Origin of the sequence: Nocardia carnea (assembly GCF_029868855.1) — a bacterium.
In the GTDB taxonomy this organism is placed as follows: Bacteria; Actinomycetota; Actinomycetes; order Mycobacteriales; family Mycobacteriaceae; genus Nocardia; species Nocardia carnea_A.
This window is the reverse complement of sequence record NZ_JARWOV010000231.1, coordinates 1-92081: the sequence shown is the minus strand read 5'-3', so window position 1 is coordinate 92081 and position 92081 is coordinate 1. Positions and strand designations below refer to the sequence as shown.

Annotated in this window: 83 protein-coding genes, 2 tRNA genes and 1 other RNA gene; 43 read left to right on the top strand and 43 right to left on the bottom strand. The window is 67.5% G+C overall.

Features of this window, described 5'->3' with window-relative positions; all coding sequences use genetic code 11:
* Nucleotides 1-715, top strand: a 715-nt coding sequence (locus tag QH195_RS22705; RefSeq protein WP_280436924.1) for a helix-turn-helix transcriptional regulator, incomplete at its 5' end; no start/stop codon positions are given.
* On the opposite strand, the gene QH195_RS22700 is transcribed toward QH195_RS22705, so the two are convergent.
* The 5 genes from QH195_RS22700 to QH195_RS22680 all read right to left on the bottom strand — a co-directional run bounded on the left by QH195_RS22700 (nt 694) and on the right by QH195_RS22680 (nt 6408).
* Nucleotides 694-1674, bottom strand: a complete 981-nt coding sequence (locus QH195_RS22700; RefSeq protein WP_280436923.1) for an alpha/beta fold hydrolase — start codon at nt 1672-1674, stop codon at nt 694-696. The genes QH195_RS22705 and QH195_RS22700 overlap by 22 nt on opposite strands.
* A 34-nt stretch (nt 1675-1708) precedes the next feature.
* Nucleotides 1709-2806: a PDR/VanB family oxidoreductase gene (locus QH195_RS22695; RefSeq protein WP_432278349.1), complete on the bottom strand. Its 1098-nt coding sequence runs from the start codon at nt 2804-2806 to the stop codon at nt 1709-1711.
* On the bottom strand, nt 2803-3705 hold the full coding sequence (locus QH195_RS22690; protein ID WP_280436922.1) for a metal-dependent hydrolase: 903 nt from the start codon (nt 3703-3705) through the stop codon (nt 2803-2805). Before QH195_RS22690 ends, QH195_RS22695 begins: the two co-directional genes overlap by 4 nt.
* A gap of 128 nt (nt 3706-3833) precedes the next feature.
* Nucleotides 3834-3995, bottom strand: coding sequence for a hypothetical protein (locus QH195_RS22685; RefSeq protein ID WP_280436921.1), 162 nt, complete (start codon nt 3993-3995; stop codon nt 3834-3836).
* 76 nt (nt 3996-4071) lie between these two features.
* On the bottom strand, nt 4072-6408 hold the full coding sequence (locus QH195_RS22680; protein ID WP_280436920.1) for an arylsulfatase: 2337 nt from the start codon (nt 6406-6408) through the stop codon (nt 4072-4074).
* A gap of 348 nt (nt 6409-6756) precedes the next feature.
* Between QH195_RS22680 and QH195_RS22675 the strand changes: the two genes are divergently transcribed.
* From QH195_RS22675 to QH195_RS22660, 4 genes are read left to right on the top strand one after another with little or no spacing between them, the layout of a single operon-like run.
* Nucleotides 6757-8331: an ABC transporter substrate-binding protein gene (locus QH195_RS22675; protein WP_280436919.1), complete on the top strand. Its 1575-nt coding sequence runs from the start codon at nt 6757-6759 to the stop codon at nt 8329-8331.
* A gap of 15 nt (nt 8332-8346) precedes the next feature.
* Nucleotides 8347-9306 (top strand): ABC transporter permease, encoded by a 960-nt coding sequence (locus tag QH195_RS22670; RefSeq protein WP_280436918.1) that lies wholly within the window; start codon nt 8347-8349, stop codon nt 9304-9306.
* Entirely contained in the window at nt 9303-10226 is a 924-nt protein-coding gene (locus QH195_RS22665) for an ABC transporter permease (protein ID WP_280436917.1), read from the top strand. Before QH195_RS22670 ends, QH195_RS22665 begins: the two co-directional genes overlap by 4 nt.
* A gap of 52 nt (nt 10227-10278) precedes the next feature.
* Nucleotides 10279-12117: an ABC transporter ATP-binding protein gene (locus QH195_RS22660; RefSeq protein ID WP_280436916.1), complete on the top strand. Its 1839-nt coding sequence runs from the start codon at nt 10279-10281 to the stop codon at nt 12115-12117.
* A 77-nt stretch (nt 12118-12194) separates the two neighbouring features.
* Here QH195_RS22660 and QH195_RS22655 read toward each other — a convergent pair whose 3' ends face one another.
* The 6 genes from QH195_RS22655 to QH195_RS22630 all read right to left on the bottom strand — a co-directional run bounded on the left by QH195_RS22655 (nt 12195) and on the right by QH195_RS22630 (nt 14865).
* On the bottom strand, nt 12195-12830 hold the full coding sequence (locus tag QH195_RS22655; RefSeq protein ID WP_280436915.1) for a DUF2461 domain-containing protein: 636 nt from the start codon (nt 12828-12830) through the stop codon (nt 12195-12197).
* Nucleotides 12831-12880: 50 nt separating this feature from the next.
* Nucleotides 12881-13228, bottom strand: coding sequence for a hypothetical protein (locus tag QH195_RS22650; RefSeq protein WP_280424578.1), 348 nt, complete (start codon nt 13226-13228; stop codon nt 12881-12883).
* A gap of 172 nt (nt 13229-13400) precedes the next feature.
* Nucleotides 13401-13769: a transfer-messenger RNA gene (gene ssrA / locus QH195_RS22645) on the bottom strand.
* A gap of 87 nt (nt 13770-13856) precedes the next feature.
* Entirely contained in the window at nt 13857-14330 is a 474-nt protein-coding gene (gene smpB / locus QH195_RS22640) for an SsrA-binding protein SmpB (RefSeq protein WP_280422550.1), read from the bottom strand.
* 49 nt (nt 14331-14379) lie between these two features.
* Nucleotides 14380-14619, bottom strand: coding sequence for a hypothetical protein (locus tag QH195_RS22635; protein WP_280436914.1), 240 nt, complete (start codon nt 14617-14619; stop codon nt 14380-14382).
* Nucleotides 14620-14667: 48 nt separating this feature from the next.
* Complete coding sequence (locus QH195_RS22630; RefSeq protein ID WP_280422552.1) at nt 14668-14865, bottom strand: hypothetical protein; 198 nt, start codon at nt 14863-14865, stop codon at nt 14668-14670.
* 514 nt (nt 14866-15379) lie between these two features.
* On the opposite strand from QH195_RS22630, the gene QH195_RS22625 reads away from it, so the two are divergent.
* Nucleotides 15380-16123 carry an SIR2 family NAD-dependent protein deacylase gene (locus tag QH195_RS22625; RefSeq protein ID WP_280436913.1) on the top strand — a complete coding sequence of 248 codons (744 nt, stop codon included), beginning with the start codon at nt 15380-15382 and terminating at the stop codon, nt 16121-16123.
* Between the two features lie 40 nt (nt 16124-16163).
* Here QH195_RS22625 and QH195_RS22620 read toward each other — a convergent pair whose 3' ends face one another.
* Together QH195_RS22620 and QH195_RS22615 are read right to left on the bottom strand one after the other, a co-directional pair.
* Complete coding sequence (locus tag QH195_RS22620) at nt 16164-17459, bottom strand: D-arabinono-1,4-lactone oxidase (RefSeq protein WP_280436912.1); 1296 nt, start codon at nt 17457-17459, stop codon at nt 16164-16166.
* A gap of 72 nt (nt 17460-17531) precedes the next feature.
* A complete protein-coding gene (locus QH195_RS22615; RefSeq protein WP_280436911.1) occupies nt 17532-18209 on the bottom strand; it encodes a TetR/AcrR family transcriptional regulator in 678 nt (225 codons plus the stop codon).
* 142 nt (nt 18210-18351) lie between these two features.
* Here QH195_RS22615 and crcB point away from each other — a divergent pair, with 142 nt between their 5' ends.
* The 6 genes from crcB to QH195_RS22585 all read left to right on the top strand — a co-directional run bounded on the left by crcB (nt 18352) and on the right by QH195_RS22585 (nt 23675).
* Entirely contained in the window at nt 18352-18795 is a 444-nt protein-coding gene (gene crcB, locus QH195_RS22610; RefSeq protein ID WP_280436910.1) for a fluoride efflux transporter CrcB, read from the top strand.
* Nucleotides 18796-18887: 92 nt separating this feature from the next.
* Nucleotides 18888-19247 carry a fluoride efflux transporter FluC gene (locus tag QH195_RS22605; RefSeq protein ID WP_280436909.1) on the top strand — a complete coding sequence of 120 codons (360 nt, stop codon included), beginning with the start codon at nt 18888-18890 and terminating at the stop codon, nt 19245-19247.
* A gap of 47 nt (nt 19248-19294) precedes the next feature.
* Complete coding sequence (gene pgm, locus QH195_RS22600) at nt 19295-20935, top strand: phosphoglucomutase (alpha-D-glucose-1,6-bisphosphate-dependent) (RefSeq protein ID WP_280422558.1); 1641 nt, start codon at nt 19295-19297, stop codon at nt 20933-20935.
* A 399-nt stretch (nt 20936-21334) separates the two neighbouring features.
* Nucleotides 21335-22717: an MFS transporter gene (locus QH195_RS22595; protein WP_432278409.1), complete on the top strand. Its 1383-nt coding sequence runs from the start codon at nt 21335-21337 to the stop codon at nt 22715-22717.
* Between the two features lie 56 nt (nt 22718-22773).
* On the top strand, nt 22774-23508 hold the full coding sequence (locus QH195_RS22590) for a DsbA family protein (protein WP_280436908.1): 735 nt from the start codon (nt 22774-22776) through the stop codon (nt 23506-23508).
* A 94-nt stretch (nt 23509-23602) separates the two neighbouring features.
* A tRNA-Ala gene (locus QH195_RS22585) sits at nt 23603-23675 on the top strand.
* Between the two features lie 155 nt (nt 23676-23830).
* Here QH195_RS22585 and QH195_RS22580 read toward each other — a convergent pair.
* A complete protein-coding gene (locus QH195_RS22580) occupies nt 23831-25819 on the bottom strand; it encodes a hypothetical protein (protein WP_280436907.1) in 1989 nt (662 codons plus the stop codon).
* Nucleotides 25820-26470: 651 nt separating this feature from the next.
* Between QH195_RS22580 and QH195_RS22575 the strand changes: the two genes are divergently transcribed.
* The gene (locus tag QH195_RS22575) at nt 26471-27160 is read left to right on the top strand and encodes a hypothetical protein (protein WP_280436906.1); all 690 of its coding nucleotides are present in this window, start codon (nt 26471-26473) and stop codon (nt 27158-27160) included.
* 357 nt (nt 27161-27517) lie between these two features.
* On the opposite strand, the gene QH195_RS22570 is transcribed toward QH195_RS22575, so the two are convergent.
* From QH195_RS22570 to QH195_RS22555, 4 genes are all read right to left on the bottom strand, one after another.
* Nucleotides 27518-28015, bottom strand: a complete 498-nt coding sequence (locus tag QH195_RS22570) for a MarR family winged helix-turn-helix transcriptional regulator (protein ID WP_280419878.1) — start codon at nt 28013-28015, stop codon at nt 27518-27520.
* 570 nt (nt 28016-28585) lie between these two features.
* The gene (locus tag QH195_RS22565; protein ID WP_280436905.1) at nt 28586-29203 is read right to left on the bottom strand and encodes a hypothetical protein; all 618 of its coding nucleotides are present in this window, start codon (nt 29201-29203) and stop codon (nt 28586-28588) included.
* A 485-nt stretch (nt 29204-29688) separates the two neighbouring features.
* Nucleotides 29689-30354, bottom strand: coding sequence for a response regulator transcription factor (locus QH195_RS22560; protein ID WP_280436904.1), 666 nt, complete (start codon nt 30352-30354; stop codon nt 29689-29691).
* Nucleotides 30351-31457 carry a sensor histidine kinase gene (locus QH195_RS22555; RefSeq protein ID WP_280436903.1) on the bottom strand — a complete coding sequence of 369 codons (1107 nt, stop codon included), beginning with the start codon at nt 31455-31457 and terminating at the stop codon, nt 30351-30353. Before QH195_RS22555 ends, QH195_RS22560 begins: the two co-directional genes overlap by 4 nt.
* Nucleotides 31458-31673: 216 nt before the next feature.
* On the opposite strand from QH195_RS22555, the gene QH195_RS22550 reads away from it, so the two are divergent.
* The gene (locus QH195_RS22550; RefSeq protein WP_280436902.1) at nt 31674-32096 is read left to right on the top strand and encodes a DUF6223 family protein; all 423 of its coding nucleotides are present in this window, start codon (nt 31674-31676) and stop codon (nt 32094-32096) included.
* A 682-nt stretch (nt 32097-32778) separates the two neighbouring features.
* Here the strand turns inward: QH195_RS22550 and QH195_RS22545 are convergent.
* Nucleotides 32779-33087 (bottom strand): hypothetical protein, encoded by a 309-nt coding sequence (locus QH195_RS22545; protein ID WP_280436901.1) that lies wholly within the window; start codon nt 33085-33087, stop codon nt 32779-32781.
* A 137-nt stretch (nt 33088-33224) separates the two neighbouring features.
* Between QH195_RS22545 and QH195_RS22540 the strand changes: the two genes are divergently transcribed.
* Both QH195_RS22540 and QH195_RS22535 read left to right on the top strand, forming a co-directional pair.
* On the top strand, nt 33225-34283 hold the full coding sequence (locus QH195_RS22540) for an AraC family transcriptional regulator (protein ID WP_280436900.1): 1059 nt from the start codon (nt 33225-33227) through the stop codon (nt 34281-34283).
* Between the two features lie 120 nt (nt 34284-34403).
* On the top strand, nt 34404-36740 hold the full coding sequence (locus QH195_RS22535) for a serine/threonine-protein kinase (protein ID WP_280436899.1): 2337 nt from the start codon (nt 34404-34406) through the stop codon (nt 36738-36740).
* A gap of 11 nt (nt 36741-36751) precedes the next feature.
* Here the strand turns inward: QH195_RS22535 and QH195_RS22530 are convergent, their stop codons facing one another.
* Both QH195_RS22530 and QH195_RS22525 read right to left on the bottom strand, forming a co-directional pair.
* Complete coding sequence (locus QH195_RS22530; protein WP_280436898.1) at nt 36752-37687, bottom strand: DUF5996 family protein; 936 nt, start codon at nt 37685-37687, stop codon at nt 36752-36754.
* A gap of 101 nt (nt 37688-37788) precedes the next feature.
* On the bottom strand, nt 37789-38229 hold the full coding sequence (locus QH195_RS22525; RefSeq protein ID WP_280423439.1) for a DUF2267 domain-containing protein: 441 nt from the start codon (nt 38227-38229) through the stop codon (nt 37789-37791).
* Between the two features lie 319 nt (nt 38230-38548).
* Here QH195_RS22525 and QH195_RS22520 point away from each other — a divergent pair.
* A tRNA-Leu gene (locus QH195_RS22520) sits at nt 38549-38620 on the top strand.
* Between the two features lie 4 nt (nt 38621-38624).
* Here QH195_RS22520 and QH195_RS22515 read toward each other — a convergent pair.
* The gene (locus QH195_RS22515) at nt 38625-39380 is read right to left on the bottom strand and encodes a DUF1542 domain-containing protein (RefSeq protein WP_280423440.1); all 756 of its coding nucleotides are present in this window, start codon (nt 39378-39380) and stop codon (nt 38625-38627) included.
* A 134-nt stretch (nt 39381-39514) separates the two neighbouring features.
* Between QH195_RS22515 and QH195_RS22510 the strand changes: the two genes are divergently transcribed.
* On the top strand, nt 39515-40270 hold the full coding sequence (locus tag QH195_RS22510; protein ID WP_280436897.1) for a class I SAM-dependent methyltransferase: 756 nt from the start codon (nt 39515-39517) through the stop codon (nt 40268-40270).
* A 46-nt stretch (nt 40271-40316) separates the two neighbouring features.
* Here QH195_RS22510 and QH195_RS22505 read toward each other — a convergent pair whose 3' ends face one another.
* On the bottom strand, nt 40317-41519 hold the full coding sequence (locus QH195_RS22505) for a hypothetical protein (protein ID WP_280436896.1): 1203 nt from the start codon (nt 41517-41519) through the stop codon (nt 40317-40319).
* 142 nt (nt 41520-41661) lie between these two features.
* Here QH195_RS22505 and QH195_RS22500 point away from each other — a divergent pair, with 142 nt between their 5' ends.
* From QH195_RS22500 to QH195_RS22460, 9 genes are all read left to right on the top strand, one after another.
* A complete protein-coding gene (locus QH195_RS22500; RefSeq protein ID WP_280436895.1) occupies nt 41662-43101 on the top strand; it encodes a hypothetical protein in 1440 nt (479 codons plus the stop codon).
* Nucleotides 43102-43281: 180 nt separating this feature from the next.
* A complete protein-coding gene (locus QH195_RS22495; RefSeq protein WP_280423444.1) occupies nt 43282-43776 on the top strand; it encodes a hypothetical protein in 495 nt (164 codons plus the stop codon).
* Nucleotides 43776-45155: a hypothetical protein gene (locus QH195_RS22490; RefSeq protein ID WP_280436894.1), complete on the top strand. Its 1380-nt coding sequence runs from the start codon at nt 43776-43778 to the stop codon at nt 45153-45155. Before QH195_RS22495 ends, QH195_RS22490 begins: the two co-directional genes overlap by 1 nt.
* Nucleotides 45152-46627 carry a vWA domain-containing protein gene (locus QH195_RS22485; RefSeq protein WP_280436893.1) on the top strand — a complete coding sequence of 492 codons (1476 nt, stop codon included), beginning with the start codon at nt 45152-45154 and terminating at the stop codon, nt 46625-46627. Before QH195_RS22490 ends, QH195_RS22485 begins: the two co-directional genes overlap by 4 nt.
* Nucleotides 46628-46641: 14 nt before the next feature.
* The gene (locus tag QH195_RS22480) at nt 46642-47757 is read left to right on the top strand and encodes an ATP-binding protein (RefSeq protein WP_280423447.1); all 1116 of its coding nucleotides are present in this window, start codon (nt 46642-46644) and stop codon (nt 47755-47757) included.
* Nucleotides 47754-50579: a DUF5682 family protein gene (locus tag QH195_RS22475; RefSeq protein ID WP_280436892.1), complete on the top strand. Its 2826-nt coding sequence runs from the start codon at nt 47754-47756 to the stop codon at nt 50577-50579. The genes QH195_RS22480 and QH195_RS22475 overlap by 4 nt, the downstream gene beginning before the upstream one ends.
* 155 nt (nt 50580-50734) lie before the next feature.
* Nucleotides 50735-52681: an acyl-CoA dehydrogenase family protein gene (locus QH195_RS22470; RefSeq protein WP_280436926.1), complete on the top strand. Its 1947-nt coding sequence runs from the start codon at nt 50735-50737 to the stop codon at nt 52679-52681.
* Between the two features lie 107 nt (nt 52682-52788).
* Nucleotides 52789-53388, top strand: a complete 600-nt coding sequence (locus QH195_RS22465) for a dihydrofolate reductase family protein (protein ID WP_280423449.1) — start codon at nt 52789-52791, stop codon at nt 53386-53388.
* Between the two features lie 124 nt (nt 53389-53512).
* Complete coding sequence (locus QH195_RS22460) at nt 53513-54487, top strand: DUF2804 domain-containing protein (RefSeq protein WP_280436891.1); 975 nt, start codon at nt 53513-53515, stop codon at nt 54485-54487.
* A gap of 7 nt (nt 54488-54494) precedes the next feature.
* Here QH195_RS22460 and QH195_RS22455 read toward each other — a convergent pair whose 3' ends face one another.
* From QH195_RS22455 to QH195_RS22440, 4 genes are all read right to left on the bottom strand, one after another.
* On the bottom strand, nt 54495-55859 hold the full coding sequence (locus QH195_RS22455) for an MFS transporter (RefSeq protein WP_280436890.1): 1365 nt from the start codon (nt 55857-55859) through the stop codon (nt 54495-54497).
* A 117-nt stretch (nt 55860-55976) separates the two neighbouring features.
* Complete coding sequence (locus QH195_RS22450) at nt 55977-56183, bottom strand: heavy-metal-associated domain-containing protein (RefSeq protein WP_280436889.1); 207 nt, start codon at nt 56181-56183, stop codon at nt 55977-55979.
* Between the two features lie 38 nt (nt 56184-56221).
* Nucleotides 56222-57637: an MFS transporter gene (locus QH195_RS22445; RefSeq protein ID WP_280436888.1), complete on the bottom strand. Its 1416-nt coding sequence runs from the start codon at nt 57635-57637 to the stop codon at nt 56222-56224.
* Nucleotides 57638-57721: 84 nt separating this feature from the next.
* A complete protein-coding gene (locus QH195_RS22440; RefSeq protein ID WP_280436887.1) occupies nt 57722-58624 on the bottom strand; it encodes a hypothetical protein in 903 nt (300 codons plus the stop codon).
* 453 nt (nt 58625-59077) lie between these two features.
* Here QH195_RS22440 and QH195_RS22435 point away from each other — a divergent pair, with 453 nt between their 5' ends.
* From QH195_RS22435 to QH195_RS22420, 4 genes are all read left to right on the top strand, one after another.
* Nucleotides 59078-60469, top strand: a complete 1392-nt coding sequence (locus QH195_RS22435) for a hypothetical protein (protein WP_280436886.1) — start codon at nt 59078-59080, stop codon at nt 60467-60469.
* Between the two features lie 69 nt (nt 60470-60538).
* Complete coding sequence (locus QH195_RS22430) at nt 60539-61783, top strand: AAA family ATPase (protein ID WP_280436885.1); 1245 nt, start codon at nt 60539-60541, stop codon at nt 61781-61783.
* Entirely contained in the window at nt 61780-63015 is a 1236-nt protein-coding gene (locus QH195_RS22425) for a vWA domain-containing protein (RefSeq protein ID WP_280436884.1), read from the top strand. The genes QH195_RS22430 and QH195_RS22425 overlap by 4 nt, the downstream gene beginning before the upstream one ends.
* Nucleotides 63016-63251: 236 nt before the next feature.
* A complete protein-coding gene (locus QH195_RS22420) occupies nt 63252-64325 on the top strand; it encodes a fatty acid desaturase family protein (protein WP_280436883.1) in 1074 nt (357 codons plus the stop codon).
* Nucleotides 64326-64504: 179 nt separating this feature from the next.
* Here the strand turns inward: QH195_RS22420 and QH195_RS22415 are convergent, their stop codons facing one another.
* Nucleotides 64505-66049, bottom strand: coding sequence for an acyl-CoA carboxylase subunit beta (locus QH195_RS22415; protein WP_280423458.1), 1545 nt, complete (start codon nt 66047-66049; stop codon nt 64505-64507).
* Between the two features lie 270 nt (nt 66050-66319).
* On the opposite strand from QH195_RS22415, the gene QH195_RS22410 reads away from it, so the two are divergent.
* Nucleotides 66320-67822: an alpha/beta hydrolase gene (locus QH195_RS22410; protein WP_280436882.1), complete on the top strand. Its 1503-nt coding sequence runs from the start codon at nt 66320-66322 to the stop codon at nt 67820-67822.
* Nucleotides 67823-67885: 63 nt separating this feature from the next.
* Nucleotides 67886-68611 (top strand): MerR family transcriptional regulator, encoded by a 726-nt coding sequence (locus QH195_RS22405; RefSeq protein WP_280436881.1) that lies wholly within the window; start codon nt 67886-67888, stop codon nt 68609-68611.
* 35 nt (nt 68612-68646) lie between these two features.
* On the opposite strand, the gene QH195_RS22400 is transcribed toward QH195_RS22405, so the two are convergent.
* Genes QH195_RS22400 through QH195_RS22390 form a run of 3 tightly spaced genes read right to left on the bottom strand, consistent with a single transcriptional unit; the run spans nt 68647 to nt 71725 of the window.
* Nucleotides 68647-69678, bottom strand: coding sequence for a FecCD family ABC transporter permease (locus QH195_RS22400; RefSeq protein WP_280423461.1), 1032 nt, complete (start codon nt 69676-69678; stop codon nt 68647-68649).
* Nucleotides 69675-70721: an iron chelate uptake ABC transporter family permease subunit gene (locus QH195_RS22395; RefSeq protein WP_280436880.1), complete on the bottom strand. Its 1047-nt coding sequence runs from the start codon at nt 70719-70721 to the stop codon at nt 69675-69677. Before QH195_RS22395 ends, QH195_RS22400 begins: the two co-directional genes overlap by 4 nt.
* A 20-nt stretch (nt 70722-70741) precedes the next feature.
* Complete coding sequence (locus tag QH195_RS22390; protein WP_280436879.1) at nt 70742-71725, bottom strand: ABC transporter substrate-binding protein; 984 nt, start codon at nt 71723-71725, stop codon at nt 70742-70744.
* A 149-nt stretch (nt 71726-71874) separates the two neighbouring features.
* On the opposite strand from QH195_RS22390, the gene QH195_RS22385 reads away from it, so the two are divergent.
* Nucleotides 71875-72654 carry a helix-turn-helix domain-containing protein gene (locus tag QH195_RS22385; protein ID WP_280436878.1) on the top strand — a complete coding sequence of 260 codons (780 nt, stop codon included), beginning with the start codon at nt 71875-71877 and terminating at the stop codon, nt 72652-72654.
* A 136-nt stretch (nt 72655-72790) separates the two neighbouring features.
* Here the strand turns inward: QH195_RS22385 and QH195_RS22380 are convergent, their stop codons facing one another.
* The 7 genes from QH195_RS22380 to kdgD form a co-directional block, all read right to left on the bottom strand.
* Nucleotides 72791-73255, bottom strand: coding sequence for a RidA family protein (locus tag QH195_RS22380; RefSeq protein ID WP_280436877.1), 465 nt, complete (start codon nt 73253-73255; stop codon nt 72791-72793).
* Between the two features lie 81 nt (nt 73256-73336).
* Nucleotides 73337-74986, bottom strand: a complete 1650-nt coding sequence (locus QH195_RS22375) for a M24 family metallopeptidase (RefSeq protein ID WP_280436876.1) — start codon at nt 74984-74986, stop codon at nt 73337-73339.
* 56 nt (nt 74987-75042) lie between these two features.
* Nucleotides 75043-75822: an ABC transporter ATP-binding protein gene (locus QH195_RS22370; RefSeq protein WP_280423467.1), complete on the bottom strand. Its 780-nt coding sequence runs from the start codon at nt 75820-75822 to the stop codon at nt 75043-75045.
* A gap of 19 nt (nt 75823-75841) precedes the next feature.
* Nucleotides 75842-76867, bottom strand: a complete 1026-nt coding sequence (locus tag QH195_RS22365) for an ABC transporter substrate-binding protein (RefSeq protein WP_280423468.1) — start codon at nt 76865-76867, stop codon at nt 75842-75844.
* A gap of 20 nt (nt 76868-76887) precedes the next feature.
* Complete coding sequence (locus QH195_RS22360; RefSeq protein ID WP_280436875.1) at nt 76888-77745, bottom strand: ABC transporter permease; 858 nt, start codon at nt 77743-77745, stop codon at nt 76888-76890.
* Between the two features lie 227 nt (nt 77746-77972).
* Nucleotides 77973-79601, bottom strand: a complete 1629-nt coding sequence (locus tag QH195_RS22355; RefSeq protein ID WP_432278408.1) for an aldehyde dehydrogenase (NADP(+)) — start codon at nt 79599-79601, stop codon at nt 77973-77975.
* A 32-nt stretch (nt 79602-79633) separates the two neighbouring features.
* Nucleotides 79634-80560 carry a 5-dehydro-4-deoxyglucarate dehydratase gene (gene kdgD / locus QH195_RS22350; protein WP_280436874.1) on the bottom strand — a complete coding sequence of 309 codons (927 nt, stop codon included), beginning with the start codon at nt 80558-80560 and terminating at the stop codon, nt 79634-79636.
* Nucleotides 80561-80675: 115 nt separating this feature from the next.
* Here kdgD and QH195_RS22345 point away from each other — a divergent pair, with 115 nt between their 5' ends.
* Nucleotides 80676-81584, top strand: coding sequence for a LysR substrate-binding domain-containing protein (locus QH195_RS22345; protein ID WP_280423471.1), 909 nt, complete (start codon nt 80676-80678; stop codon nt 81582-81584).
* Nucleotides 81585-81593: 9 nt separating this feature from the next.
* Here the strand turns inward: QH195_RS22345 and QH195_RS22340 are convergent, their stop codons facing one another.
* Nucleotides 81594-82538, bottom strand: a complete 945-nt coding sequence (locus tag QH195_RS22340) for an SDR family oxidoreductase (protein WP_280423472.1) — start codon at nt 82536-82538, stop codon at nt 81594-81596.
* 267 nt (nt 82539-82805) lie between these two features.
* On the opposite strand from QH195_RS22340, the gene QH195_RS22335 reads away from it, so the two are divergent.
* From QH195_RS22335 to QH195_RS22315, 5 genes are all read left to right on the top strand, one after another.
* Nucleotides 82806-83645, top strand: coding sequence for a helix-turn-helix transcriptional regulator (locus QH195_RS22335; protein WP_280423473.1), 840 nt, complete (start codon nt 82806-82808; stop codon nt 83643-83645).
* A gap of 108 nt (nt 83646-83753) precedes the next feature.
* On the top strand, nt 83754-83876 hold the full coding sequence (locus QH195_RS22330) for a hypothetical protein (protein ID WP_280425100.1): 123 nt from the start codon (nt 83754-83756) through the stop codon (nt 83874-83876).
* 212 nt (nt 83877-84088) lie between these two features.
* Nucleotides 84089-84247: a hypothetical protein gene (locus QH195_RS22325; RefSeq protein ID WP_280436873.1), complete on the top strand. Its 159-nt coding sequence runs from the start codon at nt 84089-84091 to the stop codon at nt 84245-84247.
* A 49-nt stretch (nt 84248-84296) separates the two neighbouring features.
* A complete protein-coding gene (locus QH195_RS22320; protein ID WP_280436872.1) occupies nt 84297-84878 on the top strand; it encodes a hypothetical protein in 582 nt (193 codons plus the stop codon).
* 177 nt (nt 84879-85055) lie between these two features.
* Nucleotides 85056-85931, top strand: coding sequence for an alpha/beta hydrolase (locus QH195_RS22315; protein WP_280436871.1), 876 nt, complete (start codon nt 85056-85058; stop codon nt 85929-85931).
* Nucleotides 85932-85987: 56 nt separating this feature from the next.
* Here QH195_RS22315 and QH195_RS22310 read toward each other — a convergent pair whose 3' ends face one another.
* From QH195_RS22310 to QH195_RS22300, 3 genes are all read right to left on the bottom strand, one after another.
* Nucleotides 85988-86446 (bottom strand): DUF1707 and DUF4190 domain-containing protein, encoded by a 459-nt coding sequence (locus tag QH195_RS22310; RefSeq protein ID WP_280425096.1) that lies wholly within the window; start codon nt 86444-86446, stop codon nt 85988-85990.
* A gap of 142 nt (nt 86447-86588) precedes the next feature.
* Nucleotides 86589-87719, bottom strand: coding sequence for an NADH:flavin oxidoreductase (locus QH195_RS22305; RefSeq protein WP_280436870.1), 1131 nt, complete (start codon nt 87717-87719; stop codon nt 86589-86591).
* A gap of 30 nt (nt 87720-87749) precedes the next feature.
* The gene (locus QH195_RS22300) at nt 87750-89249 is read right to left on the bottom strand and encodes a DHA2 family efflux MFS transporter permease subunit (protein ID WP_280436869.1); all 1500 of its coding nucleotides are present in this window, start codon (nt 89247-89249) and stop codon (nt 87750-87752) included.
* Nucleotides 89250-89326: 77 nt separating this feature from the next.
* Here QH195_RS22300 and QH195_RS22295 point away from each other — a divergent pair, with 77 nt between their 5' ends.
* Nucleotides 89327-89908 (top strand): TetR/AcrR family transcriptional regulator, encoded by a 582-nt coding sequence (locus QH195_RS22295; protein ID WP_280436868.1) that lies wholly within the window; start codon nt 89327-89329, stop codon nt 89906-89908.
* A 25-nt stretch (nt 89909-89933) separates the two neighbouring features.
* On the opposite strand, the gene QH195_RS22290 is transcribed toward QH195_RS22295, so the two are convergent.
* The gene (locus QH195_RS22290) at nt 89934-90416 is read right to left on the bottom strand and encodes a GbsR/MarR family transcriptional regulator (RefSeq protein ID WP_280436867.1); all 483 of its coding nucleotides are present in this window, start codon (nt 90414-90416) and stop codon (nt 89934-89936) included.
* 88 nt (nt 90417-90504) lie between these two features.
* Between QH195_RS22290 and QH195_RS22285 the strand changes: the two genes are divergently transcribed.
* Complete coding sequence (locus QH195_RS22285) at nt 90505-91320, top strand: class I SAM-dependent methyltransferase (RefSeq protein ID WP_280436866.1); 816 nt, start codon at nt 90505-90507, stop codon at nt 91318-91320.
* Between the two features lie 202 nt (nt 91321-91522).
* Nucleotides 91523-91963: a DUF6069 family protein gene (locus QH195_RS22280; protein ID WP_280425090.1), complete on the top strand. Its 441-nt coding sequence runs from the start codon at nt 91523-91525 to the stop codon at nt 91961-91963.
* The last annotated feature ends 118 nt before the right edge of the window (nt 91964-92081 follow it).

Genomic DNA, 92081 nt, shown 5'->3' with positions numbered 1-92081 from the left:
CTGGGTCGACGGCGCCGCCGAATCCTCGGGGCGGGCCTTGGCCACGGGGGGGCCGGTCAGGCCGCGGGGGTGGCGCCGCGGGGTCGCGGCGATCCGGGCTATGCCCGTCCCGGCCGACGGGGGCGGCCGCTCCGACCCGGGGCCGGATCCGGCCGCCCTCACTGCCGTCGCCCTGGCCTGCCGGGACAGTGAACGTCTGCGCTTCACCTACACCGCGGCCGACAGCCGGCACAGTGAGCGCCACGTCGAGCCACACCGCCTGGTCGCCCTGGGGCGCCGCTGGTATCTGGTCGCCTTCGACCTGACCCGGCACGACTGGCGTAGTTTCCGGATCGACCGGCTCACCGGACCCACCGGCGACGGCTCCCGTTTCCGTCCGCGTGAGCTGCCCACCGCCGACGCCGCGGAGTTCGTCCGGGCCGGTGTCGACCGGGTCGCGCGACCGTACCGCGTCGAAGTTCTGGTCGAGGCCCCGGCCGACACCGTCCGGGAGCGGATCGGGCGCTGGGCTTCGGTCCAGGCCGTCGACGCCGGCCGCTGTCAGGTCTCGATGACCACCGATTCGCTGGATTGGCCGACCATGGCGCTGGGTTCACTCGAGGCCGAGTTCCGGGTACTCGAACCGCCGGAGCTGATTGCGCAGATCCGCGCCTGGGGCGAGCGCTTCGGCCGCGCCCAGGCCGGTCCGGTCGACTATCCGGAGGTAGCTTCCTGAGCCACGGCTGGGTTCCGGAGCCGGGCCGCGTCTTCCGCGGCGAACTCGCCTTTCTCCACCGCGTCCACCAGTTCGGTGGTCGCGGTCGCGAGGAGATCGGAATGCGAGAAGGGCATCCAGTGCCCGGCCGGGACATCGCGGCGCCACAGCCGCGAAACCCACTGTGCCGAATCGTCGTATCCGGCCGGCCGGACCGCGATATCGCGCCCGGCGACGATCAGCTGGACGGGTACGTCGGTGGTCCGCTGACGCGGCTTCAGCATATGCGCGACGATATTGGCCCGATAGATGAGCAGACCGTTCACCATGTCCTGTTTCAGGGTGGGCCCGAAGAAAATTGTCGACGCCGCGGTGTTGTTCATGAGCTGGATGAATCGCCGCCAGCGCTGTTCGGTGGCGAGCACGCCGAAGGCCAGCCGGGGTAGCCCCGGGGTCATGAAGAACCCGGTGTAGGCCGACGACAGGAGTTGTGTGAACGGCTGCCAGATATTGCGCGGGCCGGGCCGGCGCAGCCGGGCCCGCACCCAGGCGGCCAGATGGTCGAGATTCGGGCCGGATACCGAGGTGAACGAGGCGATCCGGGCATCCGCACCCGGTTCGCAGACCGCCTCCCAGACCTGTACCGAGCCCCAGTCGTGAGCGAGGACGTGCACCGGCCGGTCCGGGCTCACCGCCTCCGCGACCGCGAAGAAATCGGCGGCCAGTTCGGCGAGGCGGAAATCGGCGACCCGTGCGGTGCGGGTCGAGGCGCCATGGCCGCGCGTATCGTAGGCGACCACGTGGAAGCGCTGGGCCAGCAGCGGAATCACGCCGTTCCACAGGTGGTGGGTATCGGGCCAGCCGTGCACCAGGACGACGGTTTCGGCGTCCGGATCGCCGTATTCGTAGACGGCGAGGTCGAAGCCGCGGTGGTGCACCTTTCGTTCGGTCGCCGAATAGTCCGATATCGATACCGTCACGCTGGTCTCCTGGTGCTGTGGGCGGTTGGTGGGCTCAGAGGTCGAGGACGAGTCGTCCGCCTGCGCAGCGTGATACACACACCAGCAGGTCGCCGTGGTCGCGTTCGGCGGGGGTCAGGACCTGGTCGCGGTGGTCGGGTTCACCGGCCGTCACCCGGACCTTGCAGGTCCGGCAGAAGCCCTGGCGGCACGAATACGGCTGGTCGGGCCGGTGTTCTAGCAGAACGTCGAGTGCGGAACGGTCGGCGGGTACGTCGATCACCTCGCCGCCTGCGCCCAGCTGGATCTCGAACGGCATACCGTTCACGATCGGCGGTGGCGAGAACCGCTCCGAATGCAGTTCTACACCGGGTATTCCACGCACCGTCGCGGCGATGGAGATGACCATGGGTGCGGGTCCGCAGCAGTACACGGCGGTTCCGGTGCCGGTTCCACCGAGAAGTTCTCCCGCGGTCGGCAGGCCGTACCGGTCGTCGGTGCGGACTGTCACGCGATCGCCGAATCGGCGCACCTCGTCCAGGAACGGCAGAGTGTCCAGGGCTCGCCCGGTGTACACCATCGACCAGTCGGCGCCGAGGGTGTCGGCGAGCCGCATCATCGGCAGGATCGGGGTGATGCCGATTCCCCCGGCCACGAAACGCACCCGCCGGGCGGGCGACCCGTAACCCGGTGCGGCGAAGGGAAATGCATTACGCGGCCCCCGCACCGTCAGCGCCGTGCCGACGGACAGCGCGTCGTGTATTTCGTTCGAACCCGTGCCGCCGGGGATGCGGCGCACCGCAATCCGGTATTCGCGGGTGTCGGCGGGGTCGCCGCAGAGCGAATACTGCCGTAGGCGCCCGGACGGCAGTTCGATATCGAGATGCGCTCCGGGCCGCCACCGCGGCAGGTCACGCCGGTCGGGTGCGGCCAGGCGCAGACTCACCACGTCTTCGTCCGCGGCTTCCACCCGGCGTCCGGTAACCACCACGGGGATTCGCCGGTCGTCGACGCGGGGACTCAGGTCACGCCGATTGGTCAGTGCCGTCCAGTTCAGCCGGGCGTCGACGACGGCATCGAGTACCCGCAGGGTACGGTCCCGGCGGCGCCGCCCGTAGAGGTCGGCGGGCAGCGGTAGCGCGGGCCGGGTCACGAAGCCGCCCGGGCCGCCGGTGATTGCGCGAGGTAGGCGATGGCCTGCGCTGTCGACCCGACCGACTCCGGGCTGTATCCGGGCTTGAACGTCGACAGGGCACTGATCAGCAGGGCCGGGACACCGGGGAGCGCGCCGCGCCACATGGACCGCAGAATCCGTCCCAGCAGCCGCGGATATCCGAGGTCCGGCAAGGACGGGTCGCGGTGCACCAGGAATTTGGTCCCGCGTACCAGAAGTACCAGGAACGACGGAAAGACCAGTAACATCACCGCGCCCCGCCGCAGGTAACCGACGCCGAAGTATTCGGCCACATCATGGGCGACATTGCGGTGCTCGACCTCTTCGGCGCCGTGCCAGCGATACAGATCGAGCATCCGCGGATCCGCGTCGAACTTCTCCAGTTCGCTGTTGAGCACCCAATCGCCCAGGAAGGCGAAGAAATGTTCCAGGGCGGCGATCACCGCGAGCCGATCCACCAGCTGCTGCCGGCCCGCCCGGGTGGCGGTGGACCGGCGCGGACCGATGGTCTTGCGGAAAACGTACTCGGCCTGTTCCAGGTACGGCGCCGGATCGATCCCATTGGCGCCGAGCAGCAGTTCATGGGATCCCGCATGGGTTTCCGCGTGCATGGATTCCTGGCCGATGAAGCCGAGCATGTCCGCACGCAGCTTCTCGTCCCGTACGAAGGGCAGTGCCTCGCCGAAGGTCGCCAGGAAGCTGCGCTCGCCTTCGGGCAGCAGCAGGTTCAAGGAGTTGAGTACATGCGAGGCGATCGGATCGGATTTCATCCAGTGCAGTGGAATGCCGGTCCACTCGAAATGGACGTTACGGGCGTTGAGCGCGACCTCCCCCGGGTCGGTCACCCGTTCGGAGGCGTCATCGCGGAACAGCCTCATCGATCCTCCTCGATCGTCACCTGCACCGGCCGCATGGTCGCTAGGACGTGCGGCGGCCGGTGCTTGTGACGATACACATTAGTAGGACGATGGGTAACAGACAACGCTGACGATGATCCGCACCGAGATCAGGCCGGCGGCTCCCACGTCGCCACCAGGCTCAGCAGACCGGGGAAGCGGTCGTCGAGATCGGCTACGCGCACCACATGCGTCGCTCCAGGCCGTGCCGCATCGGTGCCTACACCGTCGCCGGAGTCGCGATCCTGGGCTTGGGCGCCCTGAGCGACCACGTCGGATTCGCGACCGCAGTCACGCTTTCGCCGTTGTCGTCGCCGCGGCATCGGTGGCGGGCGCTTCGCTGGTGTGTCAGTCGGCCATCGCCTCCGCCAGTTCCTCCACTTCGCGGATTACCGGGGCGGGAACGCGTACTTCGCCCGGCGTGTAAGTCACCGAGCGCAGCCGGCCGGAGAAGCGGAAGGGGCCGCGGCGTTCGCGCAGTTCCCAGTCGACGGGGCCGCGGGCGTCCACGCCCACCGAGATCCCGGTCCACGGCGCCATTCCGACCAGCTGGAATTGATCGTCGAGGGTGGCGATATCGGTGGTCGTCCCGGCCGCGTCGGTGACGGCGAGGGTGAAATTCCAGCGCACGTTCTCGGTGGCGAGTGCCCGGACCCGGATACCCACGACGCCCGTGGGCAGCGGTGCCGATGTCCGGCCCACGCGACCGTAACTGTTCAGCGCGAACACGATTCGCCCCTCTTCGACGTAGAGGACGTAACCACCGTGCGGGTCACCGTGGGCTACGAGCACACCTTCCGCGCCGGTGTCGATCTCGTCGGTCGCCACGTCGATGGTGAAGTCCCGGTACTGGATCAGCACGCTCGACCGGTACCGCTCCAGAGTCGGGGTACCGGTGAGGATCTTCACCGGCCGGGCGAGCCGCCGCTCGTCGGGGCGCCGGCCCGCCGCAGTCCGGTCGTTGAGGATCGGGAAAACGGTGTTGTGCCAGGCGGCGCGGTCCCAGGCCGCCGCCAGTTCCCGGACTTTCCCGGGGTGCAGGTGTGCGATATCCGTGGTTTCGGCCGGATCGGCTTCGACGTCGAACAGTTGCCACTGCGGATCGTCGGCCCGGGCCGGATCGGTATGCAATGAGAGCAGTTTCCAGCCGTCCCGGTAGAAGCCGCGGTGGCCACCGAATTCTGCGTACTGCTCGGTGTGCGGGGTCGGTAGCGCGGCATCGCGTAGTACGCCGGCGATACTGACGCCGTCGCGTTCCTGGGCGGGCCGGCCGTGCCGGTGCGCAGGGGTCGGCAGTCCCGCCAGGTCGAGGAGGGTGGGGGTGATATCGGTGACGTAGGAGTAGTGCTTGCGCAGTCCGTCGTCGCTGCCGTCCCGGCGCAGTCCGGCGGGCCAGGAGATGAGGAACGGCACCCGGACACCACCGGCGAACGTCTGCCCTTTGTAGAAGCGGAACGGTGTATTGGAGGCCTGTCCCCAGCCACGCGGGTAGTGGACGCCGATCTTGTCGGTGCCGATGAGCTCCTCGTCGAGCGGGACATCGCGGACCCAATCCTGCGGTACCGGCCCGTGCACGAACTGGCTGAAATACGAGCGGGTACCCGCCGCGCCACCTTCGGCGGTCCCACCGTTGTCGGAGGTGAACACGATGATGGTGTTATCGGTTTCGCCCAGTTCGTCGAGGGTGTCGAGAATTTTGCCGACGCTCTGGTCGATACTGTCGACCATCGCCGCGTACACCTCCTGGTAGCGGACGTAACGCCGCTGCTCCTCCGCGCTGAGCTCATCCCACGGCGGGGCGTCGTAGCCGGGTTCGGTATTGCGCTCGGCCATCTTCGTATCCGGCGCGAAGAAACCCGCCGCTTTCTGCGCCTCGAACCGCTTGCGCCGGATTTCGTCCCAGCCTTCGGCGTACCGGCCGCGGTACTTGGCCAGGTCCGCCGGTTTCGCCTGGTGCGGTCCGTGCATGGCGATATGCGCGAAGTACAGGAAGAAGGGTTTGTCGGCGTCGTGGGCACGCAAACTCTTGATCTGCGCGACGGCGCGGTCGGTGATGTCGTCGGTGACGTAATAATCCGCCGGGTATTCCTCGATATCGACGACGGAATTATCGGCGATCAGCGCATTCGGGTAGAAGAAGGAGTTCATGCCCTCGATCGACCCGTAATAGCTGTCGAATCCGCGCTGCAGCGGCCAGGAGTCGCGGGTGCGTCCCGGGGCCAGATCGGTATCGCGGGCCAGATGCCATTTGCCCACGGCATGCGTCGCATACCCATTGGCGCGCAGGATTTCCGGCAGGCTCAGCACATCGTCGGCCAGTTCCAGGCGCAGACCGGGGAAACCGGGGTCGGAATTGGCGACACTGCCGTACCCGGCCCGGTGCGGGTTGAGTCCGGTGAGCAATGCGGCACGGGCAGGCGAGCAGACCGAGGTGGTGTGATAGTTCGTCAGCCGGTACCCGCTACCGGCGATCCGGTCGAGGTTGGGGGTATCGATCTCGGCGCCGAAGGGGCCGATATCCGAATACCCCATATCGTCGATCAGAACGACCACGATATTCGGCGCACCGGCGGGCGCCTTCGTTTCCGGAGCCCACCACGGTGTCGATTCCGCGCTGGTTCGCGCGATATGTCCGCCGAAACCCTCGTATCCTCGTGCGTCGGCGGGAATACCGGAATCCGTCACTGTGGCAGTTCCTTTCACGTAGCGGCGTAGTTCCCGCCGCGGTGGGGAAGTATCTCGGCACGGAATATTTCCCGCTCGAGCCGGGAGAATATTACGTTTGCTCACGATCTCGCCGAGTAGTTGGAATCGCGGCGATTTCAACCGCGGGCTCCGGACCATCGATGGTGTTAGCTTCCATTCCATGGGAACCCCGACCCGCTGTGACTATGCCTGCGCGCGCTGCCGCTGCCGTAGCTGACGGTCCCTGACCTCGCCCACGGCCGGCCCCCGGCATCCAGGATCGGCCCCGATTATTCGCGTCTCGTTCTACCCATGCTCCGTGGGAGGACCCTCCTCAAGGACACGACAATGCTCTCCCGTTTGCTCCTCGCCGTGTCCGCGCTCACGGTTGTGGCCGCACTGCTCACCGGTTGCACCTCTGCGGTCGCATTACAGAAATCCGGCACCGCGACCGAACTCGCACCCGGGCAGGCGCCCCCGACCGGCGGCACCGCGCGGATCGGTGTGGACCGCGACCTGATCCCGGCGAACTTCCTGTCGATCAGCAACAACCCGGCCAACGGCGGGGTGTCGTCGAACGTTTTCGACACCCTGGTGCGCTACTCCCACGACAAGCTCACTCCCGAACCGCGACTGGCCACCGAATGGCGCCTGTCCGGCGACGGGCGACGGCTCGACCTGACCCTGCGCGACGACGTGCACTTCCACAACGGCAAGCAGTTCACCTCCGCGGACGTCGAATACACCCTGCGCACCTACACCGACCCCGGCTGGAACGCCCAGTTCCGGCGCACGGCGGCGACCATCACCGCCTTCGATACCAGCGACCCGTTCCGGATCGGGCTGACCCTGTCGCAGCCGACGGGCAATATCTTCGATCTCCTGGCGGTCGCCCCGGTCATCGACTCGGCGACTGTCGGCGCCTTGCAGGAGGGACGCGAGTTCAACGGCACGGGTCCGTTCCGGTTCGACTCCTGGCAGCCGAAGGTCGGGGTGTCGTTGCGCCGCAACGACGACTATTGGGGGCAGCGCCCCTACCTCGACGGCGTCACCTTTTCCGTGGTTACCGACGAGCAGGCCCTGGTGACGAAGCTGCGCACCGGACAGCTCGACGCCGCCTACGGGGTGTCGCCGCTGGATGCCGAACTCGCCGTGTCCCGCGGCGGTTTCCGCAGCCACCTGCTGGCGGGCTCGGAGGCGAACCAGTACATCGGGATCAATCTCGCCACCCCCGCCCTGCGCGATATCCGCCTCCGGCAGGCCATCGCGTATGCCATCGACCGTGACCGGATCCTCACCGACGTCTTCCGCGGTAACGGCTACGCGTCGAGTCTGCCCTGGCCGCGTACTTCGCCCGCCTACAGCGAGCAGGACGCCGGGACCTACCGCCGCGATGTGGACCGGGCTCGCGCCCTCGTCACCGAAATCGGGCCTGTCGCACCTGTTCCGTTGAATTATCCGGCCGGCCGGACCGACCGGATCATCGCCGAGATCGTCCAGTCCAACCTCGCCGACGTCGGTATCGAGGTCCAGTTGGTGCCCACCGATGCCGCGCAGATGACCAGTCTGCTGGTAGCCGGCCGCTTCCCCGGCCTGTGGGTGACGCAGCACGGGTTCGCCCAGATGACGCCGTCGACGCTCGCGGTCTCCGCCTTCCCGTTCAACGCGACGAAGAACGCGTCCAACTTCGTCGACCCGCAGTATCAGGCGCACGCGGTCGCGGCGTGGAAGCAGCAGGACCCGACCTCGCCGGAGGCTGTCGCGTCCTACCGGGCGCTGAACCGGGACCTCCTCGATGCGCTGTTCCTCGTGGAGATCGGGGTGATCCAGGCCGAGGTGGTGGTGTCGACGGGTCTCGGCGGTTTCGACTGGACTCGGACCGTGGACCCGGATCTCGGCTCCGCCTATCTTCTTCGCAGCTAGCGACAGGAATCGATCATGGTGAACTATCTGATCCGGCGGTTCCCGTCGGCCCTTCTCGTCCTCTTTCTCGCCTCGATCCTCGTCTTCTCCGTCCTCCGGCTGGTTCCGGGCAGCCCGGAGGAGACATTGGCCGGTGCGGACGCGTCCCCCGAACAGCTCACCGCCGTACGCGCCGATCTCGGTCTGGACCGCCCGCTGGTGGTGCAGTACCTGTCGTGGCTCGGTGATCTGCTCACCTTCGACCTCGGCAAGTCCTATATAGTCGGCGGCTCGATCGCCGAGCTCATCGCCTACGGTGCCCAGAACACGGTGGCCCTCGCGCTCGCGGCCCTGCTGCTGGCCGTCGTGTTCGCCGTAACGGTGAGCACCGCGTCGGTCATCTACCGAAGCCGGATCCTCGATGCGGTCGTCACGGTGAGCAATTCGGCCGCCGCGGCGCTGCCGATCTTCATCACCGGAACCCTGCTGGTCCTGCTGTTCGGAATCGCCTGGCCGATTCTCCCGTCGGGCGGGACGCCGCCCGACGGATTCTTCACCCGTCCCGATATCGCGGCGCAGTATCTGCTGCTCCCGGCCCTCACCCTGGCTGTTCCGGCCGGTGCCGCCCTGACGCGGTTCCTGGTGGAGGCCCTGCACACCGAACTGCGCCAGCCCTATATCGTCACCGCGCAGGCATTGGGCGTCGGACGCCGCCGGCTGGTCCTGGCACATGCCCTGCCGAATGCGCTGCCGTCCGCGCTCACCGTCCTCGGGATCACGGTCGGTGGTCTGCTCGGTGGTGCCGTGCTGGTGGAATCGATTTTCGTCTGGCCGGGTCTCGGACTGCTCGCCGAGGAGGCGATCAACAGTCGCGATTACCCGCTCGTCCAGGTACTGCTCATTCTGTCGGTAGCGGTGTTCGTGGTGTTGCAGTTGCTCACCGATATCGCGCACGCCTGGCTCGATCCTCGTATCCGGCTCGGAGGTGCCGCATGAGTGAACTGATCGATCGTGAACCTGCGACGGCGCCGCCCGATACGGAGCTGGATATCGCGCCGGGCCTGATCCCGGAGACACCGGCCGACCGCGATCCGCGGGGGACCGCGGAACCACTGTGGCACGCCGTATTGCACGGCCGCGGACTCGCCGGGCTGGTGCTCGTGGGGATCGTCGTCGCGCTCGGTGTGCTCGCCCCTGTGCTGGCCCCGTACGCACCCGACGAGCAGCTGGACGCCTCATTCCTGCTCGGACCGAGCGGCGCCCATTGGCTGGGGACCGACGATGTGAACCGAGATGTGCTGTCCCGGGTCCTTTTCGGTATCCGCGCCGATCTGCTGATCGTCTTCGTCGCGGTACCCGCCGGGGCGGCCCTGGGATCGTTGATCGGTGTACTCGCCGCGGTCCGCAGCTACACCGATATCGTCGCGCAGCGAGTATTCGATGTCATCCTCGCGTTTCCCGCGCTGATTCTCGCGATAGCGCTGGCCGCCGTTCTCGGGCCCGGCGTCCGCGCGATCGTGGTGGTGATCGTCCTCGCCGAGATACCGGTATTCGGACGGCTGGTGCGGACCTCTGTGCTGAAGGTCCGGGAGCTGCCCTACGTCGAGGCCGCGGTCGTCTCCGGGGCGAGCACCTGGTGGGTACTGCGCAAACATGTGCTGCCCAATTCGATCGAACCGCTCGGTGTGCAACTGGCCCTGTCGATGTCGATCGCGGTATTCATCGAGGCGGCCATGAGCTACCTGGGGATCGGCGTCGTTCCGCCGGACCCCTCGCTCGGCTCGATCCTCGCCGACGGCAACCGCTACCTCGAGACCAATCCGCTGTTCGCCGCCGGACCCCTGATCCTGGTGTCCGCCCTGACCCTGGGCTTCCTGCTGATCTCCCAGGCTTTCGCGCACGCGCGGCGCCGATGAGAAATCCGCCTCCGCGACCGCCGACCCCAGCAACCCCACCAAGGACTGTTCCGTGACCGCAGATCCCAGCACCCCAGCCCTCGAGGTCACCGACCTGCGGGTGACCTTCAGTCATCCCAGGCCCGCGGTCCGCGGTATCGGACTCCGCGTCGACCGCGGCGAGATCGTCGCGCTCGTCGGTGAATCCGGCTCCGGTAAGACGATGACCGCGCGGGCCGCAATGGGCCTGCTCCCGGATACGGCCACCGCCACCGGGTCGGTCCGCGTCGACGGTATCGAGGTCGTCGGTGCCGGTGAGCAGGATCTCGACGCCCTCCGGGGTACTCGCGTGGCGATGGTCTTCCAGGAACCGCAAACCGCTCTCAACCCTGTGCGCACTGTCGGGTGGCTGCTCGGTGAGGTCTTGCGCGCCCACGGTGTGAAGGGCCGGAAACAGGTCCGTGCCCGAGCGGTCGAACTGCTCACTCTCGTCGAGATCCCCGAGCCCGAGAAGCGCGTCGACTATTACCCACACCAGCTGTCGGGTGGTCAGAAGCAGCGGGTGGTGATCGCACTGGCCCTGGCCAACGACCCCGTTCTGCTGCTGGCCGATGAACCCACCACCGCGCTCGACGTCACTGTGCAGGCCGAAATTCTCACGCTCCTGCGGCGGCTGCGTGACCGCACGAACACCGGCATCCTGGTCATCACGCACAATCTGGGGGTGGTCGCCGATATCGCCGACCGCGTGGTGGTGCTCCAACTCGGCGAGGTGGTCGAAACCGGGCGGGTGGACGAACTCTTCTCCCGGCCACGCCATGAGTACACCCGGCACCTGCTGGACTCGGTGCTGCGCCTGCCCGACACCGTCCCGGTCCCAGACCCATCGTCCGCCGCAGAGTCGGCGCCGCCCGCCCGGACCGCTGCCGAGCCGGCCGCTGCCGCGCCGACGTCGGTTTCGGCGGTTACCACCCCGGCATCTGCTGCCGGCAGGGGTTCCGCGGTGCCGCAGCCCGCTGGATCGGCATCGGCTGCGTCGGTTTCCGCAGCTTCGGCGGGTGCCGTACTGGGTACCGGCCCGACGCCCCCCGCGGCATCGGCTCCGCTGCTGGACGTGACGGGTTTGTCTGTCGTCTTCCCCGGCCGGCGTGGCCGCGCCGCGTTCCAGGCCCTCGACAACATCTCCCTCACGATCACCCCCGGTGAGGTCCTCGGTGTGGTCGGCGAATCCGGTTCCGGTAAAACTACTCTGGGCCGGACGGTCGCGGGCCTGGTGCCGGCCACCCGCGGTGCCGTCAGCCTCGACGGCCATGATGTCGCGACCACCCGGGGCGCCGCGCTACGCGCCCTGCGCCGTCGTCTCGCGTTCGTTCCGCAGGACCCCGCGGCATCCCTCGACCCCCGGTTCACCGTCGCCGAGAGTATCGCCGAACCGCTCGCCATCCACGGGGCCGGCAGCCGCGCGGACCGCCGGAAGAAGGTCGGCCACCTCCTCGAAGCGGTTCGCCTACCGTCGTCCTTCGCGACCCGGCTGCCCGCCGAACTCTCCGGTGGGCAGCGCCAGCGCGTCGCCCTCGCACGCGCCTTGGTCCTCGAACCGGCCCTGCTGATCGCCGACGAACCCACCAGCGCCCTCGACGTCTCTGTCCAGGCCGACGTATTGGCCTTGTTCGCAAACCTCCAGCGGGAATGGGGTTTCGCTGCCCTCTTCATCAGCCACGACCTCGCGGTTGTGGAACGAGTAGCCACCACCGTCGCCCGCCTGCGGGCCGGCGAGCTCGTCGAGACCGGTCCGGCGACCGAGGTCCTCACCCGGCCACAGCACGACTACACCCGCCGCCTGGTAGCCGCGGTGCCCGTACCCGACCCGGTCGTCCAGCGAGCCCGGCGCCCGGCGACGACAGCCGGGTGAGTCGCAGGCGGGTGTCGCGCCGGCGTGGCGACCCGGTAGCCGTAGCCAGGGCGGCCGCTGTCCGGCCCGGCTGCGTACTAGTTGCCTACGACGGCCGCGAGCCACTCCACCACGGGCCGCAGCGATTCCCACGATCTGCGGACCTCCGTGGCCGCCCGCGGTGACCCCAGCCAGTCGGGCGTGCCCAACTCCCGGCTCATCACCAGCGCCTTGTGCCGCAGCAGCTCGATGCGCGGGTGGTCGATGGGGTAACCCTTGGGACGGGTCTTCAGCTTGTCGCCGCCGAGGGTGTAGCCGCCCCGGTCGAGCTTGTCCACGATCTTCTCCAGCTCGGCGCCGCGCACGTCGTCGTCGAGGGCGGTGCGCAGCCGGGACAGCTGTTCCGGTGCGGCCGCGTACAGGCCACCGGCCACGAACAGCCCCGGCGCACCGATCTGGACGTACCAGCCGACGCCCGGCGCGGTGTGCACGACCGCGCCCTGATGGGTTTTGTACGGTGACTTGTCCTTGGAGAACCGCACGTCGCGGTACGGGCGGAAGATCTTGGCGGGACCGAAATCGGGTTCGAGCTCGGTGATGAGCGCGGTCATCGGGCGCTTCACCGACTCCTCGTAGATGTGCTTGTTGGCGGTCCAGAACGCCCGTGAGTTATCGGCCTCGAGATCCTCGTAGAAGTCCGGCCCCGCGATCGGGAACCCCGCGAACTCGCACATGACGTCGAATCTATCGCCCGCCATACGAGCGGCCGACGCGAGTCGCCCGGTCAGTCCACGGGTTGATCGTGGATCTCCATCGCCGCTGCCTCCGCGGGGCGTCTGTCTTCGGCGCGTAGTTCCTCGCGCCGCCGCCGGCGGCTCCACTCCTGGTCGAGTTCGCGGGCGATGCCCAACCGGCCGCTGTCGTCGTTCTCGTGATACCGGATGACCAGATCGTTCGGAGGGTCGGTGATATACCGCTCGTATTCGCGGACCTCGTCGGCCTGATCGTCGTCGCCCAGGTCGTAGTCCAGGTCCGCGCGCTCCTCGTCGCCGATATCGAGCACCTCGTCCATCAATCGGTAGTCGGAACTCGCCCCGGCGTGCTCTCGACCGGGATCGCGCATGTCGGACATGGCGTCCACCTCTTCCGCAGACCGGCTCACCACTGGCGACGACCGTGAGCTGTGACTCCCACGCTACCGCCGACTGCGGCAGCATGGGAACCCGTCGCCTCGGGCGATCGTGACGGCCTGGACCTGCGCTGCGATACGACGAAGGCCCGGTCCGTGCGGACCGGGCCTTCGTGAGTGGAGCTGCCGGGAATCGAACCCGGGTCCTCCGCCGCTTCTCCAGGGCTTCTCCGTGTGCAGTTCGCTATGCCTCTACTCGGATCTCCCGGTCTCGCGAACAAGCCGGGATGACGATCCCAGTCGCTGTTCGATGTCCCGCGCTACTCCGCGACCGAGTCGCGCGGTGAGCCCTCTAGCTGATGCCGGCACCGAAGCCGAGGGCGAACCTCGGGCCGACAGAGACGCTATCGCTTAGGCAGCGAGAGCGTACTCGCGCTGATGAGAATCGGCGCTTAATTGGTTGCAACGACGCTTACGGTGGTCTCTTGCCTGCACCGACACGCTTCCCCTGAATCTACGTACGCAGTCGAAACCGTTCAGCCCCGTACGTCCCGGCACCTTGCCGGGCCAGTCATATTAACACTTCGGGCACCGTCGTTCATTCCCGTTTTTCCGATGCCGTTCCCGCCGGTCAGCGCATCCCTTTGATACGCCGGCCGAGTTCGCGGGTGACCTCGCGCTCGGCGGTACGCCGGGCCAGGTCCTGTCGTTTGTCGTAATCCTGCTTACCTCTGGCGAGGGCCAGTTCGACCTTCACCTTGCCGTCGGAGAAGTACATCGACAGCGGGACCAAGGTCTGGTTGCCCTCGCGGGATTTGCCGACGAGCCGTTCGATCTCCCGTTTGTGCAGCAGCAGTTTGCGAACCCGGCGCGGCGCGTGGTTGGTCCAGTTACCGTGACTGAACTCCGGGATGTGCAGGCCACGCAGCCAGACCTCCCCGTTGTCCACGGTCGCGAAGGCGTCCACCAGCGAGGCCTTGCCCTCACGCAGACTCTTGACCTCGGTACCGACCAACGCGATCCCGGCCTCGTAGGTGTCCAGGATCGTGTAGTTGTGCCGTGCCCGGCGGTTGGTCGCGATGACCTTGCGCCCCTTCTCCTTCATGACGACAACCTTAAAGCGCCGCGGCAACCGGATTATTCCCGGCCGCTGCTCAGCCCGGTTGTAGCAGCAGGTAGAGGATCAGCACCGCGGCGAACGCGGTGACGAGCAGCACGGTGGAAAGCCGGGGCAGGTGCGTGCCGCGTGGTCGGCTGCGGCGATTCAGCCAGCCGCGGTCGACGACGGGATCTGCACCGAGACTCCGGTACGGCGCATCGACCGGTTCGGCCGGTGGGCCCGGCCCCCCGCTGTCGCCCCCGATGCTGTCCTCGGACCCGTCCCCGGATGCCATGCTCGCAGGCTAGTCCTGCGGACAGGTATTCGGGAACGGGGCGCGCGGTCAGCGAGGGGTTCTGAGGATACGCAGGGTGATGCCCAAGCCCACCAGGATGCTGGCGGTGGCGATCAGGGCGGCGGAGAACGATTGGGTGATTGCGGCGATTCCGGTACTGAAAATGAGGCAGGTGGCGAGCGCCAGCAATGCGGTGCCCCATTCCATACCGGCGATCCGGGTTGGTCGGTTACGCAGTGCTGTCATGTCTTTCGGGTACCCCGCCGTCTGGGTTATCAAACCGTTATTGCTGTAGTCCGGGGCGGGAATGTGCCCGACCCGCAGATCTGCCGTACGGGGTGCGCGGTGGCGAGCCATGGCGGGACCTCCGTCTCGGTTGGGGTGTGGCAACTGTGTTCACCGTAACGGACAAATCTCCGCTTGGATACCGCGTGGCAAATCTCGAGACGACCGTCACACAGAGTGGGAATCGAGCGCGGGCTGTCGTGCTCGTGGCGTGCTCTTTCAGGAAAAACGCCTGATCAGGAGGAGTTGGTATGCACGACACGCCGAAACCGTACTCGGGGATTGTTTCGTGGCGGGGCGCGCGAATCGAATGCGTGTTCTATTTGCCAGAAATTAGCTGAATTGCCTCGGTGGGTCGTCGCGCAACGACGCCGGCCCCGCCTGCCTAAGCTTGGGATATGCGGATTCAGTACCGGCGCGTACCCGGGTCGAGTGCCTGTCCCTGCGGAATATCGCCGGTCCCGGGAGGGCTGCGGTGACCCGGTGGCACCAACGCGCGGGGCGTATCGCAGTACTGACCGGAGCCGGAATTTCCACCGACAGCGGGATACCCGATTTCCGCGGTCCGCGGGGAGTGTGGACCGAGGATCCGGTGGCGGAACTGTTGTCCACCTATGACAACTACGTCTCCGACCCCGCGCTACGCGAACGTTCCTGGCAGGCCCGCCGGGACAATCCGGCCTGGGGCGCCGAACCGAACCGGGCCCACCTGGCGCTGGTGGAGTTGGAGCAGGCCGGGCGTGCGCTCACGATCGTCACCCAGAATGTCGACCGGCTACATCAGCGGGCCGGTTCGAACCCGCAGCGGGTGATCGAAATCCACGGCAACATGTTCGACGTGGTGTGCGTGGATTGCGCGTACTCGGCGACCATGGCCGAGACGCTGGACCGGGTCGGCGCCGGGGAACCCGACCCGCCGTGCCCGCAATGCGGCGGCATCCTCAAGGCCGCCGTCATCATGTTCGGCCAGGCACTGGACAGTCGCACCCTGCTGAAGGCCTCGTTGGCGGCCGAGACGGCGGATATCTTCCTCGCCGTCGGCACCTCGCTCCAAGTGGAACCCGCGGCCTCGCTCTGCGGGCGGGCGGTGGCCGCGGGCGCATCGCTGATCATCGTGAACGCCGAACCCACACCGTACGATTCGATGGCCACCGAGGTCGTGCGCGAACCCATCGGCGAGGCCTTGCCCCGGCTGGTCGACCTGATCCTCGGGCAGTGAGGCCGGGGCCTCGAACTCGGGCCGGATTCCGGGACCGCTCCTACACGGGGCCGAGCACTCGATCGAGATAGTCGTTGGCGAAACGGCCCTCCGGATCGTAGTACCGGCGGACCGCGGCGAACCGGTCCCAGCCCGGGTAGCGCGTACGGAGCGTCTCCGCGGTCTGATAGTGGCGTTTACCCCAGTGCGGGCGTCCCTGGTAGCGGTCGAAAACCGCTTCGCAGGCACGGAAGAACGGCTCGTGCTCCATGCCTTCGTACTGGTGCACGGCGATATAGCAGGTCGCGCGGCCGCCGGCGGGGGAGAGGAAGGCGTCGTCGCCCGCGACCCACCGCACCTCGATGGGCATCGGTGAATCGAAACGGCGGGCGGTTTCCTTGATCTCGCGAATCGCCTCCACCGAATGTTCGCGTGGTATCGCGTATTCCATTTCGGTGAACCGGAACAGCCGCGGGCTGGTGAACACCCGGTAGGAGCGGTCCACCTGGCGCCGGTAGCTGAAGGCGTAGGCGGCGGCCCGCTGTAGTGGCGGGATGAAGGCCGGCCGGCGGCGGGCCAGCCGGCACAATGCGTCGCTGACGTAATTGGATACGGCGATATCGGTGAACCAGTCGATCGCTTTGTGCCGTGGTGCGGGCGGCAGCTCGACCCGGTTGTTGCGTTTGGTCATCGCGGTCGGGCTGTGGGCGAACATGTAGAACTCGAAATGTTCGTTGCCGTCGACATATGCGTCCAGATCATTCAGGATCTCCGTCACCGGCACCGGCCGCTCGACGCCCTCGAGCACGAAGGAGGGCACGAGTTGCAGGGTGAAGGCGGTGATCACGCCGAGAGCGCCGACGCTCACCCGTGCCGCCCGCCATGCCTCGGCGCCGGACTGTTCGGTCAGTTCCACCGTTCTGCCGTCGGCGGTCATCAGCTCCACGCCGTGTAGTTGCGCGGAGAGGTTGGGTAACCGGGCGCCGGTGCCGTGTGTGCCGGTGGCGGTGGCGCCGGCGACGGTCTGGGCGTCGATATCTCCGAGGTTCGGTAAGGCGAGGCCGTACTCGTCGAGGCGGTCGCTGAGCGCGGCGAGGGTCATCCCCGCCTGTACCTTGGCCAGGCCGGTCTCGCGATCCACCTCGAGGACCCGACTCATCCGGGACAGGTCGAGCAGCAGGCCGTCGGTGAGGCATGTGTCCGTGAACGAATGCCCCGATCCCGCGACGCGGACCCGGTGCCCGTCCGCCGCGGCCCGGCCGAGTTCATCGGCCAGTTCGGCATGATCGCGCGGCGCGGCCAGCCGGGCCGGTGCGCATTGCTGATCGCCGGCCCAGTTCACCCATAACTTGGTCACATGTCCAACACTAAGGGATGGCCGCGCCTGCCGCCGGGCAAACCTCCTGATAGGGAGAAATCCGGAACCGGCTCAGCGGCGCCGGACCACGCACGGTTTGGCCGCCTTGGCCCGCTCCACCTCGGCAAGACTGAGCGCATCCACCGCCAGCGGCTGCGGGGGTGTGTTCTGAGCGCGAATGCCGTTGAGCGTAATCGCCATATAGCGGCGCCAGATATCGGAATCCACCGGCCGGGCGAACTCGGCGAGCGAATCGACCATATAGATCAACGCGAACAGATCGGTGGCCTCGATTCCCGGCTGCAGCACACCAGCGTCCCGGGCTCGTTCCATCACGGCCGCGACCGCGGGCCCGAGCTGTTCGCGCGGATGGGCCAGGCGATCGGGATCGTCATGCATTTCGAGCATGACTTCGCTGAATCCCCGGTTCGTCGCCATATGCCGGCACGCGTAGTCGAAGAGCCGGACGACGCCCTCCCACGGATCCGCCACGGTGAGTGCGTCCTGTGCGGCTTCCGCGAATTCCCGGACGTGGACGGCGAAGACCTCGGAAATCAGCTCCCGCTTGTTGGCGAACCGGCGATACACAGTGCCCACTCCGACCCCCGCGCGGTCGGCCACATCGTCGAGCGTGATCTCCAGTCCGCGGTCGGCGAACAGCTCCCGGGCCGCATCGATGATCCGCTGTTGATTGCGCGCCGCATCCACCCGGAGACGGCGCGTCCGGGGCGCAGTGGTGGCGAGGTTCACATCCGGAATGGTAGCAAGTTACGAATTAACGCAAACGGTTTCGATCCGGCCGGACGTAAACCTCGTCTTGCCTGCGGATACCGTTGCGGGGCACGATCCACGCGCACGGCTTGCCGCCGCGGAACGCAGGAGGTACCGGAGCATGGGCGAACCCGTGAAGCCCGCACCGATCGATGCCCTCGTGCTGGCGGCCGTCGCCGGTGGCGGTGGGCTCGGTGCCGGACTGCGCTACTGGCTCACGCTCCGGATTCCGGCCCGGCCCGCGGGGTTCCCGTGGGCCACCTTCCTCGCCAACACCCTCGGCTGCCTGGCCATCGGCATCCTGATGGTGATCGTCACCGAGGTGCTCTCGCCGCATCGGCTCGTGCGTCCGTTCCTCGGAGTCGGGGTGCTCGGTGGATTCACCACCTTTTCGAGTTACAGCGCCGAGGTTCGTACACTGCTCGAATCGGGTGCCACCGGTACGGCGCTCGGATACCTCGGGGGAACCGTGGTGGTCTGCCTGACAGCGGTATTCGCCGGTATGGCCGCCACCCGGTGGATCGCGGGAAGACGCGGCGGGACAACGCGGTACGGCACGAGCTGAACGTAAGACGGGACAAGCGAGAGGGGTCGGCTGATGGCGGTATCGGTGGGTCCGGGCTACCGGGGGCGGCAGGGCGCCGGATGGAGTGGCCGGTGACCGCGGTCTGGGTGGTGCTGGGTGGGATGCTGGGCGCGCCCGCACGTTTTCTGCTCGATCGCATCGTCGCCGCGCACACCGATTCCCGGCTTCCGCTCGGCACACTGGCGGTTAATATTGTGGGCTCGGCGCTGCTGGGCGTTTTGATCGGGTCGGGTGCGAGCGGCGCGGTGGTGGCGGCCGCGGGAATCGGATTCTGCGGTGCCTTCACCACCTTCAGCACGTTCGGCTACGAGACGGTCGGGCTCGCCACCGGTGGTGCCTCCGGGTACGCGTTCGGCAATATCGTGCTCAACACCGGGATCTGCCTCGGCGCGGTCTATCTCGGCGCCGCCACCGCAGGACTGTTCGGATGATCACGATGACCAGCCGGGTACGGCCGACCACGAAGGGAGCTCCGAAGATGGCGCACAACCGAGCCGGGCGGCCCGCCCGCCCCGGCGATCTGGTGGACGTGCCGGGGCTGGTGACCGCGTACTACAGTCGCGTTCCCGACCCCGACGAACCCACCCAGCGGGTGGTCTTCGGAACATCCGGGCACCGCGGTTCGAGCCTGGACGCCACGTTCAACGAGGCGCATATCCTGGCGATCACCCAGGCGGTCGTCGAATACCGTGCCACGCGCGGGATCACGGGACCCGTGTACCTTGCGCGCGATACCCACGCCCTGTCCGAACCGGCGTGGACCACCGTGCTCGAGGTACTCGCGGGCAACGAGGTCGGCGCCGTGGTGGACGCCCGCGGTCGCTACACCCCGACCCCCGCACTCAGTCATGCGGTGGTCCGGCACAACCGCGACAGTTCACGACCACAGGCCGACGGCATCGTGGTGACTCCGTCGCACAACCCACCGCGTGACGGCGGTATCAAATACAACCCACCGCACGGCGGCCCGGCCGATACCGGCGCCACCGACGCCATTGCCGAACGCGCCAACGAACTGCTGCGCGGCGGTCTTGCCGGGGTGAAACGGGCCCCGCTGGCACAGGCGATGGCCGCCGCCGGCCGGTACGACTTCCTCGACCACTATGTCGCCGATCTGCCCGCGGTGCTCAACCTCGACGCCATCCGCGGCGCCGGGATCCGCCTCGGCGCCGACCCGATGGGCGGCGCCAGTGTGGACTATTGGGAGGAAATCGGGCAGCGCTACGACCTCGAGCTCGAGGTCGTGAACCCGACGGTCGATCCCACCTGGCGTTTCATGACGCTCGACGGCGACGGCCAGATCCGGATGGACCCTTCGTCCCCGCATGCGATGGCATCGCTGGTGTCGATCCGCGACGACTACGACATTTCCACCGGTAACGACGCCGACGCCGACCGGCACGGGATCGTCACACCCGACGGTGGCCTGATGAATCCGAATCATTTCCTGGCGGTGTCGATCGACTACCTGGTGGCGAACCGGCACCGCTGGGATGCGCTCACCAAGATCGGGAAGACCGCGGTGACCTCGGCGATGATCGACCGGGTCGTGCGGGTGCTGGGGCGAGACGTCTACGAGGTGCCGGTGGGGTTCAAATGGTTCGTGCCCGGCCTGTTCAGCGGCAGTCTCGCCTTCGGCGGTGAGGAGAGCGCCGGTGCCTCCTTCCTCCGGATGGACGGATCCGTGTGGACCACGGAGAAAGACGGAATCCTGCTGGCGCTGCTGGCCGCCGAGATCGCGGCCGTCACCGGGCAGAGCCCGTCGGCCCGCTATCTCGAACTGGAACGCAACCACGGCAGTCCCGCCTACGCTCGCATCGACGCCCCCGCCGACGCCGAGCAGAAGAAGTTGCTGTCCGCCCTCGACCCGGGCCAGGTAACCGCCACCGAGATCGCGGGTGAGCCGATCACCGAGGTGGCCACCCGGGCGCGCGGTAACGGCGCCGCGCTCGGCGGTTTGAAGGTGAGCACGGAAAACGCCTGGTTCGCGGCTCGGCCCTCGGGCACCGAGAACAAATACAAGATCTACGCGGAGTCCTTCCACGGACCCGATCATCTGGCGCAGGTCCAGGATGCGGCCCGTGAACTGGTCGGCCGTGTCCTGGGCGGTGAGCCGTGAGAATCGGCCGGACAACGATGCCCAACGCGATGACGACTGATCCCGGCAACCGCTGTGGACTACACGTACGGCGCGATGGAGCTGCGGGTGACGGCCTCATGCGGTGAGCCGCCGGCGACCATGATGAACGAAGCGGCGCCGTGCAACTGCTCGTCGGATGGGCGGAGGCTGCGGGCGTGTGCCGCCCGCGATGTCGCGGTACCGGACCGGCAACGATGAGCGGGCCCACACCGTCAGCGGGCAGATACCTTCGCTGACACCCTGTGGTCCCCGGGAATTGTGACGACGGCCTCGGTGTTGATTGCCGGGGTGAGTGATGAGGCCCTGGCGAACGAGCGACCCCGATCCGACGGAGTGAGCGGGTCCGATGGGTCGACCGTCAAGGCGAAGCTCGCCGCGCTGCGTATTCGGCGGCGTGGACCTGGTGCCCGCAAGACTGAACGATCACCGCTGCCCAGCGAGATCTGGGTGCTCATCGCCGCCGCGTTCTGCGTGGCAATCGGCTTCGGCCTGGTCGCGCCGGTGCTGCCGCAGTTCGCGCTGAGCTTCGGGGTCGGGGTGGCTGCCGCATCCGCGATCGTCAGCGCGTTCGCCGCCATGCGGCTGCTGTTCGCGCCCGTGAGCGGGCGGCTGGTGCAGATGCTGGGGGAGCGGCGGATCTACCTGGTCGGGCTGCTCATCGTCGCGATCTCCACGGGTGCGAGTGCCTTCGCCCAGACCTACTGGCAGCTGATGGTGCTGCGTTCGCTGGGCGGAATCGGTTCGACCATGTTCACCGTCTCCTCGATGGCGCTGGTGATCCGGCTTTCCCCGCCCACCGAACGCGGTCGCGTGACCGGCCTGTGGTCGACCTGTTTCCTGATCGGCGGACTGTCCGGTCCGCTGGTCGGCGGGGCGCTGGCCGGGTTGGGACTGCGGGCGCCTTTCCTCATCTATGCGATCGCGCTGCTCGTCGCCGTCGCGGTGGTGTACTTCAATCTCCGCGATTCGCGGATCACCGAAACCGAATCGGCCGCCGATGCCGCCACCGTGAGTTTCATGCAGGGTCTGGGGCGGCCCGAATACCGCGCGGCGCTGTGGTCGAACTTCGCCAGCGGCGCCGCGGTGTTCGGCGTCCGGATGGCGCTCGTCCCGCTCCTGGTCGTGGAAGTTCTCGGTCAATCACCCGGGATGGCCGGGGTGGCGTTGACCGTCTTCGCCGCCGGTAACGCGACGGTGCTCTTCTTCTCCGGCCGGCTCTCCGACACTTACGGCCGCCGCCCACTGCTGATCTCCGGGGCCCTGGTCTGCGCGGTCGGCACCACCGGACTGGGCCTGTCCCCGAACCTGGCGTGGCTGCTGGTCACCTCGTTCGTGGCCGGTATCGGATCAGGTCTGTTCACCCCCGCTCAGCAGGCCGCGGTCGGAGATATCATCGGCTCCCGTGCACGCGGCGGCACAATGCTCGCCGGATTCCAGATGTCCCAGGATCTGGGCACCGTCGTCGGACCCATCGTGGTCGGCGCGATCGCCCAGCAGCTGGGTTACGGGGCGGGGCTTGCAGTGACCGGTTCGCTGCTGGCTGTGGCGGCGCTGGCCTGGTTCCTCGTTCCCGAACCGATGCAGCGTGCGAGCCTCGAACCCGAACCGGAGCCGTCTGGGAAAGTCGACCGGCCGGAATCGACCGTCGTGGAAGCCGCCGCAGACGCGGATAACGCCTCCTCCGCCTCCTCCGCAGGGGCGGGAGGAGGCGGCTTCAGCGGAGCGCCCGGCGGGAAGAACGCCGCGAAACCGAAACACTGAAACCCCCGCCACCGGGTGCGCGTGACCGATTCGCCCGGATACGGCAGAGTGGTCGCGTGAGCAAACCGCCGTCCGATTACACCCCCCGGCCGATGTCCAGCGGGACCACCTACGCCCTGGGCGGGGTGGCACTGGCGCTGATCGCGCTGATCGTCTTCTTCGCCTTCCGCTGGGGCGGCGGCGACAACGAGGTACGCAACGACGGCTACGGCTCGGTCCGCAACACCGAGGTCACGGCGGCGGTACAGAGCGACGGCGGCGTCCGGCTCGGCCTACCGCAGGCCCCGAAAACGCTCGAAATCTACGAAGACCCCATGTGCCCCGGCTGCGGCAGCCTCGAAACCCTCTACGGCCAGGAGATCGCCCAGAAGATCGACGAGGGCAAAGTCGCGGTCCGCTACCGCTTCGTCAACTTCCTCGACCCCAAATCCGAGAGCGGCGATTACTCCACCCGCGCCACCGCCGCCCTGCAGTGCGTCGCGCAGACCGGCTCCGGCGTCGCTTACTCGAAGTTCCACGACACCCTCCTGACCACCCGGCAGCCGGAGGAAGGCTCCGGCCTCACCGACGACGAGCTCGCCGCCGTAGCCACGGAATCCGGCGCCCCACAGACCGCCCGCGACTGCATCACCACCGGCGCCCGCCTCGCGGACGCCCGAACCCAGGCCACCGCCGCCGTCGAAGACCTCAGAACCGCACTCGACGGCGACGCCGCCACCCCCAGTGTGTTCGATGTCGCAACCAAGCTCGACACCCAGAACCAGGAATGGGTCCAGCAGGTCGCCCCCTGACCTCAGCGTTCACTCGAAATCCAGCCGATTTGGTGCCCGACGTGGAGGTGGTGTAACTTCGTTCAGGCAGCCGGGGAACCGGCGGCAACCATCCGGGGCTATGGCGCAGCTGGTAGCGCACCACACTGGCAGTGTGGGGGTCAGGGGTTCGAGTCCCCTTAGCTCCACCGAAATAGCAGGTCAGACCCGATCCAAGACCGGGACTGACCTGTTTTTGTGTCTGGCCCCGCGTTCACCCCCGGTTTGGTCTTTGGACCCTGGGCGAATCAGCGGGGGACGGCCCGGCGGGGGGCGTGGGCGCGCGGAAACCCGCGGCGCCCGGTCACAGATCCCAGGGGTCCAGTCCGGACTCGGGAAGCGTATGACCCAGGTTGGCCAGCCGCTCGAGGGAGGCTGCGAGTTCCTCGCGGTGCTCTTCGGTGGGTGCGGCGGAGTAGGCATGGGCCGTGGCCAAATGCTCGGTGGCCAGTTGGTGGGCGATGGCGGTACGGGTGTCTCGGCCGACCTGGTTCCATTCATCGGGTCCGATATTCGCGCGCAGGGCCCGATCGGAATCCCAGTGCCGCTGCACGCGGGCGATAAAAGTGCTGTCGACCCGAGCCGCGGGATCGGGAGTGAGGGTGTGGCGCGCAAGGCTGTTGGCGTCGATGACGGCCTGTGCCGCGAAGGCCGTTTCCGCTTCTGTCCCGACGTGATTGAGTACCGCATGGCCCGAGGCGATGGCTTTCTGCAGCGGCCGGAAACCGTAAGGATTACGGGAGTGAGTGTCGTTGCGGATCTGTCGTGCCCGTATATGGTTCTGGACCCGCTCGTGGCTCGCTCCCGCGTCCAGCAGAACGGACGGCAAGTGCTCAGGAGGTACCCGGCTGTTGTTGAGAGCCCACAGTGCCCGGGACAGGCCGAGTTCGGTCTCGATTCCACCCCATTCGTCTGCTTCCCGGCGTGCGAGTAGGCGCCAATTCTGCCGACCCATCGCCCTCCACTGGAACGCTTCCAGCCGACTGGCGGCGGACGCGATATCCGCCCGGTCGCTGCGCATCTTGCCGAAGGCGAGCGGACTCATCGGAGTCAGCGTCCCGGCGGCCAGCCAAGCGGTGAGCGGCGACGTGTTGACCGTGTTGAGCGCGGCCAGGGTGGCGAGCGTTCCCATGCCGGAACCGCCGCCGGATCTAGAGCCTGCGCTGCCCGTTCCGAGTGCGGTACCACCGGAACCCGCGGGCGTCCCCTGGATCGCGAGTGCGAACCGGTTGGCCGCCCAGCTCGAGCCGCGCGTGAGGCTCTCGGCCAATCGGCCCAGCTGGACCATCGCGACGATTTCCAGGACAGCGGCTATGACGATTACCGCGACCACGTGACCGCGGGCTTGGTCGAGTACATTTCCCAGGAACAAGAGATAGATACCGATGAAGACGGAATATGCGCACATCCGGGCCGCGGCTATACCCGAATCCACCAGGTTGCGCACCAGATAGGTCTGGGTGGGGCCGAAGACGAAACCGCCTGCGGCGAATCCGAATATCGCCATGAACGCCTGGTAGATGGCATCGAGCGCAGCCCGCATCAGCCGGAACGACAGCACAGCGGCAAACAACAACAGCACTGTTGCCGACACCAGGAGCACCAATCCGGTGCCGATCTGCCCGATGCTCGGAGGAGCCGCGGCGGTATCACCGCAGACACCGAGTGCGCGTTGCGTCCGCTCGGTATCGCCTGAGGTCATCCCCGCCGACCACGCCGCGGCACAGGGGGAGCGCTCGTCGACGACATGCCCGAAATTCCACACCTGCACCGGTCGCCGCGCGAAGTTGTCGGCCATCTCCTCTTCCAGACCGGTCAACAGCAGATCCGGGTTCCGGTCGGCCGACCCGTTCAGTCCGGCGGCAATCGCCATACCCACATCGCGCCCTCGGGCCAGCAACCCGTCGGAGTCCAGGACGCCTGCCAGCGGCGCGGCCAGGAACAGCGGCCCCAGCACGGCGACCGCGAGCATGGTGGATGTCTGGACAACGGCCCGGCTGTGGAAACCGCGCACGGTGAACCAGGCCACGAAGAAGGCCCCGATACTCACGGCGGTGACGAGAACGGCGGGGGTGGCGACCTGACTGGTCAGGACACCCGCGGTTCCATGCAGCGCATCGGCGAACAGGTCGAGCCAGGCAAAGCTGAGCGCGTATCCGATGAACCAGATCGCCGTGGTCACGATGACCATGTATCCGACGAATTCCAGCCCCACGATCGTCCAGACGACAGTGGCGCCGGGGTCGAGGAGGCCAGCGGGATCGCTGACGAAGGTGTAATCGGCAAGAGCCACACCGGCAGAATCCCGGATATTCATCCAGGCAAGGCCGTCCATTCGGCTGGACGCGGTGGTATCCGAACGGTCCTGGGCCATCGCTACCGCCCCCAGACCGCCTGGGAAAACGGTGCCCACCAGTACCAGTGCGAGGCAGTACAGGAGGCGGCGGCGCCGGCCCGCTCTTGTCCGCGGTGCGCGGATCCCACGGCCACCGAGAGTGCGCACAGTAGTCGACCCGGCTAGGGCGGTACGCACGGTGAGAACACGGGAGTGATAGGAACAGGCATACCGCCAGCAAAGCTGGGTCGGTGGACGTCTGCCAGGGTTACGTTCCCGTTGCACGCAACTCCTGACCGCGCCCCGATGCCGTGTTGACGTCGCCACATACCCGATGGCAACCCCTGCGCATCCGCGTCGGGACGATGCGGCTGTCCTCCACCGGCGCCGCGAAGCTCGCCGAGACCCCGCTCCCCGCCGACCTCGACCGGCCCGACGACGGTCGCGGCTCTGTCGAAACGTCTGGCCGCCGCCTTCGTCGTTGTCTCGCCCGAGTACAACCGCGGACCGCCTCGGCAGCGCGGCTCGCGACCGCCGCTCTCTCGGGCCGGCCTGGCCTCCGTTGCGATCGTCGGTGCCGACACCCGCCCCAGGATTGTGTCGTCGAACGTGACCTTTGTCGGCGCCTCGACGATCCGCCGACCCGACGGCGGCAGCAACTACGGTGTATCGGGCGGTGTCGCCGTGGTCGTCGCCGGCGCGGGTGTAGTGGACGCCTCCGGTGACATGGATATGGTGGTCGAACTTGCCGGAGCCGGGCTCGTCGCGGTGCTTGTGGGCACCGTCGTGGTCGTAATTGTGGTGGTGGTCGGTGCCGTTGTCGTTGTGGTGGTCGGTGGGGCCGATGTGACGGTGATCGTCGACGGGTCTGCCGTCACCGTGCTCGGTTCGGCTGTCACCGTGACCGTCGACGAATCCGCCGGAGTCGTGGTGACGGTTACCGTGGATATCGGGGTCGAGGTGACCGTACCCGGTTCCTGCGCGCTGGGCGTGGCCTGGAACGAAAAGCTCGCCGTGGCAGAGAAACTCGCCGTGGCAGAGAAACTCGCGCTCATCGACGCCCCCGTCGAGTTCGCGGCCGGGGTCTCCGTGGTTGTGGCTGTCGTCGATTCCGGCGCAGTGGCCGTGCCGGTGCCGGGGTCCGTGGAATCGGCGGTCGGCTGGGCGGCGCCGGTATCGGCAGGCGTGTCGGTGCCTGCGACGTCGCCCGGTACCGAGACTTCGCTCGGTGCGTCCGGTGTCGTACTGGTGTTCGTCACGCTGGTCCGGCTTCGGGCGGCAGTGTGGTCGAAAGCCTGAGTGGCGGGTCCGCCCGGGATGTTCGCCCGCACCGGTGGACTCGAATCCGCCTGGACTATGAGCGTTGTCCCGATCGCAGTGGTCACCAACGCAGCCACCACCCCCGCCCGCGACAGCTGCCGCTGGAACCGATCGGCCGATCGCCTTCCGGCCTGCGGAACGCACCACCGCAGAATCCGAGGCCGAGGCGGTTCGGCATCGATGTCCGGCTCTGCTCGGTCTTCGCTGTTTTCAACCGTTTTCATCCGAATACTTCTTTCTCCCTCGAAAACCCGAACTTCCACAGCAAAATCCGGGCAATGAAATTCGAAGCTGTTCGAATTTCTCCCGAGCTTGTGTACTTCGTGATCGAAGTGTTCAGGGTTTCGAGTAGGGATCTACTTTCCGCAGTCGTTGGCGGTGAATTTTCTGCAGTTCGCCCGCGCGGGTGAGAAAGTCGGCGATTATGTCGAGTTCGGCGGAGTTGTAGGAACTCAGCAACATCTTGTAGCTCTCGACGATCATGGGTACGACGAGTTCCTGTATTCGATGGGCAGCGAGTTCGGTGGCCATCACAATTACGCGGCGACGATCGGTCGGGTGCAGTGATCGGGCGATGTAACCCTGTTTCTCCAGCCGGTTGAGCATGATCGTGACGCCGGCAGCGGTGAGGCCGAGCCGTTCGGCCAGTATTCCCGGCGTCGTAGCCTTCTCATCCTCGAGCAGGACGATCTCCAGGGCACGCCGATCGGTCTCGTTCACGCCCAGCACTCTGATCAATTCGCGGATCAGATCCTCGACGGTTCCGTGATAGAACTCCAGGGCCCTTTTGAGCTCGCCCGAGATCCGGGCGGGCTCGGTGGTTCTCGGGCACATAGGCCTTCCCCTCGATCACTTGAAATATGGAACCACTCAGCAGAAATCACCGATCAGGGCGCCCGATACCCCAGCGCCCGATTCCGTCCGGGGAGTCAGGGAGATCGGTGGACCCGATGAATGCCACAGGGCGCGGTGGTGCAGCGCGGATCGAGGACGGCCTGGTGATCACGAGTGCCTGCCCTCGCTTTCCCTGCGTGCGGGAGGGAACGCCGCCGGGCGCTTGCAGCGGACATGTGGGCTCCTGTCAATCGATTGGCCGGCAGCCCGAACTGCGGCTGGCGGTCATCACGAAAGCGGGCACCGCTCCGGCCGTCGAAGCGACCGTGGCTGTGTCGGATATGCACTGTACGACACGGCAGCCGATGCGATGCTGCGCTTCTCGATATTCGGCCGAAGTGGCTGCCGCGACATCGAACTCGGCGCGGGCACTTTCTGGCAGGACCGGGGTCGCGCCGGGTGCGGCCGGGGAAGAACTGGGCCGGGCTGCCGGGACGACCCGGCCCAGTCGTGTCCACCACAGGCCGCCGGCGCGGGTACCGGTACTACCCGTGGCGCCTGTCCGCCGGCTCAGCTGACAGTTGTAGTGGTGAGCGTCGGGGACGGGTCCGGGAAGCACGAGGTCGCGACATTGCCGACCAATGCGACGTTGGTCGTCATGGTCATGCCGGGACTGGTGTAGCTGGTTCCCGCGTACTTACTGGTGATCGGTGTTCCGGCGGCGCCTGCGGTGACGTTGACGGTCACCGCGGGCGGGGTGAAGCTGGTGCCGCCGGCAATCGGACCCGGTACGGTCAGAACGACGTTCCCACCCGACGTGGAGACGGTGCCGGCCACGGTACCCCCGGAGGCGGTAGCCGAGACCAATGTCGAATTCGCCGGAGTCGGAATGGTCATCTTCAGGTTGCTGATGTTGTTCACGGTGAAGCCGGAAGCCGAACCGGGAACCGACGAGGCACCCGGTGTGATGGTGATGGCCACCGCGGAACCCGACGCCGCCGAGCCCGGCGCGGTGCCGGTGACCGATGTGGTCATGGTCGAGGTTTGGCCGATACCGAGGATTGTGCCACGGCAGCTCCAGTTCACGCTGACGGGATTGGCGCTTGCCGGTGCGGCCATACAAAAGACGGTGGCAACGGCCACCGGAGCAAGAATGCCGGCACGAAACAGGGACGAGGTCGATCTCATGGCTATCTCCAGGAAATGTCGAGCAACGGTACGACTGGATGTCGGATCCCCAGAATGGGTTTTTAAAATATAGCCTGTTCTAATCTTTCCGTGGTCGGAATCATCGAACTCGGGTGCTGGAAAATACCATTATCTGCTATTAAATATTCGATCCGAAAAGTTAAGTTCGGAAAGATTGTCCGTATGGTCGGACGTTGTCTTTGCCGCACATCGGCGGGTCCATCACGGGACCGATACGCCCGCAATTCTCTGGAATATGGGCCGGACCCGAGAGTATATCTGATTTCGCCGATCGCCAGCTTTCGTATAGTTACCGTTCACGGAATTCTCTCTCCCACCCGCCTATCCGGAGCTGCGGAACCTGGCGTCGACGCAGCCGGCCGAGTCGATCGCCTGGTCGTCGCAGCGTGGCCGAGCCCCGGGTCGAGCAGCCGGCTGGTGACGCGAAGTCGTTGATGCTCTACTACCGCGGGCGGGCGGGGCGATCAACCTCGACGCGGGTTCACCAGGCCTGATTCATAGGCGAGGACGACGAGCTGGGCGCGGTCGCGGGCATGCAATTTCGTCATCGCCCTGTTGATATGCGTCTTGGCGGTCAGTGGGCTGATCACCATGTGCCGGGCGATCTGATCATTGGACAGACCCTGCGCGACCAGGGTCACGGCCTCGCGTTCTCGGTTCGTCAGCTCTTTCAGCCCGGAACGGATACTGCTGTCCAGCGGTGGCCGAGCCACGTAACGGTCGATCAGTCTGCGGGTTATGGACGGTGCGAGGAGCGCGTCTCCGCGTGCGGCCACTCGGATGGAATGCAGGAAGTCTTCCGGATGGATGTCTTTGACCAAGAATCCGGCAGCGCCGGCGCGTAGCGCGTCGAAGACGTACTCGTCCAACCCGTAGTTGGTCAGGACGACTACATGCACCGCGTCCAGTTCGGGGTCCGCGGCGATGCGCCGGGTCGCCTCGATACCGTCGACACCCGGCATCTGGATGTCGACGAGCGCGATATCGGGCCGGTGCCGGCGGATCAATGTCAGGCCCTCGCCGCCGTCCCCGGCCTCGCCGACCACCTCGATATCGTCTTCGAGTTCGAGCAGCGCGCGGAACGCGCTGCGGATCAACGGTTGGTCGTCGACCAGCAGGACCCGGATCATGACGCGTGCTCCACCGGAAGTTCGGCGTGGACGCGGAAACCACCTTCGCTGCGCGGCGCTGCCCACAGGCGACCACCGAGGGCGGTGACCCGTTCACGCATCCCGAGTAGACCGACGCCTGGCGTCGGTACGGCGCCGGGGACGGCCCTGCCGTCGTCATCGACATGGATGACCAGTGCATCGGGCTGATAGTCGATCCGAACCCAGGCGGATTCGGCGGCGGCGTGCCGGGCGATATTGGTCAGCGATTCCTGCACGATCCGGTAACCGGTCCGGTCCACCGCGGCAGGCAGGTTCCGGTATCGGCCTTCGATCGTCAGCGTCGTGGCCAGGCCGGTCGCGCGGGCTCGCTGTACCAGTTGTTCGACGTCGGTGAGGCCGTGTGGTGGGCTCGTGCCGTCGTCGCGCAGGGCCTCGAGGGTCGCGCGGAGTTCCCGGGCGGCTTCCCGGCCGGCCTCGCGGATCGCCAGCAGCGCGTCCGGCACGTCCTCACCGCGTTTGCGGGCCACATGGACGGCGGCCTCGGATTGCACCTTGATCACCGAAATCTGGTGGGTGAGTGAATCGTGCAGTTCCCGGGCGATATGTAGCCGTTCTTCGTCGGCGCGTCGCCGCGCGGTCTCTTCGCGGGTGCGTTCGGCCTCGTCGGCCCGCTGCTCGGCCTGCCGTAACGCTTCTCCTGCGGCCCCGGCCGCGATCAGCCAGGCCAGCTCGAGTGCGCCGCGGGCTTGCGTGAATGCCTCGCCGATATCGTGCACCGACACCAGGATCGCCAGCGGCAGTGCGGCCACCAGCGCCACCGCCGCAGCCACCGCGGTGACCCGATGGCCCGCCCGCACTGCGGTATACACCGCGACAAGGAACGCGACGGCCGGCACATCGAAACCGGCGGCCTGGTAGCCCAGTGCGCAGAGCCCGGTCACGACCAAGACTGTCAGCGGGGCCCGGCGGCGCGCGGCCAACGCCGAGCCGCCGGCTGCGAGCAGTAGGTAACCCCATGGCTCGAGCGTTGTGACAGTGGGCTGCGCGGAGAGCCCGGCAACCACCAGGACTGCCGCCACTCCGACTGCGATCGCCCAGTCGCTGATCGCTGTCCGGCCCATACGAGCACCCTAACCGGATTCCCGCAGGGGTGAATCCCGCACGGGGATGAGCCACGCCTACCGCCCCTGCAGTACATCCGCAGGTCTGCTGCGCCGTCCAGACGGTCGGCTACCGCATCGGTGGCAGCACGGATTGCCCACGTCCACAGGATGTCCGGAGGCGGGATCGCCGCGCATGATCGGACGGACCGACTCGACACCACCGAGGAGCACACCATGCCCAGCCGTCACCTGCTCACCACCATGGCAGCCGCCCTGTCTGTCGTTATCACGGTCGTCCTACCGGCGGCCGCGCATGCTTCGGTCCAGCAGAGCGCCGCCGTCACCGGCATGACATCGGGTCGGCTGGGTCCGACCGCAGCGGCCCTGGTGGGACTGATCGGCATGATCAGCGGCGCGCTGGCGCTGACCCGCGCAGGCGGGCGCCTCAGCGCGAACACCGGAGCAGTAGCCGCTGTTGTGGCGCTGGTGGCCGGACCGGCCGCCGTAATTCTCGGAGGGCTGTTCACTGCCACCGCAGACGGCGGGCCCGGCACCGGCAACGGGATAGTGGCCGCCGTCATCGCGGTGGCGCTGGGACTGATCAGCACAACCCTCGGCCGGCGCACACTGGCCCGCTCCCGCCGCCGCGCCGACTGACACCACAGCCGTTCCATCTCGGTGAGACCCGACGGCGACTTCGCCGGGATGAGGGACGCCTGATTCCACGGACCGTGAGCACCTCGCGAACCGTCGAAATCCTGATCGGCCTGTCCGGAGCGGAACATCTGAGCGCTCGGCGCGTACGGGGATCAGCTGCTGCCGGTCGAGGGGCCGATACGTAGTGGTGGCAGTGCGCGGATCAGTGCCGCAATCTGGGGACACATTTTGAAAGTGGGTGGGGCACCGATGTTGTTGATGCAGGCTATGGCGCCGGTCTTATCGTAAACATTTGTTTGGAGCGCCTGCCCGGTACTGAGTGAGGCCTCTGAATACAACTTCCACTCGATACCGTCGGGCGACGGTACGTATTGGCATTCGGCCGGAGTTCTGCCCTGACACGGACCCTCGATACCCCAGGGGCCGACCGGATATGCCTGCGCCGCCGGTGCGAGAGCGAGGGTGGCCAGCGCACCCGCCGCCAGGACTGTCGACGCTCGAACTGCTGAGAACATGTTTCCTTATCTGTTGCCACCGGATCCACTATCCGATGTGAGTCGATTTCGGATACGCCGTATCCTGAGGGAGCTTCGCTTCGGATCGGTATCTGAACCGGATCTCCCGAATTCGGAGTCTTACACAATGGTTCGCACCGCCGCAAAACACCTGCCCTCGAGGCGGATCAATACTCCTCGCCGTACACTTCCACTACATCGCCGCATTCGACGACCTTCTTGCCTTTTGCGTCGGCGTCGACATGGATCTTGAAGCCGCCGTCGTCGCACGATCCGTAGTTCTCGAGCCTTATTGTGACATCCCGACCGACATCGCAGCGGTTGTGGTAATAGACGGTCGTTGTCGTGATGCCGGGCTCGTACGAGTACGAGAAACAGCCACTCACGCCCCGTTCGGCGGAGGCGGTGACAGGGGTGAGCCCGAGTGCGGCAAATGCGATTCCCGCCCCGACGAGCAGCCTGCTCGACTTTTTCATATTCATTCCCTTTCGTTAGGTGTCACCGGGTCATGGTCTCCGGTAGATGCAGGTGTATCGGCAACTGTGACAACTACTTCCGAGAATCCTGTCCGGATGGTTCGCTGCCGCAGTTGTGAGTCAGGGGTTGGCAGGCCATGCCGCGGTGGGAGCCGTCCCAGCCGGCCTCGGCCGGGCCTACGGCCGGACCGACGATCGTGGAGTTAGGAGACGTGCTGATGAAGCCGGCGGGTGCTGCGGAGGCGGTCACGACCAGAGTGGTGGACTATCACGAGCGGGCTGACTACTGGACCCAGCTGGTCGATGCGAATCAATGTCGGTTGGGCTACGACTTCTCCGACCGTACCGATTTCCGGGGGCATATACGGCTGCGGCGCACCGGCGACTTCCAGCTGGTCGGCTGGTGCTCGGACGCTGTCACCTACATCCGCAGCCCGAAGCATATCCGTGCCGACCCGGATGACGACTATCGGCTGATCGTCCCGTTCACCCGGCCCATGACCATCGGCTCCGTCGACGAGCAGAGCAACCTTGCGCCCGGGTCGACGGTTCTGGTGCCTATCGACCAGCCCTTCTCGCTGTCCTTGCCGGCCGGCACACGCGCGCTCATCATCACCATTCCGTGGCAGGAGATACGGCACCGTCTCAACCGCGTCTCACCAACCGCCCGGCCGCTGGATCTCACGACCGGCATCGGACGGGTGGCGGCCGGAATCATCGGCAGTCTGTACGCCGAAGCCGCCACACTCACGGATCGAGAATTCGACACGGTCGCAGAGCAGCTCGTCGACCTGCTCTGCATGCAGATTCTCGGCGATCCAGGGAGCCCGGCAACCCGGCTGGCCCAGGTGGAATCTGCCGCCCGGCGGTATATACACAGCCATGCCGGCGATCCAGACCTCACCGTTGCACGTACAGCCGGTGCGCTGGGCTGGTCGGTACGCCAGATCCAACTGGCGTTTCGGGCAGGCGGTGCCACCCCCAGCGAGGTGATCCGGGAAGAACGTCTGCGATTGGCGCGCGATCGCCTCCGAAATCCCGCCTACCGGCAGCGCAGCATCACCGATATAGCGACCGGCTTGGGCTTCGACTCGGTCAGCAGTTTCACCAAGGCGTTCCACCGGCGGTTCGGCAGCACTCCCGGCCAGATCCGCGAGCGCCGGGCAACCGTATCCGTCCGGCCCTCGACAGGGTGAGCAGCTTGCCTGCCCCAGGTCTCGAATCGGAAGGCCGCCGGACTTCCGGACCGCGAGTTTGCCTGTGGGTTCGGGATGCGGTGTGATCATCGCACCGGCGTGTATGGGAGGTATCGGACGTTGGCTGCATTGACGCCCGGCTCGGTGTTTGCCGGTTACATCATCGAACGTCTGCTCGGCGCCGGTGGTATGGGAGAGGTGTATGCGGCCCGGCATCCGCGGCTGCCTCGTTCGGATGCGGTGAAGGTACTGGCCGCGCCGCTCACGCGTGACGATTCGTACCGGCGTCGTTTCGAGCGGGAAGCCGATCTCGCGGCGTCGTTATCGCATCCCGGCATCGTCAGCGTGCACGACCGTGGCGAGTTCGACGGGCGGCTCTGGATCGCATTGCAGCTGATCGACGGTGTCGATGTATCGGCGTTACTGCGGTCCGCGCCGGCCGGGCTGCCGGTTGCCGATGTGGTGCGGGCTGTCGCGGAGGTGGCCGATGCGCTCGACTACGCGGGTGCGCGCGGGTTGGTTCACCGGGATGTGAAACCCGCCAATATCTTGCTCGCCCGGACGGGGCACTACCTGCTGACCGATTTCGGGATCGCCCGGATGGGGCCGGAGACCTCGGATCTCACCGGTACCGGTTTGACCGTCGGTACTGTCGCCTACGCCTCGCCGGAGCAGATGCAGGGGCTACCGGTGGGTCCGCGCTCCGACCAGTATGCGCTGGCCGCTACCGCATTTCATCTGCTCACGGGCACGCAGCCGTTCACCGGAACCAATCCGGTCGCGGTGATCATGGCTCACGCACAGCAGCCGGTACCGAGTGTGCGACAGTGGCGGACCGATCTCTCGCCGTACGTGGATTCGGTATTGGCACGGGGGATGGCGAAGACCCCGGAACAGCGCTTTCCCAGCAGCCGGGATTTCGCGGCCGCCCTCGCCCAGGCGCTTGCGGTGCGTCCACCGCAAGCTCTGTCCGGCCACTACGCGGAAACAGTTGTCAATCCGGCACCGGGAGGCAGCGAACCGCATCACCGAGTTCCGCCGATGCCGCCGGGCCCGGCGAGCCCGGGACCTCGTCCGGCTCGCCGCCGGAGCGCGCTGCTCATCGGCGCGCTGGCTACCGTGCTCGTCCTGGTTGTCGCCGGTGTGCTCGGGGCGTGGGCATTTCGGCAGAACGCTGTCGCGGGAGAAGCCGCGCAATTGCCGCGCCGTCCCGTGACGCCGATTCTGCCGGCGCTGGACACACGGCCGGACAGCCCGGTCTGGACGCTGCAGGAAACCCCCGGGCCGCCCGGCTCCGAGACCCAGGACACGGAAGCGCTCGGCGGCGACTCCGAGATCGTCCTCGTCAACCGTGAAGTGCGTCCGGCCGAGGGAAATACCATCGACTACCTCGATATCGTCGATGCGAACACCGGCCGGCTCCGGGACGGTACCGCGCCGATTCCGGTGGACACGGCTCAGCGAAACCTGGATCGCTGCGTCGTCAACGACAGCCGTTCGGCCGCCGCTTGCAAACTGCAGGGTGCGTCGGTGCCGGATGATGCGGTCGTGATCATCGATCTCGCCGCCGGCCGGATCATCACCACTGTTACTTCGAGAGAACATGTTTTCAGCCTGACCGCCGCCGGCGCGCGGTTCGTGTTCGTGGACAACACCGACGGCTGGCCGCCGATGCTGCGTTCGATCGGCGCCGACGGCGGGGAGCTCCCGGCGATCAGCTGGCCCGATTCCCGGCCGTCGACCCAACCCCATCACTGGATCGACGTTTTCGGTGCGGCCCGGCTGGCGGTGATCAAGTCCGCACCGGCCCCGGCGCAACCACTGTCGAAATGGGAATTCCGGGTGATCCGGCTCGAAGACGGGAAAGAGGTGTTCCGACGCGATTCGGTCGAGCAGATCGGTGATGACCAGTGGAACGTCTTCGTCGACGGATTCGTGGTCGCCGAGCGCGGATCCGCGACCAGGATCTACGACCGCACCGGCGCGCAGACCGCGGAGATCGCCGGCGGATGGCTCCCGAGCCGGCATCGGCCGACTGCGTCCGAAGAGACCCCGGCCGAGACCTCGGTACCGACCGTGATACGAATCGACGGGGACAAAACGACCTATGCGGGAATCAGCCCGCGCACCGGGACCGTGCTGTGGGAGAACGAATCCTACGGCACCGAGGACAGTTCCGAACTGCTGCTGCGCGGTATCGGCACATTGATCAGCACCTCGGATTCGGGGCGGGTGGTCGACGCCTACACCGGTGAATACGTGATCCCCGGCTATGTACCGGAAGGCACCCCACTCGGCACCGACGGCAAACAGATCGCCGTCGCCACCGAAACCACCCGCGCGGGTTACTCACTGGAAGTGTGGAACGCCACCGATCAGGTTTGGGAGATCACCAGCGAGTACACGCCGGTATCGATCGGCGGGAAGGTCTACATCGGAAATCTGCGACTCTTCTGACCGTTGCGCACTCAGTGGTTAGTCGTGCGGCGGGTGGCGGGAAGTTCCAGGAGTTCGCGGTCCCAGCCGGCGTCGGCGGCGGCTTCGTAGGTGGATCGGAGGAACTCCAGCACGGTGGCTTCCGGGTCGTCGGCGGTGCGTGCGGCCTCGTACGGAAGCAGGAACTCGTGGACCGCGGGATCGTAATAGCCCGCTTCCGGCCGGATCGGTGTCTCCGCGTAACCGTCGGGCTCGGGGTAGGCATAGGCGTAGAAACTGCCTTCGGCCGAGCCGCCGGGCCAGAAACCGGTACTGGCCAGTTCGTGGGAATAGCCTTCGACCATGACCCAGTCGGCGCAGTTCGGAGCGCCGCCGGGATGGGGTGGCGCGGGGCGCCCGGAGAAGCGGGTATAGGCCAGGTCCATCGCACCCCAGAAGAAATGCACAGGACTGGCCTTGCCGACGAACGACTCGCGGAACCGGTTCAGGACGCGGTCGGCGGCCAGGAGCTGACGCCAGAAGGCGTACGCGTGGTCCCGGTCGTAGGTTGCGTGCGTGGTGTCCTCGGCGAACGGGATCGCGGGTTCGACCTCGACCGGCCTGGCGAGGATGGTGATATCGATACCCAGTGCGTGCAGGGCGGCCATGACCTCGGCGTAGAACGCGGCCACGGATTTGGGTTCCAGATTGATCCGGTGCCGGGCGCCGGTGCTCGTGCGGATGTGCAGTTCGTGATCGATGAAGTCGAATTCGATATCGAACACCCCGTGCGCGTCGGGGATGGCGGAGGTGGTCAACCCGCGTGCGGAGACATAGAGGGGAACGTGCCACCAGTGATTGACCATCGGGGCTCGGGCCAGGCGGAGTTTGCCGACGATCTGGGTCCACATATGCAGTGTGTCGCGGGTATCGGCCCATTCGTCCACGCGCAGGGCGGGCCAGAGCTCGGTCGGTGATGTGCCGCGCATACACCTCTCCCTTCGGCTGTGGCACGCGGCCGAGGAAGATCGCCCGGACGGCACCCAGGGATGGTCGGTTCGATTTTCTGCCGGTATCCGTCGCCCCGTGTTCAGGCTCCGGCGAGCAACTCCTTGCCGCGGAGCACGTCGGTCAAGCGATCCGGGAACACGGCGAACACATGGTTCATCTGGCCCGGCGACATCATCCGGTCCAGCGCGAAGGTCACGCAACCTGCCGTGAACGGAACCTCGTCCACGGAGACACCTGCCCGTTCGGCGAACTCTTCGACGAAGTCGGCGATACCGTGCGCCCCCGGTACCCGGCTCGGTACCCACCCTTCGTACCAGATGCCACGCAGGAAATCCGGTAGCTGAGCGGTGAGATGTGCGGAATTGGGCACGCTTATCCGATCGCGGACGGTGTGCATCCAGGCCCGCAGGGCACGCAGGGCGAACGTGAGATCTTCGGTGCCCAGGTCGTCGGCGACGGCACGCAGCCAGATATGGGCGGTGTGGGTGCCGGCGGCGAGGGGATCATGGTGGTGCGTCATTGGTGTACCTGCCTTCCAGGTGGCCGGTCCGATGCGCTGGTCTGTGCCACAATTCTACGGCGGGAGCCGGACGCATCACCATGGTTCGGACACCGGCCGGGCGCCGCGGCCGGGACCGCATCGGGCGTCCTCTTCCCGCGCCGCGGGAGTCGCGCGGTACCGGGAACACGATGTGGCCCCGGTGAGGAAGCGGCCGGGCCGCACCGAACCCGCGTTTGCTCCCGGTCGTCGGCCCGGCGACCCCGGACTGCGCTTCGCGGCGAATGGACGGCGAAACCCGTTGTGTCGCAAACGAGAATACGGGTACGTTCTATCCGGCCATGGCGTATCTCAGTCGGTAGAGTCCCATTCAGCATGTGGGGGGTCGCGGGTTCGATTCCCGCCGCCATGGCCCCTCAGAAGTCGAACCCACCGGCGTCGAATCCGCCCCAATCACCGCCGGTGTCTCCGCCCCAGCTGTCGTCGCCCCCGGCTCCCTGATCACCGGCGGAGAGGCCGTCCTGGTAGCCCTCGCCGTAGCCGTTCTCGAACCCCTGCGCGCCGTAGCCGACGCCCGCCATACCGGTGAACAACGACGTGAACAGCAGTGTGGAGCCGATACCCCAGGCACCGGCGATCAGCGCGGGCCGCCACCACGGTTCGGAGTACCACCCGGCCGGTACCGGGCGACCCGCTACGCGTCCGCCGGGGTAATAGTTCGGAGTGCCGGACGAGGGATGGGGTGAGGCGGCGATCCGGCGGTTCTCGAAGTCGATCTCCCGGTCTTCGGTGACCTCGCCCGCGCTCGCCCGGCCCGCGAGTTCGGGCACCGCCGGCCCGGGGTCCATATCCATGGCGATGCGGGCGGCGCGGATGTAGTACAGGCCTTCGACCGCGGTTTGTTTCGCCAGCTGCGCCTGGACCGGAGACGCGGCCTGGTCGAGCTGGCCGCCGGCGGCGGTATGGCGCTCCGAGGCGTCGGCGAGTGCCTGTTTCGCGGCGGTGTTGGTGCCGGTGAGGTTATAGATCTGCCCACCCAGGCGTTCGTTGGTGCGGCGGGCGTCGGCGAGGGCGTCGGTCAACTCGGTCGCGCGTCGTTCACGCTGCCGGGACCGCCACCCCAGGAAGAACGCCACCAGGACGATCACCGCGGCGATCAGGAGCCATTCCATTGTTTCGCACTCCTTCGGGTCGACGGAGCACAGTGCTGACCAGCCTACTCGCGGCCCGCCTCCCGCCCGGGGCCGCCCGCGGGAGCCCGGAAACAGGTCGACCTCGGCCGGCCCGGCTGGCAGAGTCGCCCCATATGGACCGGACTTTTCAGGACCTCGTCGAGGAGGCCGCCGCGGTATCCGTGGAGGGCTGGGATTTCTCGTGGCTCGCCGGCCGAGCGACCGAAGCGCGCCCGTCGTGGGGCTACCAGCGGCTCATGAGTGCCCGGCTGAAGACCGCCACCGCGGCGTTGGACATCCAGACCGGGGGTGGTGAAGTGCTGGCCGAAGCGGAGACCTTCCCGCCGACGATGGTGGCCACCGAATCGTGGCCGCCGAACATCGCGAAGGCCACCGCGCTGCTGCACCCGCGCGGCGCGGTCGTCGTCGCGACACCCGACGAGGCTGGGCTGCCGTTCGCCGACGCGGCGTTCGACCTGGTCACCTGCCGGCATCCGGCCACCATCCGATGGGCCGAGATCGTCCGGGTGCTGCAACCGGGCGGGACCTACTTCGCCCAGCATGTCGGACCGGCGAGCGTGTTCGAACTGGTCGAGTACTTCCTCGGCCCGCAACCGGAAGCCCGGCTGGCACGAGACCCGGGCGACGAGGCCGCCGCTGCCCGTGCGGCCGGTCTGGAGATCACCGACCAGCGCACCGAACGGTTGCGGATGGAATTCCACGACATCGGCGCCGTGGTGTATTTCCTGCGGAAGGTGGTCTGGATGGTTCCCGGTTTCACCGTCGATACCTATCGTGACGAGTTGCGCCGGTTACACGACCGGATTCAGCGGCAGGGACCATTCGTCGCGTACTCTGCCCGGACCTTGATCGAGGCTACGAAAGCCTGACAGAGCCGACCGTTCGGAGAGACGGCGACCGCGGCGGGCGTCCGGTTCAGTTCGCGGCCGTGCCGGGTTCGAGGGCGAGCCGGACCTGCGCTTCTATCGCGGCGACCACCGGGCGCGGGAGGTGTACCCGGCCGCGGCCTTCGAGGTCCACGATGATCTGCTGCGCTTTGCGTAGGTAGGACGCCTTCTCTCCGGCGTGGTCGGTGGCCTGGGCGTGGTTGTAGAGCTTGGCGGCGGTGTCCAGATCGGATCGGTCGTTGTCGTGCAGGTAGCCGGTGCCGGTGGCTTTGCCGTCGCGTTCGCAGCGAATCCAGGTGCGCCGCAGCGTATCGACCGCGGCACGGTAGCGGCCCGCGTAACCGGCGTCGTCCGGGTAGGAGTCGGTCGCGAGTGCTTGCGCCTCCGCGAGGGCGGTGTGGAAGTCCATCACCGGATCCCGGCTGATATCGGTGACGCCGGGGTAGCGGAGGAAGAGGGTGGGGTCGAGTTCGTAGGCACCGTACTCGGACAGCACTCGGCGGTGTGTGGTGCGAGCGGCCTCCCACAGCCGCATATCTGCCGCGGGTGACGCGCCGGCCGCGGTACGCCACCCGTCGGTGGCAGGTTGCCCGGTTTCCCGGGGGTGGGTGTCCGCGGCACCCATCGGCTGCTGCGCGGTCGGCTCGGTGGACGACGGGCCGGAAGCCGTGGTCTCCGCCGCAGGTTTCGGCGCCGGTTCCCCGGCTGCGGCGCCTGGTAGGGCTTTACGGAGCCGGCGGATGATTTCCGTGGCCACAGGATCGGATTCGGCCACCGCGACCTGGTATGCGACGCCGTCGGCGAATGCCAGCCGCAGATACCGGCTGCCTTGTATTCGCAGGTCTTTGCGTGCGGGATCGATGTGGGTTTCCGGGGCGGCGTCGCGGGACAGTTCGACGCCGGTGAGTTCCGGCAGCGGGCGCACGATATCGGATGTTCCGGCGTGGTCGGTGCCGATGAGAATCTGGTCGTCGACGAGACCGAGGCGCACGGCCGCCCGGCGCGTAATGGGCGGGCCGGTAGCGGCGAGCGCGAACGAACCTGTCACCGCAGCGCCGACGATCGTGGCGACGATTGCCGGCGCGAGGCCGAGCAAGGAGAGCACGATCAGCATCGGCGCCGCGCCGACCAGCAGCGTTGCGCCGACCGTCCGGCGCACCCGAGCCGGGGGTGTGAGGTATTCCGTGCGGGTGATCAGCGCCGCGCCCGGCTCCTTGTCCGAGGTGCTCATGGCTGCGGAATCGTCGGGCGCATACCGGGAACGTTACCGCGACAACGCCGTCGGCGGTGGTCGGCGCGTATGGTTGGTCCATGTCCGGCGCTCTGCAGCAGTTCCGGCGGGCCGTATTCCCCGCCGATCACCAGGGGCGCCGGTGAATTCCATCGTCCGCGCCGCGATGGGCGGTGCCTGCCTCGGCGGTGGGATCGCGATCGGTGCCTACTCCGGTGGATGGTTCCTGCCGGCGGCGGTGATCGTCTCCGCCTTCGGGATCGGACTGGTCGTCAGCGATTTCGTCCGGTCGGCCGTCGGCGTCGCGGAGGGTGATCCGGTACCCGTGCAGGTGGATCTCATCGACCGGACCACCTCCCTCGTGGGCACTCCGCCGACCCTCGTCGCCGGTGAAGCCCGGCCACCGGGTGATGCCCCCTTCCGGTTCCAGACCAGTGCGAAACTGTCCGCCGGTCAGGTGGCCGAGGTCGTCCGGACCGGGCGGGGTGTACTTCCGGCGGAAGCAGTCGGTGTGCCGGGTGCCGAACCGGTGACCGAGCACAGCACTCTCCGCAGGCAGGTCCCGGCGGCGCTGGTGGCTGCTGCCGCGATGTGGGCGACGATGCTGTTGCCGCCGGGCGATTTCTGGGATCTGAGTGAGATGTCGATGAGCCCGCCACCGGTGCTGTCCGCGGCCGGTCCCGACGAACGCCCACTGTGGCAGTGGTACGACGACGCCCTGGCCCATGTGCGGGCCGAAGCGCCTGAGCTGCTCGATTCGATACTGGAGATCACCGCCAACGAGTCCTACGTCGAGCTGGAGGTGTATCTCGGCGGGGACCGATCGAGGATCTACGAAGGCCGCACCCGCGGCTGGGAGGTACGCGACGCGACGACTCCGCTGCGGGCCCGGGATACGTTCACCCTCGCCGACCTGCAGAACTTCTCGGCCCGGGACTTCCTGTCCCGGGCGGCGGATATGCTGCCGCCGGAGAAAAAGGAACCGAGCCGGTTGGAGATCGCGCGGGACAGCGAGGATATTTTCGGCTTCACCCATCCACTCCAGGCGGAAGCCTGGTTCGGTGACGGCTCCGATATCCGGATGTACGCACTGCCGGACGGGACGGTCGCGCCGTGGTGGCCGGCCGATGATCTCGCCGCGGCGCTGGAGCAGGTGGGTGCGGCTTTGACGGCCCGCGGAGTTCCGGCCGGTGCCCCATCGCTGGACTTGATCACTCTCGAACCCTCCGGGTCCGGTCTGTCGGGTTCCTTCGATCTCGACTTCTCCCGGGACGGCACCCTCCACCGCACCAGCGCTGCGGCCGGTGGGTTCACCGACGCGGACGATACCCACAGCGATTCCGAATCCCCCCGCTTCCGCCTCTCGGATCTCGATCCCGCCGTACTCACTCGGGTCCGCGACGACGCAATGGCCCGCCAGGGTATCGATCCCGTGGACCGGGCCACCGCCACGATCTCCATCGGGACCTGGGACAGGTTCGAATCGGATCGCGGCGAGGAGTTCGTGATCCATGTCGACTACAGCCGGGCGCACGGTGAATCGGCCTACTACACGCTGGGCGGGCAACACCTGTCCGGCTGACCCGTTGCCGCGGGTAAATCGAGAACCACGAGTAGCGGGTCGGGGGAGTCGATGCAGGCGATCAGTGCTGCTGGATCGCCCGGAAACCGGAGTCTTCTCCGTGGGGGAAACCGGCGGGCCGATCTTTGTCGGTGGGTTCGCTTAGGTTGATCGGTGTGATGAGAGACGGGAGGGGATCCCATGGGCTCCGATGACCATGAGCGGGAACAACATTCGGTGGTGCAGATGCTGCCGTCGGTCGCGCCGCGAAAGCTGGCCAAGGTGCCGTTCGTAGAGATGGCGGACGGGCGATTGCAGGGAGTGGTATCGAGCGGATCGGATATCGCGCGGGTGTACGTATCGTCGATTTCCGCGCGCGAGCACGGGCTCAGTTGTAGTACCAACAACAACAGGCCTTGCGGCGGGCACTCGGGCGGGTATGCGTGCAAACATATCCAGGCCCTGTTGGCCGAGGCAGTCCTGCAATACGGCATGGACAGGGTCGCGCGTTTCCTCGGTGTGGAGGTCCCCGAAGACGGCGATCTCCTTGCCCGGTTGCATACATCCGGCGCGGCCACCCCGGCGGCTGTCGTGTTCAGCAGATTTCTGCGACACCTGAGCTATCTGGAACAGCCCGGCTCCACGCAACCGGTTCCCGAGTTGCACTGGTTCCCGGCGGCGGGGGCGCCGGCCTGATGCTCGGAATGCAATTGGCGGCGCTGACCGCCGCACCCGATACCGGTGTCACCGAGGCGCTGGATGTGATCGACGGATTCGATGCCGCACTTCTGGACGGCTTCGGCCGTATCGGCGACGAGGCCGCGGATGCGCTCGCGGGCCTGAGCGCGGCCGTGGCCGGATCGCCGCTGGCCGGGGCGGTCGCCGAGGCCGTCGCCGCGATCGGCGCCGGTTCAATCGAACCCGAGAAGCTCGGCGCGCTGGCCGCGGGCCGCGCGGCCCTGCTGGGCGCAGTGCACGACGCGCTGCTGCACCGGTTCGATACGGCGGTCGGCCGGGAACGGGCGCCCGGTACGGCGTCCGCGCCACCGGCCGCGCCGGGCGGCGTCGTGGCGGGCTGCCGGGCCTGGCTGCAGGAACTGGCGATCAACGGCTGGCGCGGGGTCGACCACGACCTGGTTTCCGCTGCCGATCGAACCATCGAAGCGTTGTGGGCTGTGCCCGAACTACGCCGGCCGGCCGTGCTGCTCGACGGGTTCGCCGCCGAACTACGCGCGGGTGCGCCGATCGCGACACTGGACCGGATTCCGGTGCGGCGCTGGGCCGACCTGTGGTCGCAGGCCCTTTTGCTGACCTGGCGTGGCGGGCCGGATATCGACGCGGAGACCGTATCGGGACGGCTGCTGATACTCGGTGTCGATATGCACGAGCACGGTACAGCGGTGCAGGCACAGGTCCACGCGATCCTCGAAGCCGCTACCGAGCCCGCGCGGCTGGTGCGGGTGAGCATCGGCGCGGCCAAGGTCGACACCATCGTCGGTCCGGCCGTCTGGCAGGTGCTCGGGGAGCATCCGCACCTGCTGCAGGCGCTGGCCGAGCGCCGTACGGTCACGGTGGCGGATATGACACTCACCGCGGCCGGTGATCTCCGCTGGGTGGATGCGAACGCCGAACTCGGCGAACCGGCCGATCCGTTCACCACCGCCCGCATCCAGCTTCCGAAGGCCGTCGCGTCCGCGGTCGCGCCGCTGGACCGCCACCCGGTGCACCTGGGAGAACCGGTGCTGATGGAGAACTACCGCTGCGAAGACGGTGCCTTCGTCATCGACGGTCATCGCCTGCTCGTCGAACTCGACCGGTTGCCCCGCAGCGGTCCGCTGACCGCTGCCCTCGTCACCAAGTCCACGGCATGCCTGGGCCTGGTGCGCTGGGACGGCGGGCAGTGGCGCCTGCGCCCCCTCGCGATCGAATACGTGTTCAAGAAGGCGACGACCGCCGCACACACCGGCGACTGGGCGCAGGGCCCGACCGATCCGAAGATTGCCAAAGCACTGGCCAAATCCGGTGACGCGGTCGCGGTGCTGCGCGAACGCGCGGGACGGTTGCTGCGCAAATGACCACAGCTCCCGAGCAGACCGGCCCTGCCCGACCCGATATCCGCGAAACCCAGCGGCAGATCCTGTACTGGCGTCTCCTCGCCGGAATCTTCGATTCCGAACCGCAGCCCACGCTGGACTCGGCCGGCGTCTCGATCCTCGACGATCTCGGATTACCTGCCGCGCTGCTGGATCCCGGTATCGCTGTCGATACGGTTGTCCAGCGGTTTCCCGAGCTGAAGAACGAATTCGAGCGGCTCGGACAGGGATTCGGAGAGCCCGCCGTGAATACCCCGGGATCTCCGGCGGCCGGTGCCGCATCCGGGTCGTCGGGTTCGACCTCAGGTCGGCCGGTTTCCGGGTCCGGCGGTGTGGAAACCCGATCCGAGACGGAGGAATCCGTTTCCGGTCCCGGCGTTCCTGCGTTCGACCCCACCGCGAACCGCGACCTCGAGGTCCGCAACGCCGCATTGATATCGAAACTCCTGCTCAATGTGTTCGCCACCGGTTCGGGTACGGTCAGCGCCACCCAGCTGGCGAATTGGCAGGCCGACGCCGGTCATCTGCGTGCTCTGCTCGGCGGTTCCGGCAGCGGTGACGGCGAGATCCAGGCCGCGCTCGGCAAGGTCGAGGGCGAGCTGGTCGCCCGCATGCACCTGCGCGAAGTCCTCGCCGACCCGGTGCTTTCGGCGCGGCTCACCCCGAGCATGTCGTTGATCGAACAGTTGCTGCGCGACAAGGCGAATCTGTCCGGCGTCGCGCTCGCCAACGCCAAACGACTGATCCGCCGCTACGTCGACGAGGTGGCCGAGGTACTGCGCACGCAGGTGCAGCAGAGTTCGGCCGGCACCGTCGACCGGTCGGTGCCACCGAAACGCATCCTGCGCAATCTCGATGTGGATCGCACGATCTGGAAGAACCTGACCAACTGGAACCCGGAGGACGAACGCCTCTACGTCGACCGGTTGTTCTACCGGCAGACCGCGAAGCGGACTGTGCCCGCCCGCATGATCGTGGTGGTCGACCAGTCGGGATCGATGGTCGATTCGATGGTCAACTGCACCATCCTGGCCTCCATCTTCGCCGGACTGCCGAAGGTCGACGTGCACCTGATCGCCTTCGATACCCGCGCGCTGGACCTCACGCCGTGGATCCACGACCCCTTCGAGGTGCTGCTGCGCACCAAGCTCGGCGGTGGCAACGACGGGCCGGTCGCGATGGCGATGGCGCAACCCAAGATCGCCGATCCCGCCAACACCGTGATGGTGTGGATCTCGGACTTCTACGAGTTCGACCGTTCCCAGCCGTTGTTCGAGGGCATTCAGGCGGTGCACCGCAACGGGGTGAAATTCATCCCCGTCGGTTCCGTCAACAGCTCCGGGCACCAGAGCGTGAACCCCTGGTTCCGCGAACGGTTCAAGGCGATGGGCACCCCGGTGATCTCCGGCCGCATCCAGAAGCTCGTCAACGAACTCAAGAACTTTCTCGACTAGGAGACCTCCGTACCATGACAGACACCACCCTGCGCGCACCCGCCGAGATCAAGTACGCCGAGGAACTGGATTGGCTGGAATCCATCGATACCGGCCCGAAACCGTTCGCCTGGCGGTTGAGCCCGAAGATGGTCCGGCTGTTCGTTCTCGGCTCCGAACGCGCCGACGGCCTCGACCGTACGATCGACCAGAAATGGTTCGGTGACCGCAGTTTCGTCGAACGCAGCATCGTCACCCTGGCCTCCGACCGTGGACTGCTGCTGATCGGTGATCCCGGCACCGGGAAGAGCTGGCTGGCCGAACTGCTCTCGGCGGCCATCAGCCGCAACTCCACCCTGGTTGTGCAGGGCACCGCGGGAACCACCGAGGATCACATCAAGTACTCGTGGAACATCTCGATGGTCATCGCCAAGGGGCAGTCGCGCGAATCGATGATCCCCTCGCCCATCATGACGGCGATGGAGCAGGGCGTGATCGGGCGTTTCGAGGAGCTCACCCGCTCCACCAGCGATGTACAGGATGCGCTGATCTCCATCCTGTCCGAGAAGTACGTGTCGATCCCCGAACTCGATTCCGACAATATCGTGTTCGCCAAACCCGGTTTCTCCATCATCGCCACCGCGAACAGCCGTGATCGCGGTGTGAACGATCTGTCCTCGGCGTTGAAGCGGCGCTTCAACTTCGTGCGCATCCCGGTCGTCACCAACAAACGCAGCGAGGCGGAGATCGTGCGCTTCCGCACCGCGGAACTGTTGCGCCGCCATCGGATCGAGCTCGAGTTGCCGCCGACCCTGCTCGATATCCTGCTCGACAGTTTCGCCGATCTGCGGGCCGCGGCCGCCGCGGCCGGCAGCGACGACGAGAAGCTGGAATCGGCGCTGTCGACCGCCGAGCAGATCGGTGTGCTCGAGGACGCCATCCTGCACAGCCAGTTCTTCGGCGACGCCGCACTGCGTCCGGAGATCCTCGCGGGCTCGCTGGTGGGCTCACTGGCCCGGCGCGCCCCGGAGGACTTGGCCATCCTCAACAAGTTCTGGCACGGCGTGGTGGAGCCGCGTAGCAAGGATCTCGGCGGCGACTGGCAGCCGTTCCTGGAGGGCGGCCGCGACGCCATCGCGAGGCTTTCGTGACCCCGTTCGGGCCGCTGCGTGAGCAGCTCAGGTCCGCGGCGGAGGAGTTCGCCGGTGAGCCGGGGGTGGTCGCGGACATCCTCACCGGCATGATCGACGATGTCGACCGGGCCTTGCGCGAGCGGCTGGAGATCTTTCCGGTCTGCCACCATTCGCCCGCATCCGGGCTCGCGATGGTGCGCCGCCTACGGGAAAAGCAGCCGAGGGTGATCTACCTCGAACTCTGCGAGGATATGCGCCCCATGCTCGACGAGCTGCGCAACTGCACCCTCCCAGTGGCGGTGCAGGCGTGGGCCGGTGAGCTCGAGGGGTTTCCCGCCACCTGGGCACCGTTGTCGGTGGTCGCACCGATCACCGAGGCATCGGCCGAATACCAGGCCATCTCGTACGCGCTGACCACACCGGGTGTGGAGTTGGTATGCGTAGATCGCTCCACCGATCACGTCTTCCAATGGACGAGCGAGGGCGACGAGTCGGCGCCGGCGGAACACGTGCCGCCCGCGGCGGAACCGGATTCCGGCGAAACCGCCGAACCCGCGGCCGAGGAAGCGAAACTACACGGTGACGCGGTAGGTATCGAGATCGGTGATCTGCGACCACATTTCGCCGAACTCGAAGCCCACCTGCTACATCACGGCAAGGTACGGCACTGGTCGGAGTGGTGGGACCAGTACGTGGAGCAGCCGCTCTCGACCGCCGACTACGACACCTACCGGCAGGTCATGGTGCTCATCGGCAGCCTGTTCCGGCGGTTGCGGACCACCGGCACGAGCCGCGACGAGGACCGCGAACGCTATATGTGGACGCGGATGCGTGAACACCTGGACAGGACCGGCGCGGATCCGTCGACATGTCTGTATGTATGCGGAGCTTTCCACGCCGCGAGCCGGGTGGAGCAGTTCGGCCTGGAATCGCAGACCCCCTTCGAGATCGACCCCCCGACCGGGACCACATGGCAGTACGGCCTGATCCCATCCAGCCATTCGGCCATCGAAGCGCAGTTCGGGCTGGCCGCCGGCTCGGTCTCCATCGCGGCCGCTACCTGGTCGAAAGGCCTGAAACGCAGCCGTATCCGTCCGTTCGCCCTCGCCGCGGGGCCGGTTGCGGCGAAGAAAGGGGCGGGGAAGAAGGCCGCTGCGCCGGCGCTCGCGGTGGGCGCCGAAACGGTTGCTGTCGCGGATCAGCTGTCCGGATTCCTGTCCACGCCGCCACGGCTGGATACCGTGGACGAGGCGGAACTCCTGGAGTGGTCGGTCGATATCGTGCGGTTGGCGCGCCGCAACGGTTACCTCGCCAGCACCGCCGACGCCATCGCGATCTACGAGACCTCGATCCTCCTGGCGGCGATGCGCGATCGAGCCCGCCCCACGCCGTACGACTTCCAGGACGCGGCGATCACGTGTATCGAGAAGGATCGGGTCCCCGGCCGTCGCGATGTACGCCGGCTCTGCGAGATCCTGCTCGGTGGCGACCGTATCGGGCGCGTCGGTTACGACGCCCTGCCGCCACTGGCGCGCAATGTCTACGACAGGCTGACCGCTCTCGGTATCGACCCGACCAACACCCGGGTCCAGCGCACCCTGCTCGATCTGGGCGCCGACCCGCATCTGCGCCCCGGCTCGGACCTGCTGTGGATGCTGCGCAGGCTGCTGCCCGGTGCCGCGGTGCGCCCGATCATGGGTTCCCGGGGGCTCGGTGAGCGTTCCATTCAGGAGAGCTGGGACGTCGCGATCGGCAAATACCAGCGTGACCTGGTGGAGCTGGGTTACGAAGGCGTCACTCTGGAACAGGTGCTCGAACAGCGCCTGCGGTCGGAGGTCAACGGTTCCGAGGCCTCGGCGGCACGCGCGCTTGCCGCGGTCGAGGACGCGCTCGTGTACCTGGGATCGGTGCGTCTGGCCGATGAACTCGGCGGCCGCGCGGTGGAGCTGCTGACCGCCGAACGCACCGTCGACGGCGCCCCGGAGGTACTGCGCCGGATCCGGGCACTGATCGACTACTACCGCGCCACCGATACGGGTCTGCCGGCCTGGTGCGGCCGGTTCGTCACCGCCGGTTACGCCCACTACTGCACCTTGCTGCCCACCGCGTTCACCGACGACGCCACCGGCGTCCGGCCCGTCGCCGCCATGCTGGGTTTCCTGTTCGGCATGGAGAACCTGGCATTGTCGCTGGGCTGCGATCACAGCCAGCTCGAGCTGGCCGTGCAGCAGTCGCATCCGGAATCCCCGGCCAAGGTCGCGCTGCTCTGGGCCACCCGGATGCAATTGGGCATGCTGACCCTCCCGGACCTACGGCAACGCTGCGACGAGATGCTGGCCAACCCGCTGGTGGTCCCGGCGTTCCCGCAATATCTGAGCGGGTTCGTCCAGGCGATGGATCCGGTGCCGTCGATCAAATCGTTCGTGGTCGAACTGCTGTCCAAGGCGTTCGGCCGGCTGCCCGATGCGATTCTGCTGCCGTGGCTGCCCGGCCTGATCACCACACTGCGTGGTCAGGCCGGCGAGCTGATTCCGATGCTGACGCGGGAGGCGGGCCGGACGTTCCCCGGCGACCGGGCAGGTATCGAGTCCTTCGTCCCGCCCTGGTCGCGTCCACCGAGGCAGGCAGCCGGTAGCGCACCGGCCGCCGATTCGGGCGGTCCGGCCGCCGAACTGTTGCGTGCCCATCCCGTGGCCTGTGACGCCTTTGCGACGCTGCTGGGTCACGAGGGCGAATGGCAACAGTCGGCGGCCGCACCGTACCCGGCAGCGACCGGACTGCTCGAGTCCCATCCGGCGACAGCATCGGCTCTGGCGGAGCTGCTGGCCGCCGCGCGCTGATCGATAACAGGCCGCTGTTCGAGGAGGGCGCTGCGGCACCCATGGTGACGAGGGGTCCGTGCCCAGGCGCGGGCCCCTCGTCAGATCGATCTACCTGCGGGTAACATGGCCTCGAGCATGCGACTGTGATCGTCGTCACCTTCGAGGAGGACGCCATGGCTACTGCCGAGCGAGTCGATGCCACCGAGGAACAGTCCCGCCGGCTGGTCGAGGAATCCCGCGAGACCGGCTGGGCCAAACCCTCCTTCGCCAAGGAGTTGTTCCTGGGCCGCTATCGGGTGGATCTGATCCATCCGTTTCCCCGACCCGATGCGGAAGACACCGCCAGAACCGACGCGTATCTGTCCCGGCTCCGGGCCTATTGCGAGACCATCGACGGCAGTGTGATCGAGGCGGAGGGCCGGATCCCCGAGGAGTATGTGCGCGGCCTCGCCGAACTCGGCTGCTTCGGTCTGAAGATTCCCGAGCAATACGGTGGGCAGGGTCTTTCCCAGGTCGGCTACAACAAAGCGCTGATGCTGACCGCCTCGGCGCACCCCAGTCTGGGTGTGTTGTTGTCCGCGCACCAGTCGATCGGTGTGCCGGAACCACTGAAACTGGCGGGTACGCCGGAGCAGAAGCAGCGGTTCCTGCCCCGCTGTGCGCAAGGCGCGGTGAGTGCCTTCCTGCTCACCGAACCCGACGTCGGCTCCGATCCGGCCCGGCTGGCCAGTACGGCGACACCCACGGCCGACGGCGAGGCGTACGAGATCAACGGCGTCAAACTGTGGACCACGAACGGTGTGGTCGCGGAACTGCTGGTGGTGATGGCGCGGGTGCCGAAGAGCGAAGGCCACCGCGGTGGTATCTCCGCCTTCGTCGTCGAAGCCGACAGTCCGGGTATCACCGTGGAGCGACGCAACTCGTTCATGGGCCTGCGCGGTATCGAGAACGGCGTCACCCGCATGTACAACGTCCGCGTGCCGGCGCAGAATCTGATCGGCCGCGAGGGCGACGGCCTGAAGATCGCATTCACTACACTCAACGCCGGTCGGCTCGCGATTCCGGCGATGTGCGCGGCGGCAGGCAAATGGTCGCTGAAGATCGCCCGCGAATGGTCCGGCGCGCGCGTGCAGTGGGGGCGGCCGGTCGGCGAGCATGCTGCGGTCGGCGCGAAGGTGTCCTTCATCGCGGCGACGACCTATGCCCTCGAGGCGGTACTCGATCTCTCGGCGACCATGTGCGACGAGAACCGTAACGACATCCGCATCGAGGCGGCACTTGCCAAGCTGTGGGCGTCGGAGATGAGCTGCCGGATCGCCGACGAACTCGTGCAGATACGAGGTGGTCGCGGATACGAGACGGCGGCGTCGCTGCGCGACCGCGGCGAGCGTGCGGTCGGCGCCGAACAGCTGGTGCGCGATCTGCGGATCAACCGGATCTTCGAGGGTTCCAGCGAGATCATGCGACTGCTCATCGCCCGGGAGATGGCCGATGCGCATATGTCCGCCGCCGGAGCCCTGGTCGACCGGCATGCGGAGTTCAAGGAGAAAGCACGAGCGGCGGTGGGGGCCGGCGGTTTCTACGCCAAATGGTTCCCGCAGCTGGCCGTCGGATCGGGCACGGCACCGGCCGCGTTCGGTGAGTTCGGGCCGCTGGCCCGGCATATGCGCTTCGTCGAGCGGATGGCACGTAAACAGGCTCGCGCGCTGATGTACGGGATGGCGCGCTGGCAGGCGAAGCTCGAGTACCGGCAGGTTTTCCTGGGACGCATCGTCGATATCGGCGCGGAGCTTTTCGCGATGTCGGCGGCCTGTGTCCGCGCGCAGGCCGAACGCGGCGACGGCACGGCAGAAGGGGAAGCCGCCACGGAGCTGGCCGATATGTTCTGCCGGCAGGCGCGAATCCGTGTGCGGCAGTTGTTCGATTCGCTGTGGGACAACACCGACGACGAGGATATGCGCCTGGCCCGCGGCGTGCTCGACGGTCGCTACCAGCACCTGGAGGAGGGCATTCTCGACCCGAGCGAGGGCACCGGCCCGTGGATCGCCGAGTGGCAGGTGGGCCCGTCCACCGAGGAGAACCTGCTGCGACCGTGGTTCCGGGTGGGGGCACTGCACTGATCGGTTGAGCGGGTGCCGCGCCCGGCGGATCCGCCGAGACTCCGTCCGGCCGCACACCGGATCTCGCTGTACCGATGAATCCGGGTGTCGGCCGGAGTCGACAGAGTATGGCGACAGTGATCATGCATGCAGTGGTGTCGGTGGACGGTTTCATCGCCGACCGGAACGACGACGTCGGGCCGCTGTTCGACTGGTACTTCAACGGTGAGGTCCCGCTGGTGGCGGACGACGAGCTCGAGCGGGACCACCCGCCGTTCCGGCTCGGCCGCCGCTCCTACGAGTACACGGCACCCTTCTGGAACAGTATCGGGGCAACCATCCAGGGGCGGCATCTTTTCGATATGACCAACGGCTGGGAGGCGAAACCGCCCGCGGGCGAGCATCTGCTCGTCGTCTCGCACCGGCCCAAGCCCGAGGGCTGGCATCCGGAAGCGGATGTGCCGTTCTTCGGCGATATCGCCACGGCTGTGGAAGAGGCGAAACGGCGGGCCGGTGACCGTATCGTGGCGGTGTGTGCCGGGGATGTCGGCGGGCAGGCGCTCGCGCTCGGCCTGGTCGACGAAGTCGCGATGGACGTGGTGCCGGTCGTATTCGGTTCGGGTAAACGGTATTTCGGCCCGGTGGACGGACAGCATCTGCTCGAGGACCCCGATGTCGTAGTCCAGGGTGACCGGGTGCTGCACCTCAGGTACCGCGTTCGTCGCTGACAGCGGCGGTTCCGGGTCCGGCGACAGCCGGGCCGGGTTCGCTGTCCGCCCGTACGGTGTGCCCGCCGAGTATTGTCCTCTGCTGCCGGCGTAGGTGTCGAGTCGTGAGGAGCTGCGGGCGAGTATGGCCACGGAACGCGAGATCACCGAACCCGTCGATCTGTGCCGCCCGGACGGCCGGCTCGACCCCGCCGCTGTCGGATGGACGCGGCGGCCCCTGCATCGGGCGAATCTGCGCGGCCGGGGTCGCCGGAAGCGCTGGGAGTACTGGGGAATCGTCACCCCGGAACATATCGTGGGCATCGTGGCGTCCACGCTCGATTACGCCGGGGTGCACGGGATCTATGTGCTGGACCGGGAAACGGGTGCGGAGACCACCCGGGACGCGGTGGTGCCGTTCGGCCGAGGAGCGGTCATGGGGGAGCGCAGCGGGCAAGGAGTGAACTCGGTGCGCGGTGGCGGTGTCGATATCGAATTGTCGAACGACGCGGCCGGGACTGCGATCGAGGCCCGCGCGGACGGGGTGCGGTTGTCGGCTCGGGCGGAGCTGCCGCCCGGTCACGAATCACTGGGTGTGGTCGTGCCGTGGAGCGCGCGGCGCTTCCAGTACACGGTCAAAGATGTGGGCCGGCCGGCCGCCGGGACTCTGACGCTGGGGTCGCGCGAGTACGTATTCGACGACGCGTTCGCCGTGCTGGACCACGGCCGCGGGAAATGGCCGTATGCGATCGACTGGAACTGGGCCGCCGGCTACAAGCCCGGGCTGGGGGTCCAGTTCGGCGGTAAGTGGACCGAAGGTACCGGCAGCACCGAGAACGCACTCGTCGTCGACGGCCGGATCCACAAGATCAGCGACGAATTGCGGTGGGACTACGACCCCGGGAATTGGCTGCGGCCCTGGCATATCACCGGGGAGCGGGTCGACGCCGAATTCCGGCCGTTCCATACGCGTACGGCGAAAACCGATCTGTTCGTGCTGGCCAACGACACCCACCAGTGTTTCGGGAATTTCCACGGCCGCGCCCGCACCGACGACGGGCGCTGGCTGGATCTCGGCGGTGCGGTCGGCTGGGCGGAGGAGACACGGAACCGCTGGTGAGTGCCGGTCATGCGGCCGGCGCGTGTTCCCGGGCCGGCCAGCGAGGGTGCTCGGCGTCGATGACGTAGACGTGGGTGTGCTGGTAGAGGTGGTCGTTCACACGGACGGCGTCGGTCAGGCGCGCGGGGTCGATGGTGCCGGCTTCGTGCGGGTGGGTCAGTTCGGCGGGATCGTCGCGGGGCCACAGGCGGGTCGCGAGGACGGCGCCGCCGGTGGCGAGGACGGCGAGGGTGACCCAGGTCGTGCTGAGCCCGGCGGTGGTGGTGAGCCAACCGGTGAGCGGATAGGTGACCAGCCAGGCCAGGTGGGACAGCGAGAATTGGGCGGCGAAGAGAGCCGGGCGATCCGCTGGGTGCGACGAGCGCCGCAGAACCTGGCCGGTCGGGGTGAGTACGGCGGCGGTGCCCGCCCCGATGACGGCCCAGATCGCTGTGGCGGCGATCTGGCGCCAGTCCCCGGTCTCGGCCGTGGAGAGGGCGACGGCCGCCGCGAGGCCGGTGACCAGGACCGCCGCGCCGGTGCGCATGACCGGCCGGGCGCCGGCACGGTCGAGGATCCGGGGCAGTGCCAGCGCGCTGATCATCGTGCCGAAACCGTTGGCCGCCAGCAGCTTCGCCACATCGGCCTGATCGCCGCCGAGGGTATCGCGGGCGTAGTTGACGGTATTCACCATGATGATCGAGCCCGCCGCCGCGATGACGAGATTGAAGGCGAGGAGCCCCCGCAGCCGAGGTGTCGCCATGAATATCCGCATTCCTACCGCGATGCGTTCGCCGAAGGAGCCTTCCACGGTGGCACCGGCGTTCGGAATGCGGGTAGTCACCACGAGCGCCGCCGAGACCACGAAACCGATCGCGGTGCCGACGAACAGCCAGTGGAAACTGATGACGGCCAGCGCGGCCGCGGCCAGCATCGGACTGAGCAGGGTCTCCATGGTCGCGGCTAGTTGCGCGGCCGACAGTGCCCGCGTGTAGTCCCGCTCGTCGGGGAGGATATCGGGAATGACGGCCTGATAGGTGGGTGTGAAGGCGGCCGAGGCAGTTTGGAGCACCGCGATCAGCACGTAGATATGCCAGATCTGGTCGACGAAGGGTAGCGCCGAAACTACTCCGGCTCGAACGATATTGAGGCCGACGAGGAAGGGCCGGCGCGGAATGCGATCCGCGTAAGCGCCCACGACGGGGGCGACCGTCACGTAGACGACCATCTTGATGGTGAGCGCGAGACCGAGAACGGCCGCCGCATCGGCGCCGGCGAGCTCGTAGGCGAGCAATCCCAGTGCCACCGTGGTCAATCCGGTGCCGAACAGTGCCGAGATCTGAGCTGTGAAAAGTCGTAGGTAGTCGCGGTGGGCGAACAGTGAGGTGATCATCGTGACCTCCGGGGGCCTCGCGCCGCTCACCACCGGGTATCGGGTCTGCGGAAGACCGGCGATTCGGGCGGGTCCTCCGTGGAGGACCCGCCCGGTGTGGTGCTGTCGCGGCGGGTGTCAATCGGTGACGGTGTACCCGGCCCGGGTGACCGCGGTCGCGATCAGGTCGGGGCGGATCGGGATGGTGCTGTCGATGCTGACTGCTCCGGTGCCGAGGTCGACGGCGACGGCGGTGACGCCGGGAACGCGTCCGACCTCTTCGCGCACCGAAGTAACGCAGCATCCGCAGGTCATTCCGGAAACGGTGACGACGGTGGTGGCCATGATCTCTCCTGTTCGATGGTTCTTCGGTGCGGTAACCGTCAGCCGGCGGGCGAGGTGGTTTTCGCCGGCGACGCGATGGTGGCGGCGGTGAGCCCGGCGCCGACGAGTGCTATCGCGCCCGCCCCGAGGAAGGCGGCCGAGTAGCCGTCGGTGAGTTGCGGCAGATCGGTGAGTTGGTCGGCGCCGAATGCGGCGGCCAGTGCGGTCATGGCGGCCAGGCCGAGCGCGGAACCGATCTGGTAACTCACATTGACGATGCCCGAGGCCAGCCCGCCTTCCTCGGGCCGTGCCGCGCCGATGGCGGTGCCCAGCGAGGGAATGAAGGCCAGCGACATGCCGCCCGCGGCGACCAGTGAGGCGGGCAGGACGTCGATCCAGAAGCTGCCGGTCGGCCGGACCAGCGACATGATGCCCAGTCCGAGACCGAGGACGGCCAGGCCCGTCACGATCATCGGTTTGGCGCCGAAACGTTGCATCGCCCGGGGTGCGAGCACGATCATGCCGAGCATGATCAAGGTGGTCATCGGGAGCAGTGCCGCGCCGGACGGGAAGGCGCTGTAACCGAGGACCTGCTGCAGGTACAGGTTCAAGAAGAACCACATGGGCACCCACGCCGCGCCCAGCAGTAGCTGTGCGAGGTTGGCCGCGGCCAGGCCGGGAGCGCGGAAGATGCTCAGGGGCATCAGGGGTTCGCGGCGGCGTGCCTGCAGGAGTACGAACCCGGCGAGTAGTGCGGCGGCGACGCCGAGTACTGCCCAGGTCTGCGCCGAGCCCCAGCCGGCCTCGGGTGCGCGGACGATGCCGTAGACGGCGGTGGCGAGACCCGCGGTGGCGGCGGCCGCGCCGAGCAGGTCCACCGAGCCCGGGCGGGCCGGCGCGTTGGGCATCAGGACCGGAACTGCGATCAATGCCAGGATCGCGATCGGGATATTGATGTAGAAAACCCATGGCCAGCTGAGGTATTCGGTGAGCACGCCGCCGAGGAACACCCCGGCGGTACCCCCGGCCGGTGCCGCGGCACCGTATACGGCCAGCGCCTTCGTCAACTCCTGTGGGGAGGAACCGAAGAGTGTCATCAGCAGGGTGAGCGCGGCGGGTGCGATCAGTGCCGCACCGGCACCTTGAACCGCCCGTCCGGCCAATTCGATACCCACGGTTCCGGCCGCGCCCGCGACGACCGATCCGGCGAGCAGGATCACCCATCCGGTGGCGAATATCCGGCGGGCGCCCAGTAGATCGGACAGTCGCCCGCCCAGCAGTAGCAGTCCACCGAAGGCGATGACGTAGGCGTTGAATACCCAGGTCAGGTTTTCCGGGGAGAAGCCGAGATCGGTCTGCATTCGCGGGAGTGCGATCCCGATGATCGAGGTGTCCATGATGACCATGAACTGGGCGGCGGCGATCACCGCCAGCGCCCACCATTTTCGTGTCGCGGGGCGTGTCTGGATTGTCATGACTGTTCCTAGTTACTATACCCCGGTAGGGTATTGAGAGAGAGTTGTAGGCCGATCTCTCCGGCGATCACCGGGTGTTTCGGGTCAGTGGCCGGCGAGTGGTGCGTTCAGGGTGAACGCCGCGGTCCGCACGATCCCCTGGTGCTGGAAATCGAGGAACAACCGGTAGATTCCCGGTCCGGGTACGACGGTATGGAAATCGATTCCGGGTCCGGCCGGTGTGATTCCGTCCCCGGGCTCGCCGCTGGGGTGGACGTGGACGTAGGCGAGGTCGCCGGCGCGCAGTACCACCAGGTGTCCGTACGCGCCGAGGTAGGGGTCCAGATCGGTGACCGGTGCCCCGTCTTTGTCGACGGTGAACGTCAGTATGCGGCCCACTCCGGGGGCTGGATCGCCCTCGACGGTGACGTTGTAGCCGTCGACCGTGACAGTCCGTTCCGTGGCGGGGGTGGGGCGGGGGTCGTAGTGCCCCGCGACGGCGAGGTCGGCACCGAGGGTGAGGGTGCGTCCGAGTTCCCGCGGTGCGATATCGGTGAAGACGCGGTAGGCGCCGGGCTCGGTCACGTCGAGGCGAATCGACCAGGTGCCGTGCTCGTCGCGGACCGGGTGCACATGCTGGAAGCCCGTCAGTTCACGGCGTGCCACGATCAGATGTAGTTCGCGCTCGTGGATGGGGGTGAAGCCGGTGACCACCCCGCCGTCCGGGCCGAGGATCCGGAACCGGAGATCTATCGCACCGGCGTCGACGATCGGGGTTTCCAGCGCGAGGGTGTAACCCGCTTCGGTGATCTGCAACCCACCAGGGGGTGTGGCGGTGTGTGTGGCGTGGGCGTCCGGTGCGTGGTGTGTGTGCCCGCCCGAGGTTTCCGATGCGTGGTGTGCATGGATGCGGTGGGCGTCCGAGGTGTGGTGGATGTTGTGGTCGCTGTGGGTGTCAGTGGTGTGGTGTGCGTGGGCGGTGTGATCGGCGTGGGCTGTGGCGTTCATCGCGGGCCTCCTGGGGCTCTATCTCTGTTCGACACCGGGAACATTAATACCCCCGGGGGGTATATGCAAGGTTTGATTTCATCCTGCTCGATACGGGCGCTGCACAGCGTCCCCGATGCCCTTGTAGGGCCGTTTGGCCGCCGCTCGATTTCGAGCTCGAGCTGCGTCGAGTTGTCGAGTCCGGTCGTGCCGGGGGCGCCGGCACCCTCCTGGTATACGGCCGGACGGTATGGGCGGCTGTCACAATGGCCCGCCTCCCGGGGGCGGCTCGAACGGCGGAGGGGATCCGCCGGTGCGCAGTCCGCCCGCTTCGACGGACATTGCGGTCCGTCCCTGTCCGAGCGCCGGATCAGGGTATGGATGGCCGGGTCCGGCCCCGAACGTTATGATCAATTCCGTGATGACTCGTTCCGAGCAAAGATTGGGGGTCCCTTTCGTGCCAGGTGAGTGCTGATGCGCACTCCGGACACGATGGGGAACGATTCCCGCCTTTCCTTCTGGCTGCGCGTGCGTGAGTTCGCCGTGCCGCCCTCCATGATCGAGACCGCGACCGCCCGGCGAAACGCCGGAGACTGGGCGGGGGCATGTGCCGCAGCGGGTTTCGATGTCGATATCGATGTGCGGGCGCTGGCCCGTAGACACGGCCGTGCCGTCACGGACTGTGTGCGTGCGGATCTGCGCCGGCTGGCTCCCGACCTGTTGCGCTGGCATCTGCCCCGGGTCGCGCCGGACGGTTTACTCCGGCCGGGTACGACCGTTCTGCTGGCTCGATACGATCTGCCGGATTCCCGAAGCCCTTGTGGCGAAATAAATTCGGTGCATCTCGTGGCCCGGACCGCTCCGGCATGGGCGGATGCCGGTCAACGGATCGGCCTCGCACTGTGGGACGGGTCCGGCTCCGGCCCGCATCCGCATCCGCATCCACGGCCCGACCGTCGTTTCCGGCTCGACCTCCACCGCCATCTGTGGGATGCGAGCAGGGTCCATGAGTTCGGAATCCGTTCCGGGGCACGCCGGCTCGAAGGTCCGTGTTCCGTCGATCCCGGACTGACCGACCGGGCTCCCGCGGGTTGCGCCGTGGACAGATGGGCAGCCGAGGCAGCGATACTGCTGCGTGCCGAAGGCCGGTCGGACGGGCCGCTGCGGATTCGGTTCGGGACGCGGCGCCAACGGGTCGTGGAGCTGTCCGCGGACGGCAACGGACCGCCCGCGCTGCGGAACGCGGAGTCCTATCCGCGTAGTGGGGTGTCCGCGCTGCCGGTGCTGCCCGATGCGGCGACCTGGACGCTGCCCGATCTGCAGTTGCTCCGGGCCGGGGCGATAACGGCCGACCGGCTGCATCCGCTGGTGGCCTCCGCACTGGTACCGGAGTGGTCACCGGCCGAATCGCGCCGTGATCAGGAGCCGGGCGACCGGCCGTTCCTGGTGGAGTGCCGGGGTGAACAGCACCGGATCGGGCTGGTCGACGGGGTGCTGGCCGCGCTCGATCACGATCCGGCGGAGATCCGGCGGGAGGAACTGCTGGTCGCCCTGACCGGTACTCCGCTGCCGTGCCTGCGGGCCATCGATCGGGCCCACCGCCACCCGGACTGTCTCGCCGGTGTCCGGGAGCGTCTGGATCACGGCGATACCGCGGGTGCGCTGGCCGTTGTCGAGGGCCTGCTCGGCCCCGGTGCGGTATTGCGCGACGGGCCGCTGCGGGACGCGTTGGCGGCGTCCGCGCAACGGCGGATCACCTACGGATTGTTCCGGGCCGGGCTTACCGGCTACGGGCCGCCACGTAGCCGGCGCGACTCCCGGCCCAGCGATCGCCGCTCGCACCCGCGTAACGCAAACATGCGCTGAGCCGGCCGTATTCGGTTCAGCACATCCTCGACGTCATTCACTTCGACCGAAACACAAGGTGATTCATAGATGACTGCATTTCTTCGCGCGCCGATCTCGGACCGCACCCGCCCTGCCGAACTCGATATCGCCGGCGAACTGCTGGCCATGCTCGGCGACGTCACCACCGAACCCCGCCCCGACAACCAATTGGAGGCACTGACCCTGGCCGTGGCCGCCGACCTGCCGGTGTTGCTCTGGGGTGAGCCGGGAATCGGCAAAACCGCTGCCCTCACCCAGCTCGCCGAATCGCTGGACCTCCCGCTGACCACGGTGATCGCGAGCGTGCACGAACCGTCGGATTTCTCGGGTCTGCCCATCATCGGCGACGATCCGGCCGAACACGGTGTGCCGATGGCGCCGCCCGACTGGGCGGTCCGGCTCGTGCGATCCGGTCGCGGGCTGCTGTTCCTGGACGAACTGTCGACGGCGCCACCCGCAGTACAGGCCGCCTTGCTGCGCCTGGTGCTGGAACGTCGCATCGGCGCACTGCAATTACCACCCGGAGTCCGTATCGTGGCCGCCGCCAACCCGCGGTCCTCGGCCGCCGACGGCTGGGAGCTGAGCCCACCGCTGGCCAACCGGTTCGTGCACCTGCAGTGGGCCCACGACCACGATGTGGTCGTACGTGGTCTCGGCGGAACCTGGCCGCGTGCGACACTTCCCCGGCTGGCACCGGAAAAGTTCGCGGAGGCAGTGGCTTTCGCTCGGCGCGCCGTATGCGGGTTACTCGCGGCCCGTCCCGCGCTCGTCCATCAGCTGCCGAGCAGTGAGACCCGCCGCGGTGGTGCCTGGCCCTCACCGCGGAGCTGGGATATGACACTGCGGCTGATCGCTTTCGCGACCGCGGCCGGGTCGTCGAAAGATGTGCTCTCCCTGTTGGTGCGGGGCACGGTCGGGGACGGACCGGGTTTCGAACTGCTGGCGAGTATGGACCGGATGGACCTCCCGGATCCCGAGGCGCTGCTCGCCGATCCGGCCGCCGCCGAGCTACCGGACCGCGGTGATCTGCGTCAGGCCGTGCTCGACGCAGTAGTGGCGGCCGTCCGCCGGCTGCCGTCGGAGGCCCGCTGGGATGCGGCCTGGGCATTGCTGGTGCGGGCGGTGGAAACGGGTGCGCCGGATCTGGTGGTCGTTCCGGCGACCACTCTGGCCACCTTGCGCCGGGACGATTGGGTGGTGCCGCCGGCGATCGAAGAACTCGCCGCAATGGTGGCGGTATCCCAGGGCGCCGATCATGCCGCCGCCCGGGTCGCCGTGAAGGTGAGCCGATGACCGGCTCGTCGGCGCTCGATTTCGGCAAACTGTTCACCGCCCGCCTGCAGGCCGCCCGCGCCCGGCCCTATCTGGCGACCGCCCTGTATGCGCTGCATATCGTGGAGTCGCGGGATGCCCCGACGATGGGGGTGGACCGGTACTGGCGCTGCTACGTTTCGCCCGCTTTCGTGGACTGCACGCCCGTGGAGGAACTGGCCTCCGTACTCGTGCACGAGGTCTCCCATCTGCTGCGCGACCACCACCGTCGTAGCGACCGGTTCGCCCGCGCCCACGAGCTCACGGGTCCGGCGGAACGTTTGCGGATGAATATCGCCGCGGACGCCGAGATCAACGACGACGCGTTCGGCGACGGGTTGGTCCGGCCCGCGGGAGCGGTACTGCCGGCGACGCTGGGTCTGTCCCGCGGTGCACTCATGGAGGACTACCTGCGCCAATTCCGCCTCGGGCCGCTCACCCAGGAACTGGCCTGGCTGGACTGCGGTAGCGGCGCCGACGGAGCGGACCGCGAATGGGAGCTGGGACCCGACGGCGCGGACGGCCTCAGCGAACAGGAACGCGAAGCGGTCCGGTTCCGCGTCGCCCAGGGTATCGCCGGCCGTCCGGGCAACGCGTCCAAGGCGTGGCGCCGCTGGGCGGACGAGGCGTTGCATCCGCCGCAACCGTGGCGGGACCTGCTGGGCGCGGCACTTCGTTCGGCTGCCTCGGCTCCCGGTCTCGGCGAGGACTACACGTACGGCAGACCGGCGCGGCGCTCGGCCGGGTTGCCCGGGGTGGTGCTGCCGAGTCTGCGGCGCACACCACCCCGGGTCAGCGTGATCATCGATACATCGGGGTCGGTCAGCGACGCGGAACTGGGCAGCGCGCTGCTCGAGGTGGCCGCCATCGCCCGCGCCGTCGGCGGGCGCCGGGATCTGGTCACCGTGCTCTCCTGCGATGCGGCGGCACGGGTCGCGCACCCACTGTGCCGTGCCGAGGGGATACCGCTGGTGGGCGGTGGTGGTACGGATCTGCGCACGGGTTTCGCCAAGGCGCTGCGCGCCCGGCCGCGCCCCGATGTGCTGGTGGTGCTGACCGACGGCCAGACCCCCTGGCCGAGCGACCGGCCGGGGTGCCGGACGGTGGTCGGGCTGTTCCGCCGGGACCCGGGATGGCAGGAACACGACCTCGACTACATTCCGGACCGGCCACCGGCATGGGCCCGGGTGGTGGAGATCGCAACGGCGGCCTGACCCGGCGGCCGTTCCGGGATCCGTGGTGGGCGGCCTCTCACACCGCAGTGCTACTCCCGTGCGATACCGCAGGATTACCCGCAACGAGAATCCGGCCGATAGGTTCGGGGTATCGAATTCGTCACCCGCCCCGACGCACCGAGCAGTACCCACTGGATACGGACCCCGATCGCCAGCGGTTGTTCGTCACAGAAACGGGCGGAGGTGGGTTCCCACCCCGACTCTCAGGAAGATCTATGACGACACCTGCCTTGGTTCAAGAGCCGGCTCCCCGATCGGCGCGGCGCGGCGCCGACGGCGATTACGCCCGTCTGCTGCGCCGGATCTCCGCCGCCGGACTGATGGAACGGCGCCCCGGTTACTACGCCGCCCGGCTCGGTCTGGTCGGGTTCGCGTTCGTGGCCGGCTGGGTGGCGTTCGTCCTCGTCGGCGATTCGTGGTGGACGCTGCTGATCGCGGCGGTCATGGCCGTCACCTTCGCCCAGGTCGCGCTCGTCATGCACGATGTCGCGCACCGTCAGGTTTTCCGGTTGCGACGGCCGACCGAGATCGTGGGCCGAATCGCCGGCAATGCCGGTATCGGCCTGGGCTACGGCTGGTGGCAGGACAAGCACACCCGCCATCACGCGAATCCGAATCATGAGGAACTCGATCCCGATGTCGCACCCGACATTCTCGTGTGGTCGCAGCAGCAGGCCCGCAACAGCCGCGGGCCCGCCCGGCTCATCGGTCGGGCGCAGGCGTTCCTGTTCTTCCCGCTGCTCCTGCTGGAGGGCTTGAACCTGCATGTGGCGGGCGTGCGTGCGCTACGGAATCGGTCGATCAAGAACCGTGTGCTCGAGGGCGGACTGCTGTTCGCCCATTTCGCTGTCTATCTGGGTGCGCTGTTCGCCGTGCTGCCCGCCGATAAAGCCCTCGCGTTCTTCGCCGTCCACCAAGCGCTGTTCGGCGTGTACATGGGCTGCACCTTCGCGCCGAACCACAAGGGTATGCCGACCCTGACCGGCGACGACCGCCCCGATTACCTGCGCCGCCAGGTGCTGACCTCCCGCAACGTCCGGGGTGGAGCGCTGACCGATATCGCCCTGGGCGGGCTCAACTATCAGATCGAACACCACCTGTTCCCGAGCATGCCGACCCCCAATCTGCGGCGCGCCCAGGTGATCGTCCGCGACTATTGCGCCGAAATCGGTGTGCCGTACCACGAGACCGGGCTGATCGCCTCGTACCGGGAGGCGCTCCGGCATCTGCACCACGTCGGCGCACCTCTGCGCGCCGCCGAACGCTCGTCGGCCGCCGAGCTCCGCTAGAGACGCTCGACGGCGGTCCGGGCCCGGTGGTGCCGCGCCGAATGGATCGGCGCCGCAGGCGAAAAGCGGCGAGCACCGATCCCGGACCGCCGGCTCGATTACTGTCACCAGGCGCAGGGAAGGCGGCCGCGGAGATCACCCGCCGAAACCGGGATCCTCCCGCGGCGACCGGCGCGGAATCACAGGGGCAGCAGATGATGCTTTCGCGGGTAGCGGATGACCTTCTTGTCGCGCAGCAGGTGCAGCGCCCGGCGGAGCTCCAGCCGGGTGGCCGACGGCTCGATCACGGCGTCTATATAGCCGCGTTCGGCCGCGATCCACGGGGTCGCGACGGTGGCGTTGTAGAAGTCGATCATCTGCTGCCGGAGCCCGGCACGCTGATCCTCCGGGGTGGCGTCGAGGATCTTGCGCTGGGTCAGGCCCACAGCGCTTTCCGCGCCCATGACCGCGATCCGCGCAGTGGGCCAGGCCAGATACACATCGCAGCCGAGCGCCTTGGCCCCCATGACGGCCCATCCGCCGCCGTAGGCCTTGCGCACCACCACCGTCACCTTGGGGACCGTGGCCTCCACGTAGGCGAACAGGAATCGGCCGCCGCGTTTGATGACGCCCTGCTTCTCCTGTTCCACCCCGGGCAGGAATCCGGGTGTGTCGACCACCAGTACCAGCGGGATCTCGAAGGCATTGCAGATGTGGATGAAATGCGCTGCCTTGTCACCGGCCTTGGCGTCGAGCGCGCCCGCCAGCACGGTCGGCTGATTGGCGACCACACCCACCGGCCGGCCGTCGACACGGGCGAATCCGGTGATCAGGTTCGTGGTGGCGGCCGCACCGATCTCGTGGAACTCGCCGTCGTCGAAGATCCGCAACAACACTTCGTGCATATCGTAGACAGCGTTGTCCGAGTCGGGGACCAGCGTGTTCAGCGCCAGATCGGATTCGGTGACCGCCGGTTCCAGGCCGGGGTTCACGACCGGCGGTAGTTCGGAGAAGCTCGACGGCAGGTAGCTCAGATAGTTGCGGACCCAGGCGAACGCCGCCGCCTCGTCCTTGGCGATATGGTGGATATTGCCGTAGGCGGCCTGGTTGTAGGCCCCGCCCAGCTCCTCCATGTCCACCTTCTCGCCGATGGCGTCCTCGAGGATCTTGGGCCCGGTGACGAACATATGCGCACTCTCGGTGGCGACCACGACATCGGTGCAGATCGGCTGGTACACCGCGCCGGCGGCACAGTTGCCCAGGATGAGCGAAACCATCGGCACCGCACCCGACAGCGGTTCCATCATGGTCGCCAATTCGCCGTACCAGCGCAGCGAGGTGACGGCCTCCTGCACCCGCGCGCCGCCGGAATCGTTGATACCGATCAGCGGGCAGCCCATCTTCCCCGCCAGATCCATGATCGCGGCGACCTTGCGGCCGAACATTTCCCCGATGGTGCCGCCGTACACGGTCTGGTCATGGGAGAACACGGCGACCGGCCGGCCGTCCACCAGGCCACGTCCGGTGACCACACCGTCCCCGTAGAGGGCGTCGGGATCGGTGGGATTGCGTACGAGAGCACCGATTTCGACGAAGGTACCCGGATCCAGCAGCATCTCTATCCGGTCGCGGGCGGACGGTATGCCCTTACGCGCTCGTTTGGCGGCCCCCGCCTCGCCGGCCGGCTCCTGCGCGATCTCCAGCTTCTTACGCAGGTCGGCAAGTTTTTCGGCGGTTGAACTCATCGATGACATCCAGATTTATTCCGCAGGGACGCCACACCGTGATCGGGGGCGGTAGCCACCGTACCCGGAGTCCCGCTCGTCCGGGATTGTGAGCTTTCACCGACAGTGATGTGGCGTATACGGGGGCGCGCGCCGTCGCCGCGATGGTGGCGCGGTCCGGGCAGTGCGGTGTGGGCCAGGACTCGAGATCTTGACCCTGCCCCGAGGGCACGGTGTGCAGTGGTGGTCGGCAACGCAGTTCTTGTGAGATCACCTCGGGGAGGTCTGGTTATGGATCGGAAACGGAAGGTCGGCCGTGGGGCGACCCTGGCGGTAGTGCTCGGTCTCACCGGGGCACTGGTGGGGGTGCCCCCGGTGGCCGCCGAACCCGCGGCGCAGGTGCAGTGGGGTGCCTGTCCTGCGGACGTGCCGGCCGCCCCGCCACAGTTGCAGTGCGCCACCGTGCCGGTGCCGCTGAACTACAGCGAGCCGGAGGGCGCGCAGATCGAGATCATGATCTCCCGGCTGGCGAGTACGAAACCGGACGAGCGCCGCGGTGTGCTGTTGCTGAACCCGGGTGGTCCGGGCGGGACCGGCCTGGATCAGCCCGGTTTCCTGGCCGCCCAGGGACTGCCACCCGAGGTCTTGGACAGCTATGACCTGATCGGGATCGACACTCGCGGAGTGGGGCATTCGGCGCCGGTGAGCTGTGGTTTCACCGATGATCAGGCGTACTTCGGCAATATCCCGCCCTACGCGGTGGACGACGCGGCGGTCACCGCGCAAGCCGCGATTGCCCAGGGAGTCGCCGAGCAGTGCGCGGCCAACGACCACGCGGGCCGGCTGCGGCAGTTGTCGACGGCGAATATGGCCCGCGACTTGGACCGCATACGTGCCGCGCTGGGTGAGGAGAAGGCGAGCTACCTCGGCTATTCCTACGGCACCGCCCTGGGGGCCGCGTACGCCTCGATGTTCCCCGAGCGTGCCGACCGGATCGTGCTCGACAGCAATATCGGCGACACCTTCCTCGATCACGACGGGATGCGCAGATACGGCCGCGGTATGGAGGAGACCTTCCCGGACTTCGCGAAATGGGCTGCCGCGCGGCACGACACCTATGGTCTGGGCCGCACACCCGAGGAGGTGCGCCGCACCTACTTCACACTTGCCGAGCGTCTCGACGAGAACCCGGTGGACGGGATGGACGGCGGGCTCTTCCGGTTCGCCACATTCTTCACGCTCTATCGCGAGGCATCGTACGAACCCGCGGCGCAGAGCTGGCAGTCGCTGCTCGAAACCGGGAGTCCGGGGCCCGCGGGTGGCCGGCCCCCGGGGACCGGGGCGCCTTCGCCGAACGATAACGCCTGGTCGGTCTTTCTCGCGGTGACCTGCAACGACGTCGAATGGCCCGAGGACGTCCAGGTCTACCACCGCGCCGTCGCCGAGGACCGCGAGAAGTACCCTCTCTACGGGGCGGCCGCGGCGAACATCACGCCCTGCGCCTATTGGCAGCTCGGACCGTCGGAACCGCCGGTGCGGATCGATGCCGACGGACCCGCCGACGTCCTGATCATGCAGAATCGGCGCGACCCGGTGACACCGCTGCGCGGCGGCGAGTTACTCCACGAGAAGTTCGGTGCGCGGTCCCGGCTGGTGACCGTCGACGGGAGCGGGCACGGGGTCTACGTCCTCGGCGCCAACCCCTGCGCAGCGGAAGTCGCCACCGGCTACCTGGTCGACGGCACCATGCCCCAGCAGGACGTAGCCTGCGAAAAGGCGGGCACCACGGGCTGAACACTGCGGGGACGACTCGGGTCCGGGGGAACGCGCACGGCCGCGGCAGAAGAGGAGACAGCAATGGCGTGGAGTACCCGCCGGCTCGCCGAACTGGCGGGTTCGACCGTGAAAGCCATCCGCTACTACCACGAGATCGGGTTGCTCGACGAACCGGACCGCAGGTCGAACGGATACAAGCAGTACGAGGTCCCGCACCTGGTCCGGCTGCTGCAGATCAAACGATTACGCGAACTCGGGATCCCGTTATCGCAGATCCCGGCGACGGGACAGGCAGCCGACGAGTCGGACCAGGCGCTCCGCGTACTGGACGCGGAACTGGAAGCAACTGTCGATCGACTGAACCGCATCAGAGCGGAGCTGGCAGTGCTCCTGCGCCACCGCACGCCCGCCCATACGCCGCCGGCTTTCGCGCCGACGATCGCGCAGGGGGTCCCGGAGGCACACCAGTCGATGCTTATGGTCTACTCGACCGTTCTCAGCGACCGTGCCTCGGCAGTGCTCCAGGAGATGCTCGCCGAACGGGACTCGGTCGACGTCGAATTCGAGAATCTGCCCGCCGACGCCGATGCCGCTGCCATCGAATCCCTCGCCGAGCGGATGGTGTCCGTGGTCCTGCGGAGCCGGGAGAAGTACCCGGAGTGGAAGGACCTGGCGGCGGACGCGCCGGGTGGCGCGAAGAACGCCGAGGACACCATCGCGCAAGCGATGTTCTCGCTGTACAACATGGCGCAGCTACGGGTTCTGCACGAGCTGAACATCCGGCTCGTGCGGTTGCGGCTCGCCTGACTCGGGCGGCCGGCTGTTAGGCATACGATCCGCACTCACCAGCGTCGCGACTCGCGGATGAGCAGCCAGACCAGGTATGCGCCGCCGAGGCAGACGGTGACGGCACCGACGGGAAGGTTCGCACCCGGGATCGCGTGCTGCGCCAGCAGATCCGCCGCCGACATGAGCACCGCTCCGGTGAGCGCGGCGCCGAGTGGGTCGGCCGACGCGCCGTGCCCGGTGAGCCGACCCGATATCTGCGGGGCGGCGAGCGCGATGAAGGCGACGGGTCCGGTCACCGCGGTGACGACGGCTGTGAGCAGGCTGCCGAGAACGAGTAACAGCACCTTGCTGCGTTCGACCGCGACCCCCAGCATCGCCGCGGTATCGTCGCCGAGTTCCAGTTGCCGCATTCGCCGGCCGGCCGCCGGGGCTACCAGCATGAGCCCGAATGCGGCGGCGGCCGCGAACAACACCGGCGGCCAGCTCACACCGGACAGGGTTCCCGCACCCCATACGGCGACCTGCAAGGCGACGTCCAGATCGGCCTTCACGCTGAACCAGGTGTTGACCGAGGAGAGCATGGCGCTGACCGCGATACCCACGACGATGAGCCGGATCCCGCGTACCCCCTGCCGGAACGCGAACAGGTAGACCACCGCGGCGGCACCGAGCCCGCCGAGTACCGCCCCGGCCGCCTGGGCGCCGAAGCCGGTGGCTCCCAGCGTCAGCGCGCACACGACTCCGGTGTAGGCGCCTGTGTTCAACCCGATGACATCCGGGCTGCCCAGGGGATTGCGGGTCAGGGATTGGAAAATCGCTCCGCTCAGTCCGAGGCACGCGCCGAACACCACGGCGGCCACCGCCCGTGGCGCCCGCCATTCGAGCACGACGAGCCGGTCGGCCGGGTTCGCCTGCGGGCCCAGCGCGGCGAGCACGTCGCCGGGGGAGAGGGCGCGGGTGCCGAGCATCAGGGCCGCCGGCAGGCAGGCCGCCGCCGCGACGATGAGGAGCAGCCCGACGACGAAAGCCCTGGTCGTGGTGCGGCGGCTGAACGATCCGGTGCGCAGGACGAGAACGCGGCTCATGGGGCGCCTGCTCTGCTGCGCCGGATCAATGCGATGAGTACGGGGGCGCCCAGGAAGGCGGTGACGACACCGACCTGGAGTTCGGCGGGCCGGATGATCACTCGGCCGAGGACATCGGAGAGCAGGATGAGCACCGGGGCGAGAACGAGTGTGAAGGGCAGGATCCAGCGCTGGTCGGGACCCGTGACCCAGCGGACCGCGTGCGGGATCATCAGCCCGACGAACACGATCGGCCCCGCCGCCGCGGTCGCTGCCCCGCACAGCAGAGTCACCGCGACCACCGCGACGACGCGGACCAGGGCGAGCCGCACACCGACCGCCGCGGCGAGTTCGTCGCCCAGCGCGAGGGCGTTGAGCGAGCGGGCGCAGGCGAACGCCAGGACGAGCCCGGCGACGATGAACGGCCAGATCATCTGGATGGTCCCGGCCGGACGGTCGGCGATCGTGCCCGCGTCCCAGAACCGCATCCGGTCGAACGTTTCCGGGTCGAGTAGCGCCATCGTCTTGGTCGCCCCGGTGAGAACGGCGCCGAGCGCGACCCCGACGAGGGTCAACCGCAGCGGGTTCGCTCCGCCCGGCGCGCGCGCCGCGATCCCGTACACGAGCGCGGCAGACAGCACTGCCCCCACGAAGCCGAACCAGAGGTACTGCTCGATCCGGGTCAGCCCGAACACGGCCACGCCGAGCACGATGGCGAAACCGGCGCCGCCGTTCAGGCCGAGGATCCCCGGATCCGCCAGCGGGTTACGGGTCAGGCCCTGGATGAGCGCGCCGGCGATGCCCAGCGCGGCACCGACCAGCACCCCGAGGATCGTGCGCGGGACGCGCAGGGTGCGGACCGTCAGGTGATCGATACTGCCGTCCGGCGCGGTCAGGGCGTCCCACACGGTGGCCGGCGGCAGGTTCGCCGAACCCACCGCGATACTTGCCACGATCGCGACCGCGAGCACGACCAGCGACACCACGAACCAGCCCAGCCGGTGCGAGGGCCGGCCGAGTGGACGTGGTGGTGCGCCGGCCGGAGCCGGCCGGGGTGCGGCCATCGTCACGGTAACCCGCCGGTCTAGGCGAACTGCTTCTCGACGAGATCCAGCAGGGCCATCGCCTCGTCGTAGTCGCCGCGCACGGCCCAGTAGGGCAGGCCGTAGGCGTGACCCCCGGCGAACGCGGGAAGTTTCGCGTACACGGGCTGCTTCGACAAGGTGGCGATGTCGGTGGTGTCGGCATTGAATCCCGCGACGAACACCGTCGGCGTCGTCACCAGCTGACCGACCTGTTCCGTGGACAGTTCCGCCATATCCCCACCCGGTTTGTACGGCTGCAGGCCGTTCCTCTCGACCAGTGGCGCAGGCTGCAGGCCCACCTCGGCCAGCGTCTGCGGTAGGCCCATGTTCTCGAACAGCAGATACGGGCTGTTGTCCGCGGTGATCGTCAGATAGGCGACCGGACCCGGCGGCGGGGTGATCGCCTGCTTCACATCGGCGACCCGCTTGTCGTAATCGGCGACGAAACCGTCGTAGACGTCCTGCTTACCGAACACGTCCTTCGCCAGGAAGCCGAACTGTTCCTGCCAGGTGGCCAGCGTATTGCTCACGATCACAGTGGGCGCGACAGCGCGGAGCCGGTCGTAGGCCTTGGTGGCCAGCACGCCCGGGAGGCCGTATCCGCCAGCGACGATCAGGTCCGGTTCCGCTGCGAGGACGGCCTCGTAGTCGAAACCGTCGGTGCTCCACGGCAGGAGTTGCGTGTTGTCCGCGGCGGCTTCGTCCTTCCAGAACTCCGAGAACGCGCCCTGTTTGTCGGCGTCCTCGGAAACGGTCGCGACAACGGGCACGTCGAGGTTGTAGAGGTAGCCGGCCAGCGCGTAGTTCAAGACGACGACCCGCTGCGGGTCGGCGGGCACGCTCACCTCACCCTGTGCGGTGTGCACGATCCGGGCCGGGCCGGTGTCCTCGACCGGACCGGATGCGGAGCATCCGGCCAGTGTCACGGCGGCACTTGTGAAGACGGCGGCGAGAACGGCGGAAAACCGACGGCGCGATCGCATACAACCTCGATCCAGAGCAGAACAAATCCCTCCGCGACCGAAAGCCGCGGAGGGTGGAAGTGAGGTTAGTCTAACCTTCTGAATTGCGGTGATCGCTCCCCATGCGACATCGCCCCGGCTCCGACGCGACACGATTTCAGGAGGTGAGCATGAACGCGCCCGCCGAACTCGTCTCCGCCGTGCCGGCGAATTCCATCCGGTTCCTGGGCCACGACACACACGAGCACGATGTGCCGCACCTCGTCCACATCGTCACCGGTTTCGCCGATATCGTCGCCGACGGGCAACGAATGCGCCTGCACGCGCGGGAGAACCTGTGGCTGGCGCCGCGGGTCCCGCATTCGGCCCGGCTGTCCGCGGGTGGCGTCGCACTGGGTCCGATGCTGCCGCCGCCGACCCGGCCGCAGGAGCGAGTCCGGCGGCTCGGCGTCGTCCCCGCGGTCACCGAACTGATGACGACGATCCTGGCCGCCGGCCCCGCCACCACCGACCAGATCAGGCCGTTCCGCGGCGCGCTCGACACCCTGTTGCGGTCACTGAACACGCAATACTTCCCGCTGGCGCTGCCGTCGCATCCGGTTGCGCGGGCGATCGCACACGAAACCGCCACCTCGAGCCGGACACTCGACGAACTGGCGGCCGGGCGGCATATCAGCGTCCGTCAGGTACAACGGCTCTTCCACCTCGAAACCGGTCTGACATTCACCCGGTGGCGGGCGCGGGCACGGCTCAATATCGCGATCGGCCGGCTGCGCGGCGGGGACACACTCACGGTCGCGGCCCAGCTGGCCGGCTACGCAACCCGCGGTGGTCTGCTGAAGGCCCTGCACCGGGAAACCGGAATCCCGGCCGCGCTGCTGTCCCGCGACCCGTTGGCGGCACTCGAGTCGGCTGCCCAGGTGGTTCACCGATCATCGCGGTCTGCCTGAGCACCCGCGGCGGAAGCGTGCCGGTATCCGTATCCGGCGAACAAGGCCCCGGCCGCCCTCATCCGGCCGGGGCCTCGGCCGGGAACCCGCTACGGTCCCGGTCCGTCGGTGATGTGCAGAGGATGCGGTGCTGCTGTCAGCCCGCCAGCACGGCCACTGTCGCGTCGAGTTCCACGAGCGCACCCTGCGGCAGTACATGAGCCGGTAGTGCGGTGCGCGCATGCCTGCCGGCGTCGCCCAGCACTGTGCGCAGCAGGCGCGACGCCCCGTCGGCCACCGTCGGCTGGTCCACGAACTCCGGTGAGCTCGCGATATGGATATCGAGCTTGAGAATCTGCTGGATGTTCTCCAGTCCCACGGCATCGTTCATCCGGGCCAGCAGGTTGAGGGCGGCTGTTTCGGCGGCGGCGATTCCTTCCTCGACGGTCGCGGTATCGCCGAGGCGGCCGCGCAGAATATCGCCGGTGGCGGTGCGGGAGATCTGGCCGGAGATCCAGAGCAGATCGCCCCAGCGGGTGGTTGCCTCGTACGCGTAGCGGGGCGCACCGAGGACGGGCAGCTCGAGGGACAGTGTCTCGAGCCGTTGTTTCACATCAGTCATGATGATTCCGATTCGACGGGTGGGCGCGTGCAGCGCGGTGGGAGTGGGAATCGTTGTGCGGCAAGCAGGTCGGAACCCACGTCATCGCTTGCTGACGATGTAGGTGCGGTCGCGCCCGATGTACCACAGGTCCTCGGTACCGATGGCCGCGTTCTCGTAGCGCCAGGGGATCTCGGCGGCGCCGTACGAGCCGATATCCAGGACGTGCTTGTAGCCGGGCCGCAATTCGTTCGCGAACGATTCCTGTTTGCCCATGAGGTGGCCGACATTGCGTTTGCGGTATTCGGTGTCGAAATCGATATCCGTACCCAGCATGCCGATCTCGACCATCCGGTCGAGGTGAGGTGCCAGATAACGCAGGGTCCCTTCGTGGACGTCCTCGCAGATCACACCCGGTGCGAGTTGTCCGATGATGCCTTCGCGCACCACGTCGAAGAAGAACGCGTAGGCCTCCTCGGCGGCGGGCGTGCGCGGTAGCGAACGTGCCATGTCGGAGGTGGCCACGGTGACCCCGTCGATGACGATACGTACCCCGGCGTCGAGCTGGATACAGGTCGTTTCCGCGTTGATCGGGTAATCGACGGGCGGCCCGGGGAAGAGCATCCGGTTCGACGAGTGCAGATTGGTGAAATACGGTTCCACCCCGACCGGGATCGCGTTCGCCGTGCGGAATTCGGCGATCTTGTCCAAGTAGACGGAGTAGATATCGAGTTCGGAGAACGAACATCCGGCGTCCAGGCCTTTTTCTGCCCAGGCCAGTGCCTCCTCGATCGCGAAGACGCTCGCCCGCGCGGCGATCACCTGGAACGCGAGATCTTCGTGATCGCGGATATCACGCCAATGTCCCAGGTCGCGCGACACCGGCACCAGCTCCGCATGCTCACGCTCCAGCTCGCGGGCCAGGCCGATACCGATCCACTCGTCTTCCACACCGGTGCGCGGGCCGCGGGCGAGTTCCCGCACCGCCGCACCGACGGAGGGGAATCGTCCGATCGGTGCACCGGGCCCGGCGGCACCGCCTTCGGGGACCAGCACGAGAAGTTTTCCGGAGCCGGCCAGCCATACGGCGACCGCGCCGTCCGGTTGGGCGAAACCGGTTGCTTCGGTGAAGTTCGGGGGCGCGGCGAGCAGCAGCGCGTCCAGCGAGCGGTCGTCGGCCAGGGAACGCAGTGCCGAATACCTGGTGTCTTCGGTACTGGTGAACTCCTTCTCCAGGCCCGCGAGATGCTCGACACCGTCGATGAGCCGCCGTGCGGTCTCGATGCCGGTCGCGCGCCATGCCGCGAACCGGCCGAGTACTTCGTCCGTATCGATCTCGTAGGCGGTGACCGGTGTGGGGTCCTGGTCGGCGACGGAGAGGTCCACCGACCCGGACAGCGCGAGGTAATGGCTGTAGACGACATCCGCGGCCAGCCGAACGCCCGAACCGTCTGCCAGCTCCCGGACCAGGTCGGTGAGCGAGGCCGCGGCGGGAGTGTCGGCGACGATCCGGGGATCGATCGTCACCCAGGGTGCGTAGAACTTGATCCGGTCTTTCGGAACCCCGGCCGACAGCGCGTTGCCCTGCTCCTGCTGGCGCACGAGCAGGAACTCTTCGTCGTCGGTGCGCGCGATCAGTGGGGCCACGAGCGGATAGGAATCGAGGCGGATCGCGGAGAAGAGCAGGCTTTTGCGCGCATCGAGCCCGTAGGTTCGCGCGACCTGTCCGGCGTCGGCGGTGATACTCAGCATTGCTTCCCTCATTCTCTCGGGCTTCGGTGTGGGAACAGGTTTCGGTTCCGGTGCGGTCAGCTGATTCCGGTGGTTACCCCGATATGGGATTCGATCTCCGTGACGTAATCGGAGAAAACCGGGGAGAATCGGTGCTCTTTGCCCCGTGGCCGCGGCAGGTCGATCGCGATATCGGCGACGATCCGGCCCGGCCGCCCGCCGACGACCACCACCCGGTCGCCGAGCCAGACCGCCTCGGAGATGCTGTGCGTCACGAAGAGGACACTGCATCCGGCGGCCTGCCAGATGCGCTGGATCTCGAAGTTCATCGAATCGCGGGTCATGGCGTCGAGCGCGCCGAAAGGTTCGTCCATCAGCAGTAGTTCGGGCCGGGAGACCAGCGCCCGGCAGATGGCGACCCGTTGCTGCATCCCGCCGCTGAGCTCGTAGGAGTATCGGGTGGCGCGGTCGCCGAGACCGACCATCTCGAGGAGTTCCTGGGCATAGCGGCGCGATTCGTCGGTGCGGGTGCCACGGAATTCCAACGGCAGCAGCACATTGTCGATGTTGTTGCGCCACGGCAGCAGCACCGGGCTCTGGAACACCATCGCGATATCCTCGAGGCCGTCGCTGATCGGCCGTCCTTTGACCAGGATCTCGCCCGCGGTGGGCTGCTGGAGACCCGAGATCGTTTTCAGCAGTGTGGTCTTCCCGCTGCCCGACTGTCCGACGATCGAGACGAACTGTCCCGGCTCGACATGGAAATCCAGTCCTTCGAGGACGGTGTTGTCGTGTCCGTCCCGGGACCGGTAGGTCATACCGATGTTGTTGACCGAGATGGCGTATTCGTTGTTCATAAGGCCCTCTGTCCGGCTGTTACGGCGCTTGGACGGTCTCGTCGCGGTGAAGCGGTGCGAGAAAGTCGTTGGTGTAGATATCGGCTGGAGTGAGATCGCTGTCGGCGGGCAGGCCGAGGAATTCCCGGGAGATATCGATCATCTTCTCGACACCCGCGTCGTCCATGACCCCGAAGTTGTCCGCGGCCGCGCCGGTGCCCCAGTTCAGGGAGCATTGTTCGCGGATGGCGAGGGTGACGGTCTCGGTTTCGAATCCGCTGACCTCGTTCCGGAAATCCTGGGCGGCCTCGTCCGGATGCGCGCACGACCAGAGGAAGCCCTTCTGCATCGCCCGGTTGAATTTGCGCACCTGCTCGGGGTTGTGCGCGAGTTTCTCGTCGGAGACGACGATTCCGTTGCCGTAGAGGTCGATACCGATATCGGCCCATTTCAGCACGACGGCCTCGCGACCCAATGCGTCGATGGCCGGTTCGTCGGAGACGTACAGGGCGAGGTTGGCATCCCACTGCCCGGCCAGCAGGCCGGGGATCTTCGACCCGCTCGACGCGTGCACGACGTTCACATCGCCTTCGGCGAACCCCAGTTTGCTCATCGCGTACGGCCACATCGCGGTCATCGCGCCCGCGCCCTCGGTGGCGAGGGTTTTACCCCGGAGGTCCTCCCACCCTTCGATTCCGGTGTCACCCAGCGCGACGACGGCGTAGGCCGACCTGGCCTGCAGGAGGTTGACGTGCTTCACCGAAGCTCCCCGGCCCTGGCTGATGATGGTGCTGCCGAAATCGGCGAAGCCGGCGTCCACCTTGCCGGTCTCGACGGAGGTGACCGTATTGGTCGAACCGGACCCCGGCATGATGGTGATGTCGAGCCCCTCCGCCGCGAAGAAACCACGTTCGACCGCCGCGAAGAACGGCGCGTGCTTCGGTAGATAGCCGACGTCCATCATGAGGGTCATCGAGTTCTCCCCGCCGCTGCTCGTACACGCCGGCAGCGCGGCGACCAGGATCGCCCCGGCGAGCGCGGCAAGTTTTCGCCTCGAGTTCCGCATCCGAATCTCCGATCCCCTGGTCACTTGGCGTGGTTCTTCCACGGGACGAGCTTTCGTCCCGCGAAATCGACGATGAAGAACAGTGCCAGTGCGATGGCGGCCAGAACGATGAAAGCCGCGAACATCGAGGGCAGGTCGACCTGGCTGTTGGCCAGCAGAATCACATAGCCCAGCCCCTTGGATCCGGCGATGAACTCACCGACCACCGCGCCGCCCACCGCGAGCGAGATGGAGATCTTCGCGCCGGAGAAGATCGAGGGCAGCGCATAGATCATTTCGATCTTCGTCATCTTCTTCCACGACGACGCCTTGTTGATCCGCGCCAGTTCCTGCAGCTCGTTGGGGACCGAGCTGAGACCGTCGTAGGTATTGATCACGAGCGGAAAGAACGCGATCGCCATCGCGACGAAGGCCTTGGATTCGAAACCGAATCCGAACCACACGATGAACAGCGGCGCGAGGGCCACCTTGGGAATCGTGTCGATCGCGACGAGTGCGGGATAGAGGAAACTGCGAATCGTCGCGGAATAGTGCAGCGCCGCCCCGCACAGCACGCCCAGCGCCGTGCCGAGTGCGAAACCGGCCAGCGCCTCCTGCAAGGTGACGAAGGTGTTCGTCGCGAAATATTCGGGACGCTCCATCAGTTCGGCGAACGCCGAAACCGGTCCGACCAGCAGGAACTCCGGCGGATCGAAAACGACCACCAGAAGCTCCCACACCACGAACAGCCCGGCGATCCCCGCGACCGCCTTCGCCGCGGTGACGAGCGAATCGCGGCCCAACATCCGCGTCTTGGGCCGGGCCGGCTGCCCAGCACGGATCGCCGGCGCGGCGGTATGCGGGCGCGCGGCCTCCGTCTCGACCTCAGGAACGGTCATCGCGGGAACTCCCCTCGAGAGATGTGCAGGGTGCGGAGATGACCGCGAACCGGTTACCGGCCGGTCCGAGGCCGGGCAGCGTACGCCGACCGGATGCCGTGGCGAGGCGATGCGACCCCGCCGGCGACCGGCGACGTCGTGGTGCCGGGGTGGACATTCGAGATTTCATTGGATCCTCACAACATTGGAAGGGTGCGCCGACCGCGCTGCTCCGGCCGATCGGTATGTCAGCCGGTGGGCAGCTCGCCCCGGCCGACTTCGCCGTCGACGCGGCGCCACACGCCGAGCGGATTGTCGTCGCACACCTCGGCCGGCAACAGCGCCGCCGGCACGTCTTGATACGCGACCGGACGCAGGAAACGTTCGATCGCCAGCGTCCCGACCGATGTGCTGCGCGCATCGGTGGTGGCGGGGAAGGGGCCGCCGTGCACCATCGCGTGCCCGACCTGGACTCCGGTGGGCCAGCCGTCGAACAGGATACGGCCCGCCCGTTCCTCCAGGAGCGGCAGCAACGTGGCGGCCAGGGGATGGTCGGCGGTATCGGCGTGCACGGTGGCAGTGAGCTGGCCGTCCAGCGCCCGGACGGCCGCGCTCAGTTCGGTCGTGTCCGCGCAACGGACCAGCAGCGATGTCGCGCCGAACACCTCGGTCTGCAGTTGCGGATCCGCGATGAACCGGGCACCGTCGACCGTCAGCAATCGTGCGCTTCCGGCCGCGGCGCAATCGGGTCGCGCACCATGGGCGAGCTCGGTGACACCATCGAGCGCCGCGAGCGCCGTACCCGCGGCGGCGTAATGCGCGGCGATATCGCCGGTGAGCATGACAGCCCCGCTGTTCGCGGTGACGGCATCGGCCGCCGCCGCGGTGAACGCGCCGAGACCCGGGCCGTCGACGGCGAAGATCAGCCCGGGATTGGTGCAGAACTGGCCGGCGCCGAGCGTCAGCGATTCGACGAACGCGGCACCCAGGGCGGCGCCACGTGCGGCCAGGGCGGCGGGCAGCAACAAGACCGGGTTGATACTGCTCATCTCCGCATACACCGGGATCGGTACGGGTCGCGCCGCCGCCGCGGCGGCGATCGCCAGCCCGCCGGTACGGGACCCGGTGAACCCCACAGCCCGGATCCGTGGATCGCTCACCAACCGGGCGCCGATCTCGTTTCCGCTGCCGACGAGCTGGGAAAACGTCCCTTCCGGCATATCCGTATCGGCGGCCGCGTCCGCAATGGTCCGGGCGACCAGTTCCGCGGTTCCCAGATGCGCGGGGTGCGCTTTGACCACGACGGGGCAGCCCGCGGCCAGCGCGGACGCCGTATCGCCGCCGGCGGTGGAGAAAGCCAAGGGAAAGTTGCTCGCGCCGAACACCACGACGGGGCCGAGTGCGATCCGGCGCTGGCGGATATCGGCACGGGGGTTGTCGCCGGTCCGCCCCGGATCGATGCGTGCACCCTGCCAGGTTCCCGTGCGCAGTTCGGACGCGAACAACCGCAACTGACCGCTGGTGCGACCGACCTCGCCGGTGAGCCGCGCCCGGGGGAGCGCGGTCTCGGTATGTGCGCGCTCGGCCAGTGCGTCGCGACGCTCGTCGAGCAGGTCGGCGATGCGTTCCAGGAACCGGGCCCGTCGCTCCGCGGGCAGCGCCCGGAACTCCGGGAACGCCCGGTCCGCGAGGGCGCAGGCGCGGTCGATCTGCTCATCCGAGGCCGCACGGTAGACCGGTTCGACAACCTCGCCGCTGCGCGGATCGCTGCCCTGCACCTGTGCTCCGGTGCCCATGACGAGTTCGGTTCCGATGACCATGGCACCGGTCGGGTGGGGCTGGGGGCGGTCGGGCACGGGTGCCTCCTTCGGCTTCATCACTTATCGCTGGCGGTATGTATCGGACGTGCTCAGACGGTGACGGAGCGCGAGGTCTCGACGACCTCGTTCAACATCGCCATCTCGGTATCGTCCAGATCGGTCAGCGGCGGACGCACCGGACCCGCATCGTGCCCGGTGAGTTTCATTCCGGCTTTGACAACGCTGACCGCGTATCCCGCCTTCCGGTCCCGGATCGCGGTGTAGGGGAGCACGACCTCGTCGAGCAGGCGGCGCACGGTAGTCCGGTCGCCCGCGCGTACCGCGCCGTAGAAGCTCAGGGCGAATTCGGGCAGGAAGTTGAAGATGGCCGAACTGTAGGTGGTCACCCCCAGCTCCAGGTAGGGCAGTGCGAAGGTCTCCGCCGTGGGCAGCCCGCCGATGTACACCAGCCGGTCGCCGAGCCGGGAGTGGATGCGGGTGATCGCCTCCAGGTCACCGACACCGTCCTTGTATCCGATCAGGTTCGGATGGGAGTCGGCGAGTTCGGCGAGTGTTTCCGGGGTGTAGACCGCGTTCGCCCGGCCGTAGACCACCACGCTGAGCGAGGTGGCCTCGCAGACCGCGCGCACATGGTTGCGCAGGCCGTGTGCGGAGGATTCGGTGAGATAAGGCGGGAACAAGAGCAGGCCGTCGGCACCGGCCGCTTCCGCGTCCCGGGCCATTTCGATGGCCTGGGCGGTGCCGTATCCGGCCGGGGCAAGGATCGGGGTGGACTCCGGAGCGCTCTCGGTGGCCGCTCGCACCACCCGCCCGACCTCCTTCGGCGTCAGGGAGAAGAACTCCCCGGTGCCGCCCGCGGCGAACAGGCCGGCCACCTCGTACTTGCCGAGGCGGACGATGTTCTCCCGGTAGGCGGGCTCGTCGAACACCAGATCCCCGGTGAAATGGGTGACCGGGAACGACAACAGACCGGAGCCGAGCTGTTCGGCCAGTTCGGTCGGTGTGAGGGCGGACATCAGGGGTTCCTCCTGCGCATAACGGCTGTTCGCTAGTGAATGCGACCACAGTAAGAAACCCGAGTGATGCATGTCCAACACTCTTTTGGCATGCACCGATACCTATTATGAATCGGTGTTTACGCTGAACCAGCTGGAGAGCTTTGTCGCCGTGGCCGAAACCCTGCACTACGGACGCGCGGCGGAACGACTGTCGATCAGCCAGCCACCCCTGTCGCGCCGGATCCAGTTGCTCGAGCGCGAGCTCGGGGTCGAGTTGTTCGACCGGACCGGCCGCGCCATCCGGCTCACCACCGCGGGCCAGTCCTTCCTCGGTGACGCCCGCCGCATCCTCGGCCTCTCGGAACAGGCGACGCTGACGGTGCGGCGGGTCCCCACGGGCGAGACCGGAACGGTGGCGATGGGGTTCACGGCCTCCTCGGCGCATTCGGTTCTGGACGCGTTCGTGGCGGCTGCCCGCACCCGGCTGCCCGGTGTCGACCTGGTACTGCGCGAGCGGGTCTCCGGAATCCAGCTCGAGGAATTGCGCTCGGGCGAACTCGACCTGGTGCTGGTGCGGCCGCCGGTCCGCGGTGCCGAACTGGTGCATCGTCCGCTGTACCGGGAACCCCTGCTGGCCGCGATTCCGGCCGGCCACCCGCTCGCCGCGCCGGACCGCGCACTGCATGTGCACGACCTCGACGGCGAGCCGTTCATCATGTACTCACCGGCCGAGGCCCGCTACTTCTACGAGGTTCTCGTAGGCGTTTTCCGCAGCACCGGAATCGCGCCGCGTTACGTCCAGCACCTCAGCCAGGTGCACACCATCTTGGCCCTGGTGCGCGCCGGACTCGGGCTGGCACTGGTTCCCCGGGCAGCCGAGGCGTTCGGGCTGGACGGTGTTGTGCTGCGACCGGTTCACGGGATCGACGGTGAACCGGTCGAACTCGTCACCGCTTGGCGCGCCGACGACGACAACCCCGCGTTGCGTGCGATCCGGGAACTGCTGCTGGAGGTGGCCGATCACGGATTCTCGCGCAGCTGAATCCGTCGTTCAGGTGGTGGCGAAGGTGGTCTCGGTGAGCTGCTCGGAGGTCTCCCAGATGCGGGCGGCGTCCGCGGTGCTGCGCAGCGGCGGATACAGCCGCTGTTCGGCGGGCGGGCCGCCGAGGTGGCCGGGACCGCTGGGGCCGTAGAGCCGGCCGGCTTCGGCCGTGGGGTCGGTGGCTGCCATGAGGGCGGGCAGTGGAGCGGTATCGACGGTGCCGAGAAGGATGCCGCGGGCGGACAGCGCACGAATGAGGCGGACCCGGAGAGTGTCGCGATCTCGGCCGAGTTCGGGGCGGGCGGCCAGGAGGCCGGTCGGCGCCACGCCGGGGTGGGAGAGGTTGCTCGTGATGCCCCAGCCGTGGGCTTTGCTGCGGCGATCCAGTTCCAGACCGAACAGCCCGAACGCGATCTTCGACTGGCTGTAGGCCCGCTCCCCGTCGTAGCGACGCTCCCAGTTCAGATCGTCCCAGTTGATCGTGCCCCGCCGTGCGGCGATGCTGATCTGTGAGGTCACCCGTGCCCGGCCGGCGCTCAACAGCGGAAGGATATGGCCGACGAGGGCGAAATGGCCGAGGTGATTGGTGCCGAACTGCAGCTCGAAGCCGTCGGCGGTCGCCTGCCGATCCGGCGGGGTCATCACGCCGGCATTGTTGACGAGGAGATGGATCGGCTCCCCCTCCTCGCGGAGAGTGCGGCCGAGGTCCGCGACCGAGGCCAATGACGACAGATCGAGACTGCGCAGCGAGACCCGCGCATCCGGGTGGCGCTGCCGGATCCGCGCGACCGCCTCTTCACCCTTGCGTGGGTTGCGGACGGGCATGATCACCTCCGCACCGGCCGCGGCCAGCCGCGCGGCCAGCACCGCTCCCATCCCATCGCTGGCGCCGGTGACGAGGGCGCGTTTCCCGGACAGGCCGGGCACGGTGATGTCGACAGGTCGACGTGACATTTGCTGCTCCTCGTGTCGGTGTGGGTACGGCGTACAGGTATCGCCCGGAGCGTTCGCCGGTTCCGTGCCCCGGGGTACGTCCTAAGCCTGGTCCGAGAGAAAAGGGATATCCAGGACCTCCCGATCACAGGCTCGGCGAGTCGCCTCTCGGGCCGGTCCGGTGCCGGCCGACACCGCCGGCAGAACGTACCGGGGGATCGGCGATCCGTGGATACCGCAGCTCGCGGGCGGTAGAAACATGGCAGGACCCGAGAAAGAAGGAGTGCCGTGATCGATCGCACCGGACTGGCGGAGTTCCTCCGTACCCGGCGTGCCGCACTGCAACCCGAAGACGTCGGACTGCCGCGCGGCCCCCGTCGCCGGACCGAGGGATTACGGCGCGAGGAAGTCGCGGCACTGTGTCATATGTCGGCCGACTACTACTCCCGGCTCGAACGGGAACGCGGCCCGCAGCCGTCGCCGCAGATGCTCGTATCGATCGCCCAGGGATTGCATCTGTCGCTCGACGAGCGCGATCACCTGTTCCGTCTCGCCGGGCACAACCCACCGACCCGGGGCGTGTTCAGCGAGCACATCAGTCCCGGCCTGCTGCGCGTCCTCGACCGCCTGGACGACACACCGGCGGAAATCGTCACCGAACTCGGCGAGACCCTGCGGCAATCCCCGATGGGGGTCGCGCTCACCGGCGACCAGACCCGCTTCACCGGCCCGGCCCGCAGTATCGGCTATCGATGGTTCACCGACCCCGCCGCCCGGCAGCTCTACGCGCCGGAAGAACACGCGTTCCTCACCCGGATGTACGCTGCCGGACTGCGTGAGGTCGTCACCCTGCGCGGCCCCGATTCGCGCGCCGCCGAACTCGCCGAGCTCCTCCTGGCCGGCAGCGCGGAGTTCCGGCGGGTCTGGGAAGACCACGAGATCGGGATCCGCCCCCGCGACACCAAGCATTTCGTCCACCCCGAGGTCGGCGCCCTGGAGCTGAACTGCCAGCGGCTCGTCGACCCCGGCCAGGCGCACGCACTGCTCGTCTACACCGCGGTCCCCGGCAGCGAAAGCTACGACAAACTCCGGATGCTGTCCGTGATCGGGACACAAGCGCTCGGCTGACGGCGACCACCCCGCCGGCCCGGGCGCGGTGGTTGCCGGACTGGCTTTTTATTTTTTCTGACGTATGGTCGAGATCGGTCGGATGGAACTTCGGAAACAGGAGCGACAGTGGCTGACAAATCGCGCGGAAAATCGCTGAAAAAACCTTCGTCGACCATGAAGGAGCGGCGGGCCGAGAAGCGCGAGCGGCAGGAGAACTCGATGGTGATCGTGCGAAAGAGGAAGCGCTGAAGAAGATCTCGGCCGTCCGGCCGATCCGCGGCGGTGCCGGCCTCGGGGAGGTTTGGGGGCGGAATTGCTGTCGCACCCCCCGGCAGCCGTTGGAGAACGCTTTTGCTGATTATTCTGCCCGAACGGGTTTTGCAGCCTGTCGTGTCTGCAACTGAGCAACGCGTAGCGGTCGGCGGCGATCAGCCGTGGGAACTTTATTTCAGGAGTAATACATGAATACACCAGAAATTGCGGCCCGGAGAAAAAGAATCGAGCCGGGATTCACCACTGCCGAGATCAAGTCCCGGATAGAGGCGATGTTCGAGGGCCGGACACACGCCGCACCGGCAGACAGGAACGACAGTCGTGATCGCGACGAGAAAGAACCCTAGAGTTCGGGCTTTTCCGCGCCGGTGGCGTTATCCGTCATCTCCTCCGGCGATGGCGGTGGCCGGTGTACTGCCGGTCGTCTCGGGTCCGCCTGCCGGTCCGACCGAGGCAATCCTCACCGAGGTCAACCGCTGCGGTATCCCCGCGAGTTACGCAGGCGCACCTGGCGTTCCGCGTCAGCGGGCGGAGTGTGAGCGCCCAGCGACGCCACGGCCGATCACCATCGGGAGGCGGTCCGGCGCGCAAGCGATCGTCGTCGTCATCGATCGGTCGCTGCTGGAGTTCCTGGTCGGTGATTCCGGCTACGGCCCGCCGAACCGGCGGCTGCCGCTGCTGCGGTCGGCGCGCGTGCGCTTGTGCGAGAACCGGTTGTGCGAGAGGGTCGGCGCGACCGCGCTCACCATCGACGCCCGTCGCCTCCTCATCGTATGCGATGCCGGCCAGGCCTCCAGGGCCGAGCGAACCCGCGCGATCCGCTGGGTTCGCCGAGTAGCGCATCGGATCGGCTACGAATGCTCCATCGAGGGCCTGCCCACGCTCGGCACCGCGTACCTCGTCGTGGTCTCCGATATCGAGGCCGGCACGGTGGCACGGTCGGTCGTCGATTGGTACCGGGCCGGGGGAGCGCGGTGAACCCGGTTCGGCCACCTTGTAACATGCGGGACATGCTGTTGTTCTTCGTGCGCCTGCGCCCCGAGTAGTCGGCGCACTCCTCCGGCCCGTGGGGCCGGACTCTATTCCGTACCACCGAGAGTTGCGGGTAGACGTATCGCCGACGGGTAGTGAACTTCTACGCGAAGGACTTTCTTCATGTCGGCGTTTTCCTCTGTAACCGCCTCGGGCAGCCCGACTTTCGTGCTCGTGCACGGCTCCGGCACGAGCTCGTTCATGTGGGCTCCCCTGCAACGTGAACTCGCGTTGCTCGGGCACCGTTCCTACGCCGTGGACCTCCCCGGTCACGGTCTCGAAGCCCAGTACCCGGTGTCGTACCAAGCCCCGCAGGACCTGGACGCGCTCGCCGCCACGGCGTCGACGCTGGCCGGGGTGACTCTGGACGACAACGTGGACCGCGTCGCCGAGGTGGTGACCCGGTTGCACGAGCACGGTCCGGTGATCCTGGTGGGCGCCAGCCTGGGCGGGGTCACGATCACCGCCACGGCCGACCGGCTACCGGATCTCGTCGACGGGCTCGTGTACATCTCGGCGTGGGCGTGCACGACCCGGCCCAGCCCGGTCGCCTATATGTCCGAACCCGAGTTCGCGGACAGCCTGCTGCCCGGACTGGTTCCGTTGAACGTCGGCGACCCCGCCGTTCTCGGCGCCGGCCGCGCGAACTACCGGACAGCTGACCCGGAAATGCTGCGAACCTTGAAGGAAGCCACCATGGCCGACCGGTCGGACGCGGAATTCATGGCCTTCCTGAATATCCTGCAACCCGACGAGTCGATCGCGGTGATGGTCGCGCACGCCCCGGCGAACCCGGCTACCTGGGGCCGGATTCCGCGCACCTTCGTGCGGCTCACCGCCGACCGCTCCCTGCCGATCGCGATGCAGGACCGGATCATCGCCGACGCGGACGCCCTGACACCCGAGAACAAATTCGCGGTGCACACGCTGGATACCAGCCACGCCGGATTCATCCACCACAGCGGCGAGGTCGCGCGAGTGCTGACCCGGGCGGACTGATCAGGGCCGGTGGGCGGTGTGGTTTCGGGCCGGACCGCCCACCGAGGCTCCGCGGGTCAACTGAGGAGCCACCAGCCGATCACCACCGACCAGATGATCCCGAGTGCTGTACCGGCGATGGCGAAGCCCTTGTCCTCTCGCTCGGCGCCCATGGTCAGCGCGACCACGCCGAGTACCACCGCGGGTATCGCCGTTATTCCACAGAGGAATCCGAAGATTCCGAGTACCAGAGTGATGAGCCCGAGTTCGTGTTGTCGCCGGGCCGCCGGCGCGGGGTAACTTCCGTAGCCGGAGATATTCGGAATCATCGGGGAACCCGGCCGGGCCCAGGGTAATCCGGTCATCGTCCGATCGAGATCGGCCGCCGTCCGCGCGCTCAACGCGTGCCCTATGCGATCCGATAATTCGTCGGCGGTGATCCGACCGGCCTGGAAGCTCTGTTTCAGTGCCTCGACCGCATGTTCCCGCTCGGCATCGCTCACGAGGAAATGACCGCCGCCCCACTGTGGTTCCATCCTGTGCCTCCCCGTGGAACCGAAGTTCCGTCGATATCGCTGTGGAGTACATCCGTACTCACCCTGTGCAGGCGTATCCCGGGTTTCGGCGATTTCCCCGGCCGCGTTAACAGGACTGGGAGGTGGCGCGGGCGCGACGGTCCTAGGTAAGCGTTTTCTGGTGATCCTGCCGGTAGGGGATGTGTTCGTCGCTTCGCCCTTCACGCAGCTTCCGGACCCATTCGGGATCGGCGAGCAGCGCGCGGCCGACTGCGACGAGATCGAATTCCCCGCCCGCGTGCTGTTCCAGCAGCCGATCGATACCGGCGACGTTCGAATCGCCCTTACCGGTGAAGGTTGTCGTGAACACCTTGTCGAGACCGACGGAACCGACGGTGATCGTGGGCAGTCCGGTGATCTTCTTGGTCCAACCCGCCAGCCCCAATTCCCCGTCGGTACCGGGCAATTCGGGGAACGCCGGTTCCCAGTGCCTGCGCGTGGACGGGTGCAGGACATCGACACCTGCTTCGACGAGCGGGGCGAGCACGCGGGCGAGTTCGTCGGGTGTGGCCGCGATCCGCGCGTGGTAGTCGCTGGATTTCCACTGCGAGTACCGATACACGATCGCCAGCTCGGGTCCGACGGCCGCGCGGATCGCCGCGACGACCTCGGAGGGAAAACGGACGCGGGCCGCGAGCGAGCCGCCGTAGCCGTCGGAGCGGAGATTCGTTCGTTCCCAGAGGAATTGATCGAGCAGATAGCCGTGCGCACCGTGCAGCTCGATACCGTCGAACCCGGTGGCCTTCGCATTGACCGCGGCGGCGACCCAGGCGTCACGCAAGACGTCGAGGTCGGCGGAGGTGAGTGCACGACCGGCGGCGATACCGTCGAGGCCGAGACCGGACGGACTGACCGATTCGACCTCGGGCTCGAGTTCCGGCTCGTCCCCACGAGCGATACCGAGGTGCCACAGCTGCGGAATGATCTGCCCGCCCTCGCTGTGCACAGCGTCGACAACCGCTTTCCAGCCGGCCAGGCTCTGCTCCCCGTAGTGGCGCGGCACCGCGGTATCGGGCCCGGCGGCCGGGTCGGGGATGTAGGTGCCCTCGGTGATGATCAGCCCGACACCGCCCGCGGCCCGCCGCCGGTAGTACTCGGCGACATCGCTGGTGGGGACGCCGTCCGGCGAGAACATCCGGGTCATCGGCGCCATCGCGAAGCGATTGCGCAGGTGCAGTGATTTCACATCGAACGGCTCGAACAGGGCGTCCACGGGCAGGGATGTATCGGTCACGAGCGGGTGCAACGCCGCTCGCGCGGATGGCTATTCCGTCGTGTGACTGCGGCGACCCAGCCCGCGGATTCGTCTGCCCGGATGATCCGTGGGGCTCACCGGTGGCCGGAGGGTGCGGGCGGCGACGACCGCACCGGCCAGCGCGAGTGCGGCGGCGATACCGAATCCGAGGCTCCAGCCGGCCGTGACGGCTCCCGTTGTGGGCTCTCCGCCGGTGGTCAGATGCGCGGTTCTGGTGGCGCTTGCCGTGGTGAGAACGGCGAGACCGATGGCACCCCCGAGCTGCTGGCCGGCGTTGAACAGCGCCGAGGCGATGCCGCCGTCGGCCGGATCAGCTCCCGATACAGCGGCCGCGGTGAGCGGTACGAAGGCCGAACCCAAACCGAGCCCGGCCAGCACCACTGCGGGTAACACCGTATCCAGATAACCGGCGTCCGGTCCGATGCGCACCAGGAGGCCGACGCCCGCGGCAACCAGCAGCGAGCCCACGACGGCGAGCCGGTGAGCCCGCACCGACGCCAGTGGCCCGCCCGCCAGTCGTGCCGCGAGTGCGATGGCGACAGTCATCGGCAGGAACCCCAGCCCCACCTGCACCGGGCTGTAGCCGAGGACAGTGGCCAGGAAGATACTGAGAAAGTAGAACAGGGCATAGATCGCTACGCCGAAGATCAGGCCGGCCACGTCCGCTCCCAGCACGGAGCCGTTTCGTAACAGCCGCGGCGGAACCAGCGGATCGCCGCGGCGGGCCTGCAACACTCCGAATGCGGTCAGCATGAGGAAGGCGGCCGCCAGTGCGACGAGTGTCCCGGTCGAGCCCCAACCCTCGTCGGTGGTCCGGACCAGGCCGTAGACCAGCGCCATCAGGCCGCCGGTCGCGGTCAGTGTCCCGGCCACATCGATCCTGCCGGCCCGGTCGCCCTCTGCGGACGGCAAAACCACGACTGCGAGGCCGGCAGTTATGACGGCGACCGGGACATTGATCCAGAAAACCCATGGCCACGACAGTGCCTGGGTCAGCAGGCCGCCCAGGATCAGCCCGAGTGCTGTGCCGCCGGCGGTGACACCGGCCCACACTCCGAGAGCCGCTGTGCGTTCCCGGCCGGCGGGGAAGACTTTCATCAGCAACGCCAGCGCTGCCGGCGCCATCACGGCCGCACCGAGACCCTGTGCGGTCCGCGCCGCCACCAGCAGCGCGGCCGTATCGGCCCAACCGCCCACCAGCGAGGCGCCGGCGAAGGCAAGGCTTCCGGTGACGAACATCCGGCGGTGTCCGAACCGGTCGGCCAGCCGGCCGCCGAGCAGTAACAGTCCGCCGAAGGCGAGCGTGTAGGCGGTGATCACCCATTGCAGGTCTTGTAGTGAGAAGCCCAAATCGTCGCGGATGGCCGATAACGCGACGTTCACGATCGTCGCATCGACCACGACCAGTAGTTGGCTGCCGGCCAGCACTGCCAGTGCCCAGCGCCCGCGTTTTCGGATCGGTGCCGTTGGTGTCGGCGCCGGCTGGGCCGCACTCGCATCGATTGCCATGGATCGCCCTCCTGATCGTTTACTCAACGAGCGTAGAGTGAACTGCGATGTGGGTCAACGCGCGTAGAGTGAGCGTCATGGTGGATGCGGAACAGGAGCAGGTCTCCCGGGCGGAACGTCGTAAGCGAACCGAGGCGACGATTCTGTCGGCGGCGCGCAGGCAGTTCGCCGAACACGGCTTCGAACGCACCACGATCCGGGCGGTCGCCGCCGAAGCCGGAATCGACCCGGCGTTGGTCATGCAGCTCTTCGGCAACAAGGAGAAGCTGTTCGGTGCCGCGGCACATACCAGTGTCGACCTGCGCGAATTGGTCGAGTCGCCGGTAGAGGACCTGGCCGAAGCCGCCACGGCGCACCTGTTCTCAGGGTTCGAGGACCCCTCCCGGCGGGACAGCTCCGAGGCTTTGCTGCGCAGCTGTCTGACCCATCCCCTGGCGGGCCGGATTCTGCGTGATCAGGTCATGGCGCCGACGCAATCGGCCGTCGCCGCGACAATCGGTGGCGACGACGCCGAATTGCGGGCGGCGGTGCTGAACGCCTGCACGCTGGGCGTCACCATCGCGCGGTATCTGCTGGAAGTCCCGGCCATGGCCCACGCCGACCGAGACGACCTCGAGCGAATTCTCGAACCGGCTCTGCGCGCGCTGGTGGAGGGTTGATCCGCCGTCGCGCAGGGCGGCACCGCTAGCCGGACTCGTGTCCGGTCGCCTGCAGCCGCCGCCATTTGGTCATCGACTGTTCGATCTCGGCGCGCAGAAATGCGAAGAACCGGCTCGTCTCGTCCAGTCGCCGGCCGGCGGGGGAGTCGGGATCCAAAAGTGTGGTGCCTTCGTCGGCGCCCGCCTGCACCTGCGTGAGGACGGGGGTGGATCGGGTGATGTAGTGGCTCCAGGTGTGCCCGTGGATCCGGCAGAAGTCACGCCGGCTACCGGGTTCTCGGCCGCGCTCGACGAGTCGCACCTGCACCAGGTATTTGACCGCCCCGGAAATCGCCGGCGCGCCGACGCCGAGTTGCTCCGCGAGTTCGGCGGCCGACAACCGGCCGGAGTCGGTGACCATCAGTGCGGCGAAAACGCGCGCGGCCATCCGTGGCATGCCGGATTCCACCATGATCTGTGCGAACCGTTCCCGGAAGCCGGCGATCGCACTGTCGTCTGCTCGCGTCACCGCGACGGTCTCCCCTCGTTGTGTCCTCTGCGGGACGGTATCGTCTCATATTTCACGAAATTCGTGAAATATGTGTAGCGTAATCGGGGTGCGAGACACCGAACTTGTCGGAGTGCAGAAAACCGCCGGGCCCGTCCTCGAGGCCAAGGCGCTGGACAACCGGCTGCCGGACCCGATCCTCGGCGACGAATACGCCGAGGAGGTGATGCGCCGCCTCGATCCCGGCTACGACCGCCGCAGATTCGGCACCAGTCAGATGGGTCTTGGTGCTGTGGTGCGCTCCAAGGCTCACGACGACTGGGCCCGGAGCTATCTCGCCGATCATCCCGATGCCGTGGTGTTGCACCTGGGCTGCGGTCTCGACGCACGGGTCTATCGGATCGACCCGCCCGCCACGGTCGACTGGTACGACCTGGACTACCCCGCCATGATCGACCTGCGGCAGCAGTTCCTGCCGCCCCGCGACCACTACACCGCGATCGCCTCCAGTGTCACGGACCTGACCTGGCTGGACCGCATCCCGCGCGGCCGGCCTGTGCTGATGATCGCCGAGGGGCTGGTGCCCTACCTGACCGAGGACGAGGTCCGGCGCCTGCTGACCGGCATCGTCGATGCCTTTCCGGCCGGTCAGATCCAGATCGACACCGTCCCGGTCTGGGCCTGGCGCATCTCCGGATGGGATCCCACGCTGCGCAAATACAACACCCGGTTCCGCTGCGGCTTCGACGATCCCGCCTCGCCGGCCGATTGGCACCCGCGGTTGGAGTACGTCGACGAGGCACCGATGAACGACTCGCCGATACTGATGGCCAAAGCGCCCGCGAACGCCCGGCGCATGTTCCGCCTCTTGAACCTGGTGCCCGGGATGAAAAAGTCCACCCGCATCGTGCGGTTCCGGTTCTGAGCTCGCGGTCCGGTGCCTCGGAGGCGGTGCCCCGAACCGGCCGGATGCACGTTCGGGGGCCGGTCGAAATCGGTCGAGGCTTCCCGGGGCCGGCCTCGGCGACAGTGATCTGTGACACTCTGCGGCCCGATGGGATTGACCTGAATATTTGTTGAGGTTTCAGGATGATCTCACCCGAACTTCAGAACCTCAGGAGGTCATCATGAGCACTGCGACCGCTACCGCCGCCGGTACCGCCCGTATCCCCGCACTGAACCGTCCCGTCGCCCTCTTCGGCGCGATCGGTGCCGCGCTCGTGGCCAACATCATCGTCTGGCTGATCGGCGCGGCCGCCGGTGGTTCGTTCGAAACCACCAATGGCGACCAGGTGCAGAGCGTGGCCCCCGGCGGAATCATCATGATGACCGCTGTCCCGATGCTGATCGGTCTCGGCGCCGCAGTCCTGTTGTCCTACAGGTGGATCGGTGTGCTGCGGCTCGCCGCGGTGATCGGCTCGGTCCTCGCCGTCGCCACCATCGCCATGACCGTGAGCGCCGATTTCGACACCGCATCCACGGTCGCACTGTCGATCACCCACTTGACACTGGTCCCCGCCCTCGTCGTCGCCACCGAGGGGTTGCGCCGCAAGCTGATCGAAGGATGACGTACACAGATCAGCAGGGGCCTGCATCCAAGGGTGCAGGCCCCGTGACGGGGTGGATGTGCGGGGTCGGCCGGCGGGCCGGCGGCCGGTGCCCCGGCCCGCCCAGTACCCGGCCGGC

Excerpts from the sequence above, each read along its gene's own strand:
- QH195_RS22690 (WP_280436922.1), bottom strand. The coding sequence starts at position 3,705 with ATGAGGCTGTTCCGCGATGACGCCTCCGAACGGGTGACCGACCCGGGG.
- QH195_RS22670 (WP_280436918.1), top strand. The coding sequence starts at position 8,347 with ATGGTGAACTATCTGATCCGGCGGTTCCCGTCGGCCCTTCTCGTCCTC.
- QH195_RS22425 (WP_280436884.1), top strand. The coding sequence starts at position 61,780 with ATGACCGGCTCGTCGGCGCTCGATTTCGGCAAACTGTTCACCGCCCGC.
- QH195_RS22525 (WP_280423439.1), bottom strand. The coding sequence starts at position 38,229 with ATGACGCACCACCATGATCCCCTCGCCGCCGGCACCCACACCGCCCAT.
- QH195_RS22310 (WP_280425096.1), bottom strand. The coding sequence starts at position 86,446 with ATGGAACCACAGTGGGGCGGCGGTCATTTCCTCGTGAGCGATGCCGAG.
- QH195_RS22370 (WP_280423467.1), bottom strand. The coding sequence starts at position 75,822 with ATGAACAACGAATACGCCATCTCGGTCAACAACATCGGTATGACCTAC.
- QH195_RS22405 (WP_280436881.1), top strand. The coding sequence starts at position 67,886 with ATGGCGTGGAGTACCCGCCGGCTCGCCGAACTGGCGGGTTCGACCGTG.
- QH195_RS22455 (WP_280436890.1), bottom strand. The coding sequence starts at position 55,859 with ATGATCACCTCACTGTTCGCCCACCGCGACTACCTACGACTTTTCACA.
- pgm (WP_280422558.1), top strand. The coding sequence starts at position 19,295 with ATGGCGCACAACCGAGCCGGGCGGCCCGCCCGCCCCGGCGATCTGGTG.
- QH195_RS22460 (WP_280436891.1), top strand. The coding sequence starts at position 53,513 with ATGGCCACGGAACGCGAGATCACCGAACCCGTCGATCTGTGCCGCCCG.
- crcB (WP_280436910.1), top strand. The coding sequence starts at position 18,352 with ATGGGCGAACCCGTGAAGCCCGCACCGATCGATGCCCTCGTGCTGGCG.
- QH195_RS22485 (WP_280436893.1), top strand. The coding sequence starts at position 45,152 with ATGACCACAGCTCCCGAGCAGACCGGCCCTGCCCGACCCGATATCCGC.
- QH195_RS22480 (WP_280423447.1), top strand. The coding sequence starts at position 46,642 with ATGACAGACACCACCCTGCGCGCACCCGCCGAGATCAAGTACGCCGAG.
- QH195_RS22355 (WP_432278408.1), bottom strand. The coding sequence starts at position 79,601 with ATGAAGCCGAAGGAGGCACCCGTGCCCGACCGCCCCCAGCCCCACCCG.
- QH195_RS22325 (WP_280436873.1), top strand. The coding sequence starts at position 84,089 with ATGAATACACCAGAAATTGCGGCCCGGAGAAAAAGAATCGAGCCGGGA.
- smpB (WP_280422550.1), bottom strand. The coding sequence starts at position 14,330 with ATGAAGGAGAAGGGGCGCAAGGTCATCGCGACCAACCGCCGGGCACGG.
- QH195_RS22295 (WP_280436868.1), top strand. The coding sequence starts at position 89,327 with ATGGTGGATGCGGAACAGGAGCAGGTCTCCCGGGCGGAACGTCGTAAG.
- QH195_RS22430 (WP_280436885.1), top strand. The coding sequence starts at position 60,539 with ATGACTGCATTTCTTCGCGCGCCGATCTCGGACCGCACCCGCCCTGCC.
- QH195_RS22365 (WP_280423468.1), bottom strand. The coding sequence starts at position 76,867 with ATGCGGAACTCGAGGCGAAAACTTGCCGCGCTCGCCGGGGCGATCCTG.
- QH195_RS22415 (WP_280423458.1), bottom strand. The coding sequence starts at position 66,049 with ATGAGTTCAACCGCCGAAAAACTTGCCGACCTGCGTAAGAAGCTGGAG.
- QH195_RS22550 (WP_280436902.1), top strand. The coding sequence starts at position 31,674 with ATGCCCAGCCGTCACCTGCTCACCACCATGGCAGCCGCCCTGTCTGTC.
- QH195_RS22465 (WP_280423449.1), top strand. The coding sequence starts at position 52,789 with ATGGCGACAGTGATCATGCATGCAGTGGTGTCGGTGGACGGTTTCATC.
- QH195_RS22410 (WP_280436882.1), top strand. The coding sequence starts at position 66,320 with ATGGATCGGAAACGGAAGGTCGGCCGTGGGGCGACCCTGGCGGTAGTG.
- QH195_RS22490 (WP_280436894.1), top strand. The coding sequence starts at position 43,776 with ATGCTCGGAATGCAATTGGCGGCGCTGACCGCCGCACCCGATACCGGT.
- QH195_RS22450 (WP_280436889.1), bottom strand. The coding sequence starts at position 56,183 with ATGGCCACCACCGTCGTCACCGTTTCCGGAATGACCTGCGGATGCTGC.
- kdgD (WP_280436874.1), bottom strand. The coding sequence starts at position 80,560 with ATGTCCGCCCTCACACCGACCGAACTGGCCGAACAGCTCGGCTCCGGT.
- QH195_RS22665 (WP_280436917.1), top strand. The coding sequence starts at position 9,303 with ATGAGTGAACTGATCGATCGTGAACCTGCGACGGCGCCGCCCGATACG.
- QH195_RS22380 (WP_280436877.1), bottom strand. The coding sequence starts at position 73,255 with ATGACTGATGTGAAACAACGGCTCGAGACACTGTCCCTCGAGCTGCCC.
- QH195_RS22300 (WP_280436869.1), bottom strand. The coding sequence starts at position 89,249 with ATGGCAATCGATGCGAGTGCGGCCCAGCCGGCGCCGACACCAACGGCA.
- QH195_RS22395 (WP_280436880.1), bottom strand. The coding sequence starts at position 70,721 with ATGGCCGCACCCCGGCCGGCTCCGGCCGGCGCACCACCACGTCCACTC.
- QH195_RS22400 (WP_280423461.1), bottom strand. The coding sequence starts at position 69,678 with ATGAGCCGCGTTCTCGTCCTGCGCACCGGATCGTTCAGCCGCCGCACC.
- QH195_RS22445 (WP_280436888.1), bottom strand. The coding sequence starts at position 57,637 with ATGACAATCCAGACACGCCCCGCGACACGAAAATGGTGGGCGCTGGCG.
- QH195_RS22650 (WP_280424578.1), bottom strand. The coding sequence starts at position 13,228 with ATGTCCGACATGCGCGATCCCGGTCGAGAGCACGCCGGGGCGAGTTCC.
- QH195_RS22505 (WP_280436896.1), bottom strand. The coding sequence starts at position 41,519 with ATGAGCACCTCGGACAAGGAGCCGGGCGCGGCGCTGATCACCCGCACG.
- QH195_RS22675 (WP_280436919.1), top strand. The coding sequence starts at position 6,757 with ATGCTCTCCCGTTTGCTCCTCGCCGTGTCCGCGCTCACGGTTGTGGCC.
- QH195_RS22390 (WP_280436879.1), bottom strand. The coding sequence starts at position 71,725 with ATGCGATCGCGCCGTCGGTTTTCCGCCGTTCTCGCCGCCGTCTTCACA.
- QH195_RS22555 (WP_280436903.1), bottom strand. The coding sequence starts at position 31,457 with ATGGGCCGGACAGCGATCAGCGACTGGGCGATCGCAGTCGGAGTGGCG.
- QH195_RS22635 (WP_280436914.1), bottom strand. The coding sequence starts at position 14,619 with ATGGCATCCGGGGACGGGTCCGAGGACAGCATCGGGGGCGACAGCGGG.
- QH195_RS22545 (WP_280436901.1), bottom strand. The coding sequence starts at position 33,087 with ATGAAAAAGTCGAGCAGGCTGCTCGTCGGGGCGGGAATCGCATTTGCC.
- QH195_RS22360 (WP_280436875.1), bottom strand. The coding sequence starts at position 77,745 with ATGACCGTTCCTGAGGTCGAGACGGAGGCCGCGCGCCCGCATACCGCC.
- QH195_RS22470 (WP_280436926.1), top strand. The coding sequence starts at position 50,735 with ATGGCTACTGCCGAGCGAGTCGATGCCACCGAGGAACAGTCCCGCCGG.
- QH195_RS22385 (WP_280436878.1), top strand. The coding sequence starts at position 71,875 with ATGAACGCGCCCGCCGAACTCGTCTCCGCCGTGCCGGCGAATTCCATC.
- QH195_RS22540 (WP_280436900.1), top strand. The coding sequence starts at position 33,225 with ATGCCGCGGTGGGAGCCGTCCCAGCCGGCCTCGGCCGGGCCTACGGCC.
- QH195_RS22320 (WP_280436872.1), top strand. The coding sequence starts at position 84,297 with ATGGCGGTGGCCGGTGTACTGCCGGTCGTCTCGGGTCCGCCTGCCGGT.
- QH195_RS22340 (WP_280423472.1), bottom strand. The coding sequence starts at position 82,538 with ATGTCACGTCGACCTGTCGACATCACCGTGCCCGGCCTGTCCGGGAAA.
- QH195_RS22530 (WP_280436898.1), bottom strand. The coding sequence starts at position 37,687 with ATGCGCGGCACATCACCGACCGAGCTCTGGCCCGCCCTGCGCGTGGAC.
- QH195_RS22440 (WP_280436887.1), bottom strand. The coding sequence starts at position 58,624 with ATGAACGCCACAGCCCACGCCGATCACACCGCCCACGCACACCACACC.
- QH195_RS22435 (WP_280436886.1), top strand. The coding sequence starts at position 59,078 with ATGCGCACTCCGGACACGATGGGGAACGATTCCCGCCTTTCCTTCTGG.
- QH195_RS22510 (WP_280436897.1), top strand. The coding sequence starts at position 39,515 with ATGGACCGGACTTTTCAGGACCTCGTCGAGGAGGCCGCCGCGGTATCC.
- QH195_RS22560 (WP_280436904.1), bottom strand. The coding sequence starts at position 30,354 with ATGATCCGGGTCCTGCTGGTCGACGACCAACCGTTGATCCGCAGCGCG.
- QH195_RS22515 (WP_280423440.1), bottom strand. The coding sequence starts at position 39,380 with ATGGAATGGCTCCTGATCGCCGCGGTGATCGTCCTGGTGGCGTTCTTC.
- QH195_RS22570 (WP_280419878.1), bottom strand. The coding sequence starts at position 28,015 with ATGTGCCCGAGAACCACCGAGCCCGCCCGGATCTCGGGCGAGCTCAAA.
- QH195_RS22420 (WP_280436883.1), top strand. The coding sequence starts at position 63,252 with ATGACGACACCTGCCTTGGTTCAAGAGCCGGCTCCCCGATCGGCGCGG.
- QH195_RS22375 (WP_280436876.1), bottom strand. The coding sequence starts at position 74,986 with ATGCTGAGTATCACCGCCGACGCCGGACAGGTCGCGCGAACCTACGGG.
- QH195_RS22630 (WP_280422552.1), bottom strand. The coding sequence starts at position 14,865 with ATGACAGCACTGCGTAACCGACCAACCCGGATCGCCGGTATGGAATGG.
- QH195_RS22565 (WP_280436905.1), bottom strand. The coding sequence starts at position 29,203 with ATGAGATCGACCTCGTCCCTGTTTCGTGCCGGCATTCTTGCTCCGGTG.
- QH195_RS22315 (WP_280436871.1), top strand. The coding sequence starts at position 85,056 with ATGTCGGCGTTTTCCTCTGTAACCGCCTCGGGCAGCCCGACTTTCGTG.
- QH195_RS22495 (WP_280423444.1), top strand. The coding sequence starts at position 43,282 with ATGGGCTCCGATGACCATGAGCGGGAACAACATTCGGTGGTGCAGATG.
- QH195_RS22655 (WP_280436915.1), bottom strand. The coding sequence starts at position 12,830 with ATGTGCGAGTTCGCGGGGTTCCCGATCGCGGGGCCGGACTTCTACGAG.
- QH195_RS22280 (WP_280425090.1), top strand. The coding sequence starts at position 91,523 with ATGAGCACTGCGACCGCTACCGCCGCCGGTACCGCCCGTATCCCCGCA.